63 protein-coding genes and 1 riboswitch (1 of these 64 running past the window's edge) are annotated in these 83,497 nt (G+C 73.3%); of the genes, 45 read left to right on the plus strand and 18 right to left on the minus strand.

Annotation, left to right across the window (positions count from 1 at the left end):
- The 3 genes from deoC to ACETWP_RS11740 all read right to left on the minus strand — a co-directional run.
- Positions 1 to 579, minus strand: partial view of a deoxyribose-phosphate aldolase gene (gene deoC, locus ACETWP_RS11730; RefSeq protein ID WP_373972435.1) — the 5' portion only. It extends 126 nt beyond the left edge of the window; the window shows 579 of its 705 coding nt (coding positions 1-579); its start codon is at positions 577 to 579; its stop codon lies off the left edge, out of view.
- 38 nt (positions 580 to 617) lie between these two features.
- Positions 618 to 2,384 (minus strand): phospho-sugar mutase, encoded by a 1,767-nt coding sequence (locus tag ACETWP_RS11735; RefSeq protein ID WP_373972436.1) that lies wholly within the window; start codon positions 2,382 to 2,384, stop codon positions 618 to 620.
- Between the two features lie 77 nt (positions 2,385 to 2,461).
- Positions 2,462 to 3,271: a purine-nucleoside phosphorylase gene (locus ACETWP_RS11740; protein ID WP_373972437.1), complete on the minus strand. Its 810-nt coding sequence runs from the start codon at positions 3,269 to 3,271 to the stop codon at positions 2,462 to 2,464.
- An 86-nt stretch (positions 3,272 to 3,357) separates the two neighbouring features.
- On the opposite strand from ACETWP_RS11740, the gene ACETWP_RS11745 reads away from it, so the two are divergent.
- The 3 genes from ACETWP_RS11745 (at position 3,358) to ACETWP_RS11755 (ending at position 6,943) form a co-directional block, all read left to right on the plus strand.
- Positions 3,358 to 4,761: an NAD(P)H-quinone dehydrogenase gene (locus ACETWP_RS11745; protein WP_373972438.1), complete on the plus strand. Its 1,404-nt coding sequence runs from the start codon at positions 3,358 to 3,360 to the stop codon at positions 4,759 to 4,761.
- 129 nt (positions 4,762 to 4,890) lie between these two features.
- Positions 4,891 to 6,279: an MFS transporter gene (locus tag ACETWP_RS11750; RefSeq protein ID WP_373972439.1), complete on the plus strand. Its 1,389-nt coding sequence runs from the start codon at positions 4,891 to 4,893 to the stop codon at positions 6,277 to 6,279.
- 361 nt (positions 6,280 to 6,640) lie between these two features.
- Positions 6,641 to 6,943: a DUF4193 domain-containing protein gene (locus ACETWP_RS11755; protein WP_373972440.1), complete on the plus strand. Its 303-nt coding sequence runs from the start codon at positions 6,641 to 6,643 to the stop codon at positions 6,941 to 6,943.
- Positions 6,944 to 7,091: 148 nt separating this feature from the next.
- On the opposite strand, the gene ACETWP_RS11760 is transcribed toward ACETWP_RS11755, so the two are convergent.
- From ACETWP_RS11760 to ACETWP_RS11785, 6 genes are all read right to left on the minus strand, one after another.
- Positions 7,092 to 12,227 carry a peroxidase family protein gene (locus ACETWP_RS11760; RefSeq protein WP_373972441.1) on the minus strand — a complete coding sequence of 1,712 codons (5,136 nt, stop codon included), beginning with the start codon at positions 12,225 to 12,227 and terminating at the stop codon, positions 7,092 to 7,094.
- A gap of 252 nt (positions 12,228 to 12,479) precedes the next feature.
- Positions 12,480 to 14,252 carry an acetyl/propionyl/methylcrotonyl-CoA carboxylase subunit alpha gene (locus tag ACETWP_RS11765; RefSeq protein ID WP_373972442.1) on the minus strand — a complete coding sequence of 591 codons (1,773 nt, stop codon included), beginning with the start codon at positions 14,250 to 14,252 and terminating at the stop codon, positions 12,480 to 12,482.
- A gap of 137 nt (positions 14,253 to 14,389) precedes the next feature.
- Positions 14,390 to 15,031 (minus strand): Maf family protein, encoded by a 642-nt coding sequence (locus ACETWP_RS11770; RefSeq protein ID WP_373972495.1) that lies wholly within the window; start codon positions 15,029 to 15,031, stop codon positions 14,390 to 14,392.
- 50 nt (positions 15,032 to 15,081) lie between these two features.
- Positions 15,082 to 18,510 carry an MMPL family transporter gene (locus ACETWP_RS11775; protein WP_373972443.1) on the minus strand — a complete coding sequence of 1,143 codons (3,429 nt, stop codon included), beginning with the start codon at positions 18,508 to 18,510 and terminating at the stop codon, positions 15,082 to 15,084.
- 3 nt (positions 18,511 to 18,513) lie between these two features.
- A complete protein-coding gene (locus ACETWP_RS11780) occupies positions 18,514 to 19,176 on the minus strand; it encodes a TetR/AcrR family transcriptional regulator (protein ID WP_373972444.1) in 663 nt (220 codons plus the stop codon).
- Positions 19,177 to 19,283: 107 nt separating this feature from the next.
- Positions 19,284 to 20,708, minus strand: coding sequence for a dicarboxylate/amino acid:cation symporter (locus tag ACETWP_RS11785; RefSeq protein WP_373972445.1), 1,425 nt, complete (start codon positions 20,706 to 20,708; stop codon positions 19,284 to 19,286).
- A 193-nt stretch (positions 20,709 to 20,901) separates the two neighbouring features.
- Here ACETWP_RS11785 and ACETWP_RS11790 point away from each other — a divergent pair, with 193 nt between their 5' ends.
- Complete coding sequence (locus ACETWP_RS11790) at positions 20,902 to 23,571, plus strand: LuxR C-terminal-related transcriptional regulator (RefSeq protein WP_373972446.1); 2,670 nt, start codon at positions 20,902 to 20,904, stop codon at positions 23,569 to 23,571.
- Positions 23,572 to 23,797: 226 nt separating this feature from the next.
- Here the strand turns inward: ACETWP_RS11790 and ACETWP_RS11795 are convergent, their stop codons facing one another.
- The 3 genes from ACETWP_RS11795 to ACETWP_RS11805 all read right to left on the minus strand — a co-directional run bounded on the left by ACETWP_RS11795 (position 23,798) and on the right by ACETWP_RS11805 (position 27,630).
- The gene (locus tag ACETWP_RS11795; protein WP_373972447.1) at positions 23,798 to 25,489 is read right to left on the minus strand and encodes a DUF885 domain-containing protein; all 1,692 of its coding nucleotides are present in this window, start codon (positions 25,487 to 25,489) and stop codon (positions 23,798 to 23,800) included.
- Between the two features lie 237 nt (positions 25,490 to 25,726).
- Positions 25,727 to 25,963: an acyl-CoA carboxylase epsilon subunit gene (locus ACETWP_RS11800; protein ID WP_373972448.1), complete on the minus strand. Its 237-nt coding sequence runs from the start codon at positions 25,961 to 25,963 to the stop codon at positions 25,727 to 25,729.
- A 53-nt stretch (positions 25,964 to 26,016) separates the two neighbouring features.
- Entirely contained in the window at positions 26,017 to 27,630 is a 1,614-nt protein-coding gene (locus ACETWP_RS11805) for an acyl-CoA carboxylase subunit beta (RefSeq protein ID WP_373972496.1), read from the minus strand.
- A 199-nt stretch (positions 27,631 to 27,829) separates the two neighbouring features.
- Here ACETWP_RS11805 and ACETWP_RS11810 point away from each other — a divergent pair, with 199 nt between their 5' ends.
- From ACETWP_RS11810 to ACETWP_RS11915, 22 genes are all read left to right on the plus strand, one after another.
- Entirely contained in the window at positions 27,830 to 28,696 is an 867-nt protein-coding gene (locus ACETWP_RS11810) for an SDR family oxidoreductase (RefSeq protein WP_373972449.1), read from the plus strand.
- A gap of 9 nt (positions 28,697 to 28,705) precedes the next feature.
- On the plus strand, positions 28,706 to 29,623 hold the full coding sequence (locus ACETWP_RS11815) for a biotin--[acetyl-CoA-carboxylase] ligase (protein WP_373972450.1): 918 nt from the start codon (positions 28,706 to 28,708) through the stop codon (positions 29,621 to 29,623).
- Positions 29,624 to 29,686: 63 nt separating this feature from the next.
- Positions 29,687 to 30,247, plus strand: coding sequence for a PH domain-containing protein (locus tag ACETWP_RS11820; RefSeq protein ID WP_373972451.1), 561 nt, complete (start codon positions 29,687 to 29,689; stop codon positions 30,245 to 30,247).
- Positions 30,240 to 31,433: an adenylate/guanylate cyclase domain-containing protein gene (locus ACETWP_RS11825; protein WP_373972452.1), complete on the plus strand. Its 1,194-nt coding sequence runs from the start codon at positions 30,240 to 30,242 to the stop codon at positions 31,431 to 31,433. Before ACETWP_RS11820 ends, ACETWP_RS11825 begins: the two co-directional genes overlap by 8 nt.
- 156 nt (positions 31,434 to 31,589) lie before the next feature.
- The gene (locus ACETWP_RS11830; RefSeq protein ID WP_373972453.1) at positions 31,590 to 37,700 is read left to right on the plus strand and encodes an Ig-like domain-containing protein; all 6,111 of its coding nucleotides are present in this window, start codon (positions 31,590 to 31,592) and stop codon (positions 37,698 to 37,700) included.
- Positions 37,701 to 37,772: 72 nt separating this feature from the next.
- Entirely contained in the window at positions 37,773 to 38,750 is a 978-nt protein-coding gene (locus ACETWP_RS11835) for an AAA family ATPase (protein ID WP_373972454.1), read from the plus strand.
- Between the two features lie 25 nt (positions 38,751 to 38,775).
- Entirely contained in the window at positions 38,776 to 40,086 is a 1,311-nt protein-coding gene (locus ACETWP_RS11840) for a DUF58 domain-containing protein (RefSeq protein ID WP_373972455.1), read from the plus strand.
- The gene (locus ACETWP_RS11845; RefSeq protein WP_373972456.1) at positions 40,083 to 42,482 is read left to right on the plus strand and encodes a transglutaminase TgpA family protein; all 2,400 of its coding nucleotides are present in this window, start codon (positions 40,083 to 40,085) and stop codon (positions 42,480 to 42,482) included. Before ACETWP_RS11840 ends, ACETWP_RS11845 begins: the two co-directional genes overlap by 4 nt.
- 3 nt (positions 42,483 to 42,485) lie before the next feature.
- Entirely contained in the window at positions 42,486 to 43,577 is a 1,092-nt protein-coding gene (locus ACETWP_RS11850; RefSeq protein WP_373972457.1) for an RDD family protein, read from the plus strand.
- Positions 43,574 to 44,440 (plus strand): PP2C family protein-serine/threonine phosphatase, encoded by an 867-nt coding sequence (locus tag ACETWP_RS11855; protein WP_373972458.1) that lies wholly within the window; start codon positions 43,574 to 43,576, stop codon positions 44,438 to 44,440. The genes ACETWP_RS11850 and ACETWP_RS11855 overlap by 4 nt, the downstream gene beginning before the upstream one ends.
- Positions 44,437 to 45,891 carry an FHA domain-containing protein gene (locus ACETWP_RS11860; protein WP_373972459.1) on the plus strand — a complete coding sequence of 485 codons (1,455 nt, stop codon included), beginning with the start codon at positions 44,437 to 44,439 and terminating at the stop codon, positions 45,889 to 45,891. The genes ACETWP_RS11855 and ACETWP_RS11860 overlap by 4 nt, the downstream gene beginning before the upstream one ends.
- Positions 45,888 to 47,450 (plus strand): serine/threonine-protein kinase, encoded by a 1,563-nt coding sequence (locus ACETWP_RS11865; RefSeq protein WP_373972460.1) that lies wholly within the window; start codon positions 45,888 to 45,890, stop codon positions 47,448 to 47,450. The genes ACETWP_RS11860 and ACETWP_RS11865 overlap by 4 nt, the downstream gene beginning before the upstream one ends.
- A gap of 2 nt (positions 47,451 to 47,452) precedes the next feature.
- Positions 47,453 to 48,151, plus strand: a complete 699-nt coding sequence (locus ACETWP_RS11870) for a hypothetical protein (RefSeq protein WP_373972461.1) — start codon at positions 47,453 to 47,455, stop codon at positions 48,149 to 48,151.
- Between the two features lie 51 nt (positions 48,152 to 48,202).
- Positions 48,203 to 50,557: an NAD-dependent DNA ligase LigA gene (gene ligA / locus ACETWP_RS11875; RefSeq protein WP_373972462.1), complete on the plus strand. Its 2,355-nt coding sequence runs from the start codon at positions 48,203 to 48,205 to the stop codon at positions 50,555 to 50,557.
- The gene (locus ACETWP_RS11880; RefSeq protein ID WP_373972463.1) at positions 50,554 to 51,363 is read left to right on the plus strand and encodes an inositol monophosphatase family protein; all 810 of its coding nucleotides are present in this window, start codon (positions 50,554 to 50,556) and stop codon (positions 51,361 to 51,363) included. The genes ligA and ACETWP_RS11880 overlap by 4 nt, the downstream gene beginning before the upstream one ends.
- Positions 51,360 to 51,512, plus strand: coding sequence for a DUF2087 domain-containing protein (locus ACETWP_RS11885; RefSeq protein WP_373972464.1), 153 nt, complete (start codon positions 51,360 to 51,362; stop codon positions 51,510 to 51,512). The genes ACETWP_RS11880 and ACETWP_RS11885 overlap by 4 nt, the downstream gene beginning before the upstream one ends.
- A gap of 32 nt (positions 51,513 to 51,544) precedes the next feature.
- Entirely contained in the window at positions 51,545 to 52,057 is a 513-nt protein-coding gene (locus tag ACETWP_RS11890) for a GNAT family N-acetyltransferase (protein ID WP_373972465.1), read from the plus strand.
- A gap of 68 nt (positions 52,058 to 52,125) precedes the next feature.
- A complete protein-coding gene (gatC, locus tag ACETWP_RS11895; RefSeq protein WP_373972466.1) occupies positions 52,126 to 52,422 on the plus strand; it encodes an Asp-tRNA(Asn)/Glu-tRNA(Gln) amidotransferase subunit GatC in 297 nt (98 codons plus the stop codon).
- 4 nt (positions 52,423 to 52,426) lie between these two features.
- Positions 52,427 to 53,974 (plus strand): Asp-tRNA(Asn)/Glu-tRNA(Gln) amidotransferase subunit GatA, encoded by a 1,548-nt coding sequence (gatA, locus tag ACETWP_RS11900; protein ID WP_373972467.1) that lies wholly within the window; start codon positions 52,427 to 52,429, stop codon positions 53,972 to 53,974.
- Between the two features lies 1 nt (position 53,975).
- Entirely contained in the window at positions 53,976 to 55,490 is a 1,515-nt protein-coding gene (gene gatB, locus ACETWP_RS11905; protein ID WP_373972468.1) for an Asp-tRNA(Asn)/Glu-tRNA(Gln) amidotransferase subunit GatB, read from the plus strand.
- A 14-nt stretch (positions 55,491 to 55,504) separates the two neighbouring features.
- A complete protein-coding gene (locus ACETWP_RS11910) occupies positions 55,505 to 56,440 on the plus strand; it encodes an aminoglycoside phosphotransferase family protein (RefSeq protein WP_373972469.1) in 936 nt (311 codons plus the stop codon).
- A 24-nt stretch (positions 56,441 to 56,464) separates the two neighbouring features.
- Positions 56,465 to 57,241 (plus strand): type 1 glutamine amidotransferase domain-containing protein, encoded by a 777-nt coding sequence (locus ACETWP_RS11915; RefSeq protein ID WP_373972470.1) that lies wholly within the window; start codon positions 56,465 to 56,467, stop codon positions 57,239 to 57,241.
- 31 nt (positions 57,242 to 57,272) lie between these two features.
- On the opposite strand, the gene ACETWP_RS11920 is transcribed toward ACETWP_RS11915, so the two are convergent.
- A complete protein-coding gene (locus tag ACETWP_RS11920; protein ID WP_373972497.1) occupies positions 57,273 to 58,187 on the minus strand; it encodes a LysR family transcriptional regulator in 915 nt (304 codons plus the stop codon).
- 110 nt (positions 58,188 to 58,297) lie between these two features.
- Here ACETWP_RS11920 and tdh point away from each other — a divergent pair, with 110 nt between their 5' ends.
- From tdh to ACETWP_RS11935, 3 genes are read left to right on the plus strand one after another with little or no spacing between them, the layout of a single operon-like run.
- Positions 58,298 to 59,344, plus strand: a complete 1,047-nt coding sequence (gene tdh / locus ACETWP_RS11925; protein ID WP_373972471.1) for an L-threonine 3-dehydrogenase — start codon at positions 58,298 to 58,300, stop codon at positions 59,342 to 59,344.
- Positions 59,345 to 59,358: 14 nt separating this feature from the next.
- The gene (locus ACETWP_RS11930; RefSeq protein ID WP_373972472.1) at positions 59,359 to 60,570 is read left to right on the plus strand and encodes a glycine C-acetyltransferase; all 1,212 of its coding nucleotides are present in this window, start codon (positions 59,359 to 59,361) and stop codon (positions 60,568 to 60,570) included.
- A gap of 9 nt (positions 60,571 to 60,579) precedes the next feature.
- Positions 60,580 to 61,680, plus strand: a complete 1,101-nt coding sequence (locus ACETWP_RS11935) for an NAD(P)/FAD-dependent oxidoreductase (RefSeq protein ID WP_373972473.1) — start codon at positions 60,580 to 60,582, stop codon at positions 61,678 to 61,680.
- A 25-nt stretch (positions 61,681 to 61,705) separates the two neighbouring features.
- Here the strand turns inward: ACETWP_RS11935 and ACETWP_RS11940 are convergent, their stop codons facing one another.
- Genes ACETWP_RS11940 through ACETWP_RS11950 form a run of 3 tightly spaced genes read right to left on the minus strand, consistent with a single transcriptional unit; the run spans position 61,706 to position 64,928 of the window.
- Complete coding sequence (locus ACETWP_RS11940) at positions 61,706 to 62,272, minus strand: HutD/Ves family protein (protein ID WP_373972474.1); 567 nt, start codon at positions 62,270 to 62,272, stop codon at positions 61,706 to 61,708.
- 31 nt (positions 62,273 to 62,303) lie between these two features.
- Positions 62,304 to 63,869: a histidine ammonia-lyase gene (gene hutH, locus ACETWP_RS11945; protein ID WP_373972475.1), complete on the minus strand. Its 1,566-nt coding sequence runs from the start codon at positions 63,867 to 63,869 to the stop codon at positions 62,304 to 62,306.
- Positions 63,870 to 63,911: 42 nt separating this feature from the next.
- Positions 63,912 to 64,928, minus strand: coding sequence for an ABC transporter substrate-binding protein (locus ACETWP_RS11950; protein ID WP_373972476.1), 1,017 nt, complete (start codon positions 64,926 to 64,928; stop codon positions 63,912 to 63,914).
- A gap of 172 nt (positions 64,929 to 65,100) precedes the next feature.
- On the opposite strand from ACETWP_RS11950, the gene ACETWP_RS11955 reads away from it, so the two are divergent.
- The 6 genes from ACETWP_RS11955 to ACETWP_RS11980 all read left to right on the plus strand — a co-directional run bounded on the left by ACETWP_RS11955 (position 65,101) and on the right by ACETWP_RS11980 (position 71,998).
- Complete coding sequence (locus tag ACETWP_RS11955) at positions 65,101 to 65,757, plus strand: IclR family transcriptional regulator (protein WP_373972477.1); 657 nt, start codon at positions 65,101 to 65,103, stop codon at positions 65,755 to 65,757.
- 65 nt (positions 65,758 to 65,822) lie between these two features.
- Positions 65,823 to 67,508 carry a urocanate hydratase gene (gene hutU / locus ACETWP_RS11960; protein WP_373972478.1) on the plus strand — a complete coding sequence of 562 codons (1,686 nt, stop codon included), beginning with the start codon at positions 65,823 to 65,825 and terminating at the stop codon, positions 67,506 to 67,508.
- A 3-nt stretch (positions 67,509 to 67,511) separates the two neighbouring features.
- A complete protein-coding gene (locus ACETWP_RS11965) occupies positions 67,512 to 68,768 on the plus strand; it encodes an allantoate amidohydrolase (protein ID WP_373972479.1) in 1,257 nt (418 codons plus the stop codon).
- Positions 68,765 to 69,988, plus strand: coding sequence for a formimidoylglutamate deiminase (locus ACETWP_RS11970; protein ID WP_373972480.1), 1,224 nt, complete (start codon positions 68,765 to 68,767; stop codon positions 69,986 to 69,988). Before ACETWP_RS11965 ends, ACETWP_RS11970 begins: the two co-directional genes overlap by 4 nt.
- Positions 69,985 to 71,178: an imidazolonepropionase gene (gene hutI / locus ACETWP_RS11975; RefSeq protein ID WP_373972481.1), complete on the plus strand. Its 1,194-nt coding sequence runs from the start codon at positions 69,985 to 69,987 to the stop codon at positions 71,176 to 71,178. Before ACETWP_RS11970 ends, hutI begins: the two co-directional genes overlap by 4 nt.
- A 25-nt stretch (positions 71,179 to 71,203) precedes the next feature.
- Positions 71,204 to 71,998 (plus strand): CPBP family intramembrane glutamic endopeptidase, encoded by a 795-nt coding sequence (locus ACETWP_RS11980; protein ID WP_373972482.1) that lies wholly within the window; start codon positions 71,204 to 71,206, stop codon positions 71,996 to 71,998.
- Between the two features lie 31 nt (positions 71,999 to 72,029).
- Here the strand turns inward: ACETWP_RS11980 and ACETWP_RS11985 are convergent, their stop codons facing one another.
- On the minus strand, positions 72,030 to 72,674 hold the full coding sequence (locus tag ACETWP_RS11985) for a VOC family protein (RefSeq protein ID WP_373972483.1): 645 nt from the start codon (positions 72,672 to 72,674) through the stop codon (positions 72,030 to 72,032).
- A 150-nt stretch (positions 72,675 to 72,824) separates the two neighbouring features.
- Positions 72,825 to 72,942, plus strand: a riboswitch (SAM riboswitch).
- Positions 72,943 to 73,013: 71 nt separating this feature from the next.
- On the opposite strand from ACETWP_RS11985, the gene ACETWP_RS11990 reads away from it, so the two are divergent.
- The 5 genes from ACETWP_RS11990 (at position 73,014) to ACETWP_RS12010 (ending at position 77,771) form a co-directional block, all read left to right on the plus strand.
- A complete protein-coding gene (locus ACETWP_RS11990) occupies positions 73,014 to 74,354 on the plus strand; it encodes a bifunctional o-acetylhomoserine/o-acetylserine sulfhydrylase (RefSeq protein ID WP_373972484.1) in 1,341 nt (446 codons plus the stop codon).
- A gap of 2 nt (positions 74,355 to 74,356) precedes the next feature.
- A complete protein-coding gene (gene metX, locus ACETWP_RS11995; RefSeq protein WP_373972498.1) occupies positions 74,357 to 75,499 on the plus strand; it encodes a homoserine O-acetyltransferase MetX in 1,143 nt (380 codons plus the stop codon).
- Between the two features lie 74 nt (positions 75,500 to 75,573).
- Positions 75,574 to 76,221, plus strand: a complete 648-nt coding sequence (locus ACETWP_RS12000; protein ID WP_373972485.1) for an alpha/beta hydrolase — start codon at positions 75,574 to 75,576, stop codon at positions 76,219 to 76,221.
- Between the two features lie 124 nt (positions 76,222 to 76,345).
- On the plus strand, positions 76,346 to 77,407 hold the full coding sequence (locus tag ACETWP_RS12005; protein WP_373972486.1) for a hypothetical protein: 1,062 nt from the start codon (positions 76,346 to 76,348) through the stop codon (positions 77,405 to 77,407).
- A gap of 13 nt (positions 77,408 to 77,420) precedes the next feature.
- Positions 77,421 to 77,771, plus strand: coding sequence for a GntR family transcriptional regulator (locus ACETWP_RS12010; protein ID WP_373972487.1), 351 nt, complete (start codon positions 77,421 to 77,423; stop codon positions 77,769 to 77,771).
- Position 77,772: 1 nt separating this feature from the next.
- Here the strand turns inward: ACETWP_RS12010 and ACETWP_RS12015 are convergent, their stop codons facing one another.
- Positions 77,773 to 78,006, minus strand: a complete 234-nt coding sequence (locus ACETWP_RS12015) for an RNA-binding S4 domain-containing protein (protein WP_373972488.1) — start codon at positions 78,004 to 78,006, stop codon at positions 77,773 to 77,775.
- 89 nt (positions 78,007 to 78,095) lie between these two features.
- Between ACETWP_RS12015 and ACETWP_RS12020 the strand changes: the two genes are divergently transcribed.
- The 5 genes from ACETWP_RS12020 to ACETWP_RS12040 form a co-directional block, all read left to right on the plus strand.
- Positions 78,096 to 79,079, plus strand: coding sequence for a DMT family transporter (locus tag ACETWP_RS12020; RefSeq protein ID WP_373972489.1), 984 nt, complete (start codon positions 78,096 to 78,098; stop codon positions 79,077 to 79,079).
- Between the two features lie 120 nt (positions 79,080 to 79,199).
- Positions 79,200 to 80,585, plus strand: coding sequence for a glycine--tRNA ligase (locus ACETWP_RS12025; RefSeq protein ID WP_373972490.1), 1,386 nt, complete (start codon positions 79,200 to 79,202; stop codon positions 80,583 to 80,585).
- 28 nt (positions 80,586 to 80,613) lie between these two features.
- Positions 80,614 to 81,528, plus strand: coding sequence for a GNAT family N-acetyltransferase (locus tag ACETWP_RS12030; protein WP_373972491.1), 915 nt, complete (start codon positions 80,614 to 80,616; stop codon positions 81,526 to 81,528).
- A 99-nt stretch (positions 81,529 to 81,627) separates the two neighbouring features.
- Positions 81,628 to 82,995, plus strand: a complete 1,368-nt coding sequence (locus tag ACETWP_RS12035; RefSeq protein WP_373972492.1) for a YibE/F family protein — start codon at positions 81,628 to 81,630, stop codon at positions 82,993 to 82,995.
- Between the two features lie 183 nt (positions 82,996 to 83,178).
- Positions 83,179 to 83,497: hypothetical protein (locus tag ACETWP_RS12040; RefSeq protein ID WP_373972493.1), on the plus strand; the 319-nt coding region annotated here is incomplete at its 3' end.

Genomic DNA, 83,497 nt, shown 5'->3' on the forward strand with positions numbered 1-83,497 from the left:
GACGCCCAGTTCGGGGCCGACGGCGCGGCGCATGAGCCCGATGTCGGCGACCGTGGCGCCGCCGCCGGCGAAGCCCGTGGACGTCTTCACGAAGTCCGCGCCGGCCTCGACGGCCGCCTCGCAGGCAAGGACCTTCTGCGCGTCGTCGAGCAGCGAGGTTTCGATGATGACCTTGAGGATCGCCCCGCCGTCGTGCACCTCCCGGGCCACGCCCCCGATGTCCGCGACGAGCGCGGCCCTGTCGCCGCGCTTCGCGGCGGCGATGTCGATGACCATGTCGATCTCCGCCGCGCCGTCGGCGATGGCGCCGCGGGCCTCGAAGGCCTTGGACGCCGTCGTCGTGGCGCCGAAGGGGAAACCGATCACGGAGCAGGTCAGCACGCCCGAGCCGGCGAGGGCCCGGGCCACGGTCGCGACCCACAGCGGGTTGACGCAGACGGACTTGAACCGGTACCGGCCCGCCTCGTCGGCGATCCGCAGGATGTCCTCGCGGGAGGCGTCGGGCTTGAGCAGCGTGTGGTCGATGTAGGCGGCGATCTCGGCGCCCGTCGTGGGGGCGTGGTTCTCCGGCGCGGTCATGGGTTTCTCCTTCGGTCGTGGGTGTGTGGTGGTGGCGGCTAGAGGCCGAGCGCGTCGCGGACGTCCGCGACGACGGCGTCGAGCCGCCCGCGGGCCGCGGCGCGGGCCGCGGGCAGCTCGTCGGCGGAGGAGACGTGCGCGACCACTTCGAGGTAGCACTTGAGCTTGGGCTCGGTGCCGCTGGGCCGCACGATCACCCGCGTCTCGTCCGCCGTGAGGTAGAGCATGCCGTCGGTGGGCGGCAGGTCGCCGCCCTCGGCGAGGTCCACGGCGGCGACGACCTCGGAGCCGCCCAGCGAGGCGGGCGTGCGGGAGCGCAGCCGGCCCATCATGGCGCCGAGGAGGTCCAGCGACTGGACACGCACCGAGAGCTGATCCGTGGCGTGCAGTCCGTGGACGAGGGCCAGCTCGTCCAGCGCCTCCGGGATGGAACGCCCGTCCGCCTTGAGCTCCTCGGCCAGCTCCGCGAGGAGCAGCGCCGCGGAGATGCCGTCCTTGTCGCGGACCAGATCGGGGGCGACGCAGTAGCCGAGGGCCTCCTCGTAGCCGTAGGCCAGGTCCGGGACCCGTGCGATCCACTTGAAGCCGGTCAGGGTGGTGCGGTGTTCCAGGCCGTGGGCGGCGGCGATCCGCGCGAGCTGGCGCGAGGAGACGATCGAGCTCGCGAAGACCCCGGCGGGGGCCGCCGCGGTCCCGCCGGCGGCGGCCCGCGCCGCCCGGCGCGCGGCGACGTGCTCCCCGAGCAGCGATCCCACCTCGTTGCCGCGCAGCATGCGCCAGCCCTGCCCGGGGAACTCGACGGCCACGGCGCAGCGGTCCGCGTCCGGATCGTTCGCGACGACCAGGTCGGCCCCCTCGCGGGACGCCTGCTCCAGGGCGAGGTCCATGGCCCCGGGCTCCTCGGGGTTGGGGAAGTCGACGGTCGGGAAGTCGGGGTCGGGGTGCGCCTGCGCCTCCACCAGCCGGACGTCGGTGAACCCGGAGGCGGCGAAGACGCGCCCCATGGTGTCCCCGCCGACGCCGTGCAGGGGAGTCAGCACGATCCGCAACCCGCCGGGCGCCCGCCCCGCCGCGGGGGCGAGGGCGGCGACCGCCTCCACGTACCGGGCCTGGACGTCGCCCTCCTGGCCCGCGCCCGGAAGGACCGTCCAGCCGGAGTCGGCCAGGGGGATCGCGGACAACGGGAGGCCGTGCTCGATGCGGCGCGCAATGTCGGCGTCCATCGGGGCGACGATCTGGGCGCCCCGGCCCGCCCCGGCGACGGCACGGCCGCCGAGGTAGACCTTGTACCCGTTGTCCTGCGGCGGGTTGTGGCTCGCGGTGACCATCACGCCCGCCTCGCAGTCCAGGGCGCGGACCGCCCAGGCCAGCACCGGCGTGGGCAGCCGGTCCGGCAGCAGGAACGTGTCGACGCCGGCCGCGGTGAGCACCGCGGCGGTGTCCAGGGCGAAGGCGTCCGACTTGTGGCGGGCGTCGTAGCCGACGACGGCGCGCGGCGTGTACGCGCCCGCCGCCGAGTCGAGAAGGTAGCGCGCGAGCCCCGCGGCGGTGCGCCGCACCACGGCGCGGTTCATGCGGTTCGGGCCCGCGCCGAGGGCCGCGCGGAGCCCGGCGGTCCCGAACTCCAGCGGGCCGCCGAAGCGGTCGGCCAGGTCCGCGAGCGCGGCGGGCGAACCGGCGTCGTCCGCCCCGGCCGCGGCCGCCAGCGCGCGCAGTTCCGCCGCGGTGTCGGCGTCCGGGTCCTCCGCGGCCCAGCCGTCCGCCGCCGAGAGGAGGGTGGACCGTTCGTCTGCTGTGGGGTTCATGGCTTTCTTCGGGGTGCGGGCAGCGGCCGTTGCCGGTGCGGGGGACGGGCGGGTGGGAATCCGGGGGACCGGCGGCGCTAGACGCGGTCCACGATGTCGGCGAGCAGCCGGGAGATCCGCGGTCCGGCGGCCTGGCCGGCGTCGATGACCTCGTCGTGGCTGAGCGGCACCGGGCTGATGCCGGCGGCCAGGTTCGTCACCAGCGAGATGCCGAAGACCTCCATCCCGGCGTGCCGTGCGGCGATCGCCTCGAGCGCCGTGGACATGCCCACCAGGTCGGCGCCGATGGTCTTGGCGTACCGGACCTCCGCCGGCGTCTCGTAGTGCGGCCCGGTGAACTGGGCGTACACCCCCTCCTCGAGCGACGGATCGACCTCCCGGGCGAGGTCGCGGAGGCGGCGCGAGTACAGGTCGGTCAGGTCCACGAAGGTCGCCCCCTCCAGCGGGGAGGCGGCGGTGAGGTTCAGGTGGTCGCTGATGAGCACCGGGGTTCCCGGCGTCCAGTCCTCGTTGAGGCCGCCGCAGCCGTTGGTCAGGACCAGGGTCCCGCAGCCCGCCGCGGCGGCGGTGCGGACGCCGTGCACGACGGCCCGGACACCCCGGCCCTCGTAGAAGTGGGTCCGCGCCCCCAGGACCAGGATGCGGCGTCCCGTGGGGGTCACCACGGACCGGATCGTCCCGACGTGGCCCACCACCGCGGGCGCGTGGAAGCCCGGGATGCCGTCCGCGGGCAAGGCATGGGTCGTCTCCCCGAGGAGGTCGGCGGCCTCCCCCCAACCGGAGCCGAGCACCAGGGCGGTGTCGTGCCGGTCGACGCCGGTCTGCTCGGCGATGGCGGAGGCGGCCTCGGCGGCCAGGACGAAGGGGTCGTGTTCTCGTTCGCTCACCCGACCAACCTACCGGGCGCGGCGCGGTATCGGCAGGAGCCGTGCCGGTGTGCAAGTGGGAGGCCCGTGGGGAACAATGGTCTCTCGTGACGGCACAACATGATTTCAGCGCCCATCGACTCGTGATCCTCGGCGGCGGCCCGGGCGGCTACGAGGCGGCCATCGTCGGCGCCCACCTCGGGGCGCAGGTGACGATCGTCGAGCGCCACGGCATGGGCGGCTCGGCGGTCCTGACCGACGTCGTCCCGTCGAAGACGCTCATCGCCACCGCGGACGCGATGCGCCGCGTGGCGGGGGCGCGCGAGTTCGGCGTGCGGGTCGGCGGGGACAGCGACGCGTCGGCGGACCTGTCGGTCGTCAACTCGCGCCTGCTCGCGCTGGCCAAGGACCAGTCCACGGACATCCACACGGGACTCGAGCGCGCCGGCGTGCGGGTCGTGCTGGGCGAGGGGCGGCTGCTGGACCACCAGCGGGTCCAGGTGGACCGGGCCGACGGCTCCCAGGAGACGATCGAGGCCGACGCACTGCTGCTGGCCGTCGGCGCGCACGCCCGGGAGCTGCCCACCGCGAGGCCGGACGGGGAACGCATCTTCAACTGGACCCAGGTCTACAACCTGCAGGAGATCCCCGAGCACCTGATCGTCATCGGCTCGGGCGTCACCGGGGCCGAGTTCGCCTCGGCCTACAACATGCTGGGCACCAAGGTGACCCTGGTGTCCTCGCGCGACCGCGTGCTGCCGGGCGAGGACGCGGACGCCGCCCAGGTCCTCGAGGGCGTCTTCAAGGCCAACGGCGTCAACGTCGTGTCGCGGTCCCGCGCCGAGGGCGTCGAGCGCATCGGGGACGGAGTGCGCGTCACCCTCTCCGACGGGCGCACCATCGACGGCAGCCACTGCCTGGTCGCCGTCGGCGGCATCCCCAACACCGCGGGCATCGGTCTGGAGGGCGCAGGCGTGGCCCTGACCGAGAGCGGCCACATCAAGGTCGACGGCGTCTCCCGCACCACCGCGCCCAACGTCTACGCCGCCGGCGACTGCACCGGCGTGTTCGCCCTGGCCTCCGTGGCCGCCATGCAGGGCCGCATCGCCATGGCGCACCTGCTCGGCGACAGCGTGCGCCCGCTGAAGCTGCACGAGGTCTCATCCAACATCTTCACGAGCCCGGAGATCGCGACCGTGGGCGTCACCGAGCAGCAGGTGGCCGAGGGGAAGTACCAGGCCGACATCATCAAGCTGGACCTGGCGACCAACGCGCGGGCGAAGATGATGAACGTCACCGAGGGCTTCGTGAAGATCATCGCGCGGCGCGGCTCGGGCACGGTGATCGGCGGGGTCGTCGTCGCCCCCCGCGCCTCGGAACTGATCTTCCCGATCGCGCTGGCCGTGCACAACCGGCTCCACGTGGACGACATCGCGGAGACGTTCACGGTGTACCCGTCCCTGAGCGGCTCGGTCTCCGAGGCGGCGCGCCGGCTCCACGTGCACCTGTAGCACCGGGGACCCACACCGGGTCCGGCACCGGGGGAGTGTCCAGCATGTGGACAGGTTGTCCGTCATATGGTCACTGGATCTAGGATTCCTAGGCAACCACCATCGTCCATCCGGAGAGGGACCCCCACAGTGTCCACCCCAGCACCAGCCAAGCCGGCGAAGGCGAACACGCGCGGCCGCGTCATCTTCGCCAGCCTCATCGGCACCACGATCGAGTTCTACGACTTCTACGCGTACGCCACGGCGTCCGTGCTGGTCTTCCCGGCGCTGTTCTTCCCGAACCAGTCGAACATCAACGCGATCCTCAGCTCCTTCGCCATCTTCGGCGTCGCCTTCATCGCGCGTCCCCTGGGGTCCATCGTCTTCGGGCACTTCGGCGACAAGTTCGGCCGCAAGGGCACGCTGGTCGCCTCGCTGCTGACCATGGGCATCGCGACGTTCCTCATCGGCTTCCTGCCGCCGGCCGCCGGCGCGTTCGTGATCCTCGCGCCGCTGATGCTCGTGATCCTGCGCTTCTGCCAGGGCCTGGCGCTCGGTGGCGAGTGGTCCGGCGCCGCCCTGCTGGCCACGGAGAACGCCCCGCCGAACAAGCGGGCGATCTACGGGACGTTCCCGCAGCTGGGGGCGCCGATCGGCTTCATCATCGCCAACCTGATCTTCGTCGGGCTGCAGCTGTCGCTCACCCCCGAGGAGTTCCTGGACTGGGGCTGGCGCGTGCCGTTCATCCTCTCCGCGGTGCTCGTCGCCGTCGGTCTCTACATCCGGCTCAAGCTGGTCGAGTCCGTTTCCTTCCAGAACGTCGTCAAGCAGGACAAGGTCGCCAAGTCCCCGCTGAAGGACACGTTCAAGTACCACTGGCGCCCCGTCGTCGCCGGCACGTTCATCATGTTCGCCACGTACGTGCTCTTCTACCTGATGACGTCCTTCACGCTGACCTACGGCACCGCGGCGGCCGATCCCGCGGTCGCCGCCGCGGCCGCCGAGAAGGCGGGCAAGACGTTCGACGCCGCGTCCTTCGTGCCGGGACTGGGCATCGCGCGCACCGAGTTCCTCTGGATGCTCATCCTCGGCGTCGTCTTCTTCGGCATCTTCACCGTCGTCTCCGGGCCGCTGGCCGAGCGCTATGGCCGCCGCAAGTTCCTCATGGTCGTCACCGTCGGGATCCTGCTGTTCGGCGCCAGCTGGACGCTGATGTTCGGCCCCGGCAAGGGGGCCGCCATGGCCGGCCTGATCATCGGTTTCACGCTGATGGGGCTGACGTTCGGCCCGATGGCGGCGATCCTGCCCGAGCTCTTCCCGGCGAATGTCCGCTACACCGGCTCCGCGATCGCGTACAACCTCTCCTCGGTGATCGGCGCCGCCCCGGCGTCGTTCGTGGCGATCGCCCTGTGGCAGGCGGGCGGGGGCAACACCGTGTGGGTGGGCATCTACCTCGCGGGCGCAGCCGTGCTCACGCTCATCGCCCTCTGGATGACGGCCGAGACGCGCGACCGCGACTACGAGAACAACGTGGCCTAGCCCGGACCACGCGGCGCCCCGGCGCCACCGCGACGGCGGCACCCCCACCCGGGGGTGCCGCCGTTCGCTCGTGACGGAACTCTCCCCGGGCGCCTACCGTCCCGACGCACGGTGGGTTACCCCAGGCGGCGCCCGCGCACGGACGTGGGCCGGAGAGGCCGGGATCCGCGCCGTTCCGGGCGCGGGCACGGCGGAGGCCGCCAGCGGGATCCGCCCGGAACGACCGGGTCGTGGGGCGCCCGGCACCCGGTGGCACCGCCGGATCGGCCGCGGATTGCGCCCAGAGAAAATACGGGCTGTCGCGGCGCCCGGCGTGTGTTTTACTGTTCAATCCCCCTATGGAGTGAAGGAACATGCGCGCATGGCAACTGACTACGATGAAATCCGCCCCGATGTGGCCGAGGCACGCAACGCCACGCTGAAGGCGGTGCAGTCGGCGAACTCGCCGGATGCCCGCAGCGTCTCCGCCGACCTCGACGAGACCGAGAACCTGGACGGCGTCGAGCTGCCCGGCGCCGACCTCTCCAACGAAGAGCTGACGGTCACCGTCGTCCCGCAGGGCGAGGACGAGTTCACGTGTTCGTCGTGCTTCCTGGTGCGGCACCGCTCGCAGCTCCACCGCGAGAGCAACGGCCAGCGCTTCTGCGTGGAGTGCGAGAGCTAAAGTCCCCCGGGGGCCGTCCGCCCGGGCCGGACGGACGAAAAAGGCGGCGCCACCCCCAGGGGGTGGCGCCGCCTTTGCCGTGCGGTGATGCCGGTCCGGGCCTTCGGGGGTGGCCGGGCGCCTCGCGGCGTCCGGCCACCCCGTGGGGCTACGGGGTCAGCGGATCCGTCGCCGGCGACGGCTGCTGCTCGATCGTCGCGACCGTGCCTTCCGTCTGTCCGGAGACGTGCTGCGTGGTCGCGCCCTCGGCGTCGGCGATGGTGACCTTCACCTGGACCGATGCCCCGGCCTCCGCGTCCGTGATGGTGAACTCACCGGTGTCGTTGCTCTGGGTGGTGAGTCCGACCTCGGTCTTGGCCGCGTCCTGGGCGATCACCTGGAGCTCGAAGGTCGCCTCGCCGCCGGCCGGAACCGCGCCGTCGTTGAGGTTCGCATCGAAGGTGGCGCCGTCGACCGGTGCCTCGGTGGTTGCCGGGGTCACCGTGACCTCGGCGATCTCCACGGCCGCGGGTGCGGCCCCGGTGATGTCGACCACCGTGTCGGAGAACTGCAGCCGCTCGACGTTGCGCAGGTAGTCGACGCGAGTGTCGTCGGTGTTGTGCGCGACCTCGACGACGCCGTCGGCCAGTTCGGTGATGGTGAACTGGTCGCTGGCCTCCGCGTAGACGATCGTGTCGGTGCCGTTGGTGGCGGCGTCGGCGTTCATGATCCGGCGCTCCATCTCCAGCTCGCCCGGGTTGATGGTCCGGTTGAAGATCCGGGCCGTGAACGCGTTCATGCTGGCGGCCCGCTCGACGACCGCGCCGCTGGCGTCCCGGCGGACGATGTTGGCGTCCAGCCAGGCGTCGCCGTCGACGAAGTTGCGCCCGGCCCGGGGCTCGATGGTGTCGTTGCCGGCACCACCCATGAGGATGTTGTTGTTCATGTCGTCCTCGGTCCAGGGCTCGCTGTCCAGGAACGGCACGGCGTACGCCGGCGTGGTCCCGCCGCCCAGGAGGTCGCGGAGGCCGTCGACCCGATCCAGGTGCTCCTGCGTCATGCGGTGGCCGTAGCCGAGCAGGTTGATCTGGGGATCGGTGAAGGCGTCCCGGTTCTGGCTGCCGCGGATCACATCGTTGCCGTTGTAGCCGGAGAAGGCCTCGACGTCCAGGTAGCGGTCCGTCACGGCGCTTTCGGTGCCGGGGATGATCTGGATGGCGTCCAGGTCCGCGGTGATCGCGAAGCCGTACTTGGCGTAGGACACCCAGTCGAAGCCCAGCTGGCCGCTGAACCGCTCCGTGCCGGAGCTGCCGAGCATGACGTCGTCGCCACCCTCCGCGTCGTGGTCGTTGTTGCCGTTGCCGCCCAGGAGGACGTCGTGGCCGCCGTGCGCGAGGGCCGGGTCGTTCATCATGGTGTTGCTCAGGTCACCGACCATGAGGTCGTTGCCCGGGCCACCCTCGACCCAGTCGTCGCCCTCGTCGCCGCGCAGGTTGTCGAACCCGGTGGAACCGAGGACGAAGTCGTCGTCGATGCCGGCGAAGGCCGTGGTGTTGTCCTGCCCGCCGACGATGAAGTCGGTGCCGGAGCCTCCGAAGAGCAGGTCTCCCACGCCCGGACCGCCGTTGAGCGCGTCGTTGCCGGCCTCGCCCTGCAGCCGGTCGCCGTCCCCGAAGAGGTCCGTGATGATGTCGTCGCCGTCTCCGCCCATCAGGGCGTCGACGCCGTCGTCACCCTCGATGCGGTCGTTGCCGCCCTTGCCCCAGACGGAGTCGTCGCCGATGCCGCCGCGGATGTTGGACGCGACGTCGGTGTCCTGGATGACCACGTGCTCGCCACCCGGGAAGCGCCACTGCCCGGCCGCGCTGCCGGTCAGGCCGGCGGTGTTCAGTTCCGCCTGCGGGCGGTCCAGGTCGAACGTGAGCTGCGGCGACGCGAAGACGTCGTGCGGGACGCGGTCGGCCGTCGTGTTGCGCAGCACGATCTGGGACAGCGAGTTCGCCTCCAGGGTGTGGAACAGGCTGTTGCCCAGGTTGCGGGTCAGGTAGTAGAACCGGTCGCCGTTCTGCAGGTCCTCGAGCTGCTTCTCGAAGACGTGGTTGAACGAGGATCCGAGCATGGCCCCGAAGACGAAGGGCTTCTCGGCCAGTCCGCCCATCCACAGGTCGACCTCGTTGAGGCCGGTGTCCGCGGCGGGGGCGTTCATGAACGCGGTGTCGGCGGCCAGCGCCTCTCCCGCGGTGCGCTTGGCGGCCAGGGTGGTCGCGTCCGTGACCGTCGGGTGGTTGCCGTACGCGGCGATGAAGTTGCCGATGGACTCGGGGTTCTTCATCGACAGCCGGAAGTCCTCCCAGCTGGTGTAGGGCTCGAGCGTCGTGTCGTTGGTCTCCGCGAAGAAGGCCGCGCGCGCCGTCTGCATCGACGGGACGCCCGCCTCGCGGGCCCGGGCCATGTTGATGGCCGGGAGGTCCAGCGGAAGGCCCAGGAGCTTGTTCCGCAGGGTGTCGGTCACGAACTCGTCGACGCCGCTGGCGGTCTGGTTGGCCAGGCCCTTCAGGATGCCGCCGGCGGACGCGTCCGCCGTGAGTGCCGTGCCGTCGGGGGCCGTGGCGAACGCGGTCGGATTCAGGAACGCGTCCAGCAGCGGCACCTCGGTGATCGCGCCGTTGTGCTCACGCGGGATGGACTCCGTCAGCATGGAGTGCCCGAAGCGGTAGACCGCGTGGGCGAACTCGGCCGAGATCGAGGAGTTCACGTCCGGCTGGTAGGAGTTCTCGTTGACCACAACCGGATCGATCGCGGGGGACACGCGGCGCGCGAACTCCTCGAACACCAGGTGCTGGTACTGCATCTCGGTGAAGAACCGGCCGGCCTGGAAGAGGCGCTCGCCGTAGTCCCAGAAACCGTCCTCCTGGAAACGGGTCAGAAGTTCGCCGCCGATCTCGGTCTCCAGCACGTCCTGGATCTGGTCCGTCGCCCGGTTGTGCTCCGAGTGGAACACGTGGTGGACGGCGGTGAGGCCGATGTTCTCGTTGCCGCGCCCGTCGCCCGTGATGTAGTGGGCGCCGAGGGCGTCGTTGTCGTAGCCCGGGATGACGACGCCGTCCTGGCCGACCGTGTCGGCGGCCGGGGTGGCCCCGTGCGCGATGTCGTCCAGGAACGACGCGTTGGCCGTGAGGACGCCGTCGGTGGAGATCGGCGCCGCCGGGTTGCCCTCGCGCAGCTCGCCCTCGAAGGCGAACTGGGCCTGGCCGTTGGCGCCGAGCAGGAGGTGGCCGTACTGGTCGGTGGCGACCAGCGGGACGTCGAGGACGTCGAAGTCGTCCAGCGCGACGCCGAGCATGGTGGCCGCCTGGGCCTTGACCTCGTTCCAGGTCGGCAGCCCGCCGTCGGCACCGTCGAGCAGGTGCCCGGTGGGAACCGGCGACCCGTTGACCATCTCGTACTCCCGGAGGAACGCCTGGTGCGACGCGTGGGAGGTGTAGGTCTGGTTCTGGTCGACGAACGGGGTGGTCCGGTTGATGTGCTCGCGGCCGTTGCCGTCGGCGCCCGTGTCGATGGTGGCGCGGGTCAGGGTCAGGAAGTTGGTCCTGGAGCCCGGGACGTACAGCGGATCGTCCGGCTCGAGCGGCATCACGACGGTGCCGTTGCCGCCCTTGGAGACCAGGTCGAGACCGTGGTCGAAGAACTGGCCGAAGATGACGAACAGGCTGGTCGCCGAGGCGGAGAGGCCCTCGTCGGTCGCGATGTCCGGGATGAAGATGCTCGCGTCGCCGAAGGTGTCCGTCAGCTGCGTCTCGAGATCGGAGGAGACGGCCGTGGGGCTGCCCAGGATCACGACCCGCTGCGGGGTGAGGCGCTCGAGCTCCGCCAGGACGGGGTCCGTGAGCACGCCGTTGGTGGCGACGAGGAGCAGCGGTGCGCCGTCCTTGCCGGCCACGGGGGCGGCCGCCAGGCCGTCCGGGAACAGCGCGCCGGTGGCGATGTAGACCGTGTCCGCCGGGCTGGTGAAGTAGCGTGCCGACAGGAGCGCGGAGGTCTCGTAGCGGTCGCCGCCGCCGACGCGCACGGTCGGCGCGATGCCTTCGAGCTCCGTCTGCACAGCCGCGCCGACGACGACCTCGGACCCGACGATGACGATCTCGGCCGGGTCGAGCCGGTTGAGCTCGGCGAGCGTGGAGGAGGGGATGGAGCCCTCTTCCACCAGCAGCACGGGGTGCCCGTCGCGCGAGGCCACGGCCCCGGCGGCCAGGGCGTCCGGGAAGTTGCGTCCGGTCGCGATGTAGACTCGTCCGACGCCCGGGCTGAACGTGGCGGCGCTGATCGCGGCGGCGGTGTCGAAGCGGGTGGCGCCGGCGAGCCGGGTCACCGATCCGGCCGTGAAGCCGGCCAGCTCGGCCTCGACGTCGGCGTTGACGGCGTCGGGCGAGCCCACGATGACGATGTTCTGGGGCGCCAGGCGCTCCAGCTCGGTGGCGATGACACTCGGGATGTTGGCGGTGTTCACCAGCAGGATCGGTCCGCCGCCCGCGGTGGCCGCCGGGCCGGCGGCCAGCGCGTCCGGGAAGAGGTCGCCGCGGGCGATGAAGACGGTCTCCACGCCCGGGGCGAAGTTCTCGCGGCTGATGGCGGCCGCGGTGTCCCACCGCGTGGCGCCGAAGGTGCGGTCGACGGCCCCGATGCCGGCCGGCACCGCGCCCTCGACGCGGGCCGCGACCGCGGCCGCCGCCGGGTTGGCGGAGGTCTGGTCGACGATGAGGTTGCTGATGGTGCGCGGCTCCGAGTCGTAGACGAAACCGGAGGTCTGCTCGTAGCTCGTCGCCGCGCCGGGGTTCGGCGTGTTGTTGCCGGGCGCGAACGGGGGGGTGACCCCCGCTTCCTTGTACTCGGCGTCGAGCAGGCGCGGGAAGGTCTCCTGTGCCGTGCCGAAGCCCTCCTGGCCCTCCATGAGGTTGTTCCAGCGTCCGTCGACGGTGCGCAGGCCATGCGGCAGCACCGGCGACCCCACGCAGGGGTCGCCGGTGCTGTCGGTGAAGGTCTGGGTCGCGACGTCGAAGGTCCTGCCGTCGCCGCAGAGCGGTGACGCGTCGGGCTCCGGGATGGCCCGCTCTGCGTGGGCCTCCGCGATGTCGATCTGCTTGATGAGGAATTCCAGGTCGGTCTGGGTGACGTTGAAGTCCTGACCGGGCGGAGGGGCGGCGAGCGCCCCGCCTGCGGGAACGAGCGTCCCCGCGATCACCACGGCGAGACCGGTGGCGACAGCCCCCAGCTTCCTCCCCGTTTTTTGGCGCGAATGAGTATGCATTTGTGTTTACTCCCCAAGCTCATGGCCCGACGCGAAGTCGCCAGATGGGCCCCCCAATAGGCTGCGAGTCTCCGGCCCAACAACTCACCCAAAGGCCGGAATCGTCACAGTGGGATCAGTATGCACGGTGGTCAACTCCCTGTAAAGGACTTTCCCTTCGACGAGGTAATCAATTTCCCGGCGGGGGCCGGCCGGGCGCGCGACAAGGGCGGCGCGGGTCCCGGGACCCGCGCCGCCCTTGTCAGAACCGGGTCAGGACTCGATGGTCGCCAGCACCGCACCGGCCGAGACCGTGTCCCCGGCGACGGCGGTCAGGCCCGCGACCGTGCCCGACTTGTGCGCCATGAGCGGCTGCTCCATCTTCATCGCCTCGAGCACGACGACGAGGTCGCCCTCCGCGACGGCGTCGCCGTCGGCCACGGCGACCTTGACGATGGTGCCCTGCATGGGCGAGGCGAGGTCGTCGCCCGAGGCGGCCGTCGCCGCTCCGCCGCCGCGCGCGGCCCGCTTCTTCTTCGGCTTGCCGTTGGCCCGGCCGGGAACGCCGCCGCCGAGGCCGGCCGGGAGGACGACCTCGAGGCGCCGGCCGGCCACCTCGACGGTCACGCGCTGCCGTTCGCCGGCGTCGGCGTCGTCGCCGGCCCCGCCGGAGGGGGACCAGGGTTCGATCGTGTTGTCGAACTCCGTCTCGATCCACCGCGTGTGGACGGAGAAGGGCCCGTCTTGGGGGACGAAGGCGGGGTCGGCCATGACCGCGCGGTGGAACGGGAGGACGGTGGGCATGCCCTCGATGGTCAGTTCGGCGAGGGCGCGGCGGGCGCGCTGGGCCGCCTGGGCGCGGGTGGCCCCGGTGACGATGAGCTTGGCGATCATGGAGTCGAAGTTGCCGGAGACGGCCTCACCCTCCTCGACGCCGGAATCCACGCGGACGCCCGGACCGCTGGGGAGGCGCAGGGTCGAGATCGTCCCGGGGGTGGGCATGAAGCCGCGCCCGGCGTCCTCGCCGTTGATGCGGAACTCGAAGGAGTGTCCGCGCACCTCGGGATCGGCGTAGCCCAACTCCTCGCCGCGGGCCAGCCGGAACTGCTCGCGGACCAGGTCGATGCCGGTGACCTCCTCCGACACGGGGTGCTCAACCTGCAGGCGCGTGTTCACCTCCAGGAACGAGATGACGCCGTCCTGACCCACGAGGAACTCGCAGGTTCCCGCGCCGACGTAGCCGGCCTCGCGGAGGATCGCCTTCGAGGCCCGGTAGATCCTCTCGTTCTGCTCCGCGGTGAGGAACGGCGCGGGCGCCTCCTCGACGAGCTTCTGGTTGCGCCGCTGCAGCGAGCAGTCGCGGGTGGAGACCACCACGACGTTGCCGAAGGAGTCCGCCAGGCACTGGGTCTCCACGTGCCGGGGCGCGTCGAGGAAGCGCTCGACGAAGCACTCCCCGCGGCCGAAGGCGGCCGTCGCCTCGCGCACGGCGGACTCGTAGAGCTCGGGGATCTCGTCCCGGACCCGCGCGACCTTGATGCCGCGGCCGCCGCCGCCGTAGGCGGCCTTGATGGCGAGCGGGAGGCCGTGGTGGTCGGCGAACTCGAGGACCTCCCGCGTGCTGTGCACGGGGTCCTTCGTACCGGGAACCAGCGGGGCGCCGACGCGCTCGGCGATGTGCCGGGCCTGGACCTTGTCGCCGAGCTGGGCGATGGCCTCCGGGGGCGGGCCGATCCAGACCAGGCCGGCCTCGACGACGCGCCGGGCGAAGTCCGCGTTCTCGGACAGGAAGCCGTAGCCGGGATGCACCGCATCGGCGCCCGAGCGCGCGGCCGCCTCCAGGATCTTGTCCATCACCAGGTAGGAGTCGGCGGCGGTGTCGCCACCGAGGGCGTAGGCCTCGTCCGCCAGCCGGACGTGGAGCGCGTCGCGGTCGGAATCCGCGTAGACGGCGACCGAGGCGATGCCCTCGTCGCGGGCGGCCCGGATCACCCGGACGGCGATCTCGCCGCGGTTGGCGATGAGGACCTTGGTCAACTGGGTCATGGCGTGGTGTTCTCCTTCACGTGGCTGTTCTGGAGCCTACCCGCGCTTGGAGGATCCCCACGTGCCGCACGCGGACCACCGGGGAGTCGGCGCGCGATTTTTGTAGGGAACCTACAAGCCTGCCGCGATGGGCGCGGTCAGGACCAGAGGTCCGTCACGGAAAGTTCCGCGGAGGCCAGCAGCCGGCGCAGCGTGGAGACGGACACGCCGACGACGGCGTGCGGGTCCCCTTCGACGCTGCGGAGGAAGGCCGCGCCGCGCCCGTCGATCGTGAATCCCCCCGCGCAGGGCAGGGGTTCGCCGGTGGCCACGTAGGCCGCGATCTCGTCGTCGCTCGCGTCCTCGAAGTGCACGGTGGCGGACGAGACCGCGCCGACGGTCGCCCCGGTGCCGCCGTCCTCCGGGTCCTCGGAGCGGTTGTCGATCAGCCAGTGCCCGGTGTGCAGCACCCCGGACTTCCCGCGCATCGCGCGCCAGCGCTCCGCGGCGACGTCCCCGGTGTGCGGCTTGCCGTAGGACGCGCCGTCGAATTCGAAGACGGAGTCGCAGCCCAAGACGACGGCCCCGTCGGTCTCCTCGAGCCCCGCGACGGCCTCGGCCTTGGCCCGGGCGAGCAGCAGCGAGGTGTCGTGCGCGTCCAGCGCGCCGTGCTGCTCGACGGCGGAGCGCAGCACGGCGTCCTCGTCGACCGCCGAGACGACGACCTCGAAGGCGATGCCGGCGTCCGCGAGGATCCTGGCCCGTCCGGGGGACGCGGAGGCCAGTACCAGGAGGGGCAGTCCCTCGGCGTCGGAGGGGGCGGGGGAAGCGTGGTCGGCGGGAGCGTTCGTCATGCACCCACCGTAGTCTTCCCGCGGCCCTCGCCGTGCCCGTCCGGATCCCCGTCGTCGAACGGGAACCAGTCGTTGTCGCCCGGGACCCGTCCGTCGCCGTCCCCGCCGTCCCACGGGGCGCCGCGCCCGGCGGCGTTGTCGAGCCGCGCACCCTCCACGTCCACGTCCGGCAGGATGCGGTCCAGCCAGCGCGGGATGTACCAGGCCTTGTCGCCGAGCAGGTGCATCACGGCGGGCGTGATGGTCATCCGCACCACGAACGCGTCGATCAGCACGCCCACGGCCAAGGCGAAGCCGATGGCGCGGATCATGCTCATGTGCGAGAAGACGAACCCGGCGAACACGCTGCCCATGATCAGGGCGGCGGCCGTGACGACCGGCGCGGCGTGCGCGAAGCCGGAGCGCACCGCGGCGCGCGCGCCGCCCCCGTGCGCGTACGCCTCCCGCATCCCGGAGACGAGGAACACCTGGTAGTCCATCGCGAGGCCGAACAGGATGCCCGTCAGGAGGATCGGCAGGAAGCTCATGATCGGCCCCGGGTTGTGCACGCCGAAGACGTCACCCAGCCAGCCCCACTGGTACACCGCGACGGTCGCGCCGAACGCCGCGGCGAGCGAGAGCAGGAATCCGGCCGTCGCCAGCAAGGGGACCACGACGGAGCGGAACACGAGCAGCAGGAGGATCAGGGACAGGCCCACCACGATCGCCAGGTACGGAACCAGGGCCTGGGCGAGCTTCTCGGAGACGTCGATCTGCGCGGTGACCTGGCCGGTCGGCGCGATCGTGGCCCCGGTCCCCGCCTCGATGGCGTCGGAGGAGTCGCGCAGGGTGTGCACCAGCGACTCCGTCGCCTGGCTGGCCGGGCCCTCGGACGGGATCACCTGCAGGACGCCGACCGTGTTCGCCGCGTTGGTGCCCACGGGCACGGCCGCGACCGTGCCGTCGATGGCGCGCAGCCGGTCGGCGACGTCGAGCAGCTTGATCTCGGCGGCGTCGGCGTCGAGTCCCTCCGGCAGGTCCGCCACGACGATGATGGGGCCGTTGTAGCCCCCGCCGAATCCGTCGCTGATCCGCTGGTAGGCCTGGTAGGCGCTCGAGTCCGCCGGCTCGGCCCCGCCGTCGGGCAGCGCCGTGCGCAGCTGGGCCGCGGGCAGCGCGGCGATGGCCAGGACGAGGACTCCGACGACGGCGGCCAACAGCGGGCGCCGGGTGACGATCGCGCCCCAGCCGCGGGAGCCGTCGTCGTTCCCGTGGCGGGCCGCGGACGCCGCCGCGGACCCGGCCTTCGCCCAGGCCCGGCGGCTGATCAGCCGCGGGCCGATGACGCCGAGCAGCGCCGGGGTCAGCGTGATGGCGATGAGCACGGACAGCGCGACCGTGAAGGCGGCCGAGAGCCCGAGGATCGTGAGGAAGGGCAGCCCGGGGACGGCCAGGGCGGAGAGCGCGATCACCACCGTCAGGCCGGCGAAGACGACGGCGTTGCCGCTCGTGCCGGTGGCGCGGCCGATCGACTCCTCCAGCTCCATGCCGTCGAGCAGCTGCCGGCGGTGCCGGTGCACGATGAACAGGGAGTAGTCGATGCCCACGGCCAGGCCCAGCATCAGCGCCAGCGCGGGGGTGATCGAGGCCATCTCGATGACGCTGGAGAGCGCGAGCGTCCCGCCGACCCCGGCGGCGACGCCGAGGATGGCCATCAGGAGCGGGAGCCCGGCTGCGACCAGCGTCCCGAGCATCACCAGCAGCACGACGGCGGCGACGGCGATGCCGATGATCTCCGCGATGCCGAAGACGGAGGAGAGGTCCTGGACGATCTCCTTGGAGTAGTAGACCTCCACGCCGCTCGCCTCCGGGGCGCCGGCCAGCTCCTGGATCCGTTCGCGGACCTCGGGCGTCAGGGCGTCGGTGCTGCCGACGAAGCTCACGCTGACGGCCGCGGTGGAGCCGTCGGAGGAAATGAAGCGCATGCCGTCGGTGGAGGCGGCGCGGCGCTCCCCGACCGAGAGCCGCGCCTCGCCGTCGGCCAGCTCCGCCTCGGCCTCGCGGAGCTCGCGCTCCGCGGCGGGAAGGCGCTTCTCCTCGGCGTCGAGCCGGCGTTCGCCGGCCGCGAGCTCGGCCTCGTTGGCCTCGATCTCCCGCAGCCCCGCGGCGATCCGGGCCTCGTTGGCCGCGACCCGGGCCGCGCCGTCGTCCAGTTCCTGCTCTCCGGCCGCGAGTTCGGCGGCCCCGCCGGCCACCTGGCGCTCGCTGGCGGCGATCTCCGCCCACCCCGCGCCCAGTTCCTTCTTGGCCGCGGCCAGCCGGGAGCGCGCCTCCGCGAGCTTGCCCTCCTGGGCCTTGAGGTCCGTCCGCCCGGCGGCCAGGGCGGCCGCCCCGTCGTCGAGCTGCCGGTCGGTTGCGCGGAGCCGGGCCACCGATTCGGCGCTGCCGTCCAGCTGCCGCCGCTGCGCCGCGAGGTCGGCCCGCGCGGCGTCGATCTGCGCGAGCCGCGCATCGAGGTCCTCCGGCGCGGGGTCCTGGGCCTCGAGCCGCGCCTCGTCCGCGTCGAGCGCGGCGCCCGTGTCGTCGAGCCGCTGCTGTCCGGCCTGCAGGGCGGACTCGGCCTGGGTGAGCGTCGCGACGCCGAGCGCGCCGGTCAGCTCGGCGACCCCGGCGTCGTACTGCCGGCGGCCCTCGGCGAGTTCGGCCTCCCGGGCAGAGAGCCGCCGGGCGCCGTCGGCCAGCTGGGCGGCTCCCGCGTTCGCCTGCGCGATCCCCGCGTCGTAGTCGCGCTGTCCGGCGGACAGGCGGGCCTTGCCGGCCGCGAGCTTGCGCTGCCCGTCCTCGACCTGCGCCCGCGCCGCGGCGAGTTCCGCCCGTCCGTTCGCGAGCTCGGACTTCGCGGCCTCGAGCTGTCCGGCGCCGGACTCCAGTTCCTTCCGGCCCTCGGCGAGCCGCTTCTTGCCGTCGGCGATCTCGGTGCGTCCCTCGGCCAGCTGCTTCCGTCCGTCGGCCAGCTGTGCCCAGCCGTCCTCGATCCGGGCGCGCCCGTCCGCCAGCTCCCGGCGCGCCTCGGCCAGGGTTTCCCCGGCGGAGTCGAGGTCGGACTGCAGGGCGAAGGGATCGCGGACGTCCTCGACGTCCTCGAGGGTCTCCAGGCCCGTGAGCGCGGTCTTGACCGCGTCGCGCTGTTCGGCGGTGAACTCCGTGCCGTCGGGCGCGCGGTACACGATCGATCCCGTGCCGCCGGCGAACTCCGGGAGTTCGGTCTTCAGCTTGTCCAGCGTGAGCTGGGTCGGGGTGCCCGGGATGGAGAAGCTGTTGGAGAGGGTGCCCATGAAGGCCGCCGCGGCGACGCCGATGAGCAGCAGCACCGCGGTCCAGGCGGCGACGAACCACCAGCGGCGCCGGTAGGCCGTGCGGCCGAGGCGGTAGAGGAAGGAGGCCACGGGTCAGGCCTTTCGTTCGGGGGCCGCGCCGGCCTGGATGCGGAGTGTCGGGAAACCGTCGCGGAGCTGGGACAGCGCCTCGGCGAGATGGTGCTGGAGCGCGGCGAGGGAGGAGTCGGAGAGGTCGCCCGCGTGGTGGTGGGCCCAGTGTGCGAAGGCGGCCTTGCCGGCGCCGACCACCGAGTGGGCGAAGACCGTCGCCTCCAGCGACTCCGAGCGCGGGACGCGCCCGAGCACGGTCTCCACCAGCCGGGACGCGCAGTTCTCCCAGGTCTCGAGCTGGAGCCGGTTGAGCTGGGGCGTGTCGGCGGAGAGCACGAACAGCTCCGCCACCGGTGCGAGCGCCCGGCGGTCCGCCAGGCTGCGCATGGCCAGCACGGCGGCCTCCATGATCGGCATGTCCGCGGGTAGCTCCTCGAGCTGGCGGAGGGCCAACTCGAGGAAGACCTCGGTGGGCACGTTCAGCGCGGCCTCGACGGTGGGGAAGTAGTTGAACAGTGTCCTGCGGGAGACGCCGGCGGCGTCGGCGACGCGGTCGGCGGTGACCGCGGACGGTCCCTCGGAGCGCAGCAGGCCGAGCGCGGCGTCCGCGATCGCGGCGCGGGTCGCGGCCTTGTTCTGTTCGCGGCGGGACGGGGACTCGGCGGGGGCCGTCGGTGGGGACATGGAATTTACACTACGTGCAAGTTTGCACGCCGTGCAAACCATGCGACGGCGGGGCGCGCCCGGGATCCGGGCGCGCCCCGCCGTCGTGTCGCTGGCGCGGTTGTGCCTCAGGCTCCGCCGGAGGCCCGGACGCCGGCTGGGCGCTCCTCGCGCTCCAGGCGATCCGCGCGGTCGGCGTTCGCCGCGGCGAACTCATCGGCGAAGGGGTTGCCGTTGCGCGGCGCGTTGTAGAGGGACTCGTCGAGGATGCCTTCGCGCTTGGCGACGATCGTCGGGACGAGCGCCTGCCCCGCGACGTTCACGGCGGTCCGGCCCATGTCCAGGATCGGATCCACCGCCAGCAGGAGGCCCACCCCGGCCAGCGGCAGCCCGAGCGTGGACAGCGTCAGTGTCAGCATCACGACGGCGCCCGTGGTCCCGGCCGTCGCGGCGGATCCCAGCACGGAGACCAGGGCGATGAGCACGAAGTGGCTCACGTCGAGGTCGATCCCGAAGAACTGTGCGACGAAGATCGCGGAGATGGCCGGGTAGATCGCGGCGCAGCCGTCCATCTTGGTGGTGGCGCCCAGCGGCACGGCGAACGACGCGTAGCCGGCGGGCACGCCGAGGTTGCGCTCGGTCACGCGCTCGGTGAGGGGCAGCGTGCCGATGGACGAGCGGGAGACGAAGGCGAGCTGCACGGCCGGCCAGACCCCGGAGAAGTACTGCCGGATGCTCAGGCCGTGGACGCGCACCAGTGCCGGGTAGAGGGCGAAGAGCACCAGCGCGAGCCCCGCGTAGACGGCCAGGGTGAACTTGCCCAGCGCGCCGATGGTGTCCCAGCCGTACGTGGCCGTGGCGTTGCCGATGAGCCCGACGGTGCCCAGGGGCGCGATCCGGATGATCCACCACAGCAGCTTCTGGATGACGGCCAGGATCGAGGCGCTGACGTCGAGGAACGGGCGTGCCGCGGGGCCCACCTTCAGGGCGGCCACGCCGACGGCGATGGCGATGACGAGGATCTGCAGCACGTTGAAGTTGACCGACGTCGTCACGTCCCCCGTCTCGGCGACCTTGGACGTGGCCTCGAGCCCGAGGAAGTTCGCCGGGACCAGCCCGGTGAGGAACGCCCACCAGTCGCCGGTCTTGCCCGCGTAGTCCTCCGGGACGCCCTGGCCCGTGTTGGCCCCGGGCCGGACGAGCACACCGAGGCCCATGCCGATGAGCACCGAGACGAACGCGGTGATCGCGAACCACAGGATCGTCTGCCAGGCCAGCCGGGCCGCGTTCGCGACCTGCGCGAGGTTGGCGATGGAGGCGACGACCGCGAAGAAGATCAGGGGGACGACGGCGGCGCGCAGCAGGCTGACGTAGCTGCCGCCGATGACGTCGAGCGTGGCGCCGAGGCCGTTCGGCGTCTCCTCGGTGTGGCCGGTGTACTTGGCCACGAGCCCGAGCGCGACGCCGAGGATCAGCGCCGCGATGATCTGTGGGCCGAACGAGGTTGCCCACTTCGGGAAGCGGCGGGTCTGGGGGTTGGGTGCGGTAGTCACTCCGAAAACCTAGAGGTCTTTCGCCTAGCAAAGTGATCCCGCATTGCGAAATGTTACGGGTAGGATGACCGGAGACTGGCCCGCGTCCGCCCGGGTTCCGCACGGAACCGGGGGAGTGCGGGCACACGCCGCGCGGGGCCTGTGGGGAAGGTCTCCGGGGCGGGGCACGATCGATCACGTCCAGGGAGGCGCGGTGGGGCAAGCTGTGGGGAGCCCGGAGTCCCCCCGCGCCGCCGCGCCGTCCGCGGGCGCCGACCGCGGCCGGGACCCGGCGCCGGACGCGCCCCCCGCGCACGCCCGCCTCCCGCGGCAGCCGCGCTTCGCCGTCGCCCGCCCGCGCCTCTTCGAGGAGCTCGCGCGCTCCGCCGCGCTCCCGGTGACGATCGTCCGCGGGTCCGGCGGACTCGGCAAGACGGGACTTGTCGTGAACTGGCTCGAGCACGGCGCCGGAAGCGGCGCCCCGCCGATGCCGGCCGTGTGGCTCGACGGTTCGACGCTGGCGGCCGCGGGGCCGATCGGGCGCGACGCGTTCTGGGCCGCCGTGCTCGCGGGCCTCCCCGGGCGCGCGGGGGCGTCCCCGGCCACGGGGCCGCCGCGCGGCGCGGGTCTCGTGGCCGCGCTGCGGGCCGCCACGGCTGGCCGGCCGGTGCTGCTCGTCGTCGACGGCTGGAACCACGCGGAATCCGGGGAGCTCGAGTCGGAACTGCTGGCCGCCGCCGCCGCGGTGCCGGAGCTGCACTGGCTGCTGACCACGCGGACGGTCGGTGCGCTGGAGCGTCGCCGGTCGCTGCTGGATCTCGAGGTCGCCGTCATCGGGCCCGAGGCGCTGCGGCTCACGGGACCGGAGGTCGCGGCGATGCTCCGGGACACGGGGCTGGAGGGCGAGGCCGAGGAGGTGCTGCGCGCTGCGGGGGGATCGGTGCGGTTCGTCCGCGCCGTCCGCCTGCGCGCGCTCGAGCTGCGGGCGGTCGGCCCGGTGGGCCTGGCCGACGTGTTGCGCGCGGTGGCGCTGGACGTCAGGTCGATGCTCGAGTCCGGGGCGGTCGCCCACGACCTGGCGGGGTTCCTGGCCCGCACCGCGCTGCCGGAGGCCTTCCCGGAGGAGCTCGCCGTGCGGCTCACGGCCGACCGCGAGTCCGGCCCCAAGATGCGGGAGGCGCACGCGCGGGGCTTCGGCGACTTCGCCGGGGCGCGGGACAGCGAGTTCGCCTACGTGCCGCTGGTGCGCTCGGCCCTGCTGGCCGAGCTCGAGGAGCGCTACGAGGCCGAGCTGCCCGGTCTGCGCAGGGAATGCGCCGTGTACCTCTCGGAGCGCGGCGAGCCGGTGGAGGCGCTGCGCCACGCCGTCGCGTCGGGCCGCCTGCGGCTGGTCGCGGGGGTCGTGGTGCGCCACGCGCCGGCGCTGCTCGACGACCCGGCGCGCCAGGACACGATCGCCCTGCTGGGGGACCTGCCGACCGCGCGGCTCGCCGAGTACCCCCTGGTGGCCGCCGTGCTGGCGCTGGCCTACAACGCCAGCGGACTGCACCGCGCCCGGGGCCAGGAGCTCCTGGCCCTGGCCGTCTCGGGCGCCCGCCTCCGGGCGCGCTCCGCGGACGCGTCCGAGAGGATGGTGCTCGCCGTGGTCGAGGTGGTCGCCCTGCGGGTCGGCGGGCGGCTGGCGCCGGCCGAGGCCGCCGCGCGGCGGGCCCTGGCCCGCCACGCCCAGATGCCGGTCGCCGGGCGCGACCGCATCGCCGCCTTCGAGGACACCCTGCTCCTCCAGCTCGCCCTGACGCTCGCCATGGCGGGCCGCGCCGACGACGCGGCCGGGACCGCCGCGCTCGCCGTGACGATGGCGTCGCGTTCCGGGGACGCCGCGCGGAAGGGCTACGCCCTCGGCGTCGCGGCGTACCTGGACGCCGCCGAGGGGGACGTCCGGCGCGCCGCCGCGAAGGTCGAGCGCTCGTTGTCGAAGGGGTGGCTCGCGCCGGGCACGAACACCTACGTGGCGGCGCCCCTGCTCCTGGCCCGGTCCGTGGTGGCGTTCGAGGCGCTCGACGTGGAGGCCGGACGGTCCGCGCTCGAGCCCCTGCGCGGCGACTTCGAGACCAGCGAGTTCTGGCCGCAGATCCTGGGCATGACCGCGATGTTCGACCTGTTGGCCGGGGAGCCGGCGCGGTCGCTCGGGGCCCTGCGGGCCGTCGCCTCGCGGGGTCGGGAGCTTCCCCCCACCAGCCCCTCCCTGAAGCTGGGCCTCGACGCGGCGGCGGTCTGGCTGCACCTGGGGCTGGGCGACGGCACCGCTGCGCTCTCGGTGCTGAGGCGGCACCGCGGCGGGGGACGGTGGACCGAGATGCTCGAGGCGCGCGTGCACCTGGCCCGGCGCGAGCCCGGCAGCGTGCTGCGCCTGACGGTCCACACCGAGGGACCGGCGTCGCCGCGCCACCGTCTGGACGCGGCCGTCCTCGCGCTGGCCGCGCGGCTCCAGCTCGGCGACGACGCCGACGCGGCCCGCCGGCTGGAGGAGATCACGGGCATCGCCGACGTCTTCGGCCTGACCTCGCCCATCACGCTGCTTCCCGCGCCGGACCTGCGCCGCGTGCTGGCAGCGGCCGCGGCGCACGGCGTGGAGCTCCCCGTCCCTGCGGGCTACCGCCCGGTGATCTCCGGGGATCTGCCCAGCGTGCTCCTGACCGCGCGCGAGACCGCCGTCCTGAGGGAACTCGAGGCCAGCGGCAACGTCGCCGCGATCGCCGAGAACCTGTTCGTCTCGGTGAACACGGTCAAGTCGCAGCTGCGGAGCGTGTACCGCAAGCTCGGGGCGCGGAGCCGGGACGAGGCCGTCGCGGCGGCGCGCCGGCAGGGGCTCCTGCGGGGCTGAGACCGCCGGTTCATGTGGAGAGCCGCGGTGCCCGGTGGCGGACGTCCGCGGCTCTCCTCCCCCCAAACGCCGCCGGCGGCGATGCCTCCCGCGGCGGCCACCCCCAAGGTGGACGGTCCGCGGCCCTGCCGGCGTTCCGTCCATCCTCGCCCCTCAACGGGCGTTTGACAGGAGGCGCGGTCAAAATCACCCCGGGGATTCACCCCGCCCCGGGGTGCCGGGACGCTCAGCCGGCGGGCAGCAGGGCCCGGCGCAGCGTGTCCAGCCCGACGGAGCCGAGGTTCAGCGCCTCGGAGTGGAAGGCCTTGAGGTCGAACGAGGCGCCGTCGAGCTCGCGGCGCGCGTCGCGGATCTGCTCCCAGAGGCGCTGGCCGACCTTGTAGGACGGAGCCTGGCCGGGCCACCCGAGGTAGCGCGTGAACTCGAACTTCAGCTGGCCCTCGGAGATGTCCAGGTGCCGGGACAGGAAGTCGTAGCCCTTCTCCGCGGTCCACGGTCCCCGGCCCCAGCGCTCGGGCATGTCGAGCTCCAGGTGGACGCCGATGTCGAAGACGACGCGGGCCGCGCGCATGCGCTGCATGTCCAGCATGCCCATGTGGTCGCCGGGATCGGCGAGGTATCCGAGCTCCAGCATCAGCCGCTCCGCGTACAGCGCCCAGCCCTCGCCGTGCCCGGAGACCCAGCACGCGTTGCGGCGCCAGTTGTTCAGCGTGTCGCGGCGGTAGGTCGCCGTGGCGACCTGCAGGTGGTGCCCGGGGACACCCTCGTGGTAGACCGTGGTGGTCTCGGCCCACGTCGTGAAACGGTCCTCGCCCGCCGGCACGGACCACCACATGCGGCCCGGGCGGGCGAAGTCGTCGGAGGGACCCGTGTAGTAGATGCCGCCCTCCTGGGTGGGGGCGATCATGCACTCGAGCCTCTCCATGGGCGCGGGGATGTCGAAGTGCACGTCCTTGAGCTCCCGGATGGCCTGGTCCGACTTGCCCTGCATCCACGCCTTGAGGGCGTCGGTGCCCCGCAGCTGGCGCGCCGGGTCCGCGTTGAGGATTTCCTTGGCCTCCTCGATGGTGGCGCCCGGCCGGACCTGCGCGGCCACCGCCTCCTGCTCCGCGATCAGCCGGTCGAGCTCCTCGACGCCCCACCGGTAGGTCTCCTCGAGGTCCACCTCGGCGCCGAGGAACCTCCGCGACATCAGCTCGTAGTACTCGCGCCCCACCGCGTCCTTCAGCGGGGCCGCCGGCAGCAGCTCGTTCTCGAGGTATGCCGCGAAGTCGAGGTACGCTCCGGCGGCGAGGCGGGCGTTCGCGGCCAGCTCGGCCGCCAGGCCGGAGGGGAGCCCGTCCCCGCCGGCGCGCGCCCCGGAGGCCAGCGCGTCGAAGTAGCCGCCGTCCTTGGCGTAGTCGCGCGCCTGCCCGATCACGATCTCCACCTGGCGGCGGGCGGCGACCTTGCCCAGCGACGCGGACTCGCGGAGGGACTCGACGTAGCCGGCCAGGGCTCCGGGCACGTTGGCCAGGCGGCCGGAGATGTGCGACCACTGCTCGGCGGTGTCCGTCGGCATGAGGTCGAAGACCGCGCGGATGCCCTGGGCGTTGGACGCGATGTTGTTCAGCTCGGTGACGCCGCTCTCGATGATCTCCAGGTCCAGGCCCAGCCGCTCGCGCATGGCGTCGAGCGTGGTCGCGTCCACGGCGTCCTCCGGGACCAGCCCGTCCAGACCGCGCAGCGCCTCGCGGATGGCCGCGGCGTGGGCCCGGTTGCCCGCGGGGGAGTAGTCGCCGTACTCCGTCTCGTGCCCGGCGATGCCCAGGCTGGTCGCGAAGTCGGGGGCGAGCTCGATCAGGCGCGCGAAGTAGGCGTCGGCGACGGCGTCGATGGCGGTGGGGACGCGGACGGTCCCGAGTGTGGCGTTGGTCATGGCGCCAGCCTAGCGCGTTGTGAAGCCCTCGTTGAAGACTCCCGGCGGGTTTTCGGCGTCACGGAACCGTTGCGGATCCGTGCTGTTCGCGCGGGGCCGGCGTCCCTACAGTGGCCTCAGCGGGCGCAGCCCGTCCGGCACGGCGCATCAGCCGCGGGCCGGGCGATGCGGGCCCGCACCACGTGGCCGGCGGCCGTGCCGCCGGCGGATGGGGGGCCGTCTCCCGGGGCGCGGTCCCTAGGAGCGCCCGCTGCGCCAGGCCCCCGGGAGCCCCGCGAGCTGCCGTCCGCGGCGCGCGTTCCGGCGGAGGACCTCGCGCCGCGGTGGCTCGGCCGGCGCCGCCTCGGCGCCGTTGCCGAGGGCCAGCAGGACCGCGGTGAGCGCGGCGAGCTCCTCGGCGGTCGGATTGCCGCGCTGCACGCTGAACAGCGGGCCCTCCGGCGGGCCCGGGACCCCGGTCGTCTGCGTGTCCACGCTTCCCCTTTCCTCGTTTTTCGCCGCTCTGGCCGTTCCGTGTGGTCGCCCGCCTACAGCGGGATGTTCCCGTGCTTCTTGGCCGGCAGCGACGCGTGCTTGTCGCGCAGGGCGCGCAGGCCGCGCACGATCTGCAGGCGGGTGTCCGACGGCGCGATGACCGCATCCACGTAGCCGAGTTCGGCGGCCTGGTAGGGGTTGAGCAGCTCCGCCTCGTAGCCCTCGATGATCTCCCGGCGGCGCGCCTCGACGTCGCCCCCGTCGGCCTCGACGGCCGCGAGGTCGCGGCGGTAGAGGATGTTGACGGCGCCCTGGGCCCCCATCACGCCGATCTGGGCCGTGGGCCAGGCCAGGTTGAGGTCGGCGCCGAGCTTCTTCGACCCCATCACGATGTACGCGCCGCCGTAGGCCTTGCGCGTGATGACCGTGATCTTCGGGACCGTCGCCTCGGCGTAGGCGTAGAGCAGCTTGGCGCCGCGGCGGATGATGCCCTGGAACTCCTGGTCCTTGCCCGGCAGGAAGCCCGGGACGTCCACCAGCGTCAGGATGGGCACGCCGAACGCGTCGCAGTTGCGCACGAAGCGCGCCGCCTTCTCCGAGGCCGCGATGTCCAGGGTCCCGGCGAACTGGGTCGGCTGGTTCGCCACGATCCCCACGGTGTGCCCCTCGACGCGGGCGTAGCCGATCAGGACGTTGGGCGCGTAGAGCGACTGCATCTCCAGGAACGCGCCGTCGTCGACGACGTGCGAGATCACGGTCCGCATGTCGTAGGGCTGGTTGGCCGAGTCGGGGATCAGCCCGTCCAGCTCGAGGTCCCGCGCCGTGAGCCCGAGCTCCTCGTCGAAGTCCACGGGCGGCGCCTCCGCCATGTTGTTGGAGGGCAGGTAGTCCAGCAGTTCCTTGACGAAGTCGATGGCGTCCTCCTCGTCGGACGCGAGGTAGGTCGCCGTGCCGGTGGTGGAGTTGTGCTGGCGGGCGCCGCCGAGGGTCTCCATGTCCACCTCCTCGCCGGTGACCGTGCGGATGACGTCGGGCCCGGTGATGAACATGTGGCTCGTCTTGTCCACCATGACGACGTAGTCCGTCAGCGCGGGGGAGTAGGCGGCGCCTCCGGCGCACGGGCCCATGATCAGCGAGATCTGCGGGACGACGCCGGAGGCGTGCACGTTGTTGCGGAAGATGTCGGCGAACATGGCCAGCGACGCCACGCCCTCCTGGATGCGGGCGCCGCCGCCGTCGTTGATGCCCACCACCGGGCAGCCGTTGCGCAGCGCGAACTCCTGCACCTTGACGATCTTCTCGCCGTTGACCTGGCTCAGCGAGCCGCCGTACACGGAAAACTCCTGCGAGTAGACGGCCACGAGCCGGCCGTCGACGGTGCCGTAGCCGGAGACCACGCCGTCGCCCAGCGGCCGCTTCCCGTCCATCCCGAAGGCCGAGGTGCGGTGGACGGCGAGGGCGTCGAACTCGACGAAGGACTCCGGGTCCAGGAGCAGGTCGATCCGCTCGCGCGCCGTGTGCTTGCCGCGGGCGTGCTGGCGCTCGACGGCCTCGGGGCCCGAGGGGAGCATCGACTGGGCCTGCCGGCGGCGGAAGTCGGCGATCTTGCCCGCCGTGGTGGACACGTCGATCGACTCGCCGATGGTGTCGGTGACCGCTTCGCTCATGCCGGTGACTCCCGTCTGGTTGGGGTGGTAGTAGGAATGGCACAAACCGCGCGCCATCCCAGCCAGTCTAGTGAGGTCGCGGCGGGCGCCGACTGGAGGAAACCTACAAAAAGGACCGTCCCCACTGGGCGCCGCGGTGCGGCGAACCCTTTGTTACCCGCCAGTAACTTTTTGCGCCGAAGTGGCGTAGGGTGATCGCATGAGCCCGCAGCCACAGTCCGAGCACGCCGCCGCCCCCCTCGCCGGGCGCACCATCCTCATGAGCGGGGGCAGCCGCGGCATCGGCCTGGCCATCGCGCTCGCCGCCGCCGCCCAGGGGGCGAACGTGGCCCTCATGGCCAAGACCGGCACCGCGCACGCGAGCCTGGAGGGCACGGTGCACACCGCCGCCGAACGCATCCGGGAGGCCGGGGGGCGCGCGCTGCCGATCGTCGGGGACGTCCGGAACGACGACGACGTCGCGGGCGCCGTCGGGGCCGCCGTGGCCGAGTTCGGCGGCATCGACGCGGTCGTGAACAACGCCTCGGCCATCGACCTCTCCACGACCGACGACGTGTCCATGAAGCGCTTCGACCTCATGCAGGACATCAACGTGCGCGGGACCTTCCTGCTCTCCAAGCTCAGTCTCGGCGCCCTGCGGCTCTCGGCGAACCCGCACATCCTCACGCTCTCCCCGCCGCTGAACCTCGACCCGAAGTGGGCCGGGGCGCACCTGGCCTACACCATGGCCAAGTACGGCATGAGCCTGACGACGCTCGGGCTCGCCGAGGAGCTGCGGGCCGACGGCATCGCGGTCAACTCGCTGTGGCCGGCCACGCTCATCGACACGGCCGCCATCCGCAACATGCCCGGCGGCGAGACCCTGGTGCGCGCGGCGCGCAGCCCGCGCATCGTGGCCGACGCCGCCGTGGCGATCCTCGCGCGGCCCTCCGCGGAGTGCACCGGCAACTTCCTGACCGACGAGGAGGTCCTGCGCGCCGAGGGCGTCGAGGACCTGTCCGGCTACGGGCTCGGTGCCGCCGAGGGCGAGCTCCTGCCGGACATCTTCCTGCCGGACCGCGCCTAAGCTGGGGGCATGACCCACAGCGACGCCACCCGCCCGGAGCAGGACCAGTCCCCGCGGGGCGGCCCCGGCGGGGGGCGTCCCGAGCGCGCGCCGCTGGACCGCGGGGCCCTGCGCGCGGCGCTGGTCGCTCCCGCCGGGCCCCTGGCGCGGCTTGATGTCGTCGAGTCCACCGGCTCGACCAACACGGACGCCGCCGCGGCCGCGTCCGCCGACCCGTCCGCGTGGCCGGACCTGAGCGTGCTGGCCACCGACTTCCAGTCCGCGGGCCGCGGCCGCCTCGAGCGCGTCTGGCAGGCGCCGCCCCGCAGCTCGCTGGCCGTCTCGATCCTGTTCCGGCCCGCGGCCGCCGGCGGCGGAGCGCTGCCCGCCGCGGCCTACGGCTGGCTGTCCATGCTGTGCGCCCTGGCGCTGGCCGAATCGCTCGAGGAGACGGCGGGGATCCGGGCGACGCTCAAGTGGCCCAACGACGTCCTGGCCGGGGGGCGCAAGGTGGCCGGCGTGCTGGCCCAGCTGGTGCCCGCCGGCGACGCGCCGGCCGTCGTCGTCGGGTCGGGGGTCAACGTGAGCCTGGGCCGGGACGAGCTGCCCGTGCCCACGGCCACCAGCCTGCTGGTGGAGGGCGCGTCGACGACCGACACCACGCGGCTTCTCGAGGCGTACCTGCGCGCGGCCGCGCGCCTCTACCGGGGCTTCGTTGCGGACGGCGGAGACGCCGAAGCCGGGTTGCGCGACCGCGTGGCGGCGCGCATGTCCACCCTCGGCGCGCCGGTGCGGGCCGAGCTGCCCGGCGGCGCGGTCCTGGAGGGCACCGCCGTCGCGCTCGGCGCGGACGGCGCGCTGGCCATCCGCGCGGCGGACGGCACCGTCACCGAGGTCCGCGCCGGCGACGTCGCCCACCTGCGGCGGGCCGACGGCACCTACGCCTGACCGCCTAGAATTGTCCCCAGTCATCAGGCCCGGCGCATCGCCCGTGCCACGGAGGGAGGAACGATGCGGCTTCGGCTGGCGCCGGGTGAGCGCGTCATCGTCAAGACGCGCGCGCACCGCAGGGTCCTGACCCGTCCCGCGCTCGGGTTCCTCGCCGTCGTCGCGCTGACGGCGTTCGCGCTGGGCTGGCTCAGCCGCGACGGCCTGCCGGCACCCGTCGCGGAGGCGCTGCCCCTGCTGCGCGCCGTGGTCCCCGTGGCGGCCGCCGTCCTGCTGCTCGCCTGGAGCGTCGGACCCCTGCTGCGCTGGTCGAGGACCTGGACCGTCCTCACGAACCGCCGGGTCGTGATCCGCCGGGGCGCCGGCGGCAGCTCGCAGTGGGAGATCCCGCTGGTCCTGGTGCGGGCGATCCATGTGCGGCAGAGCGTGCTGCAGCGCGGAGCCGGCGCCGGGACGCTGCTGCTGGAGACCGCCAACGGGCGGGCCACGCTGCGCGACATGCCGGGCGTCCACCGGCTGCGCGAACTGGTCCTGGACGCCATGGAGGCTTTGCCCAGGCCGACCGTGTTCGATGGTGTAGAACTGGATGTTGAACCACGCGGGGATTGGACGGGACATGGCTGACGGGCGGCAGGAGCGCGGGCACGGCGAAAGGCCGACCGCGGCGACCGACCCGGACCCGACCCCGAAGACCGCCCCGCTTCCCCGGCTGAGCCCGACCGCCGGCCCCGAGACGCGCGCACTGCCGATGGCGCAGGCGCTCGCCCGCGAGGCCGTCAAGGAGTCCGCGAAGGACCTCGAGCGCCGCCTGCTCGGGGCCGAGCGGACCATGCGCCGTCGCGAGGTGGCCGCCGGCGCCGGCATCTCCCTGCTCAGCGCGCGCAAGCTCTGGCGGGCCATGGGCTTCCCCAACCTCGGGGACGACGACGTCGCCTTCACCCAGGTGGACCTGGACGCCCTCGTGACGATCGTGGACAAGGTCCGCAGCGAGGCGCTCACCGAGGAGGCGGCCATCTCCATCACCCGCGCCATCGGCCAGATGACGGACCGCATGGTCGTCTGGCAGGTGGAGGCGCTGGTCGAGGACATGGTCCAGAACCAGGGGCTGAGCGACCCCGAGGCGCGCCGCAAGCTGGTGAAGCTCCTGCCGGAGCTGATCGATCCGCTGGAGAAGATCCTCCTGTACTCCTGGCGCCGCCAGCTCAACTCGGCCGTCCACCGGCTGGGCGTGCGCGCCGAGACCGGTCTGGCCTCCAGCGAGGCCGGCCGCGACGGGAGCGAGGACGACGCGCCGCTGCCGCTGGCCCGGGCCGTCGGCTTCGCGGACCTCGTTTCCTACACCAGCCTCTCGCGGCGCATGAACGAGCGGACGCTGGCCCAACTGGTGCAGCGCTTCGAGAACAAGTGCGCCGAGGTCATCTCGGTCGGCGGCGGCCGCCTGGTCAAGACCATCGGCGACGAGGTGCTCTTCGTCGCCGAGACCCCGCAGGCGGGCGCGCAGATCTCGCTGTCGCTGGCGCGGGAGTTCGCCGCGGACGAGCTGCTTCCCGACACGCGCGTGTCGCTCGTCTGGGGACGGATCCTCTCCCGGCTCGGCGACATCTACGGCCCCACCGTGAACCTCGCGGCCCGGCTCACGTCGCTCGCGGAGCCCGGCACGGTGCTTACGGACTCGCTGACCGCCGCCACGCTCGCCGACGATCCGCGGTTCGTGCTCACCCCGCGGGAGACGACGTCGGTCCGCGGCTTCGGCGACATCAACCCCGTCCTGCTCTCCCCGGGCGAGGGCGCCGGACTGGTCCTGGACTGACCCCCGCGGCGCCGGGGGCGCGCCGGTCCAAATCGCGGGCTGGCATGGGGAGTTCTCCCCACGCGCCACTCCAGTCCGTCGTATAGACTCGTGCCCGGTCGACGCCGGCCACTGGGGAGCGCCCGGCGACAAGCGCAGACGACGTGAGGTCTCAGCATGTCCCGATGGGGAATGAACCCGGGCAAGTCCACGGGCTACAAGGCCGCGGCCTTGTCGGCCGCGACGGCCCTGGCCGTGACGGGGGCCGTGGTCTATCCCGGCTTCGAGACCGCCGACGTGGACCTCAACGACGGCGGCGTGTGGGTCGTCAACCAATCCATCAACAAGGTCGGCCACCTCAACTACCAGTCCAAGGTCCTCGACGGGGGCGTGCTGACCCCGCTGCCGCGCTACGACCTGGCGCAGAACGCGGAGCGCGTGTTCGTGCGCAACCTCGAGCAGGCGTCCCTGACGTCGATCGACCCGGCGATGGTGCAGTTCACCGACGACTTCGCCCTGCCCGCGAACTCCACCTTCTCCTACGGGTCCGAGGTGGTGGCGGTGACCGACGGCGAGCGCGGCATCGTCTACGCGGCCCGGACCGACCGGCTGGGCGAATTCGCCTCGCAGGACCGGGAGCCGCTCCTTGACGCCGAGGGCGGAGCCCTGTCGGCCGTCGGCGCGGACGACACCGTCTGGGCCGTGGACCTCGCCGCGAACCGCTTCCGCAGCTACACGCCGGCGGCCGACGGGGCCTTCGAGCCCGGCGTCGACCGCGAGGTCGCGGGGCTGTCGTCCCTGGCCGAGCCGCAGCTGAGCGTCGTGGGGGACACCGCCGTCGTCTTCGACGCGGCCTCCGGCGACCTCCTGACCTCGGACGGGACGACGTCCGCCGTCGTGGACCCGGAGGGCGGCAAGCTGCAGGCACCGGGCGCGGACAGCGACGCGGTCGTCGTCGCGCTGGCCAACAAGCTCGCGACCGTGCCGCTGCGCGGCGGCGAGGCGGAGTACCGGCCGCTGGGCTCGGCCGGCCAGGCGATCCAGCCGGTGCGGGTCGGCGGCTGCACCTACGCGGCGTGGCAGGGCAGCGCGCAGTACGTGCGCGACTGCGACGACGACGCCGCGGACGACGCCGCCACGATCCCCGGGCTCGGCGGGGGCGCCGAACTCGCGTTCCGCGTGAACCGCGACGTCGTGGTCCTCAACGACGTCGCCACCGGGCTGGTGTGGCTCGTCAACGACGGCATGCAGGTGGTCGACAACTGGAGCGACCTGGAGCCGCCCCAGGGCAAGGGCGAGGCGAAGAAGGAGGACTCCAAGGAGATCACCGACGCCATCGAGCTGCCGAACCGCACCGAGGAGAACAAGCGGCCGATCGCCAAGCCCGACGACTTCGGTGTCCGCGCGGGCCGGACCACGGCCCTGCCGGTCCTCTTCAACGACGTCGACCCCGACGGCGACCTGCTCGTCGCGTCGCTGGAGGGCCGGCAACCCTCCGTCGGCACGCTCCAGCGCATCTACGACGGCACCGGTTTCCAGCTCGTGGTCCCCGAGGACGCGTCGGGCCGCACGGCCTTCACGTACCGCGCCTCGGACGGCAGGGGCGGCGAGGCCACGGGCAAGGCCACCGTGCGCGTGGTCCCGCCGGCGGAGAACAGCGCGCCGGTGCAGGAGCGCGTCACCACGCTGCGCGTGCAGCAGGGCGGGTCCGTGACGCAGAACATCCTCACCGACTGGAGCGATCCCGAGGGCGACGACCTGCAGCTGCTCGGCGGCGCCAGCAAGGACAACGACGCCATCCGGGTCCGGCCCGACGGCGCGCTGACCTTCCAGGACAACGGCAAGGCCGTGGGCCGCAAGGACATCACCGTGCAGGTCTCCGACGGGCGCGAGGGCGCCCAGGGGCGCATCGTCGTCGAGGTGCTGGCCAAGTCGACCATCCCGCCGATTCCCGCGACCGACCACGTCGTGGCGAACGTGGGCGAGGAGGTCACGTTCTCGCCCCTGCAGAACGACGCGGACCCGTCCGGCGCCGGGCTGCGCCTGGCCAACGTCGACCGGGTCGACGGCCTGGACCTCGCCTCCAACGCCGACACGGGCACCGTCACCCTGCGCGGACAGCGGACCGGCACCTTCTACGCCAAATACGTCGCCACCAACGGACCCTCCAGCGCCGCGGGCCTGATCCGGATCGACGTGAAGGATCCCGCGCGCAACACCGGCAATCCCGTGGCCGTCCGCGACGTCGCGCTGCTGCCCGCCGGGGGCGACGTGCTCGTGAACGTCCTCGGCAACGACTCCGATCCGGCCGGTGGCGTGCTGGTCCTCACCGGCGCCCAGGTGCCGCGCGCGGCGCCGTTCACGGTGTCGGTCGAGCGGAACAGCTTCGTCCGCGTCGCGGACGTCCGCGGCCTGACCGAGCCCACGAAGGTCACCTACACGGTCTCCAACGGCAGCGGCGTCTCCACCGGTGAGATCACCGTCATCCCCGTGCCCTCCCCGCCGCGGCTGGATCCGCCGCGCCCCCATCCGGACACGGTCCTGGTCCGCGCCGGGGACGTGGCCACCGTCGACGTGCTGGACAACGACGTCCACCCCAACGGCGCCGAGCTGACCCTGCGTCCGGACCTGCGCGAGACGGACGGGATCGGCGAGGGCAGCCTGGTCAGCGTCGCCGACGACACCGTGCGCTTCCGCGCCGGCGCGTTCGACGGCAAGCCGCGCCGGGTCTCGGTCGTCTACACGGTCGCCGGCCCGGACGGGCAGGAGGCCAACGCGCGCGTCAGCTTCCAGGTGCAGCCGCAGGACCTGGAGAACAACGCGCCGCCGAACCCGGAGCAGGTGGAGGGCCGCGTGTTCGCCGGCGGCGGCACGTCCATCGACATCCCGCTCGACGGCATCGATCCCGACGGCGACTCGGTCACCCTCGTCCAGCTGGGCACGGCCCCGACGCTCGGCACCGCGAAGGTCCGCGGCTCCGCGATCGAGTACACGGCCGGCCGGGAAGCCAGCGGGACGGACGTCTTCACCTACGTCGTGGAGGACCGGCTCGGCGCACGGTCCACCGGCACGGTCATGGTCGGCATCGCGCCGCTGTCCACCGCCAACAACCCGCCGGTGGCCGCCAACGACTCGATCACGGTCCGCCCCGGGCGTCCCGTCTCCGTGGACGTGCTCTCCAACGACACCGACCCGGACGGGGACAGGATCGCCCTGGTCGACGACCTGTCGGCCGCCGAGGGCGTCGACGCCCGGGTGGCGGACGGCCGGATCGTCGTCACGTCGCCGCCGGAGAAGGGTTCCCTGTCCGTGCGCTACAACGCCACCGACGGGCGCGGGGGCACGGCGTCGGCCACGCTCACCGTCCAGGCCGACCCGGACGCGAAGCTGCTCGCGCCGATCGCCCGCGACGACCGCGCGTCGCTGCAGGAGACGGTGGGCCGGGACGAGGTGTCCCTCGCCGTGCTGGACAACGACGAGGATCCCGACGGCCGCACCGACGAACTCGAGATCGCCCTGCCGGACGAGCCGGACACGGCGACCGTGCGGGACGGGGTGCTGAGCGTCCGGGTCCAGGCCCGGGCGCAGGTGATCGCCTACACCGTCACCGACGTCGACGGGCTGTCCTCGACGGCGTTCGCGCACGTCCCCGGCTCCGGCGAGGCGCGTCCCGTGCTCCGGAGCGACACCCCGCTGGAGATCATGGCGGGCGAGACGCTGCCGCTGCGCCTGGACGAGCTCGTCCAGGTCCGCGACGGACACGCCCCCCGCCTGACGGGCGAGGACACGGTGCGGTCCGTGCCCGCCAACGACGGCCCGCTGGTGAGGTCGGCGGCCGAGCTGTCCTTCCGCGCCGCCCCGGACTACGCCGGTCCGGCCTCGGTCACCGTCGAGGTCACCGACGGCACCGGGCCGGACGACCCGGAGGGTCTCGCGGCCGTCCTGTCGATCCCGATCACGGTCCTGCCGCGCCCGGAGGAGAACCGGCCGCCGACCCTGCAGTCCAACTCGCTCGAGGTCGCCGCGGGCGAGGACCCGGCGCGGCTGGACCTGCGCGGGACCGCGACGGACCCGGACGAGGGCGACGCCGCGAAGCTGGTCTTCAGGCTGGCGGAGACGAACATCCAGGGCGTCGAGGTGGGCCTCGTCGACGGGCACGTCCTGACCGCCTCCGCCCCGGCCACAACGCCGAAGGGCACGCGCGGCGCCGTGACCGTCACCGTGGAGGACGGTTCCAACCCGCCGGTGCCGGCCACCGTCGCGATCTCCGTCCTGGCGTCCAACCGGGAGCTGCCGGTCGCCGTGGACGACACGGTGCCGGACGCGCACCAGGGCCGCACGGAGACCGTCGACGTCCTGGCGAACGACCACAATCCGTACGCCGGGGAGGGCGCGCTGCGGCTCGTCGGCGCCACCGGCACGCAGGGCGAGGGCTCGGCGGAGGTCCGCGGCGACCGGCTGGCGATCACCCCCGCCGAGTCCTTTGTCGGCACGATGACCGTCCAGTACACCATCGGCGACATCACCGAGGACGCGGACCGGGAGGTCGACGGCACCGTCACCCTGAACGTCAAGGGGCGCCCGGAGGCCCCAGGCCTGCCGCGCGTCGAGTCCACCGGCGACCGGACCGTGGTGCTGCAGTGGGACGCCCCCGCGAACAACGGGGCGCCGATCGAGTACTACACGGTCCGCGGCAACGGGTTCGAGCAGCGGTGCGAGTCGACGACCTGCACGCTGACCGGGCTCACGAACGACGCGACGTACACCTTCAGCGTGACGGCGACCAACGCGGTGGAGGAGTCCGAGCCCTCGGCCGAGTCGGCCGAGGCGCGACCCGACGTCGAGCCGGAGCAGCCCGCCCCGCCGACCACCACCTACGGGGACCGGGAGGCCGCCGTCGCGTGGACCGCGCCCGTGAGCCGCGGGTCGCCCGTGACGTCCTACACGCTGGAGATCTCCCCGGCCCCCGCCGGCGGCGTCACCCAGGTCACGGGCATCACCGGCACGGGCTACACCTGGGAGGGCCTGGCCAACGGGGTGTCCTACCAGTTCAGGGTCCAGGCGCTGAACAAGGCGGACAAGCCCTCTCCGTGGAGCACCTACTCCGCCGGGGTCATCCCGGCCGGCAAGCCCTTCCAGCCCTCGGCCCCCACGGCTGTCCGCCAGGATTCCGCGGTCGACGGCGGCGTCGTCACCGTGGACTGGTCCGCGCCCGACGGCAACGGGGCGCCGCTCCAGGGCTACGCGCTCCGGGTCTTCGAGGGGGGCTCGCCCGTCAGGACGCTGGACGTCCCCGGGAACACGAGGAGCCAGACGCTCACCGGGCTGAAGACCACCGGGTCCTACAGCTTCTCCGTCACGGCCCGCAACAAGGTCGGCGCCTCGCCGCAGAGCGCGCGCTCGACCGCGGTCACCCCCTACGGCCGCCCGCTGGCGACCGGCGCCCCGACGGCGACGGCGACCGGCCAGAACAACCGCGTGCGCCTGGACTTCCGGGCGCCCGGCGCGAACGGCTCGCCGATCACCGGCTACCAGTACTCCACCGACGGCGGCGCCTGGCAGCCGATCCCGGGGCCGGGCGCCGTCGTCGCCACCGACGCGAACGGCTCGGCGCACACCTGGCGCGTCCGGGCGCTCAACGCGGCGGGTGCCGGCGACCCGAGCCCGGGCTCCAACAGCACCAGCTCCTACGGCCCGCTGCGCGACGGCGGCGGCCGGTCCGCCAGCCACGGCGACGACTGGATCGACTTCCGGTGGAACGCGAACCAGGGCGCCTACGCCAACGGGCGGCCGGTGACCCTCTCCGTCCGGGTCGACGGCGGCTACGGATCGACCCCCAACGACGGCGACCAGCGCGTCGGCGGCCTGGGGTACGACACCAGCCGTACGCTGACGGTGACGGCCACGGACAGCGAGGGGCAAACCGGCTCCTGGCGGATCAGCGAGACGACGAACCCGGCCCCGCCGCCGCCGCCGGACCCCAAGGCCCGGCTGGTCTCCGGTCCGCCGGTGAGCGAGCCCGGGTGCACGGTCAGCTGCTACAAGCTGCGCGTCGAGTTGTCCGACTTCACCGACGGGCACGCCGGCACGTGGCAGGCCGACTGCTTCAACAGCGGGCGGACCAACAAGTTCAACAACTACGCCAACCAGGTGGGCGTCAACGGGTCCACCGCCCAGACGCTTGAGTGCTGGAACGGGTCCGGCTACAGGATGCCCCTCACGGTCAGGCTGACCAAGGGCGGACTGACCGTCTGGACCAACGACGTCCACACCTGGCCCACCAACTAGCGGCGCACCGCCCGACCTCCTTCCCGCACGCATCACTCCGCACGAATCACCCCGCACGAGGAGCACCACGACATGACCATGACCAACGAACAGGGCGAGTGGTTCGCCGGCACCTTCGGGAAACTCGTCGCCAACGTCGGCCGCGCCGTCCTCGGCAAGGACGACGTCGTCAAGCTGGTCCTCACGGCCATGCTGGCCGAGGGCCACGTGCTGCTCGAGGACGCGCCCGGCACGGGCAAGACGATGCTCGCGCGCGCCCTGTCGGCCACCGTCCAGGGCACGCACTCGCGCATCCAGTTCACCCCGGACCTGCTGCCGTCGGACGTCACCGGCATCACGATCTACGACCAGAAGACGCAGCGCTTCGAGTTCCACCGGGGGCCGATCTTCGCGAACCTGGTCCTGGCCGACGAGATCAACCGCGCGTCGCCGAAGACGCAGTCGGCCCTCCTGGAGGTCATGGAGGAGGGACGCGTCACCGTGGACGGGACGACGTACCCGCAGGGGCGCCCCTTCATGGTGATCGCCACGCAGAACCCGATCGAGCAGGCGGGCACGTACCGCCTTCCCGAGGCGCAGCTGGACCGCTTCCTGATCAAGACGTCCCTCGGCTACCCCGACCGGGAGTCCACCGTCCGGCTGCTGTCCGGGGCCGCCACGCGCGACCGCTCGGCCGCGCTGCAGGCGATCATCACCACGCAGGCCGTCGCGGACATGGCCGACCTCGCGGCCACGGCCCACGTGGACGAGGCCGTCCTGGAGTACGTGGCGCGCCTTTGCGAGGGCACACGCGAGGCCGACGAGACCCGCGTGGGCGTGTCCGTCCGCGGGGCGCTGGCCATGGTCCGCGCCGCGAAGGTGTGGGCCGCCGCGGAGGGACGCAACTACGTCCTGCCGGACGACGTCAAGGAACTCGCGCCCTACGTCTGGACCCACCGCTTCGTCATGGACCCCGAGGCCGAGTTCGCCGGCGCGACGGCCGAGGCCGTCCTGGCCCGGGTGCTCGCGGACACCGCCGCACCCCAACAGCGCTCGCTCGCGAACGCCTGATCCGCACACGGAAGGGCACGCACGCATGAGCACCCCCACGCAGGAGCGCCGCCGCGCGTCCGCGCGCCCCCGGCGCAGCGGACCGCGCCCGTCCCCGCTCTGGCGCGAGGCCGCGCGGCTCGCGGCTCCGTACGCCGCGCCCGCCTGGCGTCGCGCCAGCGCCTGGCGGCGGACCACGCTCGGCCCGGTCACCGAGGTCGTCTCTCCGCTGGGCTGGCTGCTGGCCGCCGTCGTGCTGGTCCTGGCCGCGCTCGGCGGGGCCTTCGGCTGGCAGGAGGCGCGGATCGCGGCCCTGATGGGGGCGCTGCTGCTGGTCGGCGCGGTCGCCTTCGTGCTCGGACGTTCCGTCTACGAGGTGCGCCTGGACCTGAACCGCACGCGCGTCGCCGTCGGAGACCGGGCCGTCGGCGGCATGGAGGTGCGCAACGCCGCGCCGAAGGCCTTGGCGCCGTCATCCATGGAGCTCCCGGTCGGGGCCGCGACCGCCCACTTCCACGTCCCGCGGCTCGGACCGGGGGCCGTGCACGAGGACCTCTTCACCATCCCGACCCAGCGGCGCGCCGTCATCCCCGTCGGGCCGGTGCGCTCCATCCGCCAGGACCCCTTCGGGCTGCTGCGCCGACAGGTCAGGTGGACGGACACGCGGGACCTCTTCGTCCATCCGCGCACGACGGCGCTGGACGGCTCGAGCTCCGGCTTCATCCGCGACCTCGAGGGCCTTCCCACCCGGGACCTGTCGTCTTCGGACGTCTCCTTCCACGCCCTGCGCGACTACGTCGCCGGCGACGACCGCCGGCACATCCACTGGAAGTCCACCGCCCGGACGGGCGAACTGATGGTCCGCCAGTTCGAGGAGACGCGCCGCTCCCACCTCGCCGTGTCCCTGTCCACGAACACGCAGGAGTTCGCCGCGGAGAGCGACTTCGAGCTGGCGGTCTCCGCGGCGGCCTCGATCGGGCTGCAGGCCGTCCGCGAGCAGCGCAACCTCAGCGTCATGACGCAGGACGGGCCGCTGCGCACGGAAACGGGGCGGAACCTCCTGGACGACATGACCCGGATCGAGGGCCGTGCCCGGCGCGCCACCCTCGTGGACCTCGCGCGGGCCACCGCGGACGCCGTCCCCAACGCCTCCGTGTTCTTCCTGGTGACCGGCTCGGTGGCCACGCCCTCGCAGCTGCGCGCCGCCAGCGTCCACGTGCCCGTGGGCGTCCGCGCGTTCGCCCTGCGCTGCGCGCAGGGGCTCCAGCCGGGACGGGCGAGCATCGGCGACCTCACCGTCATCTCCCTGGGCTCCCTCGACGACCTGGGCCTGGTCCTGCGGAAGGCGGCCCCGTGAGGATCCGGCGCGCGGCGGCCGCGGAGCACGCGGGCCGTCCCGCCGCCCGCCACGCGGTCGACGCCGCGGCGCTCCTGACCGGGCTGGCCCTCGGCGTCCTGGGCCTCCACGGCGCGTTCGGCGGGGACCCCCGCTACGTGGCCGCGGGCCTCGGCGGCGCCGCGCTCGGGCTGGGCACCGCGTACGCCCACGTGCGGCTCGGCCTCGGCTTCCTCACGACCGCGGGCGTCGCCGCCGGCGCCTACCTGGTCTTCGGCACGCCGCTCGCGACGCCGGCCGAGGCCACGGCCGGCGTCGTGCCGAGCCTGGAGTCCCTGCGCACGCTGGTCGCCGGAATCGTGCTGTCGTGGAAGGACGTCCTCACGGTCGCCCCGCCCGTCGGGACGCGTGGCGGCATGCTGGTCGTGCCCTTCCTCGCCGCGCTCGTCACCGGGCTCGCCGCCGGCCTGCTCGCCTGGCGCCTGCGCTCAGCGTTCGCCGCCGTGCTGCCCGTCGCCGTGATGTTCGTCGTCGGCATCGGCTTCGGTACCCGCGAGGCGCCCATGCCGGTGTTCCGCGGCGTGCTCCTGACGGTCGCGCTGGTGACGTGGCTCGCGTGGCGGCGCCACGTCGACCGGTCCGCCGGCGCCGCCGTCGCGCCCGTGGGGGGCGGTGAAGCGGGCCGGCGCGCCGCGCGCGACGGCCGGCTGCGCCGCATCGGACTGGGCGCGCTCGTCCTGTCGATCGCGGGCGGGGCGACGGTGGTGGCCGCCCCGGTCCTCACCGCGAGCGACGACCGCCAGGTCCTGCGCGACGCCGTCGTGCCGCCCGTGGACCTGTACGACTACCCGAGCCCGCTGATGCGCTTCCGCAGCTACGTCAAGGACCAGGCCGACGACCCGCTGTTCACCGTCACGGGACTGCCCGAGGGCGAGCGCATCCGGCTCGCGGCGCTGGACTCCTACGACGGGATGGTCTTCAACGTCGACCCGCGCTCCGGCGGCAACTTCAGCCCCGTCGGCGACACCGGGAGCATCAACGCCGACGCGGCGGCCGACCGGCGCCGCGAATCGGGGAGGCTCGGCATCACCGTGCAGGGCTACTCCGGGGTCTGGCTGCCCGGCGGTGGCGGGCTCGCGGGCGTGGATTTCGCCGGGGACCGCGCCGGCTCCATGGCGCGCTCCCTCTTCCACAACGCCGAGGCGGAGACCGCGCTCAGCACCGTCCCGCTGCGCGAGGGGGACTCCTACACGGCCGACGTCGTCTTCCCGGTGCGGATCGCCGAGAAGGAGCTGGCCGGCTTCGGGTTCTCCGACGCCCGCCTGCCGGAGCTCGCCAACGTCCCGCAGTCGGTCGCCGGCAAGGGCGCCGAGTACGCCGGGGCCGGCGAGACGCCGCTCGCGCGGGCCCGCAACATGGAGACCGTGTTGAAGACCGGAGGCTTCTTCTCCAACGGCAAGGAAAACGAGGTCCCGAGCCTGTCCGGCCACGGGGCGGCGCGCATCGCGGCGCTGCTCGACGCCGAGGACATGATCGGCGACGACGAGCAGTACGCCGCCGCCATGGCCCTCATGGCGCGGGAGCAGGGGATGCCCGCCCGTGTCGTCATGGGCTTCTACCCGGAGAAGTACGACCCCGCCGGGACGGTGCGGATCACGGGGAGCGACGCGCATGCGTGGGTGGAGATCGCGTTCGAGAACGTCGGCTGGGTCGCTTTCGACCCGACGCCGGAGAAGGACAAGGAACCCACGCCCCCGCAGCAGGAGCCGCAGTCCATCCCGCAGCCGCAGGTCCTCCAGCCGCCCCCGCCCCCGCAGGACGCCGCCAAACTCCCGCCCGAGACGGCCCCCGAGCCGCAGGACGCCGACGAGCAAGGCGAATCGTTCTGGGACCGGTGGGGGCCGCTGATCGTGGCGCTGGCGACCGCGGCCGTCCCGCTGCTGGCGCTGGCGCTTCCGCTGCTGGTCGTCGCGTGGCTGAAGCTGCGCCGCCGCGCGGCGCGCTTCGGGGCGCCCGTGCCCGCGGACCGTGTCGGCGGGGGCTGGAGCGAGGTCCTCAGCCTCGCCACCGACCTGGGCGCGCGCCCCGACGGCCGCGGCACCCGGCGCGAGAACGCCCGGGCGCTGGGGGAGGACTTCCCCGGATCCTCGGGAACGGTCCTGCAGCTGGCCCGCCGCGCCGACGGGGCCGTTTTCGGCGCCCGTGAGCCCACGGAGGCGCAGGTGGCGGACTACTGGAACCTCGTGGACGAGCAACTCGCGGGGATGAGATCGTCGGTAGGCTTCTGGAAGCGCCAACGCGCCAGGTTCTCGCCGAGGTCGCTGTTCCACGACGCCGCGGCCGGCCGGGGAGCGCGCCGCGCGACCCGGTCCGCGGACCGCATCCGTACAGTAGACGCACCGAAGAAGGGGGATTAGCCAGTGGCCGCAGCGCTCCATCTGGTCAACGCCGCAGCCGGCAAGAGGCTGGCGGCCTGGCTGCTCGACGCCGTGCCGCCGGCGCTCGCCGTCATGGTCTTCGCGGGGCTGCAGGCCCAGACCCTCGCGGCGGCGTCCGCGTCGGGCGCGGCCGCGGCGTCGCTGGCGTCGCCGTCCTTGCTGCTGCTGGCGCTGCTGCTGGCCTACGGGATCGCGTTGTGGGGCTGGGAGGCCCAGGCTGGCAAGACGCCCGGCAACCTGGCGCTGGGCCTGCGGACCGCCGACGAGGACGGCTTCGCCCCCGGCTGGTCAAAGGTGTTCCTGCGTCGGTTGGCCGTCGCCGCCGCGGGGATCGTGCCCGTGGCCGGCCCCGTCGTCGTCGTCCTCTCGAACCTCTGGGACCCCAACCACCAGCGGCAGGGCTGGCACGACCGGCTCGCGAAGACGCTCGTCGTCGACGTGGCCCAGGGGCGTGACCCGCTGACGACCGGCGGCCTGCACGGTCCGTCCACCTTCGCGCCCGGCGGCGTGACGGTTCCCGGCCAGTCGGGGCATCCCGAGCTGGCGCCGCCGCCGGCCGCCCGCGAATGGCCGGCCCTCGCCGCGGACGCCGCCGTGTCCGCGCCGATCAGCGAGGTCCCGGGGCGGGGACCCGCCGCGGCGCCCGCGGGCCCGGCGCCGACCGCCCCGGGGGAGCCCCGCGACGATCCGGCCGCGGCCGACGAGGACCTGGGGCACACGCAGCTGCGGCGCACCGCGGCGGAGTCCGTCGGGGCGCGCCTCGTGTTCGACGACGGGCAGGTCCTGCGCCTCGACGCCACGGCCCTGGTCGGACGCAACCCCGCCCCGCTGGAGGGCGAGCGGGTGGCCGCGCTCTTCAACTTCGCGGACATGGGCCGGTCGGTCTCGAAGACCCACCTGCACCTCGCCGCGGACAGCTCCGGGGTGTGGGTGACGGACCGCAACTCGACCAACGGCTCGGGCATCACCGCGGGCGGCCAACGGCGGCCGTTGCCCGCCGGCCGCGCGCAGCGCGCCGCGTTCGGCGACACGGTGCACTTCGGCGACCGCCACTTCTCGGTGGAGCGGGCGTGAGCGCCGAGGCCACGGGGGCGGTGGGCGGCGCGTTCCGGCTGGACTACGGTTTCGCCACGGACCGCGGCCTGAGGCGGCCCCTGAACGAGGACGCGCTCCTGGCGGACCGCCACCTGTTCGCGGTCGCCGACGGGATGGGCGGCCACGAGGCGGGCGAGGTCGCGAGCGGCATCTGCGTCGCCACGCTGGCCGAGGGCCAGGACGCCGCGCACGGGGAGCTCACCGCCGCGGACCTCCAGCAGTGGATGCAGGCCGCCGACCTCGCCATCCGGCGGGCCGCCGGATCCCGTGCCGGGACCACCCTCACCGGCGCGGCGCTGGTCCGCGAGGCCGGCGTGCCGTACTGGCTGGTGTTCAACGTCGGGGACTCGCGCACGTACCTGCTCAGCCGCGGACGGCTCGCGCAGGTCACCGTGGACCACTCGGAGGTGCAGGAGCTCGTCGACCAGGGACGGATCACGCCGGAGGAGGCCATCTTCCATCCGCGGCGGCACGTCATCACCCGCGCGCTCGGCACCGGCGAGGACAGCGAGGCCGACTTCTGGCTGCTGCCCGTCCGCGCCGCCGACCGCCTCCTCATCTGCTCCGACGGGCTCACCGGCGAGGTGCGCGACGAGGACATCGCCGAGGTCCTCACCCGCCACGCCGCCCCGCAGGACGCCGTCGACGAATTGGTCCAGGCGGCGCTGAAGTCCGGGGGCCGGGACAACATCACGGTGGTCGTGGTCGACGTTGTCCCCGCGCACAACGGCGATGCGCACGACGGCGACGCGCACGCCGACGACGCGAACTCCGACACCGCGCCCCGGCCGGACCCCGAGGACGGCCACACCCAGCCCCGCAGCGAAGGAACGTCCCCATGACCCCGAGCATCCGCTATGTCCCGGGCCCCTGGATCGCCCTGGTGCGCCATGGCCGCGCCCTCCTGCTGCCCGGGGACACCGCCACGGCGGACGTCGAGCGGCTGTGGGGCGAGCTCGCGACCCCGGGGTCGGTCGAGTCGCTGCTTTCCGCGGTGCTCTCCGGCCGGGGGCTGAGCCTGACCGGGATGCCGCCGTTCGGCGTGCTCGAGCTCGCCGAGGACCTCCACGTGATCCTGCGCGGCCCGCTCTCGCTGACCGCCGACGGCCCCGAGCTGAGCACGCACGTGAGCGGCCTCGGGGTGAGCACCTGGGCGGAGCGGCGGCTCCCGGGACAGCGGCGCTTCGCCGTGGCCGTGGACGAGGAGATCCGTCCGGACGCGTCCGGCGACCGGGGGTACCCGCTCGCCGAGGGGGTGGTCCCCTTCGGCCGCCTCTTCGTCGAGTTGCCGCTGGCCGGGGGGGAGTTGGCCATCGAGCCCCTCTCCGCCCCGCTGCCGATCGTCGCCGCCGGGGCCGCGCCCGAACCGGCGCCCCTCCGCGAGTCCGCGGTCGCGCCCGCGCCCGAGACCGAGCCGGTCCCGCCCCCGGCCCCGGGGGACGCCTCCGAGGAAACCACGGCCTTCCACGACGCCGACGACGACCGGCAGCCGGAGGAGCCCGCGACGGAGGACACGCCCGCGACGGAGGACACGCCCGTGACGGCCGGGGACGCCGACGGGGAGCACACCATCCTCTCGCCGGGCGCGGCGCATTCCGCGTCCGAACCGCGCGCCCCGCAAGCCGCGAGCACGGCCGCGCTCCCCGACGCGCAGCGGCTGATCGACGCCGTGCCGTGGCTGGCCGCGGCCCGCGCCGCCGTCGCCCCGTCCCCGGAACCCATCCCCGCCCCGGACGCCGGCCTCGGGGACCACGACGGCCATACGCTGATGCGCAGCGAGCTGCCGCCGGCCCGGTCGCCCGAGCCCGCCGGAGCCGGCACCGCACCGGACACCGGGCCGCTGGTGCTGGCGCGGCGGTGCGCGGGCGGGCACTCGAACCCTCCGACGTCGTCCGCCTGCGGCCGCTGCGGCGCCGAGCTGGACGGCGAGACCGTCCGCACCCGCCGCCCCGCGCTCGGCCGCATGCTGCTCTCCACCGGCGAGTCCGTGGAGCTGGACCGCTCGGCCGTCGTCGGCCGGCAGCCCTCCGTCGCGCGTTCCGCCGGCGGCGCCATGCCGCGCGTCGTGCAGGTCAAGAGCCCCGGCGGCGACATCTCGCGGTCCCACGTGGAGGTCCGGCTGGACGGCTGGCACGTGATGCTGGTGGATCTCGACGCGACCAACGGGACCCTCCTGGTCCGCCCCGGCCAGTCCCCGCGCCGGCTGGGCCGGCGAGAGTCCCTCATGCTGCTCGACGGCGACATCGCGGACCTCGGCGACGGCGTGTCGCTGCGCTTCGAGGGGCTCCTGTGAGCCGCCAGCGGCCGCCCGCCCCGCCGCCGGCCATCGCCGGCTACGAGTACCTCGGGCTGCTGGGCACGGGCGGCTTCTCCGACGTGTACCTCTACGAGCAGGACAGGCCCCGGCGGAAGGTCGCCGTGAAGGTGCTGCTCTCGGACCTCAGGACGCAGGGTGCGCGGCGGCGGTTCGAGTCCGAGGCCAACCTCATGGCCCAGTTGTCCTCGCACCCGTACATCGTGACGATCTACGAGGCCAACGTCACCACGGAGGGCCACTCGTACCTGGCCATGGAGTACTGCTCCCGGCCCAGCCTCGACGTCCGCTACCGCCGCGGGCGCCTCGGCGTCGACGAGGTCCTCTCCGTGGGCATCCAGGTCGCCTCCGCCGTCGAAACGGCGCACCGTGCCGGGATCGTGCACCGGGACATCAAGCCGGCGAACATCCTCGTCACCGACTACAACCGTCCCGCGCTGACCGACTTCGGCATCTCCGGCACCACGGACACGCTCGACGACGACGCGGGGCTCTCCATTCCGTGGTCCCCGCCCGAGGCGTTCGCCGGCGGCTCGCCGGACGGGGTGCGCATGGACGTGTGGTCCCTCGGGGCCACCCTCTACACGCTCCTCGCCGGGAGTTCGCCGTTCGTGCGCCCCGGCGCGGACAACTCCCAGCGGGAGCTGATCGGCCGCATCGCCGGCGCCCCGCTGCGGCCGCTGAACCGCGCCGACGTCCCCGCCGCGCTGGAGCGGACGCTCGCGACGGCCCTGTCCAAGGAACCCGGCGCCCGCTTCGAGTCCGCCCGGCAGCTCGCGCTGTCGCTGCAGCGGGTCCAGGCGGACCTCGGGCTGTCGGTCACCCCGTTCGAGGTGCTCGATGACGCCGGGCTCCCCGAGGGCGCGCGGGAGGCCGACGGCGAGGCCACGCGCGTCCGTCGGGTGGTCTCCATCGACCCGGCGGGTCCGGCGGGGACCGACGACGGCGCCACCGTCGTGCGCGGCAGCCTGCCCGGCGGCACCCAGCCGGGCGGCGGGCCCCGGGCATCCGAGGCTCCGGCGCCGGCCCCCGAGCAGCGGTGGCTGCCGCCCGCGTCGCCCGCGCCCGCGCCGTCCGGATCCGGCGGGACGCAGCCCCGGCAGCGCTTCCCGACCGCGCTCGTCGCCGGGGCCGGCGCCGCCGTGGCGGTCGTCGCCGTCGGCGTGGCCGTGGCGGGGGCCCTCGCCAACGGAAGGGCCGCCACGGACGGCCCGGACGCACGGTCCGGCGCGCCGATCTCGCAGGGGCCGGCGGATGCGCTCGTCGGGGACGAGGGGATCGTCCCCGCGGCGGCCGGCTTCGCCGCGACGGCGTCGGGCGGGACGGTCGTGTTCACGTGGGAGAACCCCGAGCCCCGCGACGGCGACGTCTACTACTGGGCCCCGGTCACGGCCACCGACCAGGGGGAGAGCCGCAAGGTCGGGGCGGCCCGCGCGCGGACGCCGCGGGTCGAGGGCCAGCCGACCTGCATCCAGGTGCTCGTCGTGCGCGCGAACGGCAAGGCCTCGGACCCCGCACGCCATTGCGCGGGAGGTTAGCCGTGCCGGACGTGGCCATCGACTTCTGCGGGGAGTGGTACCCCGTGGCCCAGGACAAGGTCTTCCGGATCGGGCGCGAGGGGGACCTCGAGGTCGACGACAACCCGTATCTCCACCGGAGCTTCCTCACCGTGGCCCGCTACGACGGCATGTGGTGGCTCTCCAACGTCGGTTCCCGGCTCTCGGCGACCGTCGCGGACCCCAGCGGCGGCCTGCAGGCGTGGGTCGCGCCCGGCGCGCGGATCCCGCTCGTGTTCAGCCGGACGAACGTGGTCTTCACCGCCGGCCCGACCACCTACGAGTTCTCCGTGCACGTCGCCGCGCCCGCGTTCCGCCAGGAATGGACGGCGAACGACGGCGGCGGCCAGACCACGATCGGCCCCGTGCTGCTCACCGATTCCCAGCGGGCGCTGATCGTCGCGCTGGCCGAGCCCATGCTGCGCCGCGACGGGACGGGACTGAGCTCGATTCCGTCCTCCGCGCAGGCGGCCGCCCGGCTCGGCTGGCCCCTGACGAAGTTCAACCGCAAGCTGGACAACGTGTGCGACAAGCTCGACAAGGCCGGGGTCGCGGGGCTCCGCGGGGGAGCGGGCCGGCTCGCCAGCAACCGGCGCGCCCGCCTGGTGGAGCACGCGGTCTCCTCGCACCTCGTGACGCCGGCGGACCTCGCGCTCCTGGACGGTGCCGCCGCCGGGGACTGACGCGCCCGGCGGGTGGGGACGCGCCCGGCGGGCGTGGGGCAAGATAGGACTGTGAAGGAGACCCAGCTGAAAAAGAGTCCCGCCGAGCCGGCCGGAGAGGTGATTCCCTCCGAGCCGGTCCGCGACGAATACGAGCAACTCGTCGACGACGTCCGCCGCTACCGCTTCGCGTACTACAACGAGGACCAGCCGCTGGTCTCCGACGCCGAGTTCGACGAGCTGTACCGGAGGCTGGAGGAGCTCGAGCAGCTCCACCCGGAGATCGTCGCCAACGACTCGCCCACCCAGGAGGTCGGCGGCGAGGTCTCCGCCGCGTTCGCGCCGGTGGACCACCCGAGCCGGATGTACTCCCTGGAGGACGTGTTCTCCCTCGAGGAGCTCCGCGCGTGGCTGGAGAAGGCGGCGGCCAACGCGGCCGTCCAGGCCCCGGCGGAGGAGTTGCGCTGGCTCTGCGAGGTCAAGATCGACGGCCTGGCCGTGAACCTCCTCTACCGCGACGGCAAGCTGGTGCGGGCCGCCACGCGCGGCGACGGGACGACGGGCGAGGACGTGACGCACAACGTGCTGACCATCCGTTCCATCCCGCGCGAGCTGTCCGGGAGCGGCTGGCCCACGGAGGTGGAGATCCGCGGCGAGGTGTTCATCCCCTCCCAGGCGTTCCACGAGTTCAACCGGGCGCTGGTCGAGGCCGGCAAGGCGCAGCTGGCGAACCCCCGCAACGCGGCGGCGGGCTCGCTGCGGCAGAAGGACCCAGCGGAGACGGCGAAGCGCCCCCTGGAGATGTACGTGCACGGGATCGGCGCGCGCGAGGGCCTCTCGGCCGCCTCGCAGGCCGAGACGTACGGCCTGCTGGAGGGCTGGGGGCTGCCCGTCTCGCCGTACACGAGGGTCGTCGAGACCCTCGAGGGGGTCCTGGGGTACATCGGCGAGTACGAGGGGCGGCGCCACGGGCTGATCCACGAGATCGACGGGATCGTCGCGAAGGCCGACTCCTTCGCGATCCAGCGCGCCCTCGGCTACACCTCCCGCGTCCCGCGCTGGTCCGTCGCCTACAAGTACCCACCGGAAGAGGTGCACACCCGGCTGCTGGACATCCGCGTCAACGTGGGGCGCACCGGCCGCGTGACCCCCTACGCGGTGATGGAACCCGTCAAGGTCGCCGGCTCCACGGTGGAGATGGCGACGCTGCACAACCAGGACGTCGTGCGGGCCAAGGGCGTGTTGATCGGCGACGTCGTCATCCTGCGCAAGGCCGGCGACGTCATTCCCGAGGTCGTCGGCCCCGTGCTGCCGCTGCGCGAGGGGCGGGAGGACGAGCTGCGCGAGTTCGTCATGCCGACCCACTGCCCCTCCTGCGGGACCGAACTGGCCCCGGCGAAGGAGGGCGACGTCGACATCCGCTGCCCCAACGCGAAGTCCTGCCCCGCGCAGCTGACCGAGCGCGTGGCCCACCTGGCGGGCCGCGGGGCGTTCGACATCGAGGCGCTCGGCTACGAGGCCGCCTACGCGCTGACCACGGGCCCCGGCCCGGATCCCGCGGAGCACGGCGGGCGGATCCAGCCCTCCGGACCCGGCGTGCTCTCCAGCGAGGCCGGTGTCTTCGACCTGGCTGCGGGCAACCCGGACGCCACCATGCGCGAACGGCTGGCCGGGGTGCGGGTCTGGCGCGAGAAGCGCTCGAAGGGAGCCGGCGCGGGCGAGTTCGAGCTGGTGCCGTACTTCTACACGAAGCCGACGGCGAAGACCCCCTCCAAGCCCACGGCCAACACCGTCAAGCTCTTCGCCGAGCTGGAGAAGGCCAAGACCCAGCCGCTGTGGCGCGTGCTCGTCGCGCTGTCCATCCGCCACGTCGGACCGACGGCCTCGAGGGCGCTGGCCACCCGCTTCGGGACGATGGACGCGATCCTGGCGGCGGTGTCCGAGGAGTCCGCGCGCGCCGACCTGGCCGAGGTCGACGGCGTCGGGCCAATCATCGCGCACGCGCTCGTGGACTGGTTCAACGTCGACTGGCACCGCGAGATCGTGCGGGCGTGGAAGGACGCCGGGGTGAGGATGGCCGACGAGCAGGACGCCAACACCCCGCGCACCCTCGAGGGCCTGACGGTCGTCGTCACCGGGACCCTGCCGAACTTCAGCCGCGACGAGGCGAAGGAGGCCATCATCGTGCGCGGCGGCAAGGCCTCCGGCTCCGTCTCCAAGAACACCTCCTACCTGGTCGCCGGCGACGCCGCCGGCACCAAGCTGGACAAGGCGACCGCGCTGGGGGTCCCCGTGCTGGACGAGGACGGCTTCCGGGAACTGCTCGCGAACGGTCCGGCCCCGGCGGAACCGGAGCCCGCCGAACCGGAGCCCGCCGAACCGGAGCCCGCCGAACCGGAGCCCACCGCGGACGGGGATCCGGCATGAGCGCCGCGCCCGGCGCCGCCGAGCTCCTCGACATCGCCCGTGCCGCGGCGGCCGCCGGCGCCGCCGTGCTCGCGGACCGCCCCGGCACGCGCGTCGCCACCGACACCAAGAGCGCCGCGGGGGACTGGGTCACCGACTTCGACCGCCGCGCGGAGCGCGCGGTCCGCGACGTGATCCGCGCGGCCCGGCCGCGCGACGAGATCACCGGCGAGGAGTACGGCACCACCACGCCCGCGGACCCGAGCGGCTACCGCTGGTCGATCGACCCGCTGGACGGCACCACGAACTTCGTCCGGGGCATCGTGTACTACGCGACGTCGGTCGCGGTCGCCGGCCCCGCCGCGGACGGGGGCACCGGGGAGTGGCTCGCCGGAGCCGTCGACGCGCCCGCGCTCCGCCGCACCTACTGGGCCTCGCGGGACGGTGGGGCGTGGCTGCGCCAGGACGACGCCGACTTGCGCCGCCTCACCGGCCCCGACCGCGCCAGCGACGGCCCCCTGATCGCCACCGGCTTCGGGTACGACGCCGGCCGCCGGCAGCTTCAGGTGCGGGCGCTGGCCGGGCTCATGGACGGGTTCGCCAACGTCCGGCGCCTCGGCTCCGCGGCCCTGGACCTGTGCCTGGTCGCCGACGGCACGCTGGACGCCTACGCCGAGTACGGCACGCAGGTCCACGACTGGTCCGCGGCGGCCCTCATCGCCGAGGAGGCCGGCGTGCCGGTCCTGCGCCCCGCGCGCGAGCCGGGCTGGATGGCCGCCGGGCACTTCGACCTCGGGGCCCTCGCCGACCTGGGGGACGGGGCATGAGGTCCGCCGTCGAACCGGAACTGAACCTGCGGCTGCGCCGCCTCACCGACGACGCCGCCATGCTGCGCCGGGCGCTCGTGGACCACGGATTCGTCTCCCGGCTGCCGGAGGGCACCGGCCACCGGCGCGCGGGCCCGGCCCGACTTTGAGCGGGCGACATCGGCTGGGACACTGGGAGGCGATGAATACCGCGCCCGCCACCGTCACCGTCCGCCACGCCCGCCCCGGGGACTACGCCGAGATCGCCCGCATCACGGTGGACTCCTACCTGCACGCCGGACACTTCGACGACCCCACCCACCCCTACCTGGGCCGCGTGCGGCAGGTCGCCGACCGCCACGACGCCACCGACATCTGGGTGGCCGAGCGCGACGGGCGGGTCGTCGGCTCCGTCACCGTGGTCCGCCACGGCAACGAGTACGCCGACGTCGCGCTCGAGCACGAGCTGGAGTTCCGGATGCTCGTCGTCGACCCCGCCGCGCAGCGCAGCGGCGCCGGGGCGGCCCTGCTCGACGCCGTCGTCGCCCACGCCCGCACGCTGGAGGGCGTCTCGGCGGTCAGCCTCACCACCGGGCGCGACTGGGCCGCGGCGCACGCGCTCTACCGCAAGGCCGGCTTCCGGCACGTCCCCGAGCGCGACTGGTACGTGCCGGACACGGACATCCTGCTGCTTGTCTTCGTGCTGGACCTCTAGCGGCGGACGGGGCCGGACCTGAACTAGACTGGGGCAGGAAAACCGCCACCCCACAACACGGGAGATACATGTCTGCCATCAGCCGTGAGGACGTCGTGCACCTGTCCCGGCTCGCCCACATCGAAATGACCGAGGCCGAGCTGGACAAGATGGCCGGCGAACTCGCAGTCATCGTCGACTCCATCGCCAGCGTGAGCGAGGCCGCGGGGCCCGAGGTCCCGGCCACCAGCCACCCGATCCCGCTCACGAACGTGATGCGCGAGGACGTCGTGGGACCGACCCTGACCAACGAGCAGGCCCTGATGAACGCGCCGGACTCCGCGGATTCCCGCTTCAAGGTCCCGGCCATCCTGGATGGGGAGTAGGGACATGGGGAACATCATCCGGCTGTCCGCGGCCGAACTGGCCGAGAAGCTGCGCTCCGGCGAGCTGACGTCCGTCCAGGCCGTGCAGGCCCATCTGGACCGCATCGCGGAGATCGACGGCGGGGACCGTGGCATCCACGCGTTCCTCCACGTCAACGCCGAGGAGGCGCTGGCCGTGGCCGCCGAGGTGGACGCGATCCGGGCCGCCGGCGGCGCCGCCGCCGAGGACCTGCACCCGCTGGCCGGAGTGCCGATCGCGGTGAAGGACCTGATCGTCACCGTCGGGCAGCCGACCACGGCCGGCTCGCGGATGCTCGAGGGGTGGATGAGCCCCTACGACGCCACGGTCGTGGCCAAGATCCGCGCGGCGAAGCTGCCGATCCTGGGCAAGACCAACCTCGACGAGTTCGCCATGGGCTCCTCGACCGAGCACTCCGCGTACGGACCCACCCGCAATCCGTGGGACCTGGACCGCATCCCGGGCGGCTCCGGCGGCGGCTCCGCGGCCGCCGTCGCCGCGTTCGAGGCGCCGCTGGCCCTCGGCACCGACACCGGCGGTTCCATCCGCCAGCCCGGCGCCGTCACCGGCACCGTGGGCGTGAAGCCCACCTACGGCGGCGTGTCGCGCTACGGCGCGATCGCCATGGCCTCCTCGCTGGACCAGATCGGCCCCGTGTCCCGCACGGTGCTGGACTCCGCGTACCTGCACGAGCTGATCGGTGGGCACGACCCCGCGGACTCGACGTCGCTCGACGAGCCGGTCCCGGCGCTGGTGGAGGCGGCGCGCCGCGGCCTGACCGGCGACCTGTCCGGCCTGCGCGTCGGCGTCGTGCGGGAGCTGCAGGGCGAGGGGTACCAGCCCGGCGTCCAGGCGCGCTTCGACGAGTCGCTCGGGCTCCTGCGCGCCGCGGGCGCCGAGATCGTCGAGGTGTCCTGCCCGAACCTCAAGTACGCGCTCGCCGCCTACTACCTGATCATGCCCTCGGAGGCCTCCTCAAACCTCGCCAAGTTCGACGGCGTGCGGTACGGCAAGCGCGTCGTGCCGGCCGACGGGCCGGTCACCATCGAGCGCGTCATGGGCTCCACCCGTGCCGCCGGGTTCGGCGAGGAGGTCAAGCGCCGCATCATCCTGGGCACCTACGCCCTCTCCGCCGGCTACTACGACGCGTACTACGGCTCGGCCCAGAAGGTCCGCACGCTGATCCAGCGCGACTTCGCGGCGGCGTTCGAGCTGGCCGACGTGCTGGTCTCCCCGACGGCACCGACCGTGGCGTTCAGGCTGGGCGAGAAGCTCGACGACCCGCTGGCGATGTACCTCAACGACGTCGCGACCATCCCGGCGAACCTCGCCGGGATCCCCGGGATCTCCGTGCCCGGCGGCCTCTCCGAGGGCCTGCCGGTCGGCATCCAGTTCCTCGCCCCCGCCCGGGAGGACGCGCGGCTCTACCGTGCCGGCGCGGCGCTGGAGAAGCTGCTCGAGGACTCCTGGGGCGCGCCCCTGATCACCCAGGCGCCCGAGCTGGCCGCCGCGACCCACGGAGGTGCCGCCTAGCATGGCCGCCCTGACACACGACCTGGTGGACTTCGACGAGGCCCTGGACCGCTACGACCCGGTCCTCGGCTTCGAGGTCCACGTCGAGCTGAGCACCAAGACCAAGATGTTCTCGGCGGCGCCCAACGCCTTCGGCGACCAGCCCAACACGAACGTCACGCCGGTCTGCCTCGGCCTGCCCGGCGTCCTGCCCGTGGTCAACAAGACCGCGGTGGAGTACGCGATCCTCATCGGCCTGGCGCTGAACTGTAAGATCGCGCCGACGTGCGGGTTCGCCCGGAAGAACTACTTCTACCCGGACACCCCGAAGAACTTCCAGACGTCCCAGTACGACGACCCGATCGCCTACGACGGCCACCTGGACATCGAGCTGTCCGACGGCGAGGTGTTCCGCGTCGAGATCGAGCGCGCGCACATGGAGGAGGACGCCGGGAAGCTCACGCACATGGGCGGCAGCACCGGCCGCATCCAGGGCGCGGACTTCTCGCTGGTGGACTACAACCGCTCGGGCGTTCCGCTGGTCGAGATCGTCACCAAGCCGATCGTGGGCGCCGGCAAGCGGGCGCCCGAGCTCGCCAAGGCCTACGTCGCCGCGGTGCGCGAGATCGTCAAGAACCTGGGCGTCTCCGAGGCGAAGATGGAGCGCGGCAACGTGCGCTGCGACGCCAACGTCTCGCTGATGCCCAAGGGCTCCACGGTCTTCGGCACGCGCACCGAGACGAAGAACGTCAACTCGCTGCGCGCCGTCGACCACGCGGTGCGGTTCGAGATCGAGCGGCACGCGGCCGTCCTGGATTCCGGGGCGAAGATCGTCCAGGAGACCCGCCACTGGCACGAGGACACGCGCACGACGACGGCCGGACGCCCCAAGTCCGACGCCGACGACTACCGCTACTTCCCCGAGCCGGACCTGCTGCCGATCGTCACCACCCCCGAGTGGATCGAGGAGCTGCGCTCGCGGCTTCCCGAGCCCCCGGCCGAGCGCCGCAAGCGCCTGCAGGCCGATTGGGGCTACGCGGACGCCGAGTTCCGCGACGTGGTCAACGCCGGCCTCCTGGACGCCGTCGAGGAGACCATCGCCGCCGGCGCGTCGCCCGCCGTCGCCCGCAAGTGGTGGATGGGCGAGATCTCGCGCCTGGCCAAGAACGCCGACGTGGATCCGGGAGAGCTCGGGGTGAGCCCCGCGACGATCATCGAGCTCAATGCGCTGATCGAGGACAAGAAGATCAACGACAAGATCGCCCGCCAGGTGCTTGAGTTCGTGGTCGCCGGGGAGGGCACGCCGTCCGAGATCGTCCGGACGCGGTCCCTGGCCGTGGTGAACGACGACGCGGCGCTCGGCGCGGCGATCGATGAGGCGATGGCGGCCGCACCGGGCGTCGTGGCCAAGATCCGCGACGGCAAGCTGCAGGCCATCGGGGCGCTGATCGGGCCGGTCATGAAGGCCACGCGCGGCCAGGCCGACGCGGCCCGCGTCCGCGAACTGGTGCTGGCCAAGCTCGGTATCGAGGGCTAGCGGGTCCGCGGGGAATGGACGCCGTCCCCGACGCCGATGTCGACATCACCGACGCCCTCGTGCGCCGGCTTCTCGCCTCGCAGCATCCCGACCTCGCGGGTCTGCCGCTGGAGCGTGCCGACAACGGGTGGGACAACGTGGTCTACCGGCTCGGCGACCGCTTGGGCGTCCGGCTTCCGCGGCGCGGGGCCGCCCACCGGCCGCTGCTGAACGAGCTGCGCTGGCTGCCGTTCCTGGCGCCGCGGCTGCCGCTGCCTGTCCCGGCCGCGGCGAGGCGGGGCCGCCCCGCGCCCGGCTACCCGTACCACTGGGCGGTGGTGCCGTGGTTCGAGGGCCGGAGCGCGGCCCTGGCCCGGCCCGGGGAGCGCGACGCCTACGCCGCCCAGCTGGCCGGCTTCCTGCGCGCCCTGCACGTGCCGGCGCCGGGCGACGCTCCCCGGAGCCCGGTGCGCGGTGTCCCGCTCGCCTTGCGCGCCGAGTCCCTGGCGGCACGGCTGGCGACCGGCCGGCTGCCCCAGGGCGACACCTTGCGGGCGGTCTTCGCCGAAGGGACCCGGGCCCCGCTCCACCGCGGTCCCGCGCTGTGGCTGCACGGCGATCCGCATCCGCACAACATGGTGGTGCACCCGGCAGCGGCGGGTGCTCCGGCGCGGCTGGCCGCCGTCGTCGACTTCGGGGACCTGACCGCCGGGGATCCGGCGTCGGACCTGGCGGCGGCGTGGCTGCACTTCACGGCGCGGGGCCGGAGCGTGTTCCGCGCCGCGCTGGCCGACGGTTCCGGCCGCCCACGGCACGACGACGACGCCTGGCTGCGGGCCCGTGGGTGGGCCGTGCACCTGGGCGCCGTCATGGCGCTGCTGCCTGCGGACGATCCGCTGCACGCCGTGGGCCGCCACGCGCTGCGCCAGGTGGTGGAGGAGTGCGGCTCGGCCGTGTCTGGCCTAGGGTAAGGAGCTGGACGAAAGGAGCATTTCATGAAGAAGATCCTCATGGTACTGACCAGCGTTTCCGAGCTCGGGGACACCGGCGAGAAGACCGGCTACAACGTGGCCGAGGCGGCGCACCCCTGGAAGGTGTTCAAGGACTCGGGCCACTTCGTGGACTTCGCGTCCATCGGGGGCGGGCAGCCCCCGCGCGACGAGGTCGATGCGGAGGACCCCATCCAGGTGGCCTTCACGGAGGACGAGACCACGCGCGCCGGCCTCTACAACACGGCCCGCGTCGACGTGGTCGACCCCGGCCAGTACGACGCCGTGTTCCTCGTGGGGGGCCACGGCACCATGTGGGACTTCCCGGACAGCGAGGGGCTGCAGAACCTCGTGGCCAGCGTCTACAACGCGGGCGGCGTGGTGGGCGCGGTCTGCCACGGACCGGCCGGGCTGGTGAACGTGGAGCTGGCCAACGGGCTCCGGCTCGTCGAGGGCCGGAAGGTCGCGGCGTTCACCAACGAGGAGGAGGTCGCCGCCGGGAAGGACAAGGTCGTTCCCTTCTTCCTGGCCGACCGGCTCGAGGAGCAGGGCGCCACGCACGTGTCGGCGGACGTCTTCGAGGAGAAGGTCGTCGTGGACGAGCGGCTCGTGACCGGGCAGAACCCGGCCTCCGCCGCCGGCGTGGCGAAGGAGATGGAGAAGCTCCTGGCCGAGGTCATCCACCAGGAGAAGGCCGAGGAGCAGGGCGAGGCCGAGGCCCTGCGCGCGGAGAAGGACGCCGAGAAGGAAGCCAAGAAGGCCGCCGCCGAGTCCGGGCACTGACCCCGGCGCCGTCCGGCCCGGGGCGGCGCCGTCAGGCGCCGTCCCCGGCCAGTTCGCGCACGGCGTCGCCGAGGGCGTCGGCCACGAGCCGCACCGAGCGTCGCCGCAGTGTCTCCGGTCGGGCCAGCAGGTCGATCCTGCGCCGGTTGTCGATGCCCGCGAGGGGCCGCAGCACCACGCCCGCGTCCACGGGGACGGCCGCCGTGAACCGCGGAAGGATGCCCAGCACGTCGCCGGTGGCGACCAGTGCGGCGACCGTGGTGTAGTCGTTGATGCGGTGCACCACGCGCGGGGCGCTGCCGTTGACGGCGGAGACCGCGGCGAGGATGTCGGCGGGGGAGTACCCCTCGCGGCTGACCACCCAGTCCCGGCCGGCCAGGTCCGCGGGTCGCAGCACGTCGCGGGACGCCAGCGGGTGGCCCGCGGGCAGGGCGATGTCCAGCGGCTCGTGGGCCAGCGGGACCACCGCCACGCGGTCGGCGGGCCAGCCGGGCGTGTGGTCCATCCGGTGCGCGAGCACCAGGTCGTAGCGGGCCGTCAGGGCCGGGAAGTCCTGCTGGGCCACGTCCTCGTCGCGGAACATCGGCCGGGGCGCGCCCGCGCCCCGCAGCTTCCCGAGCAGCGGCGCGAACAGCGCCTGTCCGGCGGAGTGGAAGCCCGCGACGGTCACGGGGGCCGCGGCGTCGTCCTCGAACGCCCCGATGGCCGCGCGGGCGTCGGCCATCGACGCGATGACCGCGGCCCCGGCCGTGGCCAGGACGCGACCGGCGTCGGTCAGCACCAGGGTCCGGCCCTCCTTGCGCGTGAGCGGCACGTCGATGCCGCGCTGCAGGAGGGCGAGTTGCTGGGACACGGCGGAGGGCGTCACGAACAGCGACCGCGCGACCGCCGTGACGCTCCCCAGGTCCCCGAGTTCGCGCAGGATCTGCAGCTGGTGGATTTCCATGTAGTCCATGCTAATTCGTCGGTTGAGAAACGCGTGGTTGTTCTAAACCGATGGCGGTGGTGGCATGGTGCGAGACTGGAACGCAACCACCGACCGAAGGCATGGTGTCCATGAAAGCCCTCTACAAGTCGGGTCCGCACGCCGGGCTCGAACTCGTCGACCGCCCGGAACCCGAGACCGGCCCGCACGAGGTCAAGATCCGAGTCATGACCACCGGCATCTGCGGCACCGACCTGCACATCCTCGCGTACGACGATGCGGCGCGGTCCATGATCAACACCCCGCTCATCCCCGGCCACGAGTTCTACGGCGAGGTCGTGGAGGTCGGCGGCCTCGCGGGACACGTGAAGGTGGGCGACCGGGTCTCCGGGGAGGGCCACGTGGTCTGCGGCATGTGCCGCAACTGCCGCGCCGGGCGCCGGCAGATGTGCATCAACACCGTCGCCGTCGGCGTGCAGCGCGACGGCGCGTTCGCCGAATTCGTCGTCATCCCCGAGTCCAACGTCTGGGTGCACCGGGGGGACACCGTCACGCCCGCGCTCGGCGCGGTCTTCGACCCGTTCGGCAACGCCGTGCACACCGCGCTCTCTTTCCCGATGGTCGGCGAGGACGTGCTGATCACCGGGGCCGGCCCCATCGGGCTCATGGCCATCGAGGTCGCCCGCCATGCCGGGGCCCGCAGGATCGTCATCACCGACGTCTCCGCGCCGCGCCTCGAGCTGGCCCGCGGCCTGGGCGTGGACCTCGCCGTCGACGTCTCCGCGAAACGCATCGGCGAGGCGCAGCGCGAGCTCGGCCTGGTCGAGGGGTTCGACATCGGGCTGGAGATGTCCGGGCACCCGACCGCGCTCCCGGAGATGATCGACAACATGAACCACGGCGGGAAGATCGCGATGCTCGGCCTGCCCAGCCAGCCGATCGACATCAACTGGGGCAAGGTCGTCACGCACATGCTCACGCTCAAGGGCATCTACGGCCGGGAGATGTACGAGACCTGGTACGCGATGAGCGCCATGCTGCAGTCCAACGACCGGCTGCGCGGCAACATCGCCTCGATCGTCACCGACCTGCTGCCCGCCACCGCGTGGGAGGCCGGATTCGAGGCCGCCCGCGCCGGCAACGGCGGCAAGGTCGTCCTCGACTGGACCGTCTTCTAGGAAGGAAACGCACCATGTACACCCACCTCAAGGACGAATTGTCCGCCGAGCTCGCGGCCTTGGCCGAGGCCGGCCTGTTCAAGCGCGAGCGCCACATCGACTCGGCGCAGTCCAGCCACATTTCCGCGGGAGGCCTCGGCGAGCCGGCCCGCCCCGTGCTGAACTTCTGCGCGAACAACTACCTGGGCCTGGCCGACCACCCGGACATCGTCGCCGCCGCGCAGTCCGCGATGGACGAGCGCGGCTTCGGCATGGCCTCGGTCCGCTTCATCTGCGGCACCCAGGACCTCCACCTGGAGCTCGAGCGCCGCGTCTCGGAGTTCCTCGGCACGGAGGACACCATCCTGTTCTCCAGCTGCTTCGACGCCAACGGCGGCGTCTTCGAGTCGCTGCTCGGTCCCGAGGACGCCGTCATCTCCGACGCCCTCAACCACGCGTCGATCATCGACGGCATCCGGCTGTGCAAGGCCCGGCGCTTCCGCTACGCCAACCGGGACATGGCGGACCTCGAGGCGCAGCTGCGCGCCGCGGCCCAGATGAACGACGGCGCCGGCCCGCGCCGGCAGATCGTCGTCACCGACGGCGTCTTCTCCATGGACGGCTATCTGGCCCCGCTGGAGGCCATCTGCGACCTCGCCGAGCGCTACGGGGCCCTGGTGATGGTCGACGACTCGCACGCCGTCGGCTTCATGGGTGCCACCGGGGCCGGCACGCCGGAGCACGCGGGGGTCGCGGACCGCGTCGACATCTTCACGGGCACGTTCGGCAAGGCCCTCGGCGGCGCCTCGGGCGGCTACGTCGCGGCACGCGCCGAGATCGTGGCGATGTTGCGGCAGAAGGCCCGGCCCTACCTGTTCTCCAACTCCCTGGCCCCGGCCATCGTCGCCGCCACGCTGCGGGCCCTCGAGCTCGTCGAGGGATCCTCGGCGTTGCGCGGGCGGCTGTTCGCCAACGCCGCACTGTTCCGCCGCCGCATGGCCGAGGAGGGATTCGAGCTCCTGGACGGCGAGCACGCGATCGTCCCGGTGATGTTCGGCGACGCGCGCAAGGCCGGGGAGGTGGCCGACGCCATGCTCGCCCACGGCGTCTACGTCACGGCGTTCAGCTACCCGGTGGTGCCGCAGGGCGCGGCGCGGATCCGCGTCCAGCTCTCCGCGGCGCACTCGGAGGAGGACATCGAGGCGTGCGTCGCGGCGTTCATCGCCGCGCGCCGACCCGCCCCGTAGGCTGGCGCCATGGACGCAACGGTTCTTCCCCCGGGCGGCGTCGTCGACGTGCTGGTCATCGGCGGCGGCATCGCCGGCCTCTCGCTGGCCTCCGAGCTGGCGGCGGCCACCGACGTCCTCCTCCTCGAGGCCGAGCCGACGCTGGCCTACCACACGTCGGGGCGCTCGGCGCAGCAGCTGATCCCCAGCTACGGTCCGGAGCCGGTGCGCGCGCTGACCCGCCGCACGCTGGAGGCCCTCGCCGCAATGCCGGCGGCGGGGCGGCCGCTGGCCTGGCCGAGCCGTTTCCTGCTGGTCGGCTCGCCCGCGGACGTGCGGGCCCACGCCTCCGAGACCATGCGCGACATCGGCCACGCCGCGGCCCGCGTGCTGGTCCCGGCGCTGGTTCCGGACGCCTTCGCCGCGGCCGCGCTGGACGAGACGAGCGTGCGGACCGACGCCGGCGCCCTGATCGAGCACCACCGTTCCCTCGCCGCCGCGCGCGGCGCACGCATCCTCACGGGCCGCCGCGTGGACGCCGCCCGGCGGGTCGGCTCGGAATGGCTGGTCCGGGCCGGAGGGGAGTCGTTCCGCGCCCGGCGCGTCGTCGACGCCGCGGGCGCCTGGGCGGACCAGGTCGCGGAGCTGTTCGGTGCGCGGCCCCTGGGGCTCGTGCCGCTGCGCCGCACCGCCGCCTACGTCGACGTCCGCAACCCGCTGCCGCCGGGGACGCCCATGGTCGGCGCCGCCGACCACAGCTGGTACTTCCGCCCCGAGGGCGGCCGCGTGCTTGTCTCCCCGTCCGAGGCCGAGCCCGCCGAGCCGGGCGACGCCCGCCCGCGGGACCGCGACGTCGGGGACCTCGTGGCGCGCATCAACGAGGTCACGACACTGGGCGTCACCGGCGTGCACCGGGCATGGACCGGCCTGCGGACCGAGGCCCCGGACGGCGTGCCCGCGCTGGGCCCCGACCCGGACGTCGGGGGTTTCTTCTGGCTCGCGGGCCAGGGCGGCTACGGTTTCCAGACCTCCGCAGGCATGGCGGAGCTGGCCGCCGCGCTGCTGCTCGGGCGCCAGCCCCCGTTCCCGCCGGAGGTCGTGGCGGCGCTGGACCCGGCGCGCCTGCGCTGACCCGGCACGGATCCGCCGCCGCGGGCTACGCCGCGGGATCCACCGAGACGACGGCCAGGACCCCGCGCCCGGTCACCTCGGGTGGCGCCCCGTCGGACCCGACGACGGCGTCGTAGCGCCCCAGCGCCACCCCGTCGACGGCAACGCGGCCCTGCAGCGCGACCGCGTGCTGCCCCCCGAAGACCGGCTGGGGCCGCGTGCCGGAGAGCTCCACGATCGCCACGTGGGCGCGGAACCCGGCGGCCGCGATGACGTTCAGGTTCCGGATGGCCCCGGTCGGCAGCGCCGCGCCGGCGGCCGCGCCGCCGTCGAAGCGGAACGGGCGGTACCGCTCCAGCCCCTGCTCGCGCCCGTCCACGGTGAGGAGCAGCAGGTCGCCCTCCACCACGGTGAGCAGCCGCTCACACTGCGGGAACTCGGAGAAGTCCCCGGCCCGCTCGATGTCGGCGACGCTGATCCGCCAGCCCCACGCGCCGTCCTCCGCGCCGCGCGGCCCGCGGGCGATCTCCACCGTGGTGCCGCCGCCGTTGCGCCAGCGTTCGGGCCGGCGGTCGGCGAAGCGGATGATGCTGTCGTTGTGCTGCTGGCTCATGCCCCCACCCTATGTTCCCGGGCCGCGGACCTCAGAGCAGCGGCGATGCGGCGGCCGCGTTCGCCGCGGCCAGCACCTCGCCGCTGCGGACCAGGCCGAGCGCGGCCTCGATCTCCGGTGCCAGGTAGCGGTCCGTGCCGGGACCGTCGGCGACCGTGCGGACCGCGCGGCGGACCGCGGTCAGCACGGGCGAGGACTTCGAGGACGCGACGCCGCCGTCGCGCATGTCCAAGGCGCGGGCGCCGGTCAGCAGCTCGATGGCGAGCACGCGCTCGAGCCCGTCGATGGACCGGCGCAGCTTCAGCCCTGCCGCCCAGCCCATCGACACGTGGTCCTCCTGCATCGCCGAGCTCGGAATGGAGTCCACGGAGGCCGGGACGGCCAGGCGCTTGAGTTCGGAGACGATGCCGGCCTGCGTGTACTGGGCGATCATGTGACCGGAGTCGACGCCGGGGTCGTCCGCGAGGAAGGCGTTCAGCCCGTGGCTGCGCGCCTTGTCCAGGAACCGGTCGGTGCGGCGCTCCGAGATCGAGGCCAGGTCCGCGACGGCGATGGCGAGGAAGTCCAGCACGTAGCCCACGGGCGCGCCGTGGAAGTTGCCGTTGGACTCGACGCGGCCGTCCGCGGTCACCACGGGGTTGTCGATGGCCGAGGCCAGCTCGAGGGCCGCCACCGACTCGGCGTGGTCCAGCGTCGCGCGCACCGCGCCGTGCACCTGTGGCGCGCACCGCAGCGAGTAGGCGTCCTGGACACGCGTGAACGCGTGGTCGCCGTTCTTCTGCATCTCGACGAGCGTGGAGCCGGCCAGCACGGCCCGCATGTTCGCCGCGGAGGCGAGCTGCCCGGGGTGCGGCCGCAAGGCGTGGAGGTCGGCGGCGAACACGGCGTCGGTGCCGAGCAGCCCCTCGACGCTCATCGCCGCCGCGAGGTCCGCCGTGGAGACCAGGCGCCGGAGGTCCGCGGCGGCCAGCAGGAGCATGCCGAGCATTCCGTCCGTGCCGTTGATCAGCGCCAGCCCCTCCTTCTCGGCCAGCACCACCGGTTCGAGTCCCGCCTCCGCCAGGGCGTCCGCGGCGTCGACCAGCGCCCCGCGGGCGTCGCGCACGCGGCCCTCGCCCAGGGCGGCCAGCGCGCAGTGGGACAGCGGCGCCAGGTCGCCGGAGCAGCCCAGCGAGCCGTATTCGCCGACCACGGGAGTGATGCCCGCGTTCAGCAGCGAGGCGTAGGCCCGCGCGACGCCGGGGCGCACCCCGGTCCGTCCCGTCGCCATGGTGTGCAGGCGGTTGAGCATCAGCCCGCGCACCACCTCGCGGTCCACCTCCGCCCCGGAGGACGCGGCGTGCGAGCGGATCAGCGAGCGCTGCAGCTGGGCCCGGAGCTCCACCGGGATCTGCTTGGTGGCCAGCGCGCCGAAGCCCGTGGACACGCCGTAGTGGGGCCGCTCGTCCGTGGCCAGCGCGTCGATGACGGCCCGCGAGGCGGCCATGGCCTCGAGCGACTCGCCGGAGATCTCGACGCGCGCGCCGTGGCGGGCCACGGCGACGACGTCGGCGGGGGAGAGGGGCTCGGGGCGCAGCTGTACGGCGGTCGGGGTCATGGAGGCCTTCTTCGGTGGGGTGGGATGTCGGGACGGGTGCGGCTACTCGGAGATCAGCGCGTCCGCGTCGGGTTCCTTGCTCAGGACACCGTACTGGGCCGCGGCGCTCCCGAGCGCGGCCAGCGCGTCCCGGTTGATGCGCGGCGTCCACACGGACATCACTACGGTCTCGGCCAGCTCGGGGGTGACCTTCGCGTAGTCCTGCACGATGGCGCGGACCTCGTCCTCGTGCTCCATGGCGTAGGTGAAGGACCGGGCGAGCGCATCGCGGAACCCGGCCACGAGTTCCGGCTTCTCCTCGAGGGTGGCGCGCGAGGTGAAGTAGTAGGCGGAGTCGAAGTCCTCGGCCAGGTCGGTCATCGGGCTGGCCACGATCCTGCCGCCCGCGTCGAGGATCTGCGTCCGGAACGGTTCGGTGGTCCACGCGGCGTCGACGTCGCCGCGCTCCAGCGCGGCCGGCATGTTCGGGTAGGGCATCTCCACGAACTTGACGCCGTCGGGGTCGCCGCCGGCGCGTTCCACGGAGTTGCGGATGGTCACGTCGGCGAAGTTGTTCAGGGCGTTCACCGCCACCGTCTTCCCCACGAGGTCGAGGGGCCCGGAGATTCCGCTCGCCGGCAGCGCGGCGACCTCGGTGACGTCCTCGCCCGGGGTGTTGGTGGAGCTGGAGCCGTTGGAGACCACGGCGATGGGCAGGCCCTTGTCCGCGGCGATCAGCAGCGAGACGACGTTCGAGTAGCCGAAGAGGAAGTCGCCGGTCATCACGGCGGGCAGGATCGCCGCGCCGCCCTGGGCCATCTGCACCGTCAGGTCGATGCCCGCGTCCCGGAAGTACCCCTGCTGGATCCCCAGGTAGACGGGTGCGACGTCGGTGATGGGGATGAGCCCGAGTGTGACGCTCTCCAGCGCGCCGCCGGAGCCGGGCGACTCCGCGGCCGCGCCGGACGGGCTGCCGGATCCGCACGCGCTCAGGCCCAGCGCCCCGCCGCCGGCGACCAGGGCGCCCACGAGGAACGAGCGGCGGTTCGACTCCAGGATCAGCGGGGAACGGCTCGACATGGGGATCTCCGTTTCTGCCGCGGTGCGGCAACGGTCTTTCGAAGAATAAAATGCTCTGACCGTTACATGAAACAACACGCGTCCCCCGGCGTCAACGTTCGGACCTTGCCGTTAGATGAAACTGGTGTTCTACTAGACGCAACATCCGTACGCACCAAGGACCGGAGGAACCATGGACGTCCTGGCTAAGCCCGACGCCACCACCCGCAGCGCCGACCGCGTGCTCGGACTGCTCCGTGTGGTGTGCGAGCACGACGGCGTGAAGCTCGCCGAGGCGGCCAAGGCCATGGGCCTCTCGCCCTCGACGGCGCTGCGGCTCCTGCGCACCCTCGAGGCCAACGGCTTCGCCACGAAACGCCAGGACGGGCTCTACCGGCCGGGCTACCGCATGGTCCAGCTCGGCGTCGAGGCGCTGAGCCACGAGTCCCTCGTCGCCACCGCGCGGCCGGCACTGGCCGCGCTCGTGGCGGACACCGGGGAATCCGCCTACCTCAGCGTCGCCGCCGGGAACGGCGACGGCCTCTACCTGGCGATCGAGGAGGGCACGCACGCCGTCCGCCACGTGAACTGGGTGGGGCGCACCTTCCCGCTGGCCGACAGCGCCGCCGGCGCGGTCCTGCTGGGCCACGTCCCGGCCGGGACCTACACCGCCGTCGCGAACGCCGTCGAATCCGACGTCACCGCGGTGGCCGCGCCGGTCCTTGCCGGTCCCCGGGTCGTCGCAGCCCTGAGCATCGTGGCCCCGAGCTACCGGACCGACGACCGGGCCGCCGCGCGGCTCGGCGATCTGGTCTCGGCCCGCGCCGCCGCGCTCTTCGCCACCGCCTGAAACCCCCCCCGCCCGAACACCCCGCCCCGAACACCCCGCCCACCAGGAACGGAAAGGCCCCCGCCATGAGCTTCACCCAACACGATCCCTCGCGGACGATCCGCGCGCCGCGCGGCACGGAGCTGACCGCCAAGAGCTGGCAGACCGAGGCGCCGCTGCGCATGCTCATGAACAACCTCGACCCGGAGGTCGCGGAGCGGCCCGAGGACCTGGTGGTCTACGGCGGCACGGGCCGCGCGGCCCGCAGCTGGGAGGCCTACGACGCGATCGTCAGGACGCTGAGGGACCTCGAGGACGACGAGACGCTGCTGGTCCAGTCCGGCAAGCCCGTCGGCGTCTTCCGCACCAACCGCTGGGCGCCCCGGGTGCTCATCGCCAACTCCAACCTGGTGGGGGACTGGGCCACCTGGCCCGAGTTCCGCAAGCTGGAGGCCGAGGGCCTGATGATGTACGGCCAGATGACCGCCGGGTCCTGGATCTACATCGGCACGCAGGGCATCCTGCAGGGCACCTACGAGACGTTCGCGGCCATTGCCCGCAAGCTCGGCGGGGAACACGGCACGCTGGCCGGGACGCTCACGCTCACCGGGGGCTGCGGCGGCATGGGCGGGGCCCAGCCGCTCGCGGTGACCCTCAACGGTGGCGCCGTCCTCGTCGTCGACGTCTCCGAGGACCGCCTGCGCCGCCGCCTGGGCAAGCGCTACCTGGACGACGTCGAAACGGACCTGGACGCGGCCGTCGCCAAGGTGTCGGCCGCCCAGGCGGAGCGGCGCGCGCTGTCGGTCGGCTTCGTCGGGAACGCCGCCGACGTCTTCCCGGAGCTGCTGCGCCGCCACCTGGCGGGCGAGCTGGCCGTCGACATCGTCACGGACCAGACGTCCGCGCACGACCCGCTGTCCTACCTGCCCTCCGAGTACGCGATCGACCAGTGGGATGCCGAGGCCCGCGCGGACCCCGCGGGCTTCACCAAGAAGGCCCAGGCCTCCATGGCCCGCCACGTCGAGGCGATGGTCGGCTTCCTGGATGCCGGCGCCGAGGTCTTCGACTACGGCAACTCCATCCGCGACGAGGCCCGGCAGGGCGGCTACTCCCGCGCGTTCGAGTTTCCCGGCTTCGTCCCGGCCTACATCCGCCCGCTCTTCTGCGAGGGCATGGGCCCCTTCCGCTGGGTGGCCCTGTCCGGCGATCCGGAGGACATCCGCGTCACCGACGCCGCCATCAAGGAGCTCTTCCCGGACAACGCGCACCTGCACCGGTGGATCGACGCCGCTGCCGAGCACGTCGAGTTCGAGGGGCTGCCCGCGCGCATCTGCTGGCTCGGCTACGGCGAACGCCAGCGGGCGGGCCTGCTGTTCAACCGCCTCGTCGCCGAGGGCCGGGTGTCTGCGCCGATCGTGATCGGGCGCGACCACCTCGACTCCGGCTCCGTTGCCTCCCCCTACCGCGAGACCGAGGCCATGAGGGACGGCTCGGACGCCGTCGCCGACTGGCCGCTGCTGAACGCGCTCACCGCCGCCAGCTCGGGGGCCACGTGGGTGTCCATCCACCACGGCGGCGGCGTCGGGATCGGCCGCTCGATCCACGCCGGCCAGGTCTGCGTCGCGGACGGCACCGAACTCGCCGCCGCGAAGCTCGAGGCGCTGCTCACCAACGACCCCGGGATGGGCGTCATCCGCCACGTCGACGCCGGCTACGAGCGCGCCGCCGACGTGGCGCGCGAGCGCGGCGTCCGCATCCCGATGGCGGAGTAGGGCATGGCCGACGTCACCTCCCTGCTGGCCGCGATCGACGGCACCGGCCGCGACGCTCGCCGCGGCGGCTACACCCGCCCGGTCTACTCGACCCCCGAACTGGAACTCCGCGAATGGTTCCTCGCCGAGGCGGTGTCCCGCGGACTGGAGGTCGAGCAGGACCGCAACGGGATCCTGTGGGCCTGGTGGGACCTCCCGGGCGCGGGGCGCCGCGGCGCCCTGGTCACCGGGTCCCACTTGGACTCCGTCCCCGGGGGCGGCGCGTTCGACGGGCCGCTCGGCGTGGCGTCGGCCCTCGCCGCCGTCGACCGGCTCCGCGCCCGCGAGGCCGCGGGCGACCTGCGGCGCAACCGCGCGCTCGCCGTCGCGGTCTTCCCCGAGGAGGAGGGCTCGCGCTTCGGCGTCGCCTGCCTGGGCTCCCGCCTGCTGGCCGGGGCCATCGACCCCGCCCAGGCGCTCGGCCTGCGCGACGCGGACGGCAACACCTTCGCGGACGTTTCCCGCGCCCACGGGCTGGACCCGGAGCGCATGGGCCGGGACGGGGAGACCCTCGCGCTCATCGGCGACTTCGTGGAGCTGCACGTGGAGCAGGGCCGCGGGCTCAACACCGAGGAGTTCACCGACGCCGCCGGCCGCGGTCCCGCGCTGGCCGTCGCCTCCTCCGTGCTCGGGCACGGGCGCTGGCGGCTGAGCGTCCACGGGCAGGGCAACCACGCGGGCACCACGCTGATGGAGGACCGGGCCGACCCCATGGTGGCGGCCGCGCAGATGGTCCTCGCCGTCCGCAAGGTCGCCGCGGCCCGCCCGGACGCGCGCGCCACGGTCGGCCGGCTCGAGCCCGTCCCCGGGGGGACGAACGTCATCGCCTCGCGGGTGGACCTGTGGCTGGACGTCCGCCACCCCGACGACGCGACCACCGCCGCCGTCGTGGAGACCATCCACGGGCAGGCGCAGAAGATCGCCGCGTTCGAGGGCTGCACGGTCTCGCTCGTCGAGGAGTCCTACTCCGGCACCGTCCACTTCGACGACGCCCTGGGCCGTTCCCTGGCGCGGTCCGTGGCCCGCACCGTCCCCGGCGCCCCCGCGCTGGCCACCGGCGCCGGGCACGACGCGGGAGTGCTGGCCGGCGTCGTGCCCACCGGCATGCTTTTCGTCCGCAACCCCTCGGGCATCAGCCACTCGCCCGAGGAGCACGTGGAGGACGACGACGCCGCCGCCGGGACGGCGGCGCTCGCGGACGCGCTGGAGGACCTCCTGTGAACGCCGCCGGCACGGTGGACCTCCCCGGTCCGGTCAACGCGCATTCCCACGCGTTCCACCGCATCCTGCGCGGGCGCACGCACGGCGGCGCCGCGGGCGGCGCCGGGACGTTTTGGACCTGGCGCGACCAGATGTACGCGGCCGCGTCGGCCCTGACCCCCGAGTCCTACGGGCGGCTGGCGACGGCGGTCTTCGCCGAGATGGCGGTCAGCGGGTGGACCGCGGTCGGCGAGTTCCACTACCTGCACCACGCGCCGGGCGGGAAGCCGTACGCGGACCACGCGATGGAGCGGGCGCTGGCCCGCGCCGCCGTCGCCGCGGGCATCCGCCTGGTGCTGCTGGACGCGTGCTACGTGGACGGGGGCCTCGACGCCGCGGGCCGCCCGGTGCCCCTGGACGAGACGCAGCTCCGCTTCAGCGACGGCGGCGCGCCGGCCTGGCTGGAGCGCCTGGGCGGGCTGCGCGCGGCGCTCGCCGAGGAGGACGGCGGCCGCGGCCTGGTGGGCCTCGGCGCGGCCATCCACTCGGTCCGCGCCGTCCCGCCGCGGGACCTGGACGCGATCGCGGCCGGCCTGGATCCCGCGGTGCCGCTGCACGTGCACCTCTCGGAGCAGCCCGCGGAGAACGCGGCGTGCCTGGCCGCCCACGGGGCGACGCCGGCCGCGCTGCTCCACCGCCACGGCCTGCTCACGAACCGGCTCTCGGCGGTCCACGCGACGCACCTGACCGGCGCCGACATCGCCCTGCTCGGCGACGCCGGCGCGACGGTCGTCATGTGCCCCACCACGGAGGCCGACCTCGCGGACGGGATCGGCCCGGCGCGCGAGCTTGCCGATGCCGGCGCCGGCCTGGCGCTGGGCACGGACCAGCACGCGGTCGTGGACCCGTTCCTGGAGATGCGTGCGCTCGAGCACGGGGAGCGGCTGCGCAGCGGCGTGCGCGGGCGCTTCTCGCCGGGCGAGCTCGTCGCCGCGTCCCGCGGCGGCGGACTGCGCAGCCTCGGCCTGCCCGGGAACGGCGACCGCGTCGCGGTGCGCTCCGGGAGCCTCCGGACCGCCGGATCCCGCCCCGCGCAACTCCCGCTGACCGCGACGGCGTCCGACGTCGCCTCCGTCGTCGTCAACGGCGTCGAGGTGGCGCGCGACGGCATCCACGCCGGCCTCGGCGATCCCGCCGGGCTCTACCGCGCCTTCCTGGCCGAACATCCGGAGTTCGCATGAGTGCCACGCTGATCACCAACATCGCCGAGCTGACCACCCAGGATCCGGAGCGCCGCGTCCTGGCGGACGCCGCCGTCGTGCTCGACGGCGACCGGATCGCCTGGATCGGCCCGGCCGCGGCCGCCCCGGCGGCCGACGAGGCCTACGACGCCGCCGGCCGGGCCGCGCTGCCGGGGTGGGTGGACTCGCACACGCACCTGGTCTTCGCCGGGGACCGGAGCGCCGAGTTCGAGGCCAGGATGGCGGGGCGGGAATACGCCGCGGGGGGCATCGCCGTCACCACGGACGCGACCCGCGCGGCGGGCGACTACGAGCTCACCCGCCTGCTGCTGGGGCGCGTGGCCGAGGCCGTCGCCGGCGGCACCACGTACCTGGAGACCAAGACCGGCTACGGCCTGAGCGTGGAGGAGGAGTCCCGGCACGCGCGGATCGCGTCCACGGTCGCCGACCAGGTCACCTATCTCGGAGCGCATCTGGTCCCCGCCAGGGCCGACGCAGACGAGTACACCGACCTCGTCTGCGGCGGGATGCTCGCCGCCGTCCTCCCGTACGTGAGCTGGGCCGACGTCTTCTGCGAGCGGGGGGCCTTCACGGAGGAGCAGTCCCGGCGCGTCCTCGACGCCTGCCGGCGGGCGGGCCTGGGACTGCGCGTCCACGGGAACCAGCTGGGACCGGGGCCGGGGGTGCGGCTGGCGGTCGAGTTCGGCGCCGCCAGCGTGGACCACGTGAACCACCTGGACGACGACGACGTCGCCGCGCTCGCCGGCAGCTGGTCCGGCTGGGACCCCGCCGCGGCGCGCGGCGCGCGCGGCACCGTGGCCACCTGCCTGCCCGCCTGCGACCTCTCCACGCGGCAGCCGCTCGCGCCGGGGCGACGGCTCGTCGACGCGGGGGTGGAGATCGCGCTGGCCTCCAACTGCAACCCGGGCACCAGCTACACGACGTCGATGAACTTCTGCGTCGCGACGGCCGTCCTGCAGATGCGGCTGACGGTGGACGAGGCCGTGCGGGCGGCCACGTTCGGCGGCGCTTTGGCCCTGGGCGTGCAGGACAGCGTCGGGTCGCTCGAGGTGGGCAAGCGCGCCGACCTCCAGCTGCTCAACGCGCCGTCCGCGACCCATCTGGCGTACCGCCCCGGGATGCCGCTGACCGGCGCGGTCTGGCGGGCGGGTGTCCGGCACGGCGGCTGAGCCGCCGCATCGCTAGGATCGGGTCATGGACCGAGTGCGCAACGACCCGCGGCAGACCGGAACCGGCGGCCCGACGAAGGACCACCGGCGGCTGAAAGTGGAGCTCCTCATCGTCCTCGGCCTCTCGCTCGGGCAGTCCGCGGTCTACGCCGTGGTCAGCCTCATGGACAAGCTCAGTCGCGCCCCGCTGGCGGACCAGACGACCAGCATGAACAACAGCCTCAGCGAGCGCCCGTATTTCGACCTGACGTACCAGCTGCTCGACATCGTCTTCGCCCTGGTGCCGGTGGCGCTGGTGTTCTTCCTCTTCGCGCACGCGGGCGCCAACGGCTTCCGGCGCATGGGGTTCGACCTGCGCAGGCCCTGGGCCGACCTCGGGTGGGGGGTCGCGCTCTTCGTCGGGATCGGGCTGGGCACGCTGGCCATGTACGCCGTCGGCCGCTCCCTCGGGGTGACCACGGCGATCGTCCCGGCCGCGCTCGAGCCGTACTGGTGGACCGTGCCCGTCCTGGCCCTGTCCGCGGTGCGCCACGGCGTCGTGGAGGAGGTCATCGTCGTCGGCTACCTGTTCGACCGCCTGCGGCGGCTCGGCTGGGGCGTGTGGCCGATCCTGCTCGCCTCCGCCCTGCTGCGCGGCAGCTACCACCTGTACCAGGGGTTCGGGCCGTTCGTCGGGAACGTGCTCATGGGCCTGGTGTTCGGCTGGCTGTACCTGCGCTACAAGCGCGTCATGCCGCTGGTGATCGCCCACGCGCTGCTGGACACCGCGGGATTCGTCGGATACTCGCTCCTCGGTCCGGCGATCGGGTTGGGGACCTAGGCCCGGACCCGACCGCCGGACCGCGACGGCGCTAGACCGTCACCGCTCCGTGGGGGGTGTCGAAGGTGACGGACATGATGCCGGGAGTTCCGTTGGGCGCCTGCCACTCCACCTCGACGCCCTCCAGCGGGCTCTGCTCGGGGGTGCCGAGCCATTCGCGGACGCGCTCCCGGGAGCCCGCGATCGTGATCTTGGAGATCCGCCCCTGCGGGGCCAGGGCCTTGGACGGGTGGAGGTCCTCTGTGCCGTCGTCCCAGCGCAGCATGTAGGGGACCTGCGGGTCGGAGATCAGGCCCTTAATGCCGATCTGCTGCCACGTCAGTTCCTGGCCGTCCGGGAACTTCCGGTTGCCCGGCACGGAGGAGCGGCCCAGCCGCTCCTCGAAGGGCGCCAGATCGTCGACGGCGACGCACCAGCCCATCCAGCCGCCGCCCATCTCGGAGCGGGCGCGCACGGCCTGCCCGAAGGGCGCCTTGTCCGACGCCGGGTGATTCAGCACCTCCACCACCTCCAGGTACTGGTCGTTCAGCAGCGGGAAAATCACATTCCGCGTGCCGAAACGGGGATGGACGCCGCCCTTGACGGACTCGATCCCCAACATGTCTGCGATGCGCCCGGCCGTGGCCGCCAGCCCATCAGGTCCGCAAGCGTAAGAAACATGGTCCAACCTCATCATGTGCCCATGATGGCACTTTGTGAGGTGGGTCTCGACTTAGGCTCCCCTAATACGCGCCTGACAGCGGGCGGAAGGCGAAATGCGTACCTCCGGCGTCACAAAACGGCCGCGGATCTTGCCGCCCGCGCGACCGTCCGTAGACTGGTGGTAGGTCATGAGTGCCAGCGCGAAACCCCGGTTTGCTGGCCGGCAACCCTCCACTCGCGGTGGGGTGCCCCGGGTGAGGACCTGGCTCCGCGCCGCGAAGGGCGTGGGGCAAGCGCGGGTCGTTTCCGGCGGCGCCACCGTCCGGTGGGCCCGCCGCAGGGGACGGCCCCTCCGACGAAGGGGAGCACCACGATGTCCAGCAACTGGTCCTTTGAGACGCGACAGATCCATTCCGGGCAGACGCCCGACGAGGCGACGGGCGCCCGGGCCCTCCCGATCTACCAGACGACGTCGTTCGTCTTCCCGAGCGCCGAGAGCGCGGCGGCCCGGTTCGCCCTCCAGGAGCTCGCGCCGATCTACACCCGCATCGGCAACCCCACGCAGGAGGCCGTGGAGACCCGCATCGCCGACCTCGAGGGGGGCGTCGGCGCGCTGCTGCTGTCCTCCGGCCAGGCGGCGACGACATACTCCATCCTCAACGTCGCCGAGTCCGGGGACCACGTGGTCGCCAGCCCCAGCCTTTACGGGGGCACGCAGAACCTCTTCAAGCACACCCTGCGCAAGCTCGGGATCGAGGTGACGTTCGTGGCCGACCCGGACGACCTCGACCAGTGGCGCGCGGCCGCGCGCCCGAACACCAAGGCGTTCTTCGGCGAGGTCGTCGCCAACCCGCGCCAGGACGTGCTCGACATTGAGGGCGTCAGCGCCGTCGCCCACGAGGTCGGCGTGCCGCTGATCGTCGACAACACGCTGTCCACGCCGTTCCTGATCCGCCCGATCGAGTGGGGCGCGGACATCGTCGTCCACTCGGCCACCAAGTACCTCGGCGGGCACGGCACGGCCATGGCCGGCGTCATCGTGGACTCCGGGAACTTCGACTTCGCGGCGGACCCGCAGCGGTTCCCCGGCTTCAACACGCCGGACGAGTCCTACAACGGGCTGGTCTTCGCGCGGGACCTCGGGGTCGGCGGGCTGCTCGGCGCGAACCTGGCGTTTGTCCTCAAGGCGCGCGTACAGCTCCTGCGCGACCTCGGATCCGCCGTCGCGCCGCTCAACGCGTTCCTCATCGCCCAGGGACTGGAGACGCTCAGCCTGCGCATGGAGCGCCACGTCTCCAACGCGCAGGCCGTCGCCGAGTGGCTCGAGACCCAGGAGCAGGTCGGGTCCGTCGTCTACGCGGGACTCCCGTCCAGCCCCTGGTTCGAGCGCGGCCGCCGGTACGGACCGCGCGGCACGGGGGCGATCGTGTCCTTCGAGATCGCCGGCGGCAAGGAGGCGGGGCAGGCCTTCGTCGACGCGCTCGTGCTGCACTCCCACGTGGCCAACGTCGGCGACGTCCGCTCGCTCGTGATCCACCCGGCCTCGACGACCCATTCCCAGCTCGCGGAGGCCGAGCAGCGTGCCGCCGGGGTCACCCCGGGCCTGGTGCGGCTGGCGGTCGGGATCGAGCACATCGACGACATCATCGCCGACCTGGCCGCGGGATTCGACGCCGTGCGCACCGGCGCCACCGACCTCCAGGCGGTGAAGTGAGCATCGACTTCGGCACCGCATCCCAGCGCCTGACCCGGACGGACGCCGCGGGGCCCGGGCGGGACGGTGTCCTGCGCACCCTGCGGACGGGCCCGTTCCGTTTCGAGACCGGCGGCTCGCTGCCGTTCCTCGACGTGGGCTACGAGACGTGGGGCCGGCTCGACGCCGACGCCTCCAACGCCGTGCTGCTCCACCACGCGCTGACCGGCGACACGCACGTGGCCCGCGGCGAGGGCGCGGAGCCGGGATGGTGGGACGGCTTCGTCGGTCCCGGCCGCACCATCGACACCGACCGCTTCTTCGTTGTCGCGGCCAACATGGTCGGCGGCTGCTACGGGACCACCGGGCCGTCCAGCCCGGATCCGGACGGCAGGCCCTGGGGTTCGCGGTTCCCGTTCACGACCGTCCGCGATTCCGTCCGCGCCGAGGCGCGGCTGGCCGACGCGCTGGGCATCGACCGTTGGCACACGGTGCTCGGCGGCTCGCTCGGCGGCGCGCGCGCCCTGGAGTGGGCCGCCGAGTACCCGGACCGCGTCGCGCGCTGCGTCGTCGTCGCGGCCACGGCCGCGTCCAGCGCCGAGCAGATCGCCTTCGCGCGCATCCAGACGGAGGCCATCCGGCTCGATCCGGACTTCGCGGGGGGCGACTACTACGCCGCCGGGCCGGGCCCCGTGGCCGGACTGGGTCTGGCCCGGCGGCTCGCGCACATCACGTACCGCTCCGAGCCGGAGCTGGACGTGCGGTTCGGGCGGTCGCCGCAGGGGTCCGAACTCCCGCTCGGCTCGGCGACGTTCGACCGCGGGCGCTACCAGGTGGAGAGTTACCTGGACCACCAGGCCTCGAAGCTGGTCGGCCGCTTCGACGCCAACAGCTACCTGGCGCTGACGGAGGCGCTCATGAGCCACGACGTCGGCCGCGGCCGCGGCGGGGTGCGGTCCGCGCTCGGGCGGCTCGCCGGGGTGCGGTTCATGGTCGCCGCCGTGGACAGCGACCGCCTGTACTGGCCCGAGCAGTCCGAGCGGCTGGCACGGTCCCTGCCCGGCCGGACCGCGGTCCGGTACATCACCTCTCCCATCGGACACGACGGCTTCCTGACGGACATCGGGCAGCTGGACGCGGAACTGCGGGACGGCTTCCTGGACTAGGGACTCCCGGGCTGGGCGCTGGCGGCCCCGCGGCGGCCGCGCGCCGCGGCCTGCGGGGCTGGTTGAATGGTGCCATGACCGAAACCACCTGGAAACCCGTCGTCGCCTGGTCCAAGCCGGAGGAGGAGCGCGCGGGCACCCCGCTGCTCGTGGCCTTCCACGGCTACCTCTCGCACGAGCTGGATCTGCTCGGCCTCGCCCCCCTGCTGCCGGCCGAGTTCACGATCGCCTCCGTCCGCGCGCCGCGGGCGCTGGGCCCGGGCTTCACGTGGTTCCCGCTGATGCACGAGCCGGACTTCTCGGTCGACCGGGTCACGCGCTCCGTCGCCGACGTCTGGGCGTGGCTGGACACCGTCCGGGGCAACCACTCCTCGGTGACCCTGCTGGGCTTCTCGATGGGGATGGCCGTCGCGACGAGCGCGCTGCGCCACCGGCCCCGGGACGTGGCCGCCGTCGTCGGACTGTCCGGGTTCGCCGTCCCCGACGACGGCGACCCCTTCTTCGACGACGCCGGAACCCGCGCCGCGCGGCCGCCCCTGTTCTGGGGCCGCGGGCAGGAGGACCAGGTCATCACCCCGGACAAGATCCAGTACACGCACGAGTGGGCGACGGAGCACACCGATCTCACCAAGATGCTCTACGCGGGCCTGCAGCACTCGATCACCCAGGCTGAGATGGGCCACGTCAGCGAATTCCTGCGGGGCACGGTCCTCGCGTCCTGACGCGGCACCAGTCCGCAGGGACCGACCGCGGCACGACCGGTCTTTTGTAGCGTCCACTTGACACAAGCGTCCGCAGGGTCTTGTCTTGTCCTGTTGATACAAACGGACGGAAAGGCGGCTCGACATGGCGGTCATCGGTGGCGTGTTCCTGGTGGTTCTGGGGATCTTCGTGGGTCTCGGCGTCCTGGTGTCCCGCGCCATCCCCTCGCCCGTGGAGGCGCCGCGCGGCGCGCCGGCCGGCGTCGGATCCGCGGGCCGGGCCGAGGCGGCGGCGGCGCTGCGGGCCGACGCCGTGCGGCACGCGTCCGCGGTGGCCGCCGCCGTCGCCGCCGGGGCCCTCTGCGTCGCCGCGCAGGCCGCGTGGCCCAGCCTCGTGGGGCTGCCGCTGCTCGTGGCGCCGTCGCTGATGTGGCTGGCCTGGGCCGCCGTGCACGCCGCGGCGTCGCTGTGGGCGACCCGAACGGTGCACGGAATCCAGCCGGGGCCGCGCAGCGCGCGCCTGGAGGTCCGGACGGCGCGGGCGCACGGGCCGGCGTGGGCCTTCGTCCTTCCCGCGCTGCTCGGTGCCCTCCTGGCCGCCGCGGTGCTCCTGTTCGGCGCGGTCTCGACCCCGGACGAGACCGGCCGGCGCCGGCAGTTCCCCCGCGTGGGCATCTCCGCATGGACCACGGACGACGCCGGGTTCGTCACCGAGCTCCACTACGGGACGGGCGCCGCGGGGCCGTTCCCCGGCTGGTACTACGGGCTGCCCGTGCTGGCCGTCGCCGCACTGGCCGGCGTCCTCCTCCTGATGGCCCTGCGCGCCGTGGCCGCGCGCGCCCGCCCGCTGGATCCCGCGCTCGCGGGGTTCGACGACACGCGGCGGATGCTCGAGGGCCATCTCCTGGCGCTCGTCAGCGCGGCGTTCCTTGCGCTCCAACTCGCGCTGGTGCTGCTGATGGCCTTCGGACCGCTGCGCCGGGCCGGGGACCGCGTGGGGTTCGAGGTGGGGGACCGGATCGGCGACGCGGTGCCGGACTTCGTCACCGAGGGGCCGTGGGCCGTCATCGGCGCGGCGACCGGGTGGGCCGGGGCCCTGCTGCTCCTGGCCGCCGTCGTGCTCGGCGTGGCCGCCCTCCGGCGACTGGCCGCGCTGGCGCGGGCGGCCGCGGGCGCGGGAGCCGCCGCGGCGCCCGCCGTGCCGTGACCGCCGGAACGCCGTGATCACCGTCGATCCGGGCGCCCCGGTGCCGCCCACCGAACAGATCCGCTCGCAGCTCGCCGCGCTCATCCAGGGAGGCGAGCTCCCGGCGGAGACCCGCCTGCCGCCGGTGCGGCAGCTCGCCGCCGACCTGCGCGTCGCCGTCGGCACGGTCGCCAAGGCCTACCGCGAACTCGAGGCGTGCGGCATGATCCGCACGGGACGGGCCGCCGGCACCCGGGTGAACCCGGGCCACGCCACCGCCGTCCCGACGCTGGCCGAGGCCCGCGCGTTCGCCGCCGCCGCCCGGGGCGCGGGGATGAGCCTCGACGACGCCCGCGGGATCCTCGCTGCCTGCTGGGACGCGTGAGTTAGGACGCGGAGGACTCGACGGCCACCGTTTCGCCGTTGACCTCGACCGTGTCGCCGGGCCGGACCTGGCGGCCGCGCCGCGTCTCGATCTCCCCGTTGACCTTGACGATCCCGTTCTCGATCATTTCCTTGGCGTGGAAGCCGTCCTCGGCCAGGGACGCCAGCTTGAGCAGCTGTCCCAGGCGGATGGTGTCGTCGCGGATCTGCAGGGTCATCGGTTCGGGGGTGCTCATGGCTCCATCATCCGGCAGCAGGCCCCCGGACGCGAATGCGCGGGCCCCGCGGTCTGGCAAGCTGGGACCGAGCCGAGCAGAGGAGAACCGTGACCCAGCGCCCACCCGCACCGACGGCGGTTCCGCTGCTCGTCGCCGCGGGGGCCGGGATCCTCATGCCGGTCCAGGCGCTCGTCACCGCCGCGGCCGCGGCGTCGATGGGGAGCGTGCTCGCCGCGGCCCTCCTGAGCCAGGGCGCGGCGCTCGGAATCGTGCTGCTCGCCAGCGTGGCGCTCCCGTCCGGGCGTCGCGGCTGGGCCCGGGTCCCCGCCGTCTGGAAGGAACGCAGCGTCCCGCGCTGGTTCCTGCTGTCCGGCCTGGTGGGGGCGTTCTACATCGTGGCCCAGGCACTCAGCGTGGGCACGATCGGGCTGGCCCTCTTCGCGGTCGCCGTGGTCGCGACGCGCACGCTGGGCAGCATCGCCATCGACGTCGTGGGGTTCAGCCCGGCCGGGCGGCGGCGCATGACCCGCCAGCGGCTGGCCGGCGCCGGACTCCTGATCGTCGGCGCCGCGGTCGCCGCCGCCGGCACGGGGCTCCGCGCCCGGGACGACCCGTCCGCGTGGTGGGGGCTGGCCGTCGCCGCCGCGGCGGGCCTGTTCGTCAGCTTCCAGCAGTCCATGAACTCCCGGGCCGGGATCGCCTACGGCGCGACGTCCACCGCCATCGCCGTGAACTACGTCGCGGGCGTGCTGGGCCTCCTCGCGGCGTGCGGCGCCGGCGTGGCGCTGGGCGCCCCCGGCGTCGTGCCGGAGCAAGGGCCGGCGTGGTGGCACGTCCTCGGCGGTCCGCTGGGCATCATGTTCGTCGTCGTCGGCGTCACGCTGGTGCCGCGGCTCGGCTCGCTCCTGCTCGGGATCGGACTGGTGACCGGCCAACTGCTCGGGTCGCTGCTGCTGGACCTCGTCCTGGCCCCCGAACGCGTTGCCGCCCCCGAGGTCGTGGGCACCCTCATCACGCTGCTCGCGGTGCTGGTTGCCTCGTGGCAGCCCGGCGGCACCCCGCGGCCGCGGCGGGGTCCGGGCGGCCATTGAGCGGTCCCGTGCCCCCGCGCGATGCGGCCACGCATCCGCCGCCGCGCTAGGCTGGGGCGGTATCGATCCCCCCGTTACGGACCGCAACCAGCGGCCACGTGAACCTTTGGAGTTTTTTCTATGGCGCCCCAGTCCAAGCTCGACCAGGTCATCTCCCTCGCCAAGCGGCGCGGGTTCGTCTTCCAGGCGGGTGAGATCTACGGCGGCTCCCGCTCCGCCTGGGACTACGGGCCGCTGGGCACCGAGCTCAAGGAGAACATCAAGCGCGAGTGGTGGCAGGCGTTCGTCCGCGGCCGCGAGGACATGGTCGGCCTGGACTCCTCCATCATCCTTCCCAAGGCCGTCTGGGAGGCCTCGGGCCACGTCGCGACATTCACCGATCCCCTGGTCGAGTGCACGTCCTGCCACAAGCGCCACCGCCAGGACCACCTCGTCGAGGCGTTCCAGGCCAAGAAGGGCCGCGAGCCCCGGGACGGCATGAGCGAGATCGCCTGCCCCGACTGCGGCACCAAGGGGCAGTTCACCGAGCCGCAGCTGTTTTCCGGCCTGGTCAAGACCTTCCTCGGTCCCGTGGACAACGAGGCCGGGCTGCACTTCCTGCGCCCGGAGACCGCGCAGGGCATCTTCGTGAACTTCAACAACGTCCTGACGGTCTCGCGGAAGAAGCCGCCGTTCGGCATCGGGCAGATCGGCAAGGCCTTCCGCAACGAGATCACGCCGGGCAACTTCATCTTCCGCACCCGCGAGTTCGAGCAGATGGAGATCGAGTTCTTCACCGCCCCCGAGGACGCGGACCACTGGTTCAAGGACTGGGTGGAGATCTGCTGGGAGTGGTTCCTGGACCTGGGCATCAACCCGGAGAACATGCGCCGCTTCGACGTCCCCGAGGACGAGCGCGCGCACTATTCCGCCGGCACCATCGACTTCGAGTACCGCTTCGGCTTCCAGGGCTCGGAGTGGGGCGAGCTGATGGGCGTCGCCAACCGCACCGACTACGACCTCTCGTCGCACACCAAGGGCTCCGGCACCGACCTCAGCTACTTCAACCAGGCCAACGGGGAGCGCTTCACCCCCTACGTGATCGAGCCGTCGTTCGGCCTGACCCGGTCCATGATGGCCTTCCTCGTCGACGCGTACACCGAGGACGAGGCGCCCAACGCCAAGGGCGGGGTCGACAAGCGCACCGTGCTGCGCCTGGATCCGCGCCTCGCCCCGGTCAAGGCCGCCGTGCTGCCGCTGAGCCGCAACGAGGAGCTCTCGCCCAAGGCCAAGGCCCTCGCGGCCGACCTGCGCAAGCACTGGAACATCGACTTCGACGACGCCGGGGCCATCGGCCGGCGCTACCGCCGCCAGGACGAGATCGGCACGCCGTTCTGCATCACGGTCGACTTCGACACCTTGGAGGACCACGCGGTCACCATCCGCGAGCGGGACACCATGGGCCAGGAGCGCGTCTCCCTGGACCAGGTCAAGTCCTATCTCGCCGCCCGGCTGCTGGGCGCCTAGGCCCGTGATCCCTTCCGACAGGAGCACGATGAACACCCTGAACTTCCGACCGTGGCAAGACGGCGACGACCTGGCCCTCCTGCAGATCTGGGGCGATCCGTCCACGCCGCAGGCGCACCTCGACCGCACCATGCTGCGTCCCTCGACGGACGACCCGTGGGCCCGCACCCTGGTCGCCGAGGACGACGGCGTGCCCGTCGCCGCGGCGACCGTCTTCGAGTCCTCGCTGCATCCGGACCGGCTCTGGTTCTTCGCCGAGGTCGCGAAGGACCACCGGCGACAGGGCGTGGCGACGGAGCTGCTCCGCCGCCTGCGCCTCGAGCCCGCCCCGTCCGGCGCGTCCGCGCTGAAGTCCCGCTACACGGCCGAGGGCGCGGAGGCGGAGGCCGCGGCTGCCTTCGCCGCGTCGGTTGGGCAGCAGCCACTGCAGCGTTCCCGCGCCGTCGTCGTCGAGCCCGGCGGGCTGCGGCTTCCCGTGTTCGACGACGAGGGGCTCACCTTGGAGGAGTCCGCGACGGGTTCGGTCGAGCTCACCCAGCTGGTCGCCGACTTCTACAACGCCGTCCACGGCTGGGACCGCGCCGAGATGACGCTCGGCCGAGCGCAGACCATGCTGCTGGGGGAACCGACGGGAGCGAAGGGCGCCGTCGTGCTGAGGGACAAGCCCCGCGAATTGGGCGGGAAGATCCTCTCCTTCGCGATCAGCTACGAGCCCGACCGCATCGACGCCCCCGCGGACGTCCTGATGGGGTGGGACCCGTCCCTGTCCGACGCCGAGGCGCGCGAGGCGCTCTCGGGTTTGCTGGCGATGCTGGTGCACCAATACCCAGTGAAGCTCGAGGTGGACGACGCGATGCTTCCCCTCGCGGACCTCGTTGATTCGCTGATCGCCGCGGGCCAGACCACGGTCGTGACGACGACGCACATCGTCGCCACCGCCTGATTCGTCGCCACCGCCTGCGTCCCCGCGGGGCCACTCGTGCCTCGTAGGATGGTGTGGCCGCGCCCGACCGGGCGCGGCCCACGCCGCGGAAGGAATCGCTTGGGCCACAGCCACAGCCACCAACACGACGGTCGGCCCGCGGTCGATCCATTGCGGCGCCGCCGCGCCACGATCATCCTGGCGGCCATCCTGCTGCCCCTGGCCGTCCTCACGGGCGCAGGCGTGATCGCGCTCTGGCCCGGTGCCGCCGCGGACCGCGTGTCACTCGGGGACCCCTACTCGGCGGCGGCCGGCGTCGAGTTCGTGACCGGGACCGTGCAGAAGACCGTCACAGAGGAGTGCCCCTCGGCCGGGGCGACGGCCGAGGCCGGCGGAACCGCGCAACTCTGCGACGTCTCCTACGTGCTCCCCGAATCGGGGGGCGGCGCCGTGCCCGTCGAGGTGCCGCCCGAGATCGTGGCCTCCAGCGGGGTCCACCCGGGCGACACCGTTCGTTACCTCGACCTCCGCGGCGCGGTCACCGGGTCGGCGGCGCCCTACGTGTTTGTGGATTTCGTGCGCACGGCTCCGATTCTGCTGCTGGCCGCCGCTTACGCCGTCGTCGTGTGCGCGGTCGCGCGGTGGCGGGGCTTCCGCGCGCTGCTCGGCCTGGCGGGAGCCTACGCGGTGCTCGCGGGGTTCATCCTGCCCGCCCTCGTGGAGGGCAAGCCGCCGCTCCTGGTCGGCCTTGTCGGGTCGTCCGTCATCATGATCTCGGTGCTGTACTTCGCCCACGGCTTCACGGCCCGGACGACGACGGCACTGCTCGGCACGCTCTTCGGCCTGCTGGTGACGGCGCTGCTGGCCGCGTGGGCCACCGATGCCGCCTACCTCACCGGAGTGGGCGACGAAAACGCGTACACCCTGATCAACCAGGTGCCCGAACTGAGCCTGTCCGGCGTGATCCTCTGCGGTCTGCTGGTCGCCGGGCTGGGCGTGCTCAACGACGTGACCATCACGCAGTCGTCGGCGGTGTGGGAACTGGCCGAGGCGTCGCCGCACACCTCGGCGCAGGGTCTGTTCACGTCCGCGATGCGCATCGGGCGCGACCACATCGCGTCCACGGTCTACACGATCGCCTTCGCCTATGCGGGCGCGGCGCTGCCCGTGTTGATCCTCGTCAGCCTCTATGACCGTCCGTTGCTGGACACGTTCACCAGCGGGGAACTGGCCGAGGAGGTCGTCCGCACGCTGGTCGGATCCATTGGTCTGGTCCTGGCCATTCCGGTGACGACGGCCATCGCCGTCGCCGTGGTCAAGGCCGTGGGCCCGGGCCGGCGCGAGTTCCTGGCCGCGCGGCCGTCGTCCGGAACCGACCCCGACACCGGCCTGGACCGCGATGTGGATGGCGAATCCATGAGCCGAGGCGCGATGTTGCCCGGCGCCGAGGTGCCCGGCGCAGGCCGGCAGCCCGCGGGACGAACCTAGCCAGCGCCGCGGAGCCCCACGTGCTTGGTCTTAGGCCGAGCCGGAGGACCTCGCGTTCCGGACGGCGGCCCTGGTGGGCGGGCAGTGCCGGCCACTCGACTTCCACAGGTTCCGTGCGCCGACGATTCTCCGCATTCGAAGGTGTGTTCCCATTCTGTCGGTGGCCGGGCGTAGCGTGGGGTCATGGACGAGGAAACGGCCACAGGGCAGGCGCCGCGGGAGTCGCCGGTCGCGCGGGGCCTGGCGGACATGACGGCCGGGGAGATCCTGCGCTGGGCGGCGGTGCTCGCCGTGCTCGGCTACCCCGGCGCGGAGGATCCGGGGTCCGTGGCCGCCCCGGCCCCGACCATCGACCCGTTGCTGGATCCGCTCCCGGCCCCGGCTCCGGCCGTCGTCCCGGTCCCGGCCCCGGATCCGCTCCCGGTTCCCGTCCCGGCCCCGGCTCCACCGGTTCCGCCGGTTCCCGCCCGCCCGCCGCAACGTCCGGTTCCCCCGGGGATGG

Source organism: Arthrobacter halodurans (assembly GCF_041877255.1).
GTDB classification, from domain to species: domain Bacteria; phylum Actinomycetota; class Actinomycetes; order Actinomycetales; family Micrococcaceae; genus Arthrobacter_N; species Arthrobacter_N halodurans.

Coding starts and splice junctions, on each gene's coding strand:
- gatA (WP_373972467.1), top strand. CDS start 52,427: ATGGGGAACATCATCCGGCTGTCCGCGGCCGAACTGGCCGAGAAGCTG.
- ACETWP_RS11820 (WP_373972451.1), top strand. CDS start 29,687: ATGCGGCTTCGGCTGGCGCCGGGTGAGCGCGTCATCGTCAAGACGCGC.
- ACETWP_RS12015 (WP_373972488.1), bottom strand. CDS start 78,006: ATGAGCACCCCCGAACCGATGACCCTGCAGATCCGCGACGACACCATC.
- ACETWP_RS11780 (WP_373972444.1), bottom strand. CDS start 19,176: ATGTCCCCACCGACGGCCCCCGCCGAGTCCCCGTCCCGCCGCGAACAG.
- ACETWP_RS11935 (WP_373972473.1), top strand. CDS start 60,580: ATGGACGCAACGGTTCTTCCCCCGGGCGGCGTCGTCGACGTGCTGGTC.
- ACETWP_RS11950 (WP_373972476.1), bottom strand. CDS start 64,928: ATGTCGAGCCGTTCCCCGCTGATCCTGGAGTCGAACCGCCGCTCGTTC.
- ACETWP_RS11885 (WP_373972464.1), top strand. CDS start 51,360: ATGAGGTCCGCCGTCGAACCGGAACTGAACCTGCGGCTGCGCCGCCTC.
- ACETWP_RS11920 (WP_373972497.1), bottom strand. CDS start 58,187: ATGGAAATCCACCAGCTGCAGATCCTGCGCGAACTCGGGGACCTGGGG.
- ACETWP_RS11735 (WP_373972436.1), bottom strand. CDS start 2,384: ATGAACCCCACAGCAGACGAACGGTCCACCCTCCTCTCGGCGGCGGAC.
- hutI (WP_373972481.1), top strand. CDS start 69,985: ATGAGTGCCACGCTGATCACCAACATCGCCGAGCTGACCACCCAGGAT.
- ACETWP_RS11765 (WP_373972442.1), bottom strand. CDS start 14,252: ATGACCCAGTTGACCAAGGTCCTCATCGCCAACCGCGGCGAGATCGCC.
- gatC (WP_373972466.1), top strand. CDS start 52,126: ATGTCTGCCATCAGCCGTGAGGACGTCGTGCACCTGTCCCGGCTCGCC.
- ACETWP_RS11760 (WP_373972441.1), bottom strand. CDS start 12,227: ATGCATACTCATTCGCGCCAAAAAACGGGGAGGAAGCTGGGGGCTGTC.
- ACETWP_RS11915 (WP_373972470.1), top strand. CDS start 56,465: ATGAAGAAGATCCTCATGGTACTGACCAGCGTTTCCGAGCTCGGGGAC.
- ACETWP_RS11990 (WP_373972484.1), top strand. CDS start 73,014: ATGTCCAGCAACTGGTCCTTTGAGACGCGACAGATCCATTCCGGGCAG.
- ACETWP_RS12030 (WP_373972491.1), top strand. CDS start 80,614: ATGAACACCCTGAACTTCCGACCGTGGCAAGACGGCGACGACCTGGCC.
- ACETWP_RS12005 (WP_373972486.1), top strand. CDS start 76,346: ATGGCGGTCATCGGTGGCGTGTTCCTGGTGGTTCTGGGGATCTTCGTG.
- hutH (WP_373972475.1), bottom strand. CDS start 63,869: ATGACCCCGACCGCCGTACAGCTGCGCCCCGAGCCCCTCTCCCCCGCC.
- ACETWP_RS11825 (WP_373972452.1), top strand. CDS start 30,240: ATGGCTGACGGGCGGCAGGAGCGCGGGCACGGCGAAAGGCCGACCGCG.
- ACETWP_RS11910 (WP_373972469.1), top strand. CDS start 55,505: ATGGACGCCGTCCCCGACGCCGATGTCGACATCACCGACGCCCTCGTG.
- ACETWP_RS12000 (WP_373972485.1), top strand. CDS start 75,574: ATGACCGAAACCACCTGGAAACCCGTCGTCGCCTGGTCCAAGCCGGAG.
- ACETWP_RS12025 (WP_373972490.1), top strand. CDS start 79,200: ATGGCGCCCCAGTCCAAGCTCGACCAGGTCATCTCCCTCGCCAAGCGG.
- ACETWP_RS11880 (WP_373972463.1), top strand. CDS start 50,554: ATGAGCGCCGCGCCCGGCGCCGCCGAGCTCCTCGACATCGCCCGTGCC.
- ACETWP_RS11985 (WP_373972483.1), bottom strand. CDS start 72,674: ATGATGAGGTTGGACCATGTTTCTTACGCTTGCGGACCTGATGGGCTG.
- tdh (WP_373972471.1), top strand. CDS start 58,298: ATGAAAGCCCTCTACAAGTCGGGTCCGCACGCCGGGCTCGAACTCGTC.
- gatB (WP_373972468.1), top strand. CDS start 53,976: ATGGCCGCCCTGACACACGACCTGGTGGACTTCGACGAGGCCCTGGAC.
- ACETWP_RS11805 (WP_373972496.1), bottom strand. CDS start 27,630: ATGAGCGAAGCGGTCACCGACACCATCGGCGAGTCGATCGACGTGTCC.
- ACETWP_RS11890 (WP_373972465.1), top strand. CDS start 51,545: ATGAATACCGCGCCCGCCACCGTCACCGTCCGCCACGCCCGCCCCGGG.
- ACETWP_RS11930 (WP_373972472.1), top strand. CDS start 59,359: ATGTACACCCACCTCAAGGACGAATTGTCCGCCGAGCTCGCGGCCTTG.
- ACETWP_RS11755 (WP_373972440.1), top strand. CDS start 6,641: ATGGCAACTGACTACGATGAAATCCGCCCCGATGTGGCCGAGGCACGC.
- ACETWP_RS11965 (WP_373972479.1), top strand. CDS start 67,512: ATGGCCGACGTCACCTCCCTGCTGGCCGCGATCGACGGCACCGGCCGC.
- ACETWP_RS11980 (WP_373972482.1), top strand. CDS start 71,204: ATGGACCGAGTGCGCAACGACCCGCGGCAGACCGGAACCGGCGGCCCG.
- ACETWP_RS11815 (WP_373972450.1), top strand. CDS start 28,706: ATGACCCACAGCGACGCCACCCGCCCGGAGCAGGACCAGTCCCCGCGG.
- ACETWP_RS11810 (WP_373972449.1), top strand. CDS start 27,830: ATGAGCCCGCAGCCACAGTCCGAGCACGCCGCCGCCCCCCTCGCCGGG.
- ACETWP_RS11830 (WP_373972453.1), top strand. CDS start 31,590: ATGTCCCGATGGGGAATGAACCCGGGCAAGTCCACGGGCTACAAGGCC.
- ACETWP_RS11835 (WP_373972454.1), top strand. CDS start 37,773: ATGACCATGACCAACGAACAGGGCGAGTGGTTCGCCGGCACCTTCGGG.
- hutU (WP_373972478.1), top strand. CDS start 65,823: ATGAGCTTCACCCAACACGATCCCTCGCGGACGATCCGCGCGCCGCGC.
- ACETWP_RS11940 (WP_373972474.1), bottom strand. CDS start 62,272: ATGAGCCAGCAGCACAACGACAGCATCATCCGCTTCGCCGACCGCCGG.
- ACETWP_RS11860 (WP_373972459.1), top strand. CDS start 44,437: ATGACCCCGAGCATCCGCTATGTCCCGGGCCCCTGGATCGCCCTGGTG.
- ACETWP_RS11840 (WP_373972455.1), top strand. CDS start 38,776: ATGAGCACCCCCACGCAGGAGCGCCGCCGCGCGTCCGCGCGCCCCCGG.
- ACETWP_RS11795 (WP_373972447.1), bottom strand. CDS start 25,489: ATGACCAACGCCACACTCGGGACCGTCCGCGTCCCCACCGCCATCGAC.
- ACETWP_RS11955 (WP_373972477.1), top strand. CDS start 65,101: ATGGACGTCCTGGCTAAGCCCGACGCCACCACCCGCAGCGCCGACCGC.